Here is a 113,100-nt window from a genome sequence, read left to right on the forward strand (position 1 = left end):
ACTCATACCGTTGTAAAGGCTGGTAGGAGTGGTCAGAGATTGCTTGCGTCCACTTTGTGGTTCCCAGAAGACGGGCACCCCGCATCCTCCTTCGGGAGGGGCGGAACAATTGAATACACGCACGGCGTGTAACCCAGATTTGACCATGTGCCTTCGGGTGCGTGTGTCGCCAGGGTTACGGCGGCCATAGCGAGAGGGAAACGCCCGGTCACATTCCGAACCCGGAAGCTAAGACTCTCAGCGCCGATGGTACTGCAGGGGGGACCCTGTGGGAGAGTAGGACACCGCCGGACACCATTCACGATGGCCACCCAGAAATGGGTGGCCATCGCTGTTTAACTGGTCGGTCTCTCCTCGAAGAGGACCAGGGTTCGAGAAGGACCAAGGCCGGCCGAAGCGACGATGACCGTCGTCGCCCGACTCCGGAACGAGGAGCAGCGATGCGTCAGGACGACCCGAGGCCGGAGACCCGACCGAGCCGCTCGAGCGGCGATTCCAGCGTTACGGAGGAGACAGGTCTGTCCGACGAGCTTCTCCGGATCGAGCAGACACCGCTGAGCGAGAGGGGAGCCGGGTACCTCCAGCTGCAGGAGCGGTTGCGCATCCGCCTCGAGAACGCGGATCACGACCGATGACCGACGACTCCCGTCTCGACTCGGCTCTGGCCGCGCGGGGAATCGCCCGCTCCCGCACCCATGCGGCTCGGATGATCGCCGACGGGCTGGTGACAGTGGACGGCGCCCCTGCGCTGAAGCCCTCGATCCGAGTGCACGACGGTCAGGACATCGCCGTCGCCGGACTCGACCACTACGTCAGCCGGGCGGCCCACAAGCTGCTCGCTGCCCTCGACACCTTCGTGACGGTGCGAGTCGCGGGCCGGAACGCTCTCGACGTCGGTGCGTCGACGGGCGGGTTCTCGCAGGTCCTGCTCGAGCGCGGCGCCGCGTCGGTGATCGCGCTCGACGTCGGGCACGCTCAGCTCGCCCCGAGGATCAGGTCCGACGATCGCGTTCACGTGGTGGAGGGGTTCAACGCGCGGGACCTCACCGCCGCCCGGCTCGCCGAGGCGGCCAGGACGGAGATCGTCCCGGACCTGGTCGTGTCCGACGTCTCCTTCATCTCCCTGCGGATGGTGCTGCCGCCGGTCGCCGCCTCCGTGGATCCGCTCGCCGACTTCGTGGTGCTGGTGAAGCCGCAGTTCGAGGTCGGCCGCCTGGGAGTGCGGGAGGGGATCGTCCGGGATCCGGAGCTGCGTCGCGAGGCGCTCTCGGACGTCCTCTGGTCGGCGTGGGACCTGGGGCTCGGCGTCGTCGGGCTGGCCGAGTCGCCACTCCCGGGTGGCGCTGGGAATCGCGAGTATCTGGCGCACCTCCACCGCGACCACGGAACGATTCCGACAGAATGGAGGGACGCGGTCACCGCGCTCACCACCGGATGACGCGATCGTGTCCGCCGCTGTCGACCGACCAGAAGGACACACCCTCGATGCAGTCCCCTCGAGACGAGCGCAACATCCTCGTCGTCGCCCACACCGGACGGACGGACTCCCTCGATGCGGCGGTCCTCGTCGTCGAGCGCCTCCGGAACTCCGGCGCCCACCCCGTCCTCTGCGCCGACGACAAGGGCGACATCGTCGCGGTCGCTCCTGGTCTGAGCGATGTCGCCGTGCTCGGGTCCGACGTGCCGCTCGAGTCCATCGAGCTGGTGTTCGTGCTCGGCGGGGACGGGACCATCCTCCGGGCGGCGGAGATCGTCCGATCCGGGACGGCCCCGCTGCTCGGCGTGAACCTCGGTCACGTCGGGTTCCTCGCCGAGAGCGAGCGGGACGATCTCGACGACGCCGTCGCGCGCGCGCTCGACGGCGACTACGCGGTCGAGGAGCGGATGACCCTGCAGGTGCGCGTGAAGATCGACGAGGCCGTCGTCTACGAGACCTGGGCCCTCAACGAGGCCACCGTCGAGAAGGGCAGCCGCGAGCGCATGCTCGAGGTCATGGTCGGTGTCGACGGACGTCCGCTGTCGAGCTTCGGCTGCGACGGCATCGTCGTGTCCACTCCGACGGGCTCCACCGCGTACGCCTTCTCCGGGGGCGGCCCCGTCGTGTGGCCGACCGTCGAGGCGATGCTCCTCGTCCCGCTCAGCGCCCACGCGCTCTTCGCGCGGCCCCTCGTCGTGGGCCCTTCGTCGAGCCTCGCCGTCGAGGTCAAGGAGAGGACCGACGGCGTCGGCGTCCTCTGGGCCGACGGCCGGCGCGCCTACGAGCTGCCGCCGGGAGCGCGCGTCGTCTACCGGCGCTCGCCCGTGCCCGTGCGCTTCGCGCGCCTGCACGACGCACCCTTCACCGATCGACTCGTGCACAAGTTCGGTCTCCCCATCCGCGGATGGCGGGGGTCGGCGGAGACGGAGTAAGGCCCGATGCTCGAAGAGCTGCAGATCCGCGACCTCGGAGTGATCGCCGAGGCGACGCTCCCGCTCGGACCGGGCTTCACCGCTGTGACCGGCGAGACCGGCGCCGGCAAGACGATGGTGGTCACGGCGCTCGGCCTCGTGCTGGGTGCGCGCTCGGACGCGTCCGCGGTGCGCTCGGGAGCGAAGCAGGCCTGGGTGTCGGGGCGCTGGCTGGTCCCCGAGGAGGGCCCGGTCGCCGAGCGCGTCCACGACGCAGGCGGAGATCTCGACGGCCCGGAGCTGCTGCTCGCCCGCTCGGTCTCGGCGGAGGGACGCGGCCGCGCCGTCGTCGGCGGCCGGAGCGCACCGGTCAGCGTGCTGAGCGAGCTCGCGGATCAGCTCGTCGTCGTGCACGGGCAGTCCGACCAGATCCGCCTCCGTTCCGCCGCCGCGCAGCGCGAGGCGCTCGACCGTTTCGGTGGCTCCGATCTCGCCGACGCCCTCCGCGACTACGCGAGCGCTTTCGAGCGGTGGCGGGCCAACCGGGAGGAGCTCGACTCCCTCACCGAGGCCCGGGAGACGCGCGCCCGCGAGGCCGAACGGCTCCGCTCCGCTCTCGCCGAGATCGAGGTGGTCGCTCCCCAGCGCGGTGAGGACGTCGAGCTCGCGGCGCAGTCCGCCCGGCTCGGGAGCATCGAGCAGCTGCGGCTCGCCGCCGGCGAGGCCCGTGAGGCGATCTCGTCCGAGGAGCTGGACGGGCGGGACGCGCTCGGGCTCCTCGAGACGGCGCGTCGCGTGCTGGAGCGGGCGGCCGAGCACGACGCCGCGCTGCAGCCGACGGTCCAGACGCTCGGCGAGGCGGCGGTGCTCCTCGTCGACGCCGCCGGCGGGCTCTCCTCGTACCTGGCGGAGCTCGACCTCGACGGCGCGCACGACCTGGAGCTGATCGAGAACCGGCGGGCGGAGCTGTCGCTGCTGGCCCGCACCTACGGACCGACGCTGGACGACGTGCTCGACCTGGTCGACTCCTCCGGACTGCGCCTTCTCGAGCTCGACGGCGACGACGAGCGGATCGCGGCGCTCGAGGCCGACACCGCGGCCGATGCGGACCTCGTCGACCGCCTCGCGACCCGCCTGACCGAGCTGCGGACCGCGGCGGCCGCCGAGCTGGGGGAGCGGGTCAGCGACGAGCTCACCGCGCTGGCCATGGCCGACGCGCGCCTGCACGTGAAGGTGACGGCTGCGGGGGAGCCGAGCGCCCACGGGCGCGACTCCGTCGAGATGCTGCTCCAGCCGCACACCGGGGCCGCACCCCGGCCCCTCGCCCGCGGCGCCTCGGGCGGCGAGCTCTCGCGGGTGATGCTCGCGATCGAGGTCGTGGTCGCCGCCAACGATCCCGTGCCGACGTTCGTCTTCGACGAGGTCGACGCGGGGGTCGGCGGAGCAGCGGCGATAGAGATCGGCCGGCGCCTCGCGCGGCTCGCCGAGACGTCTCAGGTGATCGTCGTGACCCACCTCGCGCAGGTCGCCGCGTTCGCGACGAACCACCTCCGCGTCGAGAAGGGCTCGGACGGCGCGGTGACCTCGAGCGCCGTGACGCAGCTCGACTCCGAGGAGCGGGTGTCCGAGATGGCGCGCCTGCTCTCGGGGCTCACCGACTCCGCCAACGCTCTCGCTCACGCACGGGAGCTCCTCGAATCGAGCCGGCGGGGCTGATCACGAGCGGCCCGGGACGACATCGATCCGTCCCGGGCGGTCCGCCGCCGCCGTTCTGCTGTTACGGTGGAACCCCGTGGTGGACTTTACGAACGCGGGCCTTTCCTCTTCTTCTCCCTCGGATCCCGAGGGCTCCTCCGGGTCCTCGACCCGGAACGCTTCGACGGCCGGGCAGGACGCCCCCTCGAAGATCACGAAGCACATCTTCGTCACCGGCGGTGTCGTCTCCTCGCTCGGCAAGGGCCTCACGGCCGCGAGCCTGGGCAACCTGCTGACCGCGCGCGGGCTGCGCGTCGTCATGCAGAAGCTCGACCCGTACCTCAACGTGGATCCGGGGACGATGAACCCGTTCCAGCACGGCGAGGTCTTCGTGACCGACGACGGGGCCGAGACCGACCTCGACATCGGCCACTACGAGCGCTTCCTCGACATCAACCTCAACCAGGCCGCGAACGTCACGACCGGTCAGATCTACTCGCGGGTCATCGCTCGCGAGCGCGCCGGCGAGTACCTCGGCGACACGGTCCAGGTCATCCCGCACATCACGGACGAGATCAAGCGCCGTATGCGCCTCCAGTCGGAGGACGACCCGCAGCCGGACGTCATCATCACCGAGATCGGCGGCACCGTCGGCGACATCGAGAGCCAGCCGTTCATCGAGTCGGCCCGGCAGGTCCGCCACGAGCTCGGCCGCCGCAACGTCTTCTTCGTGCACGTCTCGCTCGTGCCCTTCATGGGCGCCTCCGGCGAGCAGAAGACCAAGCCCACCCAGCACTCCGTCGCGGCGCTGCGCTCGATCGGCATCCAGCCGGACGCTCTGGTGCTGCGCAGCGACCGGCCCGTGTCGGAGTCGAACAAGCGCAAGATCGCGCTGATGTGCGACGTCGACGAGCAGGCCGTGGTCAACGCCAAGGACGTCGCGTCGATCTACGAGATCCCGCAGATGCTCAACGAGCAGGGCCTCGACGCCTACATCATCGACCAGCTGGGGCTTCCGGCCGGCGAGGTGGTCTGGGACGGCTGGTCGCGACTGCTCGAGGCCGTGCACGAGCCCAAGCACGAGGTCACCATCGGCCTGGTCGGGAAGTACATCGACCTGCCCGACGCCTACCTCTCGGTGACGGAGGCTCTGCGGGCCGGCGGATTCGCGCAGCAGACGAAGGTCGCGATCCGCTGGATCGCCTCCGACGGCCTCGAGGACCCGGAGGCGGCGGCCAAGGCGCTCTCGGAGCTCGACGGCATCTGCGTCCCCGGCGGCTTCGGGATCCGCGGCATCGAGGGCAAGCTCGGCGCGCTGCGCTTCGCGCGGGAGAACGGGATCCCGACGCTCGGGCTCTGCCTCGGCCTGCAGTGCATGGTCATCGAGTACGCCCGCAACGAGGCCGGCCTCGAGGGGGCCTCGTCGTCGGAGTTCGACCCGGAGACGGAGTTCCCCGTCATCGCGACGATGGCCGAGCAGGTCGAGATCCTCGCGTCCGGGGACATGGGCGGCACGATGCGCCTCGGCCTCTACACGGCCGAGCTCGCCGAGGGCTCGATCGTCGCCGAGGTGTACGGCGCTCCGGAGGCGGCCGAGCGCCACCGCCACCGCTACGAGGTCAACAACCGCTACCGCGACCGGATCGCCGAGGCGGGGCTCTGGTTCTCGGGCCTCTCGCCCGACGGCCACCTCGTGGAGTACGTCGAGCTGCCCCGCGAGAAGCACCCCTACTACGTGGGCACGCAGGCGCACCCGGAGCTCCGCTCGCGCCCGAACGCCGCGCACCCGCTCTTCCGCGGCCTCGTGACCGCCGCCCTCGAGCGCCAGGAGGCGTCGCGCCTCTTCCCGGCGTCGGAGGCGGGCGCCGATGAGTGAGCCGCTGTCCGACGAGCTCGTCGAGCCGGAGGTCCTGACCAGTGAGCGCGTCTTCGACGGGATGGTCTGGGGCGTCCGCGCCGAGACGTTCCGCTACGGAGGCGGCGAGCTGCGCCGGGAGTTCCTCGATCACACGGGAGCCGTCGCGGTGCTGGCGCTCGACGACGAGGACCGCGTCGCCCTGATCAAGCAGTACCGGCACCCGGTCCGCACCCGCGAGTGGGAGATCCCCGCCGGCCTGCTCGACGTGGAGGGCGAGGATCCTCTGGTCGCTGCTCAGCGGGAGCTGGGCGAGGAGACGGACCTGCAGGCCGAGCGCTGGGACCTGCTCTCGGAGTTCGCGACCTCGCCGGGCGGCAGCGACGAGGTCATCCGGATCTACCTGGCCCGCGGGCTCTCGTCCACCGGCTCCGCCTTCGACCGCGAGGCCGAGGAGGCCGACATGGAGCTGCGGTGGGTTCCGCTGGACGAGGCGGTCGAGGCGGTCCTCGTCCGCCGGGTGCAGAACCCCTCGCTGACGATCGCGGTGCTCGCGGCGCACGCGTTCCGCTCGCGCGACTGGGACGGGCTGGGCGACGCGTCCTCGCCGTGGACGCGTCACCCGCGGGTCCGCCACCCCCGGGGGTGAGCCCTCGCGCCTGCGCCGAGGCGTACCTCCGGCAGGCGAGCGTGGAGCGCGGGCTCTCGGCTCACACGCTCGCGGCGTACCGGCGCGACCTGGAGCTCTACCTCGGCTGGCTCGAGGAGCGCGGAAGCGCCGACCTGGCACAGCTCGGGCGAGTCGATGTGGGGGAGTTCTCCTCCTGGCTGGCCGCACGCCCGGAGCGGCCGCTCGCGGCGAGCTCGCGTGCACGGATCCTCTCGAGCGTCCGAGGGCTGCACCGCTTCGCCCTCGAGGAGGGGGTCGTCGCGGACGATGCGGCCCGGGACGTGGTGCCGCCGAAGATCCCGATGACGCTGCCGAAGGCGGTCACGGTGGAGCAGATGGCGGCGCTGCTCGACGCGGCGCGCGGCGAGGAGCTCGCGGACCTGCGGGACCGGGCGCTGCTGGAGCTGCTCTACGCGACGGGCGCGCGCATCTCGGAAGCGGTCGACCTGAACGTCGACGACGTGGTCGACGCCGAGGTGGTGCGGCTGACGGGCAAGGGGTCGAAGCAGCGGATGGTGCCGCTCGGCCGCTTCGCCCGCGAGGCGGTGGACGAGTACCTCGTGCGCGCGCGACCGGAGCTCTCGCGGAGGGGGCGCGCGACTCCGGCGCTCTTCCTGGGGGTCCGCGGGAGCCGCCTGTCGCGGCAGAGCGCCTGGCTGGTCATCCGCGCCGTCGCCGAGAAGGCCGGCCTGGACCGGGAGATCTCGCCGCACACCTTCCGGCACTCCTTCGCGACCCACCTGCTCGCGGGCGGCGCCGACGTCCGAGTGGTGCAGGAGCTCCTCGGTCACGCCTCGGTGGCGACGACGCAGATCTACACGCTGGTGACGGCGGACACGCTCCGGGACGTGTACACGTCCGCGCACCCGCGAGCTCGGCGCTAGAGCCGCGGCCCCGTGCGGCGGGGCGCGGCGGCCGGGGAGCGGGGCGCCGGTACACTCGTCGGAGGCCGCGCGGGAGCGCACGCCGCCACGGAAGCGAGGACGACGCAGGTGACACGCAAGACGGACGACAAGGCCGAGCTCACCGGTCTCGAAGCCCCGACGCTCGGCCCGACCGGCCGCCCCCTGCGCGACTTCCCGCTGCCGGTGGAGCTCACCGGCCACGGCCCCGCCCGGATCATCTCCCTCTGCAATCAGAAGGGCGGCGTCGGCAAGACGACGACGACCATCAACCTGGGCGCGACCCTCGCCGAGTACGGCCGCCGCGTGCTGGCCATCGACTTCGACCCGCAGGGCGCCCTCTCGGCCGGCCTCGGCGTCACCACCTACGACGCCATCACGATCTACGACCTGCTCCTCGGCACCGTGAAGGACCCGGCCGAGGCGATCCGGAAGACCCGCGTGCCGGGCCTGGACGTCATCCCGGCCAACATCGACCTCTCCGCCGCCGAGGTCCACCTCGTCAACGAGGTCGCGCGCGAGCAGATCCTCGCCCGTGTGCTCCGCAAGGTGAGCGCGGACTACGACGTCGTCCTGATCGACTGCCAGCCCTCGCTGGGCCTGCTCACGGTCAACGCGCTCACCGCGAGCCACGGCGTGCTCATCCCGCTCGAGTGCGAGTTCTTCGCGCTGCGCGGCGTCGCCCTGCTGATCGAGACGATCGACAAGGTCCGTGACCGGCTCAACCCGGTGATCGAGCTCGACGGCATCCTGCCCACGATGTACGACTCGCGCACCCTGCACTCGCGAGAGGTGCTCGACCGCGTGGTCGACGCCTTCGGCGACAGCGTGCTCGAGACGGTGATCGGCCGGACGGTGAAGTTCCCGGACGCCAGCGTGTCCGGCGTCCCGATCACCCAGTTCGCGCCCGAGCACAACGCCGCGAAGGCGTATCGCAAGCTCGCCAGGGAGCTGATCTCGCGTGGCGCGGTCGCCTGAGGTCCTCCTCGAGGAGCGCTCCGCTCCCACCGGGTTCCACCTCGCGCTGACCAACTTCGAGGGTCCGTTCGACCTCCTGCTGAGCCTCATCGCGAAGCAGCAGGTCGACATCACCGAGATCGCGCTGAGCGCCGTGACGGACGAGTTCCTCTCGTACCTCCACGGGATCGACTCGCTCGAGGGGCTGGACCGCGCGTCGGAGTTCCTCGTCGTCGCCGCGACGCTCCTCGACCTGAAGATCGCCGGACTCCTGCCCCAGGGCGAGCTGGTGGACGCGGAGGACGCGGCGCTGCTGGAGGCGCGCGACCTGCTGTTCGCCCGGCTCCTGCAGTACCGGGCCTTCAAGCAGGTGTCGTCGTGGTTCGCCGAGCGGATCGCGATCGAGACCGTCCGTCACGTGCGCGACGTGCCTCTGGAGGAGGAGTACCGGTCCGCGAAGCCGGAGCTCGTCTGGACCCTGTCGCCCGCCGACTTCGCCGCCCTCGCGACCGTCGCCCTCGCTCCGCGCGAGCTGCCGACGGTGGGCCTGGACCATCTGCACGCCCCGCAGATCAGCATCCGGGAGCAGGCCGCCCACGTCGTGGCGATGCTGCGCGCCCGCGGGAGGGCCGGCTTCGGCGAGCTGATCGCGGACGCCGACGAGAAGGGCGTGATCGTCGCGCGCTTCCTGGCCGTGCTCGAGCTCTACCGGCACGCCGCGATCTCGTTCGACCAGCCGGAGCCGCTCGGCGAGCTCACGCTGCGCTGGGTCGCCGAGCAGTGGAGCGATGCGAGCCTCGCCGCGCTCGGAGCCGACTATGACTCCTGACGCCGGTCCCGGGACCGTCGCGTTCGAGATCGACCGGGCGATCGAGGCGATCCTGATGGTCGCGGACGAGCCGCAGCCGCTCGCCTCCCTCGCGACCGCGCTCTCGAGGCCGATCACCGTGGTCCGCCAGTCGATCGAGCGCCTGGTCGCCGACTACGACGGCGCCGACGGGGCGATCCGCCGGGGCTTCGAGCTGCGCGAGGTCGGTGCCGGCTGGCGGATCTACGTGCGCCGCGAATACGACCCGGTGGTCAAGGACTTCGTCCTGACGCAGAACCCGACGCGGCTCTCGCAGGCGGCGCTCGAGACGCTCGCCGTGATCGCCTACAAGCAGCCGGTCTCGCGCGGTCAAGTCGCGCAGATCCGCGCGGTCAACGTCGACTCCGTCGCGCGCACTCTCCTCGGCCGCGGCCTCATCGCGGAGGTCGGCCACGACCCCGAGACGGGCGCGGTCCTCTACGGCACCACCGAGCAGCTGCTCGTGCACCTCGGCCTCACCTCGCTCGACGAGCTGCCGAAGATCTCCCCCCTACTGAGCGACGGAAGAGACGGATTCGATGAGCGCGCCTGACACCGGCCCCGACGGCGAACGACTGCAGAAGGTCCTCGCGGCAGCGGGAGTCGCCTCCCGACGAGTGGTCGAGGAGATGATCGTGGCGCGGCGGATCCGCGTCAACGGCGAGGTGGCGGACGAGCTCGGCCGCCGCATCGATCCGGCGACCGACCGGATCGAGGTCGACGGGGTCGCGGTGCAGCTGGACACCTCGCGCCGCTACGTGATGCTCAACAAGCCGATCGGCGTCGTCAGCTCGCTGGCGGACGAGAACGGCCGCACCGACCTCAGCCTCTACACGAAGAACTTCGAGGAGCGGCTGTTCAACGTCGGGCGCCTCGACGCCGAGACCTCGGGGCTGCTGGTGCTGACCAACGACGGCGAGCTCGCGCACGTCCTCGCGCACCCGTCGTTCGGAGTGACGAAGACCTACATCGCGAAGGTGCACGGGCAGGTCCTCCCGCAGACGATCGCGACGCTGACCTCCGGGATCGAGCTCGACGACGGACCGGTGGCCGCCGACAAGGCGCGGCTCCTCGGCCGGCCGGAGGGCCGCTCGAACGCCTCGCTCGTCGAGATCACCCTGCACTCCGGGCGCAACCGGGTCGTCCGCCGGATGATGGCGGCGGTCGGGCACCCGGTGATCGAGCTCGTCCGGCGCCAGTTCGGGCCGCTGCACCTGGGCACCCTGCGCTCGGGCGATCTGCGCGACCTGACCCGCGACGAGCTGGGCGCGCTGCTCACGATCGCACGCCAGGGCGGCGAGGCGGTCGCGGCCGCTCCCGCGGTCCCGTCGAAGAAGGCGAGCGCGGGCGCCCGACGGCCCCGGCCGGACAGCGGCGAGCGCGGCGCCCCTGCGGAGCGCGGCTCGGCCGGGCGCTCCTCGGACCGTGCCGGATCTTCCGGACGGTCCTCCGATCGCGGCGGCTCGGCGGGACGGTCCTCCGATCGCGGCGGCTCCTCCACAGGCGGCGGACGGAGCGAGGCTCCTCCGCGCCGGTCCGGTGCCGACAAGCAGCGCCGGACCGATCGCTAGGCTGTCGGAGTGAACGATCTCCTGCACCCCGCGCCGCCCGCGATGCGGACGACCGGGACGGTGCGGGTGGTCGGCTCCGGACTGCTCGGCGCCTCCATCGGCCTCGGCCTCGCCTCTCGCGGGATCGACGTCGTCCTCGACGACGCATCGCCCGCGAGCCTCTCCCTCGCCATCGACTACGGGGCCGGCCGCGCCGCCTCCGCCGACGACCGGCCCTCCGTCGTCGTCGTCTGCGTCCCGCCGGACGTCACCGCGAGCGTCGTCGAGCGCGAGCTCGCGGCACACCCCGGAGCAGTCGTCACCGATGTGGCGAGCGTCAAGACCCAGCCGCTGCGCGAGCTGCGCTCCCGCGGCGTCGACCTCGCCCGCTACATCGGCTCGCACCCGATGGCCGGCCGCGAGCGCGGCGGACCGGTCGCCGCGCGGGGAGACCTCTTCGTCGGCCGGCCCTGGGTGATCTGCCGCGACGGCGAGACCGCGCCCGACGCGCTCGCGCGGGTGGAGGGCCTCGCCCTCGACCTCGGCGGCACCATCGTCGAGATGGACCCGGAGGAGCACGACCTCTCGGTCGGCCTCGTGTCTCACGCCCCTCAGGTGATCTCGTCACTGCTCGGCCAGCGCCTCCTCGACGCCCCGAACGCGGCGCTCCGCCTCGCGGGCCAGGGCGTCCGCGACGTCTCGCGCCTGGCCGCCTCGGCTCCCGAGCTGTGGATGCAGATCCTCGCCGCGAACCGCGAGCACGTCGTCGCGGTGCTCGACGCCTTCCGCGACGACGTCGCCGCGGTCGCCGACGCGCTCCGCGACCTCGAGGCGCCCGGCTCGCGCCGCGTGCTCGCCGAGCACCTGGCCGCGGGCAACGCCGGAGTGGCGCGCCTGCCCGGCAAGCACGGCCAGGACCAGCGCTTCTCGACCCTGATCGTCCTCGTCGACGACTCGCCCGGAACCCTCGCGCGGCTCCTGGTGGAGATCGGCGAGGCGGGCGTCAACCTCGAGGACGTGCGCCTCGAGCACGCACAGGGACGCCGAGTGGGTCTCGCCGAGATCTCGGTGGTGCCCGAAGCGGTCGCGCCGCTGACCGAAGAACTGACCGCACGCGGCTGGAGGATCGCCGGATGAGCACCGAGCAGAACAGGCAGGAGGGCGGCCTGAACAGGATGACGCCCGCCCGCCGGGCCCAGCAGAGCATCCCGGAGGACGGGGGCGCGGCTCCCGAGCGCGAGGCGCGCTCCGAGGCCGCCGAGCAGGGCGACTTCGGCGAGGCCGTCGTAGTCGCCATCGACGGCCCGGCCGGCAGCGGCAAGTCCAGCGTGTCGAGGGCGGCCGCCCTCCGCCTCGACTTCGAGTTCCTCGACACGGGAGCCGCCTACCGCGCTCTCGCCTGGCACGGGCTCGACCGCGGCCTCGACTTCGAGGACCAGGACGCGATCGTCGACGCGCTCGACGGGTTCGACTACTCCATCGGCACCGACCCCGAGTCGTACTCGGTGTGGGTCGGTCCGACCGAGGTGACCGCCGCCATCCGCGAGCCCCGGGTGACGGCGCGCGTCTCGGCCGTGGCGAAGGTCCCCGAGGTCCGCCGGAGGATCACTCTCCTGTTCCGCAGGATCATCGGCGAGACGCGCCGGGAGGGCATCATCGTCGAGGGTCGGGACATCACGACGGTCGTCGCACCGACCGCTCCCGTCCGGATCCTGCTGACGGCGAGCGAAGAGGCTAGAATGGCGAGGCGTTCGCGCGAGGTCACCACGGAATCCGCCGAGGCGACGGGTCAGGCGCTGCGGTCGAGGGACCGCGCCGACTCGCAGGTGGTCGACTTCATGAACGCCGCAGAAGGAGTCACTCTTCTCGACTCCACTCATCTCGACTTCGAGCAGACCGTCGACGCGGTCGTCGCCGAGGTCCGAACTTCGAGAGCAAGGGCCGATCATGGCACAGGACACGCACGTCGGTGACGACGAGCTGAACTTCGGAGACGACGACCTCGTCGAGCGCCTCGGCGACCTCGACGAGCAGCTCGCCTCCTCACGCGCGCAGGCGCTCCGCAGCGGACTCGAGGACTACGACCTCGACGAGGAGGACCTCGACCTCCTCGAGTTCGCCGGGGAGGACTCGGACGAGGTCCGCTACCTCCCCGCCCTCCCGGTCGTGGCGATCGTGGGCCGCCCCAACGTCGGCAAGTCCGCGTTGGTCAACCGCATCCTCGGCCGCCGCGAGGCGGTCGTCGAGGACACCCCGGGTGTCACCCGCGACCGCGTGTCGTACAAGGCGGAGTGGATCGACCGGGCGTTCACCGTCGTCGACACCGGCGGCTGGGAGCCCGACGCTCGCGGCATCGACGCCTCCGTCGCCATGCAGGCCGAGATCGCCATCGACCTCGCCGACGCCGTCATCTTCGTCGTCGACGCGAACGTCGGCGCGACCGCGACCGACGAGCACGTCGTGAAGCTGCTGCGCAAGACGAAGAAACCGGTCTTCCTCGCCGCCAACAAGGTGGACGACGCCCGCCAGGAGCCGAACGCGGCCTCGCTCTGGTCGCTCGGCCTCGGCGAGCCCCGCCCCGTCTCGGCCGTCCACGGCCGCGGCGTCGCCGACCTGCTCGACGCGGTGCTCGAGAAGCTCCCGCTGGAGTCGGCCGTCGCCAAGCGCGAGGTCGGCGGACCGCGCCGCGTCGCGATCCTCGGCCGCCCGAACGTCGGCAAGTCCAGCCTGCTCAACAAGGCCGCGGGGGAGGAGCGGGTCGTCGTCAACGAGCTCGCCGGCACCACGCGCGACCCGGTCGACGAGCAGGTCGAGATCGCCGGCAAGGTCTGGCGCTTCGTCGACACCGCGGGCATCCGCCGCCGCGTGCACCTCCAGCAGGGCGCCGACTTCTACGCGTCACTGCGCACCTCGACCGCGCTCGAGAAGGCCGAGGTCGCCGTCGTCGTCCTCGACGTCTCGCAGCCGATCTCGGAGCAGGACGTGCGCATCATCGACCTGGTGCTGGAGTCGGGCCGTGCGCTCGTGCTCGCGTTCAACAAGTGGGACCTCCTCGACGACGAGCGTCGCCGCTACCTCGAGCGCGAGATCGAGACCGACCTCGCCCACGTGGCCTGGGCGCCCCGCGTCAACATCTCGGCCCGCACCGGCCGCCACCTCGAGAAGCTCGTGCCGGCGCTCGAGCTCGCCCTCGAGTCGTGGGACACGCGCATTCCGACGGGCAAGTTCAACGCCTTCCTCGCCGAGCTCACCGCGGCGCACCCGCACCCCCTCCGCGGAGGGAAGCAGCCCCGCGTGCTCTTCGGCACGCAGGCCTCGTCGCGCCCGCCGACATTCGTGCTCTTCACGACCGGATTCCTCGACCCGGGCTACCGTCGCTACATCGCGCGCCGCCTGCGCGAGATCTACGGCTTCCAGGGGTCGCCGGTGAACGTCAACATGCGCGTCCGCGAGAAGCGCGCGCGCTGAGCGCAGCCGCACCCTGTCCGGCCCGTGGGAGATCCTCCTGCGGGCCGTTCGCGTTCCCGCGGTCCGGAAGCGGTCGGCCGGTCAGGAGTGGCCGCTCACTCCGGCGGGTCCCGGTCGTCAGCGACCACGGGATACTGAGCCGTCGACGGCACGGGGACGTCGACCGCGGGACTTGACCCGTGGCGGGCCGCCGCGCCGGTGCACGCGCAGCCCTGAGGCGGAGCTCCGGTCAGTCGCCGGTGGCGAACGGCCACCACGGCGGCAGGAGCCGACGGTAGGCCGCGAGGTAGCTGTCGGGGTCGCGCGGCTCCGGGAGGCGGAGCCACTGCTCCATCAGACCGACGGAGCCCGCCGCGAGGTACGAGGCCGTCGCGTCCTCGAGGAAGCCGAGCGGTGCGTCCGCGGCCGGGACGTCGAGGATCCCCGTGTCGAGCGTCGCGGAGACGGCGGTGCGGAAGTGCCCTGCCAGCATCGCGCGGAGGCCCGAGTCCCCGCCGGGGGCGTCGAAGGCGCGGAGGTAGAGGTCGCGGTGGCCGTCCAGGTGGCCGAGGACGCGGGAGGTGCCCTCGCGGATGCTCGCGTCGGTCGCGGCACCGCTCTGGAGCTGCTGGAGGTAGCCCTCCCGGATCGCGTCGAGCTCGTCCTGCAGGGCGGCGCAGAGCAGCTCCGCGGCGGACGAGGCGTGGGCGTAGAAGGTGGAGCGGTTCACGCCCGCCAGATCGGTGATCTCGGAGACGGTGAGAGTGGCGACGTCGCGGCCGGTCGCGAGTTCGATGATCGCCCGGTGCAGGGCCACCTGTGATCGCTTCTGCCGCGCATCCACTGCTGACGCCTCCCGAGCTGCCGGCGGCGCGTCGACCCGTGCCGACGCGTTCCGCCCAGCGAGTCTACGGGGCCCGCTCGTTTTCACTTCCGGCGTCGGCATCCGCTAAGGTAGTCGAGTTGCCCGGGCCTCGGCCCGGTCCGCCACGGGCTGTGGCGCAGCTTGGTAGCGCACTTGACTGGGGGTCAAGGGGTCGCAGGTTCAAATCCTGTCAGCCCGACGGAACGCCCAGGTGAGAGTACGTTTCTCACCTGGGTTTCGTCGTCTCCGTTGACCTTTTCGGGGAGCTTGATGGAATCGTCCGACCGCAGGTCTTGATGTCGGCCGACATGCTCCCCCTCGCCGCCGGTGCGACGAGCCGATGCCTGGCCGGGACCTGGAGCCCGCCGCGGCCGCGATCGCCGGCCTTCACCGAGGCCGCGGTGGCGTCGTTCGGGTGGACGGTTCGGGGCTCTGACGTTCGCGGTTCTCGTGTCCGACGAGGAACGCGTCGGCGCAAGCGGCAGCGTCGGTGAGGTGCCTGGTGTCGGCGTGGAGACAGCCGTGGGTGGTCTCGATCGATGTGCGGCCGAGGATGTCCTGGAGGACGTGGAGGGGGATGCCGGCGTCGGCGCGCCAGGTTGCTCCGGTGTTCCGGAGGCAATGCCTGGTGAGGCTCGTCAGGCCAAGATCGGCGACGAGCTGATCCCCTGTCGTCGCGTCCCGCACGGAGGCGGTGGTATGCACGCCACCGCGGGGTCCGGTCAGTGATCGGTCCTCTGGCTCAGGGCCCGCGGTGAGGTGCTCGAGCGCAGGGGTGAGCGCTTGCAGGATCGGGACGTGCCGGATGTCTCGCCCCCGGGTCTGCTTGGTCACGAGGCCGCCTGCGCCAGGAGAGGTCGGGCGGCGGATCGTGACGAACCGGTGATCGCAGTGATGTCGCCGACGTGAAGCCCTGCGATCTCGGAGCCGCGTGCGGTGAGGAGCGCGCAGAGCATCGCGAGATCGGAACAGCTCTGATGCACCTCCCCACACCTCTCCGCCAGCGCCGTGAGCGTCGCGAGATCCTTGAGCGCGTGCACGCGCGGTGACCGGTGAACCCTGCCTTGAGCAGGAGGGCGACGTCGACGACCGGGAGCGTTTCCCCTGTCGAGGTGCTGGCGAGGAGCGCGGTCTCGGCAGCTGGGGGGGGAAACGGGTCGCACGGGAGCCGATCGGGCGGTCGCCTTCATCCACGGACTCGGAGACGACCGTGATGCCGGGGCGCACCGGATCAGCAGGCTTCCGAGGCGCGGCGGTCGGCGTACCCGACCTCACCGCACTCGGCCCGGCCGCGGGGGAGTTCACTCTCGCGGACGCCCCCGCCGACGTCGTCGCGGCGACCGCCTCGGCATCGAACGAGCGGACCTCTGCGGGGGGACTGCTCGGAGGTCTTCAGCTAGCGGTGGACCAGTTCCGAATCATGCGTGTGCAGACCGTGATGAGTGCCCTGAGGCCTTGCAGTGACGAGAACCGCAATGGCCATGCCAGCGTAAAGCAGGGTACTGACCAGCACCGTTCCGGTCGTGGTGAGCCAGAGCCGGAGCGCCAGATGGTCGTCACCATACGCCGCCACCGCGGAAACCGCCGTCAGCAGAGGGATTGCCCCAAGAAGGAGAGACACGAATGCGCGCCCCAGCGTCGCGTCTGAGAGCGCACGCGCTCCCACGCCGCCGAAGGAAGAACTGAGCAGGTAGACGGCCAGGGGAACGAGGAAAGCCAAACCCCAAAGAGGACTGCCCAAGACCATGGATATGCCGATGACCATTGCGGGTGCGCACACCAAGAGGTCGAGCAGAGCGTTGAGGCAGACTCCGACGATTCCAGCTTTGATGAGAGACAGGTCCGCCAGAAGAAGGTGTTGGTGATCGAGTTCTGTTGCGGCAGGTTGAGAAGGACCCGATACGGTGAGGACGAGGAGCGCGAGGAGAAGGCCGGTGCCTGCGGGAACGACGTCGCGCAGCAGAATCGGCACAAGGACGATGACGTTCATCACGAGGACCGTTCCGATGTACTGTGTCCGGCGGCGGCGTGCCTGGGCGAGGTGGCTGCAGAGGAGAGCTTGCAGGGGGGCATCAGGCCAGCGGGTCCAGGAGCTGAGGCCGGTTTTGTAACCGCGTCCCTGGAGGGAGGATGCCTGTCCGCCAGAGAGAACCTTCTGCAACTGGTTCGCCAGGATGCTCTCGTGAACTGCAGGCTCTACGAAGGCGTTCGCTCGTCCGATGACGATCGTCAGCACCGCGGCGGCAAGCACGAGAATGACGCCGCTGACGCCGAGGCCGCTGTGTTCCGGCTCAAGGACTGCCCGGAACGGTGACGCCCCTGTTTCGGTCACGACGTCGACGAGCCACAGGTTTTCGCCGACTCCGACGAAGCGTGCCACGAAGGAACCGACCCAGACCAACGCCGCTGCAGCGAGTGTCGAGATGCCCGCCAGCCGCGCCCCCTTGAACCGGGACTGACCCAGGAGGTGAGAACCCAATGAGGCGGCACGGATCGCAAGGAGAACACTGAGTACGGCGAACCCGGAGATGGGGCTGAGTGCTGGCGGTTCGCCTCGGAGCGCCAAGGCGACTGCTGCTGATAGCGTCGCGCCGATGAAGGCGCTCAGTGAGGCGCCGACGCCATGTACGAGAAGCACGACCCGAGGCCCGTGCCGGCTCTGCAATGCCCAGGAGACGTCGCCAGGCTGAAGCCGGAGGGGCGACCCTCGTCGAGCTGTCAAGGAGACAATGATCAAGCACAACCCGAAGACGAATCCTGCGACGTAGGGCTGGGCAGTGGATGGGTCGCTGGCGAGGTGATCGCCCTGCGTCACAAGGACCCAGATGTATCCGCCGGTTGCGACGACCACAAAGACGAGTGCCAGGGGGTTGAAGAGAAGAATTCGGAGCTCTCGTAGGCGCATGAGCACTTGCGCGAGCGCGAGCGCCGCGGCTGACGACTGGACTTCGACTCTCGGGCTATGCGGATTCATTGCGGATAGCTCCGACGATGGTGAGGTATGAGTCTTCGAGGGAGTCCCGTGAGGCGGAGTCATCGCTGAGGTCGGCGACATGGGCGATTTCTCCGCCATAGAGAATCAGAACTCGATCTGCGATCCGCGCGAGGTCCCCCAGCCCGTGCATGGAGATCAGGATGCCATGGCCGTCTTCGGACAAGTGCCGGATCTCCTCCCTCAGCTCCCTCGCCGAGACCGGGTCCAGTCCGTTGAACGGCTCATCGAGGAGAAGTACACGAGATCCCTTGCGGAGGGCGAGCACAAGGGCAAGCTTGCGACGCATGCCCTGGGAAAGCTCGTGCGGCAGCGCATCGTGCTTATCTCGCAGTCCGTAGCGTTCGAGCAGATCCAACGCGACCTCGGCACTACTGCGCGTACCGTTGAGGCGTTCGATGAGTCGGACGTGTTCGACGACGCTGAGGCCGGGGTAGAGATCCGGATCTTCGGGCATGAGGCTGAGGGCTCGGCGCGCCCCAGGGGAACCGATGGGGTGCCCAAGGACGGACGCGGTGCCTCTCGTCGGCGAGTAGAGGCCGGCGAGAGTGCGCATGAGCGTCGTCTTTCCAGCCCCGTTCGGCCCGATGAGGCCGACGACTTCTCCTTCGCCGATCTCGAAGGTCATGCTGTTCAAGATCTGCAGACGATCGACGTCCTTGCCCAGCCCGCGAACCTCCATCACGGGGGCACTGTTGTTCGTCTCAACCATCACCATGACCCAGCCATTCATGGAGTGTTTGGCCGGCTGATTCGACCATCTCGCCAACGGAGGCGAGTTCGCCACTGTCTACGAAGCTCCGGAGCACAGTCCGCACGTCGGGCGAACCGCCGGCTGCTGCGCGCTCGATCTCGCGCTGGAGCCGTGGTTCGACGTCCGGGCGGCGGGCGGGCAGAAGACGCTGCCGCACGGAGGGCGGCTCAGGCTGCACCTGCCATCCTCGCCGCGCTCCGTACTCGATGACTGCCCTACTGGCCGGAGTTCTTGCTGGTTCTGTTGCTGCGAGCGCGAAGGCTACGTGCTCCGGTGAGACAGCAACCCCGTGGCGCCGAGCAACGTGACCGGCGAACGCCATGACCCGGCGGAATTCCTTGATTCCGTTCATGATCAACCTCCTTTGCTTTCCGTGTGGGGCCTCGTGCGGCCGCCGAGAAGTCCGGCGATGGTGCAGGACTGCACAGAGGCCACTCAATATCGCGAAAAGGACGCCAGTTCGGTGAGTCGGCTACTCTCCGGGTCGCAGAGGACCTGGAGTTCGGCGTCGAGGTCGATGGTGTCCACAACTGCAGACATGAGTTCTCCTTCGCCTAGGTTCCGTGACACTGCGTCACGGAACCCCAGGTTAGGTCCTGACCCGTCGGGTCGCAAGAGGTTCGCTCAGAAGCGTCGGAAGGGCGCGCGGTCAGAGGAGTGGCCGATCAAAGGGCTGATCGGTGCACCGCTGCATGGCGGGGGCTGGTTCGCGGGAGCGTGTCATGTCGCGCGGGAAGATCCGCGTTCACGTCGAGGCGATGCAGGACGTGGCGAGGCCAGAGCTCGGGTACTCGCCTTCGATGTGCTCGCCTGAGTCTCGCTCACGGCGGCAAAAGCCGTTGCGCAGCGGCTGCACTCCCGCGTGCGGTCGTTCGCGTTCCTTGATCCTCCTGTGTCAGAGGCGGAATCGATGCGGAGGACGCGGCGCGGGCATCTCCGACACGATGCGGCAGCGCGGTTGCGGCGCACTGGTGCGAGGTTCAGGCCGCAAGGGGACATTCGCGTGGTCTACGGGTTCCGCGATGAGTCTCGTCAACGAATTCGCGACCTTCTCATCTCCGATCCGTGACTACCGGGGGTTCCGCGGCTGGGTCTACCGAGTGTTTCGGCGGCTCGTTCGAGGATCGCCGTACTTGATGCCGAGGTAGCGGCACGTTGCTTGCACGGTTTCTTCCACCAGTTCTTCAGTGAGGTCGGAAGAACTTGGAACGAGTGACCGGCTCATGAGCGGACCGACGAGAAGGTCTGCAACTGTTTCGGGCTTCCACCCCGCGGCTGCGATCTCCCCGCGGTCGACTGCGGCGTTCAGTACTCGCGTGACATTCTCGCGACGAGGCTTCACAAATTGTTCACTCAGATGTTTTCGAACATCGGGATAAGCCCGCGCGGCTTCCAGAATCCCCAGAAGGGCGTGCTTCATGAATGGCGAAGAGAACATCTCGTAATCGGCCCGTTGCAGGAGGTGCAGGTCGCTTTCAAGTGCCCCAGTATCTACACGGGCCCCGGTGCCGTACTTTTCGGCCATTATCTCTACGACCAGGTGCGGCAGGGAGGAGTATCTTCGGTAGAACGCCGGCCGTGTGGTTCCCGCTCGGCTCGCGATAGCCTCCACGGTGAGGGCCGTGTAACCCTTATCGGTAACTATGCGCTCGGCAGATTCTCGTAGGGCTGCCGTGATGTCAGTCGCGCGGGGACGACCACCTTGGTTCTTCACGGGTACGAAGCTACCCTTTTCACCCACGCGATACGGCGTATTCGGCGAAGTGGGGGTTAAGTCTTTTCGAGAGGGCCTCGGCTTCGATCTCGTAGGAGATGCACTGACAGACGAGGGATCGTCGCGAAGATGATCGACGGCGGCGTTCGTGAGGTGAGCGTCATCACCCACCTCGACCACGACCGCCTCACCCCAGAAGGCTACGAGGACATCCTCGAGCAGGCATATCAGGCGTGGCGCGCCGACTCAGCCGAAGGGAGAGCATCGGTCCTGATCGGAGTTCCCAGAAGAAGTCGAGGGGGATCGTCTTTTCGCGGATGGAGTCCTGTTTTTCGTCCTGTTCCCTAGCAGGTGAGGGGCGGCGGTAAGCGTCCTCGGGGCTGACGGTCTCCATCGTCCACCGGCCGGTGCGCAAGGGAAATCGGCGCGGAAACCACACCTGATCGACCAGAACTCCGCCTGAAACGCCGCGAGCGGTGGCGACGTCGACCAAGCGCCGGGACCTGGCCGAGACCTGACGCAGGCGAACCACGCAACGCATGACGTGAAAACGAGTCCTCTGCGGGCAGAGCGACCCGGAGAATCGAGGAATCAGGTTGAACCGTCTGCCTGAGGGTCAAGGGGTCGCAGGTTCACATCCTGTCAGCCCGACGGAAAGCCCTGATGAGACCGCTGGTCGTCGTCGGGGCTTCCGTCGTTTCCGGGCCTCCGGGAGTGGACCTCCGAAGCACCCTTCCTGGTCGTCGGCCGTGGCCGCGGCGTCCGGACTGAGAAGCCCGAGCGGCATGCACGGCGTCTCCCCGACCGCCCGCAAGGGCGATGGAAGGCCGGCTCCCTAGCGTCGGTGGACGTGACCGACTCCGCTCCGCTCGCCCGCTGGTGGCGGGAACCCTGGTGGGCGCGGCTCACCCTCCTGGCGATCCTGATTGGATCGACGGTCCTCACCGGGTGGAACCTCGCCCGGGGCGGAGACGCCGTCTTCTACGAGGCGGCGGCGCGGTCGATGTCGGAGTCGTGGCACGCGCTGGCGTTCGGAGCCTTCGATCCCGCCGCGTCGGTGACGCTGGACAAGCTCGCGGGATTCGCGGTGCCGCAGGCGCTGAGCATCCGCCTGTTCGGGATGTCGACGTCGTCGATCGCGCTGCCGCAGCTGCTCGAGGGGCTCGTCACGGTCACGGCCTGCTCGGTCCTCGGGCTGCGCTGGGGAGGGCGCGGGCTCGGGCTGGTCGCGGCGGCCGCGGCGGCGAGCACGCCGATCTTCGTGTCGATGTTCGGGCACCCGATGGAGGACGGCCTGCTGACGGCGGCACTCGCCGTCGCGCTGGTGTGGTGGCAGCGCGCGGTGCTGACGGAGCGGTGGTGGCCGCTCGTGCTGGCGGGGGTGTTCATCGGGATCGGCTTCCAGGCGAAGATGATGCAGGCCTGGTTCGTCCTGCCCGCCCTCGTGGTGGCGACTCTCGTCGGGGTGCGCGGGTGGCGCCGAGCGCTCGCCTGGGCGGGCGGGCTCCTGGCGGTCGCGGTGGGCGCCTCGGTGGCGTGGATGGTCGCGATCCAGGTGGTGCCGGCAGGGGACCGGCCCTACATCGACGGGTCGACGGGGAACGACGTCTTCGCGATGGTGTTCGGGTTCAACGGGCTCGACCGGCTGATCTCGGGAGCGGTGCCCGGCGCCGTCGTCGCTTCCGCCCACGTGGCGACGATGGGCGGAGCAGCGGGGTCTTCGCCGGCCAAGCTGCTGCTGGCGCAGTACGCGACGCAGGTCGGCTGGCTGTATCCCGCGGCGCTCGCCGGACTGGTGCTCGGCGCCGTGCGCTGGTGGCCGCGGCGGGGGAGGCGGGGAGGTGCCCGCGGTGCCTTCGCCCTCCTGGTCTGCCTCGCGGTGTGGCTGGTGACGGCGGCGGGCGTGCTCTCGGTGGCGACGGTGCCGCACACGGCGTACGTCGCGGCGATCGGTGTGCAGCTGGCGCTCCTCGCGGCGCTGGGCTGGGCGGAGGGGGTGCGGTTGCTCGGGTCGCCGCGGGTCGGCGCACGGCTGGTGCTGCCGCTCCTCCTGGTCGGGCAGACGGCGTGGAGCGCGGCGCTCGCCGTCGGCGGGCAGCTGCCGGCGGTGCTGGGCCTGCCGTCCGCGGCGCTCGCCGGAGCAGGGCTGGTGGTGGTCGTGGTGGCGGCCGGGCGGAGGCGGCGGGGTGCGTCCGAGCGCGGCGTCGGGCGTCGCGGGATGTCGTCCGGTCGACGTCCCGTCGCCCTCGTCGCGGCCGTCGTGATCCTGGCCGGGCCGATCGCATTCAGTCTCCAGGTGCTCGACGCCTCCCTCGACGGTTCCGGCGGGGACGCACTCGTCGGCCTGCGCTTCCCGCAGCGGGCCGAGACCTCGGCGCCGTTCGCCGTCTCACCTCCGGACGCCGTCGGCGGCCACGACTCGATGACCGCCGACGAGGCCGCCCTGGTCGCCGCGGCCCGAGCAGCCGGGGGCGGGGTGGACGGTGCGGCGCTGTTCCTCACGGACTCCTGGGCCATCGCGGCGCCGATCATCACGACGACCGGCGCGAGCGTGCTCACCGACGGCGGCTACTCCGGCCAGGCGCGCGTCTTCACCGAGCAGGACATCACCCGGATGATCGCGGCGGGGCGCACGCACCTGGTGGTGCTGAAGAACTCGGCACCGCCGACGGAGTCGGTGCGGAAGGCCGTGGCGGCGGACGGGTGCACGCAGCTGCAGGAGTGGGGGCCGGCGGCGACGGAGTCGGGAGAGCACGCGTCCGCGGTGACGGGCTTCTCCCTGTGGCGGTGCGGGTGACGAAGGCGTCGATCCCGCAGCATCCGGGGACGGAGGACGAGCGGGAATCGCTGTCGGCGCATCGTTCCAGGGGTCATGCCAGGCCGAGAAGGTCGAGCGTCCAGGCGTGAGCGAGGATGTTCTCCTCTTCTGCTTCGTCGGGCGCAGTCCCGTCGAGGTGGCCTCCCGAGGTCGTGCGCAGCACCACGTGAGAGGGGTCCGGACACCGTGACACCGCTCGGTAGCGGCGCGCGAACTCCGTGATCGCCGACGCGTCGACCCGGGCGTCCCGTCGGCCGGCTCGGATCCACGCCGGCGGGAGCGGTCGGCTCCGGGCAGCCATCGATGCGATCGTCGCGAGAGGCGACAGTCCCGCGGAGAGGATCTCGGCGGGTTCGCCGAATTCCGCCCGGTCGGTCGACGCGAGGGCCGCAGATCGATCATCGAGCGCAGTGACGGGATCGAGGAACGGGTGGACGAGGTGCAGCCCTCGGAGTGCTGCGGGCCGACGGAGGCAGACCGTCGCAGCGGCCAGTGCTCCGGCGCTCGCCGCCGTGAGAAGGAGCCGGAGAGGGTCGATGCCGGGCAGATCCTGAAGCAGCGCCAGACAGGCGAGGAGGTCCTCGATCGGAAGGTCGCGTCCGAGACCGGTCGCCTGCCGATGCCACTCCCGGCCGTTCTCGCCGCCCCCACGTACATGGCAGTAGGCGATCGCGGCTCCACGCGCGAGAAGGTCGTCCGTGAAGGGATCGAACGGTCCCTCGAGACTGATGCCGTAAGCGCCGTACACATGGACGACGACAGGACAGGCGTCCGCGCTCTCCGGCAGAACCAGGGTCAGCGGGATCCGTGTGCCGTCCCGGCTCGTCGCGGTGAGCGACCGGACTTCCGTCCGCCTCGCCGGTTCGGCGGACAACGCCTCGCCCGGCACCGGGTCGACGCGCTGGGGCCGATGGACGGGGGAGGAGACGAGCAGGACCGGGAGGCGGGTGATCGGATCGACGGCGGGGAGCAGAACACCTGCCGGTGGCGCCGTCCAGAGGGCGTCAGCTCCACCGGCGGGCGACCAGACCGCCATCCGGCCGGCCGACCGGCCGAGGACGAAGAGATCCTCCCCTGCCTCCTGCAGATGGCCGGCATGGAGAGCAGGAGGAACGGGAACGTTCAGCGGAGGAGTCGAACCGGTCAGTTGGAGGAGGCCGTGACGTCGATCCAGAAGGGCGAGCCCGCCCGTGAAGGTGGAGACGTCCGCGTCCTCCGTGTCGAGGTCGAGGCGGTCGCACGACGGCGGGCCGTCCGATTCAGCGGTCAGCACCCAGTACCTGGAGCCCAGCGGGCCTCGGGAGCCGAGGACGGCGGTCGTGTGGGCGACGCTGCGCAGATCGAGCCGCCTCGTCCGGTCGGGCTCCTCGAGGAGGACGTGCGTCGTCCGGCTGCTGTGCCACCAGACCGCCTGCCACGGCCGACCTGCCGCGTCTCGGCGGATCCAGAGGAATCCGTCCGAGAACGATCGGATGCGCGGCGAGACGGGACGCTCGTCATGGGCGACCTCGATCACTCCGCCACCGGCAGCGACGGCGATGCGGATCCGATGCTGCTCATCGCCTCCCCGATCACCCACGATCGCGAAGGCGGTGCCATCCGGTGCGAGGACCATCGACTCCCGTGGCGCGACATCGAGGGTGTGCCGGAAGGGGCGTCCGTCCGGGTCGCGGAGGAGCACGGACCGGGAGCGCGCCTGCTCTTCCGGCGCACTCGACGGCTGCATCGCAGCGAGACCCCTCAGAGATCCGGAGAGCGCAGGAACCCGAGGCGGCAGCGCGCCGTCCCCGGTGATCCCCTCAGGCGCCTTGCTCACGCAACCGCGCTCCAGGCGTCTGTCGCAGCCGTGCCCGCACGGGAACAACGAGGATCAGCGAGAGCGCCGCCCAGGAGCCGACGAGCCCGAGAACGGCGCTCTGGACGGGCCAGACCACCAGACCCTCGCCGAGGGCCGCGCGACTGACCAGCCAGCAGACCGCACCGGTCGCCGCGACCGGTGCGGCCGCTGCCGTCGACGCAGCGAGGGCCAGTGCGAAGCTCTCGGAGAGGAGGAGCCCGACGATCTGGTGGCGCCGCATCCCCGCCGCCTGGAGAAGGGCGATCTCGCGGTCGCGGTCCTGCGCGGAGAGCGCGATGACCGCGGCGCTGGTGGCGAGCATCGATACCGCCACGATCGCGACGATCGTCAGAACATCGGTGAGGTCGGCGCGGGTCCCGGGCTGGACCGCCGTCGTCATGGCTACGACCGACTCCACCGCGCACAGGAGGACTCCTATTCCTCCGAGACCCGCCGCGAGCGGCGCGATCGTGGCGGCGCTGACCCGCACCCGGGCCGTGGCTGCCCGGACGCCGAGCGCGGGGACGACGAGACCCGATCGAGCCAGGAGAGCGTGCAGTGCACGGAGGACGAGCCCGACCGCCTCCGGACAGAGGAGGTACACGGCCAGGAGGAGGCTTCCTCCTGCATCGACGGCCAGGTTGAACATCGGAGCGGGTCCGGTCGCTCCGAGCTCTCGGGCGGAGCCGGACGCGGCGACGAGGCCGCAGGAGAGGAAGAGGAATACGAGGCCGCTGACGAGGCGCGCTGCGGTCGCACCGGTGTGGAGACGGCCGTCCTCGGACGCTCGGAGCGCAGCACTCGGCGGCGTCCGGGCGGCGCGGCGCGCGGGCAGTACTCCGCCGGCGAGCGTGGTGAGCGCTCCGAGCCCCACGGTGGCCACTGGGGCCCAGGGTGACAGCGTGAAGGCCGGAAGATCGACGACGGACGAGACCGCGCCGTTGAAGGCGGGAACAGCCCAGAACGCCAGCAGCGTCGAGAGCAGCGCCCCGAGGAGGGCACCGGTGAGACTCACGATGCCGATCACGAGCAGGGTCGCACCGAACACCTGCATCGGCGAGGCACCCAGAAGGAGCCAGAGCGCGTGCGTGCGACTCGTGGCCGTGACGCTCGCGCGGCCGACGACCGTCAGGGCGACGCACGCGACGAGTGCCACCACGGCGTAGATCGTGATCGAGAGGATCCGGAACTCCTGGAGACCGACGCCGGCGTCCGAGGCTGCGGCGGCGAACGAAGGGTCCCCGGTCCACGCGAACTGGTGGACGCACAACCCGACCAGGGTGGCGACCAGGGCGACCACGGCTGTCGCAGGTGACCACAGGCGCCAGTCGGCGGCGAACATGCGAACGACGTAGCGGGACACGACTCAGGACCTGGCCTCTTCGAGGATGCTCAGCAGCTCGTGGCTCGTCCGGCGGCCGGTCGTCCTCACTGTTCCCCCGTCGTGCATCACCACGACGGTGTCCGCCAGTGCCGCGGCTTCGAGATCATGCGTGACCATCACGACCATCCGGCCCTCGTCCGCCATGCTTCTCAGCGTCGACAGGACGATCTGCGAGCTGTGCGAGTCCAGGGCCCCGGTCGGCTCGTCTGCGAAGACGATGCTGGGCCGCCGTGCGAGGGCACGGCAGAGAGCGGTCCGCTGCTGCTCTCCGCCGGAGAGCGTCCGTGCAGGTGCATGACGCCGATCCCCCAGACCGAACGCCTCGACGAGCCCACGGATCCGGTCGTGCGGCACGGGTGACCGGTCGAGCCGGAAGGGGAGCGCGATGTTCTCCTCGACGTCGAGGAAGGGCACGAGGTTGTACTGCTGGAAGACGAAGCCGATCTCGGTGCGGAGCATGCGGGAGCGCTCGGCCGCCGACAGGCGGTACACGTCCCGGCCGTTCACTTCGACGGTGCCCGTCGTCGGTCGATCCAGTCCGCTGAGGCACATCAGGAGCGAGGTCTTGCCGGAGCCGGAGCTGCCGACGACAGCAGCGAGTCCGCCTCCTTCCAGATGGATGTCGCAGCCGCGCAGGACGGTCGTCGTCCGCCGACCCGCGGCGACGGTCTGCCCGACGGCACGCGCCTGGAGCATGGGGATCATGAGAGCGCCTCCTCAGGCGTGGTGAATGGCCTTCCCCCTCTCGGGACGCCCGCGATCCCCGATGGTGCGGGATCGCGGGCGTTCGCGGGCGACGGTCAGCAGTTGCCCCACGTGATCGAGCTGGGCCAGCCCGGGCACGGCGAGACGATGCTGAAGGTGCTGACGCGCGCAGCATCGTGTGCGTCGGTCTCGCCTTCGAGCGTCTGGAACTCAAGAATCCGGTTCATGGTGTTCACCTCCTCTCTTCCTGTCGGGCGGACTCGGTCAGAGTCCGAAGGGCAGGGCGGATCTCCCCGTCTCGAGCTCGTCGAGCGCCGCGATCACTCCGAGCGATCCGGTCAGATAGTCGGACGAGAGCCGGAGGTTCTGATTGCCTCGGAAGAAGACGCCGCTGTCATCGAGCACGGCATGGAGGCGCAGCGAACGGATGTGCGAACGGAGGACCTCGTCGAGTTCTGCGCTGGGCCGATGGCGTGTGCGGCGGTTCAAGTAGATGAGGAACCCGGACAGACCGTGGGCGAGCGAGGCTTGCGCGCACTGCTGATAGGTCGCGGCGGCATCGATGGCGGCGAGGGACTCCGCGAAGAGCTCGGAGCCCGTCACCCGCTGCAGCTCGAGGATCGCCAGACCCGGACCGGTCGACCCGATCCCGAGATAGGGGAGCGTTCTCCACCCCTCGTCGAACTCGAGGGTCCCGTTGCGGGTGATCGTGCATCGTGAGAGATCGGCGTCGATGGCTCGTACAGCGAGCGAGACGTAGAAGTCGTCTCCGGTGGCTTCATGGAGCCGAGCGAACAGGATCGCGGCGGCGCACCATCCGTGGAGGAGGCCGACGGAAGCTCCCCGCGCATCCTCGTCGAGGAGTGCGGCGAGATGGTGGGCCGCCTCGGACGGATCTTCTCCTTCTGCGAGATCGGCGAGCCCTGCGCCGGCCCACCCCGACCAGAGGGTCGGACCAGAGGGGGTAGCCGCACGCGTGGACTGCAGGGCATCGAGTGTGCGCGTGAGTCCTGCCTCGCGTGCAGCGAACCGGATTCCCTCCCGCCCGCAGAGCCCGCGCGAGCGCACTCCGGCGACGCGACCGGCGAGCCAGCGATCAGCAGCCTCGAGATCCGCGTCTCCCGACCGCCCCAGAAAAGTGATGGCTCCCGCCGCGCCGTAGGGAAACCCCGCACGATGATCGGCGCTGTCGCGGGCGAGAAGAGGGATGTCTCCGGGAACGACAGGAGCGTCCTCCGCCCATTCGAGAACCGACGTGACACCTCGGACGATCAGATTCCGCAGCTGGTGGTCGGAGCAGGCGGCAAGACGATCGACGCGCTCGTCGACCGATCTCCGGCTCGAGGTGGGAAGAGCATCGAGGGTGTGCGCCCTCACAGACCGCAGCACGGCGGACGGGACGGCGAGGTCGTCTGCGGCTGCTCGCAAGAGCTGCTCGATCTTCGCGACGTTGCCCTGGTCGGCGATCGTCGCCTGAGGGAAGAGGAGATCGAGTTCGAGGATCCCCAGCGACCACTCGTCGGCTCGCGTCCCCCTCAAGCCTTCCCGGGGCTCGTATCCGGGAGCTCCCTGGCCGGACCGCCACTCGGGATCCATCCTGTGCGCGAACTCGAAGTCGAGCAGGCACGGATGCGTTCCGTTCCGCATGATGACGTTCTTCGGGTGGATGTCCCCGAGAAGCCATCCGGCGCGGTGCACGGAGGAGAGCGCAGCGTCGAGCCGTGCGACGGTCGCGCTCAGCCACGAGGTGTACCCGTCGTCGACGAGAAGCCAGGGGGCCGGACGGAGCAGCGGAGTCCGAGTCATCCACTCGCGCTTCAGATCGTTCCCCTCCACGTGCTCCATGACCAGGTATCGGTGCTCCCAGGCGGTGAAGGAACCGTAGAAGACCGGTACGCAGCCCAGGTACTGCAGATCCACCAGCACCTCCTCCTCGTGGGCCAGACGTGTCACCGCGTCGACGCCGTCGCCGTCGAGCCCGGCATGTGGACGCGCCTCCTTGAGGACCACCACCGTCCCGATCGGGACGAACTCATCCGTCGTCGCTTCGGCGAGATAGACTCCGCCGCCGTTCGAGAAGTGCAGGGCTGAGAGCATGTCGAAACCGAAGGCGACCTCTCCTTCTTCCTCTCCCTCGACCTCGACGGAGTCTGGAAGCGACGCCCAGGGAGGGGGCGTGTAGGCCGGTCGCCGGACGTCCTCGATCTCGTTCCCGTCCGGATCGATGAGTGTCGAGACGAAGCCCGTGTCGGTCTCGGACGGGAGGAAGGCCCCGTATCGGAAGTGGACCGGGCCGGACCGCCAGCGCCGATCGGAGAGTATGTAGGGACCTCTGCACCCGGCCAGAAGGGCGTCGAGATCCTCCAGCGCGCGGGCGAACTCGTCGTCCGAACCGGGGTACACCGTGATGAACTTCCCGGCCCCAGCCCGATCGGCGTACTTGCCGTTCTGCATCAGGAGGAGATCGGCGCTCGCGAGGTGCTTGAACGGCAAGCGGGAGCCGAAGCAGTGGCGAGAGGTGGCGTCGAGGATCGTCCGAGCATCGCCGAGAGTTGTCGAGAGGTGGATCTTCCACCCCTGCCTCGGCAAGGACAATCCGTCGGGTATCCAGTTCCGCCACGGGCGGGACTCCCTCGTCTGCCAGCCCTCGGGTGCGCGATGCGCGACATCGAAAACATCGCCCTCGACGGGGTCCTCGTCGCCGGCGAGGGCGTAGAACGGCATCCCCGGGCGGCAGTACTGGAGGTACTCGAGGTCGAGCGGCATCGCTTCCCCTTCCTCGGCGGCGTGACCCACCGAGCAGACGGCGCGGTGCTGACTCCGAGGCTACGAAGGGCTCCGGCCGGGCGCTTCCCGCCGGGGTCATGGATGACAATGACCGGGGTCACAGCAGGGACATGACCGTGGTCACGGGTCTCGCTCTCGGTGCCCGGGCTACCATTGTCGACATGGGCTCATCTCCGGGGACGGACGCGGCTTCTTCCGTTCCGTGGGCGGGGGAGCCCGCGCGTGCCGGGCTCGGGTCCTCCTCCTCGTCGAGCGCAGTGGACAGGACGGTCGTCGCGCTCCAGGTGATCGCACTCTGCTGCCTCGTCATGGCGGGGAGCCTGGGAGTCGTCGACTCCGCTCAGAGGGGCGCCGGTCCACCGGTCGCGGCAGTCGCGTGGCTCGCGCTGGCACCCGTGATCGCCGGGATCTGGGTCGTTCGGCCGCGCATGATGAGAGCGGGGCACGGGGCCGCCGTGACGGCGGTGTCCGTCGTCGCCGCGACGCCGGTCGTCGTCTTCGGCCGGCTCGATTTCACGATCCCGGTCCTCCTCCTCGTCGTGGCGTTCGCGGTGGTCGACGTCTCGCTCCGCGCAGGGGCGCACGCGATGATCTGGATCGCCTCCGTCGGACTGGCCCTCCACGTCGGGGGTGCCGTCGGCTCGGGGAGGACGCTCCTCTCCGGGGCTCTCGACGGTGTGCTCAACGTGGTGCCGGTGGCCGTGCTGATGTGCTTCGGGATCGCCCTGGGTCTCTCTCTTCGGGGATTCGAGAGCGAGCGATCCGCTGATCAGCGGGTGATCCGGCGCTTGCATCGCGCGTCCGCGACGGAGAGGGAGCTGCTGCTGTCGGACGAGCGTGCCCGGAGCGCTCGTGAGCTGCACGACGGCCTCGGGTACAAGCTGACCCTCGTCTCGATGAGTCTCGAGCTCGCCGATCGCCTGCGCCCCGCCGATGCCGAGCAGGCGTGGGCAGAGGTCCGCACGGCTCGATCCGCGTCGAGCGAGGCGCTCGCGGACATGCGGATGTGGGTGAGAGCGCTCAGCCCCGTCCGGAACCAGGGCGCCCGCGGGCTGGCCGCGCTGGAGCTGATCGCGGAATCCTTCCGCGGCACAGGAGTCACCGTCGATGTGGTCGGCGACACGGCGTCGGACCGTGTCCTCACGAGCGACGACGAGATCGCGCTCGTGATCTATCGGGGCGTTCAGGAAGGGCTGACGAACGCCTTGCGGCACGGCGCTGCCCGCAGTGTCCGCATCGATCTCGAGACCGAGGACAGCCGGCTCGAGCTCTCGATGCTCAGTGACATCGACGCGGGCAGACGGTCCGGTATCCGCGACGGCGAGCCCGAGCTGGGCTTCGGGCTGCGCGGCCTCGACGATCGCGCGACGGCTCGCGGGGGGCGGCTGACGGCGCGGCGCATCGACGACCGGTTCCTCCTGCGTCTCGCGATCCCTCTCGGACGCGGCGGCGGGGAACACGAGGGGCGCGCTTCGTGACGGAGACGACGCCGAGGCGAGTGCTGCTGGTGGAGGACCAGCAGATGATCCGCCGCGGGCTGGTCATGCTCCTCTCGACGGTCGAGGGGGTCGAGATCTCGGCCCAGGCCGAGAACGGACAGGTCGCTCTGCAGATTCTGCACACGACGGAGGTGGACGTCGTCGTCACCGACGCGCGGATGCCGGTCATGGACGGCGTGGAGCTCGCTGCCGAGTGCGCGCGGCGGCACCCGCATCTGCCCGTCCTCCTCCTGACCACCTTCGACGACCACGCGCTCGTCCAGGAGGCCCTGGCCGCAGGAGCGGCCGGATTCCTCCTCAAGGACACCTCGGTGGAGGGCCTCGTCCTGGCGCTCGACGCCGTGATCGGCGGCGGGATGGTGATCGATCCGCGCGTAGCCCGACCGGCCGTCCAGCCGGGCCGCACCGGCGAGAGCCCGTTGGCGCTGCTCACGCGGAGTGAGCGGGTGGTCGCCGAGCTGGTAGCGGAAGGGAGCACGAACCGGGAGATCGCCGCCGCGCTCGTGCTCGCGGAGGGCACCGTCAAGAACCACGTGTCCTCGCTCCTGCGCAAGCTCGGCGCCCGCGATCGCACCGCCCTCGCGCTCGCGCTCCACAGAGCACTCCATCCGGACGGCGTCTGACCACCGGCCCGGTGCAGGCCTGGCGCCCCGTCCGCGCGATGCCGGCCCGCCGCCTATCCTTGAGGGCGATGTCGAACTCCCGCGCCGAGGCCGCCTACCTGCGCTCCCTCGGCGCCTTCCGGACACCGACCCTCGATCTCCTGCACGGCCGCTACGCCCCGTTCGTCGTCGCCGCCCTGTCGCTCGTGTTCACGGTCGACCGGCAGGCGGTGGCCGTGGCCGACGCGCACGCCGAGGTGGGGGAGCTGCTCGAGGAGCTGCGCTCGGCCGGGTACGACGAGGGCGAGCGCGCGCTGCCGAGCGGCACGGCGCGCGAGGTGTGCCGCTACTGGGTCCGCGTCGGCTGGCTCGTGCCGCAGATCGAGGGCGAGGCCGAGGTCTACCGGATGAGCGCCCACGCCGTGAGCGCCCTCGAGATCACCGGGCGCACCGGAGGCGGACGCACGCGCGTCTCGAACTCGCGGGTGCGCACCCTGCTGGAGGCGGTCGAGCGGCTGGCAGCGGACGTCGAGCCCGACCCGGAGGCGCGGCTCTCACGGCTCCGCGAGGAGCGGGCCCGCCTGGACGCGGAGATCGCCGCGCTCGAGGAGGGCGCCGGTCTCGAGCCGGCCGACGACGAGCAGCTCCTCGAGGAGGCGGAGAACGTGGTGCATCTGGCCCGCGAGCTGCCGGCCGACTTCGCGCGGGTGGCGGAGTCGATCAAGGCGATGCAGCGCGACGTGGTCGCGGACCTGCGCCGCGACGTCCGCCCGACCGGCGAGGTGCTGCGGGAGTACTTGGAGCGCGGGCAGCACGTGATGCAGGCCACCAGCGAGGGCCGTGCGTTCGCCGGGGCGCTGCGCCTCCTGGGCGACCCCGAGCGGATCGACGCGCTCGCCGACCAGCTCCACACCGTGCTCGTGCAGCCCTTCTCGCGCCTGATGGACCCGGCGCAGCGCGCCGAGCTCAGCGCGATCGGACGCCGGGTGGAGCTGGGGGTGCAGGAGGTGCTGACCGCGCAGCGCCGCGCCTCCCACGTCATCACGGGTCAGGTCCGCACCCACGATCCGGCTCGCGACCGCCAGGTGGACGAGCTGCTGCGCGAGGTGATGGCGGGGCTCCAGGAGTGGACGGGCGGGATCTCGCCGGATGCGCCGGTCGCGCCGCTGCGGCACCTGCCCGTCGCCGGGATCGGCCACCTGCGGCAGACGCTCGGCGATGTGCGCCCTGCCGGAGGGCCGGCGCCCCTCGCCGGAGACGACGGCGACGCGGAGTTCGTCGGCGACGACAGCCGGGCCTGGGGCGGTCCCCGCTATGCGGAGCTGGAGGCGTACGTCGCGCGGCTCGGCGACGAGTTCGATCTGGCGGACGCCTTCAGCGCGGCTCCGGAGGACACACGACGGCCCGTCGACCTGCTCGGGCTGCTGGAGATCGCGCACCGGACGGGCCTCGTCGACCGCGAGGGCTACTCCGTCGTCAGCGCCCGCCGACCCGACGGGACCGTGCGCCGCTTCGCCTTCGGATCCGTGACCGCCCGCACCCAGGAGGAGACCGACGATGAGTGACACCCCGGCGACCGACGAGCCCGCCGTCGATCCGTTCATCGCGCCCGTGTCGATGGAGGAGGACCCCGACGAGCTCTTCCCCGGCGACCGCGGCGTCCTCGACACCGAGGTGCGCCGCGTGCTCGTGCACGTGCTGCAGCGCCGCTTCCTCCTCGCCGACCGCCATCGCGAGCAGTGGGCCGTGCTCCAGGAGCACCGGCAGCTGATCGAGTCGCGGCTCAACGACCTGTTCGTGCGGCTCGTCGTCGACCACGAGCGCGGAGTCGCGTACAAGCAGCAGGTGCGCTCCGACGAGGTCGAGATGCCGGTGCTGCTGCGCGACCTCCCCTACACCCGCGCCGAGACGCTGGTGCTGGTGCACCTGCGCACGGTTCATCAGCGGGAGTCGGCGGCCGGCGAGCCGTCGGCGCGGGTGGACGTCGAGGAGGTCGAGCAGACGGTGCTCAGCTACTTCGCCGACGCCGAGCGCGACACCGCGCGCCGGCAGCGCATGGTCCGCAAGGCGCTGGAGCGGCTCGGCCGCGACGGCATCGTCGACGAGGAGTCCGCAGGGCGGTACCGGATCAGCCCGATCGTGGAGATCGTGCTGAGCGCGCCGAAGCTGCGGGAGCTGAGCGACTGGCTGCACGGGCGCAGAAGCGAGGAGGCGTCTCCGGCCGGGGGAGCGGCGCTCGCCGAGGAGCCCGGCTCCGTGGATCCGGAGGCGGCGGACGAGGACCTCCCCGACGACGACACCCCCGACCCGGAGGACGACCCCCGATGACGATGCTCGACACCCTCTTCGGCCTGATCCCCGCCGCCTCGCGCGGTCAGCAGTGGCTCGCCGAGGACCTGCAGCTGGTCAACTGGGGCGGCTACGACGGCGCGCACCGGGTCCGCTTCTCGCCCGGCGCCACGCTGCTCTGCGGCGGCTCCGGGTCCGGCAAGTCGACCCTGATGGACGCCTACATCGCCCTGATGATGCCGCACACCACGCCGTTCAACGGCGCTTCCAACGGCGGAGTGACCGGTCGGCCCCGCGGCGAGGATCAGCGCAACATCCTCTCCTACGCCCGCGGGAAGCTCGACGAGTCGCGGACGGAGGAGGGCACGACCATGCGCGTCCTGCGCGGCGACGGAGTCGACACCTGGACCGCCGTCGCGATGACCTGGGTCGACCACGACGGCTCGCGGTTCAGCGCGGTCCGCGCCTGGTACGTCCCGGCCGGTTCCCGCGTGCTCGAGGAGACGGTGCGCGTCCGCGCGAGCGCCGAGGGCCCGATCGACCTGACCGCGCTCGACCGCGCAGCGGCGCACCGCTTCTCCGATGCCTCGCTCCGGGCGGCGGGCCTGGACCCGCTCGCGACGGATCGCGAGTTCTCGGCGCGCCTGCACGCGGTGCTCGGCATCGGAGCGGCGGGAGCCGGATCGAAGGCGATGAGCCTGCTCGCCCGCATCCAGGCGGGTCAGCAGATCACCACCGTCGACGACCTCTACAAGCGGCTCGTGCTCGAGGAGCCCGAGACCCTCGCCTCCGCCGACGCGGTCGTCGCCCACTTCGACGAACTCGAGAGCACCCGGCAGCGGATGCTCACCGCCCGTCAGCAGGTCGCGGCACTCGAGCCGCTGCGGGGCCTGCGCCTGCGCATCGCCGCGTCCGCGGAGCGCGTGCGCCTCATCGACGCGCTCGGGGAGTTCGACGCCCCGGTGTCGCCGGCGGCCCTGTGGCGGGCGGAGCAGCGCCTCGGCCTGCTGCGCGACGTCGAGGCGGAGCTGCGCGAGCGCACCCGCGCCGTCGACGCCGTGCTCCGAGAGAAGCGGGCGCTCGCCGAGGCGGCGGAGTCGGAGCGGGACGGCCTCGCCGAGGTGCTGCGGGCCTCCGGCGGCGACCGCCTCGAGACGGCCCAGCGAGAGCTCCGCGAGGTGGAGCGGCGGCTCGAGACGGTGCGCGACAGCAGGATGCGGCTCGACGAGGATCTGCGGGCCCTGGGTGAGGAGGAGACCACCCGCGAGGGCTTCGAGAGGGCTCTCGCACGCGCTTCCGACGTCACGAGCGCCGCCGCGACGAAGCGCGACGCCCGAGCGGCCTACGCGGAGGCGACGACGGAGCGCACGGCGGCGGTCCGCGCTCTCGTCGACCTCGACGCGGAGCACCGCGCGGCCTCCCAGCATCAGGACAGCATCCCGAGGCCGCTGCACGAGGCGCGGGAGATCATCGCCCGTGCGGCGGACCTCCCGGTCGACGACCTGCCCTTCGTGGGAGAGCTCGTCGAGGTGCGGAGCGAGTTCGAGCCGTGGCGGGACGCGTTCGGCCTCGCTCTCGGCGGCTTCGCGACGACGCTCCTGCTCGATGTCGCCCATCTCGACCGCTTCCGCTCCGCCGTCGATGCGGTGCGCCTTCCGATCCGCCTCCGCTACGAGGGCGTGCAGACAGGTCTCGAGGAGGTGCGCGGCCTCGATCCGTCGACACTGCCCGGCCGTCTGGACTACCGCTCCACGCCCTTCACCGGGTGGCTGCAGGACCGCCTCGAAGACCGTTTCGGCTTCGTCTGCGTCGACAGCGCCGGCGACCTCGGCCGGCACCGGCTGGCACTCGCTCTCTCCGGGCAGCTCTCTCAGGGCCAGCGCGGAGCGCACGGCGGCCACGGCGCGGCGAACGTCCTGGGCTTCTCGAACTCGCGCAGGCTGCGCGAGTTGAGTGCGCTCGTCGAGACGGCTCGCGCACGCAGCGCGGCGGCGACAGAGGCGTCCCGAGTCGCGGAGGAGGCACTCGACGCTGTCGAAGACCGCCTCGTCCGCTTCGCCCGCATCGCCGGACTGTCCTGGGACCAGGTCGACGTCGATTCCCTTGTCGCCGAGCAGGAGCGCTGGACCTCGGTGCTCGAGGAGGTGGCGGAGGTGAATCCCGAGTTGGCGCGGCTGCAGGAGCAGATGGACGGGCTGCGCGGCCGCCTCGAGCGCCTCCGCCAGGAGATCGCCCGCGCCGGGGTGGAGCGCGAGCGGATCGAGGCGGAGTGGGCCGTCGTGGTCGACGACGTCGACGCGAGCCAGGGGGTTCTCGATGCGGCGGAGCGCGCCGGACGGGAGCTCGACGACGACCAGCGCGCCTTCCTCGACGCCCGGTTCACGCTGACCGAGGCCGCGGCGTCCGGCAGCGCCTCGGACGTCCTGGTCCGCTTCGACGCCGCGCTGGCCACGGCGGCGCAACGTCTCGCGGAGGACCGCCGCTCCGCAGCCGAGGCGCACGAGCAGCAGCGGGAGAGCGCCGGCCGGATCATGGCAGGCTTCCTCGACCGCTGGCCGAACCCCAACCTGCTGGTGGACCCCGAGGCGTCCGCGGGTGATTTCGAGCGGCTGCTCGACGCTCTCGAGACCAGCGGCCTGCACCGGCTCGAGACCGAGTGGCGCGACAGCCTGCTCACTCTCTCCGGCAACGACCTCACGAGCTTCGACTCCACGCTCGGCCGCTCGCTGCGGGAGATCCGCGAGCGGATCGAGCCGATCAACGTGATCATGCAGGATCTGCCGTTCTACGACGACGGTCACCGCCTGCAGATCACCACGCGCGAGAACCAGTCGGAGGTGCGCCGCCGGTTCCGCCGCGAGCTCCGGGACGTGCGCGCCCAGATCCAGGCGGTGTCCACGGAGGAGGAGCGCGAGCAGGTCTACCGGCGGATGTCCCGACTCATCCAGCGGCTGCGGCGCACCGCGCCCGATTTCGGCGACCTCGTCGACGTCCGCAACCACGTCCGTGTCAGCGCCGAGCGCGTGGACGCCGTCACCCGAGCGCACGTGGCGCTGTACGACCACATCGGCGAGAAGTCCGGCGGGGAGTCGCAGGAGCTGATCGCCTTCATCGTCGGAGCTGCGCTGCGCTACCAGCTCGGCGACGCGGGAGCCGATCGCCCGCGGTACGCCCCGGTCTTCATGGACGAAGCGCTGATCAAGGCCGACGCCCACTTCACCAAGCGGGCGATCGGCGCGTGGCGCGGTCTCGGCTTCCAGCTCGTGATCGGTGCCCCGAACGACAAGTACAGCGCGATCGAGCCGCACGTCGAGGTGGAGTACGACATCCTCAAAGACACGCGCGGACGCTCCTGGGCCAGGCCGAAGGTGGGCCTGGGAGAGAGGTGACCGATGCCGAGTCTGACCACTCCTGACGGTGCGATGAAGAGCGTGGCCGCCGCGCTTCGGAAGACCTGGGCTGACAGAGTACTCGCCGATCTCGACGGCGCGGAACCGGATCCGATCTCCGTGGGCCTTCGTCCGGGAGTGACGTCGCCGTCGCACGTCGCCGAGGTGGGCTTCGGACCCTGGAGTTCATGGTTGCGGCTGTGGGACGGCTTCAACCTGGGCGACGTCAGCGGCATCAGCTGTATCCGGTCCTCCATCAACGTCCAAGGCGTCGCGGTCGATGCTCCTCTCCAGTTGATCGTCGACTCGCTCGAGACCGCCTTCGCGGTTCTGCAGCAGGAGAGGGCGGGCGGACCGCTCGCGTTCGTGGAGAGGGCTCGTCTGGCCGCGATCTCGTTGCGCACGTCAGGAGCGATCCTCACGCCGAGGGTCCTGGAGCGCATTGCAACGTTCGCTGATCCTGACATCGATGTCCTCGTGGAAGCCGTCGCCTGGCTTCGCGGTCACTCGGACCTGAGCGGGTGGACGAGTCGTCAGCTTCCTCTGCCCGGGGCGCACTCGAAGTGGCTCGTCAAGCATCTTCGCCTTCTGGACGTGCTGACAGGACGCGACCTCGGAACCGAACTGCGACCGCGTCTCGCCGTCCTCCATCTGACCTACGTGGACCCGCAGTATCTCGAGAGCGGCCGACGTCGACACGATTCGTGGACGACGGGCGATCTGCACTCCCTTCCGTACGAACCGCGCGTCGTCGTCGTCGTGGAGAATCGAGACTGCAGGCTGTGGTTCCCGGATCTGCCCGGCGCGCTCGTCATCGAGGGGGGTGGGAGCGCCGCCGCCTCCCTTCTGGCCGACCTCGACTGGCTCAGGGACGTCGAGCACGTTGTCTACTGGGGCGACATCGACAGTCGCGGGTTCTCCATCCTCGCCGACCTCCGCTCGGCTCTCGCCGAGCACGGTGTCCCGGTCCGGTCGATCCTCATGGACGGCGACGCCGTCCGACGGTTCGCGTCTCGTGGAGTGAAGCACGACCCTCACGGAACACCGCTCCGTGCGTCGCGCACTCGGCCGAGAGGCTTGACCGAGCACGAGAGAGAGGCCTACTCGGTGGTCGCGACCTCAGGACCGGCGCCCTTCAGACGGATCGAGCAGGAGAGGATCCCGCTCGAGGACGCCTGCCGAGAAGTCCTTCGCGCTATCGGGGAGTCGAACTGACAGGGCCTGCACGCTCGGCGCCTGTCCCTACTTCCCGATCTTCGCGTGGCTGCGCGAGTAGGCGAAGTAGATCACGAAGCCCACCGCCAGCCAGATCAGGAAGCGCAGCCAGGTCTCGATCGAGAGGTTGAGCATCAGGTAGGTGCAGATCAGGGCGGAGAGCAGCGGGAGCCACGGGTTCAGCGGGACCCGGAAGCCGCGCTTCAGGTCGGGCCGCTTGCGGCGCAGCACCACGACGCCGACCGAGACCAGGACGAACGCCGAGAGCGTGCCGATGTTGACCATCTCCTCGAGCACGCCGATCGGGGTGAGCCCGGCGAGCAGGGCGACGACGATCGTCACCACCACGGAGGTGAACCACGGCGTCCGCAGGCGCGGGTGGACGGTGGCCAGGCGCCGCGGGAGGAGTCCGTCGCGCGCCATCGCGAAGATGATGCGCGTCGCTCCGATCAGCAGCGTCAGCACGACGGTGGTCAGACCGGCGACGGCGCCGGCCGAGATGACCGTCGCCATCCAGGTCTGCCCGTGGTACGCGAACGCGTTGGCGAGCGCGGCGGACGGGTCGAGCTCGCGGTAGGGGACCATGCCGGTCACGACGAGGGCGACGGCGCAGTAGAGGACCGTGCAGATGATCAGCGAGGCGATGATGCCGATGGGCAGGTCGCGCTGGGGCCGGCGGGTCTCCTCCGCGGTCGTCGCCACGACGTCGAACCCGATGTAGGCGAAGAACACCAGGGAGGCGCCGGCGATGATGCCGCCGACCCCGAACGTGGCCGGCTCGATGCCCGAGAGGAACTGGAGCAGCGGCTGGGTCAGCCCGGATGCGGACTGCGAGGGCTCGGCGGCGGGGACGAACGGCGTGTAGTTGGCGGTGTTCACGAACTGCAGGCCCGCGATGATGACGAACAGGACGATGAACAGCTTGATCGCGACGAGCACCAGGTTCACGCGCAGCGACTCCTTGATGCCGAAGGTCATCAGCGCGCCGAGCACGAGGACGAGCAGGATCGCCGGCACGTCGACCACGCCGCCGTAGGTGAGCGCCGGTGGGAGCGTCACTCCCAGCTGCTGCAGCAGCGACCCGAGGTAGGCGCTCCACCCCTGCGCGACCACGCTCGCTCCGAGGAACAGCTCGAGGATCAGGTCCCAGCCGATGATCCAGGCGAAGAGCTCGCCGAGGGAGGCGTAGGAGAAGGTGTAGGCGGAGCCCGACACCGGGACCGTGGAGGCGAACTCGGCGTAGCACATGGCCGCGAGGGCGCAGGCGAAGGCGGCCACGACGAAGCTCAGGACGATCGCCGGCCCGGCGATGTCGTGGGCGGCGCGGCCGGTGAGGGTGAAGATGCCGGCGCCGATGACGACTCCGACGCCGAAGACCGTGAGATCGAGCGCGGTCAGCGACTTCTTGAGCTTGTACTCGGGCTCATCGGTGTCGGCGATCGACTGCTCGACGGACTTGGTGCGGAGGAGGCTCACGGTGGTTCTCTCTGTGGGCTGCGGGGTGGAGGCGCGAGGGCCACTGGGGAGGATAGCGGGGCCGGCGCCTCTGCCGCGCCGGGCGTCGCCCGAGTACGCTTCCCGGCCATGAGCAGGATCTTCTCCGTGGCGTTCGCCGACGTGCACCCCCTCTACGTGGCGAAGGCGGAGCGCAAGGGCCGGACGAGGGAGGAGGTCGACGAGGCGGTGCGCTGGCTCACCGGCTTCTCGGACGAGGAGCTGACCCGGCACCTCGACAGCAGGACGACCTTCGAGGAGTTCTTCGCGGCGGCGCGCCTGCCTCCGGAGGCCTCAGCCATCACGGGGGTGATCTGCGGTGTGCGGGTCGAGACGATCGAGGATCCGCTGATGCAGCGCGTCCGGTACCTCGACAAGCTGATCGACGAGATCGCGAAGGGGCGGCCGATGGCGAAGGTGCTGCGAGCGCCCGCGGTCGGCTGAGCCGACAGCCCCGGGCGCTCCTCCACAGGTGCCGATCCGCTCCGGTCCTCCCCGGTCCGGGCCTGCGGGATCCTGCTGTGCCCGCCACGCGAGCAGGGTGACGGACATGACATCCACACAGCGAACCCCTGCTCCTCCCTCCCGCCGCCGCGATCCCGAAGTCCTGCGGGCGAGCGCGATCCAGGACCTCCTGGCGGCTGTCCCCTCCATCATCGGCATCCGGCCGGAGGAGTCCATCGTGGTGGTGCCGTTCCTCGGCACGCGCGCCGGGGGAGGCTTCCGGATCCCGCTCCCGGAGGCACTGCGCGGGAGGGAGGCCGAGGCGCTGGCGGGCGGCTGCGCGGCCGTGATGGAGACGATGCCGCGGGCCACCGGTGTGCTGGTGGTGGTCTGCACCCGTGCGGGCTACGCGGAGGAGCGGGGGATCCCGCATCTCGACCTCGGTCGCGCGGTGCTCCGGTGCCTGGAGCGCACGCGCCTGGACATCGTCGCCGTGGCCTGCATCGCCGCCGACGGATGGGGGCGCTACACGGACGCCGAGGAGTGCCGCAGGCCACGTCCGCTCCTCGAGATCGAGCGGAGCGAGACCGGCGTCCTCGCCCGAGCGGTGGCCGACGAGCCTCTGGACATCGACGCGCTCTCGGTGCTGCCGCCGGTCGCCGAGGCCGATCGCACGCTCGTCGCGGAGGTGCTCCGCCGGCCGCCCCTGGTCGACGACACGGAGCGGCTCGTCGAGCGCTGGCTCAGCGGGCCGCGGGACGTCCGCCGCGAAGGACTGATCGTGCGTACCCTGCAGTCGCCGCCCCTCCGCGACCGGGTGACCGTGCAGATCGCGCGGAACGCGCAGGCGGGGGTCGGTGTGCCACCCGTCGCGGTCGGCGAGGCCCGCGCCGGAACGGACGACGACCACGACCTCGAGCTGTCGGCCCTGCTGCTCGGCAGCGGGCGCGCTCCCGAGCGCGCCCGTCTGGCGCGGGCGACCGGACTCCTCGCCCGTGCTGCCGCGCTGGCGCCGGAGGAGGCGCGCTCCTCCGTGCTCACCGTGCTCGCCTGGTGCTGGTGGGCGAGGGGAGTCTCGAGCCTCGCCGGGCTCCATCTCGACGAGGCGCTGCGGCTCGACCCCGACGACTCGATGGCTCGGCTCTACGCCTCGCTGTTCGCGGCCCGTCCCCTGCCGGACTGGGTGCTCGCCGCCGCTGCGGAGGCCCTCGACGCCGCCGGCGCCTGAGGTCGGGCGCCGGAGCGACGCGCTCACCCGCAGACCTGTCGCCCTTGCGCCGGGGGAGGGTCGGCCCTAATGTGCAACCACATGGTTGTACGAACGGACGCCGACATCGACCTGCTCTTCCGGGCGCTGGCCGACAGCACCCGACGCGACATCGTCGCCCGGGTGCTGGTCGGCGAGCAGTCCGTCTCCGCACTCGCGGCGCGCTACGAGATGTCGTTCGCGGCGGTGCAGAAGCACGTGGCCGTCCTCGAGCGGGCGGCACTCGTCCGCAAGCGGAGGAGGGGGCGGGAGCAGCTGGTGCAGGGCGAGGTCGCCGCAGTGCGGCGGGCGTCGCGCCTGCTCGACACGTACGAGCAGCTGTGGGCGGGGAGGATCGACCGCATGTCGGACCTCCTCGACGAGGAGTGACACCCGCGAGCCGGCCGGCGCGCGGGACCTGCTGGAGGGAGAGGCGCGATGAGCGTGCTGCAGTCCGTGAAGGACATCGAGGAACTGACCCTGACCGTGACCGCCGAGTTCGACGCCGGGATCGAGCGCGTCTGGCTCCTCTGGACGGACCCCCGCCGCCTCGAGCGCTGGTGGGGGCCGCCGACCTGGCCGGCGACCTTCGAGCGGCACGAGCCGGTCGAGGGCGGGCGGAGCGCCTACGTCATGACCGGACCGGACGGCGAGCAGGCACGCGGCTGGTGGCGCGTGACCCGGGTGGAGGAGCCGACGCGGTTCGAGTTCGAGGACGGCTTCGCCGACGAGCGGGGCGACCCGGTCGACGCGCTGGGCGTCACCCGAGCCGCGGTCACCCTCGACGAGATCGAGCAGGGGCGCACGCGGATGGTCCTCAGCAGCCGTTTCGAGTCGGTCGAGCAGCTCGAGCAGATGGTCCAGATGGGCATGGAGGAGGGGCTCCGCCAGGCGATGGGCCAGATCGACGCGATCCTGCTCGAGGGCTGAGACGGCGCCGTCGCGCCGGAGGCATCGGCGCTCGCCGCGCCGAGCCTCCGGGCGGAGGTGCCGCCCGCGCTACTGCTCGGGATCGGTGAGGGCGGCGGCGTAGGCGCGGACGGAGCGCTGGTAGCGGGGGAGTCCCGGGGCCAGCGCCTCCAGCGTGATCCGCAGGGCCTCGTCGACGCGCCCGGCGCTGTGCAGAGCGAGCGCGAGGAACACCTCCCGCGCGGAGCCGACCGCGGGGTGCGCAGCGGCGCCGGCGAGGAGGTCGATCGCCTCGTCGGTGCGGCCGAGGTTCCGGAGCGTCGAGGCGTACTGGATCGTCACCCGTGCCCGCCGCTCGTCGTCGAGGCCGGCGGCGAGGGCGCGCTCGTACTCGACCGCCGCCTCCGCCTCGTGTCCCGCGCTGTCGAGGGCACCGCCCAGCTCGAAAGCGGCGACTCCGTCGTGTCCCGGGTAGCGGGCTGCGAGGACGCGCATCCGCTCGACGACACCGTCCGGGTCGTCCTGGGCGTCGAGGCGTTCGACCGCCGCGAGCCAGAGGGCGAGCGCGTCGGTCTCGGGACGGTCGGGGTCGGAGGCGCGTGTCTCGGTCACGCCTCCGACGCTACCGCGCCCGCGCAGTGCGGCGGAGCGGGGCTACGAGGCGGTCGAGTCGGAGCCGTCGTCGTCCGCCCCGTCCTGGTCGGAGCCGGAGGGGCCCGCTCCGACCGGAGCGGCGCGGCGCCCGGCCTCGATCAGGGCGGTCGACGCAGCCGCTCCGCCGATCAGGGCGAACAGCGCCCATCCGGCTCCCCACTTGCGCTTGCCGATCAGGGCGTCGAACGAGAGCGCGCCGGGACCGTCGGCGACGATCGCGGCCGTCGCCGCGACGAGGACGCCGTTGTACTCCCACCCGCCACTCGCGTTCCACAGGCCGTTGCTCCAGTGCACCTTCCGCACGGCGGTGACCATCGTGGCGATGAGTCCGGCGGCGGCGAGCGGAGTCGCGGCGCCCAGCGCGAGAGCGGCGCCTCCGGCCGTCTCGGTCACGGCGGCGGCGACGGCGTTGCGCCGAGCCGGGTGCATCTCCAGGCTCGACATCATCTGCTCGGTGCCGTCGAGGCCGGGGCCGTCGAACGAGCCCCGCAGCTTCTGCAGACCGTGTCCGACGAAGAGCCCGCCGACGGCGAGACGGAGAACGAGTGAGCCGACCTTCATGGTGACCTCCGGGGTGGGGTGGGGACGTGTAGTGCGAGGGTCCCGGCTGCGCCGCGCCCGGTCAAGGGGTCGCGCCCGGTGAGCGGGCCGCTCGGGAGGGGTGCGCGCTCGGGGAGAGCTCAGAGCAGCGTGTAGGCGGAGGCGTCCATCATCACGGTGCCGTCGGTGCAGACCTGCAGCTCGGCGGGAGCGCGGACCGCGCCGTCCTCCGCGTCGAGGACCTCGGCGACGAGGTACGCGGAGGTCCCGACCGTGCAGCCGTAGGCGCCGGGGGAGTGCCAGGCGACCCGGACGTCCGCCTGGGCGCCCGGTACGAGGATCACGGGAGCGTCGGGGTTCGGGCCGGAGGCGTCGGCGACCGCGCTGATGCGGTTCCCACCGGCGTCGGTCGCGTAGACGCCGGGGATGCCCGCGAGAGCGCAGTCCGAGGAGGAGGTGCTGGTGAGCACGAGGTCGAAGGCGCTGTTCCCGGCACCCGACGCGTCGGGGTCGGGCCGGTACTCCATCGTCAGGTCGGAGCCGGTGCAGCGCGCTGCCGTCGGATCCACGGAGGGAGAGCCGGTCGAGGAGGGCTCGGGAGTCGCCGTGACCGTCACCGTCACGGTCGGGATCGGAGTAGGCGTAGGAGCAGCGGTCGCGGTCGCGGTGCTGGTCGGTGCGGGGAGCGGCGTCCGCGCCGACGGGGCTCCGCCGCTGCCCGCGCAGCCGGAGAGGACGAGGACGAGTGCTGCTGCTGCCAGCGCGGAGGCGCCGGTCCGGTGCGAGAACGTGCTCATGTCCGCAGTCTGCCACCGCCCGGACCGATCGGCCCCCTGGATCCGCGCGCCTGCTCCGAGATCCCGGACAGGGAGACGGTCGCGAACGGGGAGGTGTCCCCGGACGCGGAGGCGGCCTCGTGCGTCGGACGTCCGGAGGTGCCCCTCCTCGCGCCCGCCGCACCGGTGTCGGCGCTAGACGCGGACGACCATCTTGCCGGTGTTGCCGCCCCGCATCATCGACAGGAACGCGTCCACGGCGTGGTCGATGCCGTCGACGACGGTCTCGTCGTAGGCGATCTCGCCGTCGGCGAACCAGCCGGCCATCAGCCGGTTGAACTCCGGCGCGTGGTCGAGGTAGCCGGACAGCGTGAAGCCGCGCAGAGTGAGACCGCGGGTGATGATGTTCGCCATGTTGTCGGGGCCCGGCGTCTTCTCGGTGCTGTTGTAGCCGGCGATCGCGCCGCAGAGAGCCGCGCGGCCGCCGTCGCGGAAGGCGTCGAGCGCCGCCTCGAGGTGGTCGCCGCCGACGTTGTCGAAGTACACGTCGATCCCGTCGGGCGCGGCCTCGGCCAGCTGCTCGCGGACCGGGCCGGAGTGGTAGTCGAAGGCGGCGTCGTAGCCGTACTTCTCCGTCAGCAGGGCGACCTTCTCGGCCGAGCCCGCGGATCCGACGACCCGCTCGGCTCCGAGGAGGCGCGCGATCTGGCCGGCGGCCGAGCCGACGGCTCCCGCGGCGCCCGAGACGAAGACGGTGTCGCCCTCCTTCATGCCCGCGATGGCGGTGAGCCCGACGTACGCGGTGAGACCGGTCATCCCGAGGATGCCGAGGCGGAGCGAGAGCGGCACTCCGGGGATCTCGGGGACGACGCGGAACTGCGACGACTCGGCCTGCACGACGTCTCGCCAGCCGAGCTGGTGCAGGACCGCGCTGCCGACGGGGAACGCGGGATCGTCGGAGACGGTCACCCGGCCGACGGCGCCGCCGGTCATCGTCTCGCCGAGGGCGAAGGGCGGGGTGTAGCTCTTCACGTCGTTCATGCGGCCGCGCATGTAGGGGTCGACCGAGAGGAAGGCGTTCTCGACGCGGATCTCGCCCGCGGCCGGGTCGCCGTACTCGGCGGTCGCGGTCCGGAAGTCCTCGGCGACGGGCCAGCCGTCGGGGCGGCGGACGAGCTGGATCTGGGTGCTGGTGACGGTGCTCATGGGGCCTTTCGTGGTGGTGGAGCGGAAGGGATCAGAGTGCGAGGCCGACGGCGAGCGCGATCACCGCGAGCAGACCCGGAGTCATCTGGGTCAGCGCGGCGCGGCGCTTGGTCGGAGCGGAGAGGAGCAGGACGAGCGCTGCGGCGACCATCGATCCGGCGCCGGCGAACACGAGGGCCGCGCCGACGGCGGTGGCCCCGGTCACGACGGCGACGATGCCGGCCACGGTGACGACGGCGAGGAAGAGGTTGTAGAAGCCCTGGTTGTAGGCCATCTCCTTCGTCGCCTCCGCCTCGCCGGCGGTCGTGCCGAACGTCGAGCGGGCACGCGGGGTCGTCCAGAGGACCGACTCGAGCACGAAGATGTAGACGTGCAGCGCCGCGGCGAGAGCGGCGAGCACCAGTCCGAGAACGATCACGGCGGGCCTCCAGGCGGTTGTCGCGGTGCGGAGGGCTCCGCACCGATTGTGTAACGACCAGTCCACAATATACTGGGACGAGCGGTCCGCGCCAGTGCGGCGCCGCAGCTGTCACCCGTCAGGAGGGGCGCCGTGGGTCGCACGCAGGGCTTCGACACCGAGCAGGTCGTCCGCGCCGCCCGCGCCGTCTTCTGGGAGAGCGGCTTCGAGGAGGCGTCGCTCCCGGACCTGGAGTCCGCGACGGGACTGCGCCGCTCCAGCCTTTACCACGCCTTCGGCAGCAAGCGCGGGCTCTTCGACGCGGCCGTGCAGAGCTACCTCGACGAAGTGGTGCGGCCCCGGCTCGCCCCTCTCGTCGATCCGGGCGGGGCGTCGCCGACGGCGCTCGAGGAGTACTTCACCGGGCTGCGGGCGGCGCTCGCCGACTCCCGCACGCTCTCCGCCCGGAGCGGCTGCCTGCTGCTCAACGCGGCGGGAGCGCCGATCGCGCGCGACGACGCGGTGCGCGAGGTGATCGCCGACTACCGGGCCGAGCTGCTGGGCGCACTGCGCGCCGGAGCTCTGGCCCGCTGGCCCGACGCGCAGGCGTGGGCGTCGGCTCAGGCGGACGTCCTCGTGTCGCTGCTGGTGGCCGCGCTCGTGCTGGCTCGGGTCGATCCGGAGCAGTCGCTCGCCACCGTGGACGCGGCGCTCGCACTGGTTCGGTCCTCCGCGCCCTGACGGCGGCGCCGCGAACGCCGGAGCACCGCCCGCGGGCCGTGCCCGCTGCTCGCACTCGGAGCGCCGGGACGACGGGCACAGCACGACGCCCCCGTGCGCCTCGCGTCCCGGTGGGACGGAGGCGCACGGGGGCGTCGGGCAGGCGGGGTCAGTCGGTGCCGGCGTCGAACGCCGCACCCTCCGAGGCCAGGTCGGTGGCGCGTCCGAGCGCGTCGGCCGCTGCGGATCCGCCGCCCTCGGTGATCGCGTCGGCCTCGCCGATCTCGAGCTCGCCGACGAGCTCGGCGGTCGGACCGCCGACGAGGCCGGCGGCCGCGTACTGCTCGAGCCGCGAGCGGGAGTCGGCGATGTCGAGGTTGCGCATGGTGAGCTGCCCGATGCGGTCCTCGGGGCCGAAGGCGGCGTCGCCGACGCGCTCCATCGAGAGCTTGTCGGGGTGGTAGCTCAGCGCGGGGCCGGTGGTGTCGAGGATCGTGTAGTCGTCGCCGCGGCGCAGGCGCAGGGTGACCTCGCCGGACACGGCCGAGCCGACCCAGCGCTGGATGGACTCCCGCAGCATCAGCGACTGGGGGTCGAGCCAGCGGCCCTCGTACATCAGGCGGCCGAGACGGCGGCCCTCCGAGTGGTACTGGGCGACGGTGTCCTCGTTGTGGATGGCGTTCAGTAGGCGCTCGTAGGCGATGTGCAGCAGCGCCATTCCGGGGGCCTCGTAGATGCCGCGGCTCTTGGCCTCGATGATCCGGTTCTCGATCTGGTCCGAGACGCCGAGCCCGTGGCGTCCGCCGATGGCGTTCGCCTCGAGCACGAGCGCGACGGCGTCCGAGAACTCGACGCCGTTCAGCGCGACGGGGCGGCCGGCCTCGAACCGCACCGAGACGACCTCGGAGGCGATCTCGACCTCGTCGCGCCACGACGCGACTCCCATGATGGGCTCGACGAGCTCGAGTCCGCTGGAGAGCTCCTCGAGGCGCTTGGCCTCGTGGGTGGCGCCCCAGATGTTGGCGTCGGTCGAGTAGGCCTTCTCGGTGGCGTCGCGGTAGGGGAAGCCGCGGGCGACCAGCCACTCCGACATCTCGGTGCGGCCGCCGAGCTCGTTGACGAACTGCACGTCGAGCCAGGGCTTGTAGATGCGCAGGCGGGGGTTGGCGAGCAGGCCGTAGCGGTAGAACCGCTCGATGTCGTTGCCCTTGTAGGTCGAGCCGTCGCCCCAGATGTCGACGCCGTCCTCGCGCATGGCGCGGACGAGGAGGGTGCCGGTCACGGCCCGGCCGAGGGGAGTGGTGTTGAAGTAGGTCTTGCCGCCGGAGCGGATGTGGAAGGCGCCGCACTGCAGGGCGACGAGCCCCTCCTCGACCAGCGCGCTCTTCGCGTCGACGAGGCGCGAGATCTCGGCGCCGTACTGGGCCGCGCGGGAGGGGACGCTCTCGATGTCGGGCTCGTCGTACTGGCCGATGTCGGCGGTGTAAGTGCAGGGCACCGCGCCCTTCTCGCGCATCCAGGCGACGGCGACGGATGTGTCGAGGCCTCCCGAGAATGCGATTCCGACACGCTCGCCCACGGGCAGACTGCTCAACACTTTCGACATGACTCCGATTTTAGGAGGAACGCGGGGTGTGCTCGCGCCGCGGGCGTCCGCTCACCCTGCTTCCGGGGCCGCGAGGGGGTCCGTTCAGACCCGCGGGACGTCGTCGGAGCCCGCGCGCACGCCAGCCGCGGGCAGGAGCACCGTGTCGATCAGGGAGACCAGGTAGTCGCGGTCCACCGGCTCGCGCAGCAGCAGCACCCGGTAGGCGACCATCGAGGGCGTGATCAGCGCCAGCTGCTCCACGTCGATGCCGGCCGCGACCTCGCCCCGCGCCACGGCGCGGTTCAGCAGGAGGCGGTTGGCGCGCGCCCGCGGCTCCACGATCGCGCTGCGCACGGCGTCCGCGAGCTCGGGGGCCTTGGAGATCATCGCGACGACGCCGGACATGATGTGCAGCTTCCGCTCGGCCTCCTCGATCGAGTGCGGCTTGATGAGCGCGATCAGGTCGCCGCGGAGCGAGCCGGTGTCGGGCAGCGACTCCTCCGCGAGGTCGGCTCCCTTGAGGCAGGAGAGGGCGTCGAGGACGAGCTCGGACTTGGAGTCCCACCGGCGGTAGACGGTCGCCTTCCCCGCTCGGGCGCGGGTGGCGACCATGTCGATGGTCATGCCCTCGTAGCCGGTCTCCGCGAGCACGTCGAGGGCGGCGGTCAGGATCTCGCCGTCGCGGCTCGGGTCGCGACGGCGTCCGGGACGCGCGGTCTCGCACGCAGCGGTGGGGGGAGTGGGCGGCGTCATCGCGGCTGCTCCTGTCGGTCTCGGCGGGACCGGCGTGGACCCGCGTGAGGTCCATGCTAAATGAAGAACTCCGCAGTTCCGGAACTGTTCGGTCTCGTATATGGTCGAGCCCATGACCCAGACCTCCTCGCAGCCGCAGAGCGCCGCCCCCGCGGCCCCGGCTCGCCCGAACCGCCGCTGGTGGACCCTCGTGGCCGTCGGCCTCGCCCAGCTGATGGTCGTCCTCGACTCGACGGTGGTGAACATCGCCCTCCCGGCTGCGCAGGCCGACCTCGGCTTCTCGGACGGCGACCGCCAGTGGGTCGTCACCGCCTACTCCCTCGCCTTCGCCAGCCTGCTCCTGCTCGGCGGGCGCCTCTCCGACCTGCTCGGCCGCAAGCGCACCTTCATCATCGGCCTCGTCGGCTTCGCCCTCGCCTCCGCCCTGGGAGGAGCCGCCCCGAACTTCGAGCTGCTCATCGCCGCCCGGGCGCTGCAGGGGGTGTTCGGAGCGCTCCTCGCTCCGACGGCGCTCGCCGTGCTGACCACGACGTTCACGATCCCGAAGGAGCGGGCGCGCGCGTTCGGCGTCTTCGGCGCGATCGCGGGTGCCGGCGGTGCCGTGGGCCTCCTCCTCGGCGGAGTGCTCACCGAGAGCTTCGACTGGCGGTGGAACCTCTACATCAACGTGGTGATCGCGGTCGTCGCGGTGATCGGCGCGATCGTCTTCGTTCCGGCCATCGACCGCACCGGGCCGCGCCCGAAGCTCGACGTGCCCGGCACGATCCTCGTCTCCGCCGCACTGTTCGGGCTGGTGTTCGGCTTCGCCAACGCCGAGACCGACGGCTGGGACTCGCCGATGACCTGGGTGCCGCTCGCCGCCGCCGTCGTGCTGCTGGTCGGCTTCGTGCTGCGCCAGCGCACCACGGAGCACCCGCTGCTGCCGCTGCAGATCGTGCTCGACCGCGACCGCGGAGCCGCCTACTTGTCGGTGCTGATCGCGGGAGCCGGCATGTTCGGCATCTTCCTGTTCGTCACCTACTTCCTCCAGGTGTCGCTGGGCTACTCGCCGATCCAGACCGGCCTCTCGTTCCTGCCGATGATCGGGATGCTGGTGCTCGCCGCGCAGGTCTCGACCAACCTCCTGCTGCCCCGCCTCGGCCCGAAGATCATGGTCCCGTCCGGAATGGTCCTCGGCGTGATCGGCATGCTGCTGCTCACCCGCCTCGACCTCGACAGCGCGTACGCCGCCGACGTGCTCCCCGCCCTGATGGTGCTCGGCTTCGCGATGGGCTCGATCATGCCCGGCTCGATGCAGACGGCGACCCGCGGAGTGGACATGCGCTTCGCCGGGGTCGCCTCGGCGATGGTCAACACGAGCCAGCAGGTCGGCGGCTCGATCGGCACAGCGCTGCTGAACACGCTCGCGGCGACCGCGGTGACCGACTACCTCGCCTCGCACGCTCCGGCGACGGCGACCACGGTGGCGGAGGCCGCGGTGCAGAGCTACGCGGTGGCGTACGGCTGGGGCGCGGGATTCTTCGCCCTCGGCGCGGTGCTGTCGGTGCTGCTGTTCCGCCGCAGGTCGGACGCGATCGCGACGACTCCCGGGGCGGAGCCGGTGATCGCGCACTGAGTCCGATCCTCCGGAGCGGACGGGTCCTTCCGAGGTCTCGTCCGCTCCGTCGTCTCCTGGACATGTCGGCGTGTTGCGGTCGCGATCCCGGCAGGCGCGGGCCGTCAGTAGCGTCGGGGGATGCCCGAGACCCTCGACATCGGCCACCTGCGCACGCTCGTGGCGATCGCCGACTGCGGCGGCTTCGGGCGCGCGGCCGTCGCGCTGCACATCAGCCAGCCGACGGTGTCGCAGCACGTCCGCACCCTCGAGCGCCGGCTCGAGCGCACCTTCATCGAGAAGGTGGGGCGCAAGGCCCGCTTCACCCCCGCCGGTGAGCGCCTCCTCGTGCAGGCCCGCCGCATCCTCGCCGTCCACGACGACGCGCTCGAGACCCTCGATGCGGCGAGCGAGAACCCGCTCGCCCTCGGTCTCACCGAGCCCGCCGCCGAGCAGCTGCTGCCCCGGCTGCTCGAGACGCTGCGCCGCGCCTTCGACGACCGTCCGCTCACCTTCTCGCTCGAGCGCTCCACCCGTCTCGCGGAGGCGGTGGCCCGCGGGGTCGTCGACCTCGCGGTCATCCTCGGGGTCGGCGGTGACCTGCCGGGCCGCCAGATCGCGACGCTGCCGCTCGACTGGTACGCGGCGCCGGGCTGGCAGCCCGCCGAGGGCGCCCCGATCCCGCTCGTCGCCTACTCCGAGCCGTGCGGGATGCGCCAGCGCGCTCTGCAGCAGCTCGGAGCGTTCGGGCACGAGGTGCGGGTGGTCGCCGAGTCCGCGGGGCTCGAGGGCGTGATCGCTGCGGCGAGAGCGGGCATCGGAGTCGCGGTGCTGCCGACCTCGCACCAGGGCGCCGTCGCCGACGGACTCGAGGCGCGGCGCGACCTGCCCACTCTGGGCTCGGTGAACCTCCGGCTGGTCTCGCGCCGCGGACTCGCGCCCGATGTCGAGGACACGGCGCTCGCCGCGCTCGTCGAGCTGTTCGGCCCGTCCCCCATCAGGACGCCGCTGCGCGAGGTCCGCTCGTGAGCACGCTCGAACATGACGAATTCTTACCAACGATCGGGTTCGCCGATCGGAACGCATCCGGAATCATCGTTGGACGCCGCGGGCTCGCCGCCCGTAGCGTCGACGACATGACCTCCCCGCGTGCCCTCGTCTCGACTGCGCCCTCCGGCGCGGTCCGAGCGGCGCGCGTCGACGCAGCGGACGGCCGGATGCGCCCGGGCCGAATGCCGGTGGGCGGGAACCCCTTCGCGTCGGTGCGCGGATGTTCCTGTCCAGCCTCTCGCTGACCGCCCGGTGCTGACGTCTCCGCGTCGCCCGCACTGACGCTCCCGCGTCGCGCTCTCCGACCGACGCGGCGGACTCCGCCGCACGCGACCCGCGCTCCTCGAGCAGCGCCGTCGACCTCCCTCCTCCGGGCTGCTCCGCCGTGCCCGCGAGCTCTTCTCCGCGCCCTCGCGCACCTCCTGTCGAAAGGACACCACCATGGCCGTCGAGTTCATCTCCGCGATCAACGTCAACAGCTCCAACGAGGTCAACGGGCTCACCCAGCCCGGCATCGACGTTGCCTACCTCCGCCGCTACTCGCGGATCCTCGAGGACGGCGGCTTCGACTACACGCTCGTGCCCTACGGTTCGGCCGGGCACGACCCGTTCACCATCGCCGCCGCGGTCACGCAGTACACCGAGCACCTGAAGCCGATCGTCGCGCTCCGCCCGAACACGATCTACCCGACGGTCGCCGCCAAGGCGCTCGCGACGCTCGACCAGCTCTCGAACGGCCGCGCAGTCGTGCACTTCATCGCCGGAGGCAACGACCACGAGCAGGCCCGCGAGGGCGACCGCCTGACCAAGGTCGAGCGCTACGCCCGCCAGGAGGAGTACATCCGGATCCTCCGGCAGGTCTGGTCGGCCACGGAGCCGTTCGACCACGAGGGCACCTACTACCGCTTCGAGGACTTCGTCTCGCGGGTGCGGCCGGTGCGGGGGAGCATCCCCGTCTCGGTCGGGGGCTCGAGTGACGAGGCCTACCGTCAGGGCGGCGCGCTCGCCGACATCTTCGGGCTCTGGGGCGAGCCGCTCGCCGACACCCAGCAGCAGATCGACCGGATCGCCGACGCCGCACTCGCGGCCGGCCGCCCCGACACCCCGCGCACCTGGGTCACCTTCCGGCCGATCATCGCGCCGACCGAGGAGCTCGCGTGGGAGAAGGCGCACCGGATCCTCGGGATCCTGCAGGGGCGCTCGGCCGCGACCGCCGACCCGAGGAAGGGCCTGTGGGTGCAGACGCCCGATGCGAACGGTCCGGCTAACGTCGGCTCGCAGCGCCTGCTCGACATCGCGCGCCGCAAGGATCTGCACGACCGCGCCCTCTGGACGCCGACCGCGACCGCGACCGGAGCGCAGGGCGCCTCCACCGCTCTCGTCGGCACGCCCGAGACCGTCGCCGCCGCGATCCTCGACTACGTCGACCTCGGCGCCGATCTGATCTCGATCCGCGGCTACGACAACCTGAACGACGCGGTCGACTACGGGCGCCACATCATCCCGCTCGTCCGCGAGGAGCTCGCGCACCGCGAGGTCACCGGCCGCCGCGGCGAGATCGTCGCGCAGCCTCCGCTCGAGAGCACCGAGCTGATCGGAGCGAGCGCGTGACGCTGCTCGACACGCCCGCCCGCGTCACCCCCGACCTCTCGGACCGGGCGCTCGCCCGGCTCACCGCCCGCCTCGCCGAGACCGCCGAGCGCTACGACCGCACCGCCCAGTTCCCGTGGGAGGGGATCCGTGCCGTCCACGACGCGGGACTGCTCACCGTCGCGGTCGGCACTCGCTACGGCGGCACCCCGCCCTCTACTCTCGACCTCGTCCGGATCTTCGGCGCGCTCGGTCAGGGCGACCCGGCGGTCGCGCTGATCTCGGCGATGACCGTGCTGCAGCACGCTGCGCAGGACCGCGGCGCGACCTGGCCCGACGGGCTGTACCGCCGCGTCCTCGCCGACTCCGCCGAGCGCCCGGTGCTGCTGAACGCGGTGCGGGCCGAGCCCGAGTGGGGTGCCCCCGCCCGCGGCGGTCTGCCCGCGACGACGATCCGTCGCGACGGCGACGAGTGGGTGCTGGAGGGACGCAAGGGCTTCGCCACCGGCTCCGAGGGGCTCGCCTACCACCTGGTCTGGGCGGTCGACCTGCAGGGCGCCTCGGGTGAGCCCGAGCTCGCGCACGCGATCGTCCCGGGAGATGCTCCGGGCGTCCGGATCGAGAAGACGTGGGACCACCTCGGCCAGCGCGCCTCGAGCACGCACGACGTGGTCTACGAGCAGGTCCGCCTGCCGTTCGAGCACTTCCGCGGCACCCCGCGCTCGCAGCTCGCTCCGGAGGCGGGAGCGGGCGGAGGCTTCGGCCTCGCGGTCGCGGCGCTCTACGTGGGCGTCGGGCGGGCGGCGCAGAGCTTCTTCGTGCGGTTCGCGAACGAGCGGATCCCGACCTCGCTCGGGCGTCCGATCGCGACGACGGAGCGCATCCGCTCGGTCGCCGGCGAGATCGAGGCGCAGCTCGTGCAGGCCGAGGAGGTGCTGCTCTCGCTCGCCGCCCGCGTCGACGCGGGCGATCCGACGGCCGCCGAGCGCCTCGTCGTCGGCAAGCTGCTCGCCACCCGCTCGGCGATCACGGCGGTCGAGACCGCCGTCGCCGCCCTCGGCAACCCCGGACTCACGCGGCACAACCCGCTCGAACGCCACCTGCGCGACGTCCTCGCCTCGCGCGTGCACCCGCCGCAGGACGACGCCGCCCTCCTGATCGCCGGCACGCGCACCCTCGCCGCCGCCGCCCACTGACTCCTCCCACTGACATCCCCTGCTCTGGAGACACAGCCATGACTCACCGACGATCCCGCTGGGCGGGCGCGACCGCGCTCACCCTCGCCGCCGCCCTCGCCCTGACCGCCTGCTCCGGATCCTCCGAAGCGGGCACCGCCACCGACGACGCGACCCCGGTCTCGGGCGGCCGGCTCTCGCTCGCCTTCTTCCCCGACAACGCCGCGTTCTCGTGCGTCGATCCGTTCCAGACCTACTGGATCGAGCACCGCACGGTGATCCGCAACGTCGCCGACTCCCTGACCGACCAGGACCCTGAGACGGGCGAGATCGAGCCGTGGCTCGCGACCGCCTGGAGCGTCGACGACGCGGGAACCGAGTACACCTTCGATCTGCGCACCGACGTGACGTTCTCGGACGGCACGGCGTTCACCGCCGACAGCGTCAAGACCGCCTTCGACAACGACCAGGCGACCCTCGCGCAGCTGCCCGCTGCCTACGGCGGCGTCTACCTGGCCGGCTACTCGGGCACGGAGGTGGTCGACGCCGACACCGTGAAGGTCACGTTCTCGACCCCCAACGCCGCGTTCGTCCAGGGCACCTCGACCACCAACCTCGCGATCCTCGCCGCCTCCTCGTACGAGAAGACGCCCGAGGAGCGCTGCCTCGGTGCCGTGGTCGGCTCCGGGCCCTTCACCCTCACCGACTACACCCCGGGCACCGGGATCACGCTCGACAAGCGCGCCGGCTACGCCTGGGGCTCCCCGCTCCGCGACAACACGGGGGAGGCGTACCTCGACGGCATCGACGTCAGCTACGTCGCCGAGGACAGCGTTCGCGTCGGCCAGCTCACGAGCGACGAGATCGACATCGCCTGGGGCCGGAACCCGATCTCCGAGAACGACCAGGCGGTGATCACCGGCAACGGCGACACCGTCGAGAGCCGGTCGCTGCCGGGCCCCGCGAGCAACTACTACCCGAACGTGTCGGAGGGGAAGATCCTCTCGGATCAGACGGTGCGCGAGGCGGTGCAGAAGGCGATCGATCGCGAGACCTACGCATCGACGATCTTCGGCGTCGGCTATCCGGCGGTGACGAGCGTCTACAACACGACCACGCCCTTCTCCAAGGACGAGTCCTCGCCACTGGCCTTCGACGCCGACGGCGCCGGCGAGCTGCTCGACGAGGCGGGCTGGACACTCGGTGACGACGGCTACCGCCACAAGGACGGGCAGAAGCTCACCCTCTCGGTGCCGATCGTGGCGCAGTTCGGCGCGGGTGACCAGCTGATCCAGGACCAGCTCAAGCAGGTCGGCATCGACCTCGAGCTGAACGTGATCACCAACGCGCAGCGCGCGGACGTGCTCAACAGCGGCGACTACGACCTGATCTCGACCTACTACACCCGGGCCGACCCGGGAGTGATCCAGTGGATCATCGACTCCCGGTACGCAGGATCGAAGGCGCAGGCCGTGAACAACTTCACCCCCGAGCAGGCGAGCGAGGTGCAGGCCCTGCTCGACGAGGGCGTCCAGACCGTCGACACGACGGCCAGGGCGGCGGTCTACGGCCGGCTGCAGGACTACCTGCTCGACAACGCGCTCGTCTTCCCCTTCGCCGAGCGGGTGCAGCTGGCCGGCGTCTCGTCGGCGGTGCACGGCTTCCGCTTCACCTCGGAGGCGTTCGGCGACTTCGCCGGGACCTGGATCCAGCCGTGACGACCCTCGCGACACCCGCGGCACCGGGGAGGCCGGGCCTCCGCTCGGCCCCCTCGGGCCTCGGCCGCTACCTCGTCGGGCGGCTGGGCCAGGCGGTCCTCGTGCTGTGGGCCGCCTACACGGTGACCTTCGCCGTGCTGTGGCTGCTGCCGAGCGACCCGCTCGCGCTGCTGCTCTCGGCCAACAACGTCGAGGTCGACTCTCTGACTCCGCAGCAGCTCGCTGATGCGCAGGCGCGCTACGGCCTCGACCAGCCCGTCTGGCAGCAGTACCTGCACATGCTCGGCAACGCGCTCCGGGGCGACTTCGGCACCTCCATCACGAAGGGGATCCCGGTGACCCAGCTGATCGTCGAGAAGCTGCCGGGAACCCTCCAGCTCAGCGCCCTCGCGATCGGGCTCGCACTCGTCGGCGGCACGGCGCTCGCCTACCTGGCGGCGTACGTGCAGTGGCGACCGCTCAAGGTGCTGCTGAGCCGGCTGCCCTCCGCGGGAGTCGCGTTCCCCGGTTTCTGGATCGGCCTGCTGCTCATCCAGTTCTTCGCCTTCACGCTGCACCTGCTGCCCTCCACGGGCAGTGCGACGCCGGCGAGCCTGATCCTGCCGGCGGTGACGATGGCGATCCCCACCTCGGCGATGCTCGCGCAGGTGCTGACCCGCAGCTTCGCCGACGTCGAGCGGGAGGCGTACATCACCACCGCCCGCGCGGCGGGGCTCTCCCGCGCTGCGGTGCAGTGGCGGCACGCGTTCCGCAACGCCTCGCTGCCGACTCTGACGATCCTCGGCATCCTCGCCGGCAACACCGTCACCGGTGCGATCGTCGCCGAGACGATCTTCGGCCGGCAGGGCATCGGCACGCTCGCTCAGGAGTCGGTGCTCACCCAGGACGTGCCGGTGGTGCAGGCCGTCGTCGTGCTGGCCGCAGCCGTCTTCGTCGGGATCAACCTCCTCGTCGACCTGCTCTACCCCCTCCTCGATCCGCGCATAACCACGACAGCGAAGGCGAGCCGGCCATGACGCTCGAACTCACCAGAACCGAGACCGCCGCGACGGTCGCGCCCGAGCCCCGCGAGCGCGCCCCGCACGGAAGGAGCGCGCGGCGCCTCCGCACCGCACGGCTCCTCCTGCGCCGCCCCGGGTTCGTGATCGCGCTCGCCTTCGCCGTCTTCGTGCTGGTCTCGGCGATCGCCCCGGCCCTGTTCACCGGCTACGACCCGACTGCGACGGCGCCCGTCGACAAGCTGCAGGCGCCGAGCGCCGCGCACCTCTTCGGCACCGACGAGCTCGGCCGCGACCTGTTCGCGCGCGTTCTGCACGGCGGGGCGCTGACCATCCAGGCCACCGTGATCGCGATCGCGATCGCCCTCATCGGCGGCCTCGCGCTCGGCGTCGTCTCGGGCTACGCGGGCGGAGTCGTCGACGCCGTCATCATGCGGATCGTCGACGTGCTCCTCGCGATCCCGGGGCTGCTGCTGGCGCTCGCCATCGTCACCGCGATCGGCTTCGGCACACTGCCGGTGGCGCTGGCCGTCGGGATCGGGATCCTGCCGGGCTTCGCACGCACCACGCGCGCCGAGGTCCTGCGGGTGAAGACGCTGCCCTACGTCGAGGCCGCCCGCACCGGAGGCGCCACTCGGCTGCGCATCCTCGTGCGGCACGTGCTCCCCAACTCGTGGGGCCCGGTCGCCGTGCTGGCGGTGCTCGATCTCGGGACCGCGATCATCGCGGTCGCCGCGTTGAGCTTCCTCGGCTTCGGTGCCGCTCCTCCCGCGGCGGAGTGGGGCACGCTCATCTCGAGCGGTCGCAACTACCTGGTGACCAGCCCCTGGCTCTCGCTGCTGCCCGGCCTGTTCGTCGGACTCCTGGTCTTCTCGCTGAACCACGTGGCGAAGACCGTCGAGGAGGTGCAGCGATGAGCGCGCTCGTAAGGCTGGATCGCCTGTCGGTCGCCTACGGCGAGCAGACCGTCGTGCACGAGGTCTCGCTCGAGATCGCCCCGGGCGAGATCGTCGCCGTGGTCGGCGAGTCGGGGTCGGGCAAGTCGACGACCGCGAACGCCGTGCTCGGGCTGCTGCCCGCGTCCGGGCGGATCCTCGGCGGCTCGATCGAGATCGCCGGCGGCGATGTCACCCGCGCCTCCGAGAAGGAGCTGCGACGCCTCCGGGGACGCGTCGTCGGGCTCGTGCCGCAGGACCCGATGGTCGGCCTCGACCCCACCCTGCGGATCGGTGCCCAGGTCGCCGAGGCGGTGCGCCTGCGGGGGGTCGACCGCCGCGCGGTCGACGCCGAGGTGCTCGAGGCGCTCGGGCAGGCGGGGATCGATGATCCGCAGTTGCGCGCCCGGCAGTACCCGCACGAGCTCTCGGGGGGCCTGCGCCAGCGCGCGCTGATCGCGATCGCGCTGGCGGGGAAGCCGCGGCTGATCATCGCCGACGAGCCCACCTCGGCGCTCGACGTGACGGTGCAGAAGCGGATCCTCGACCACCTGCAGTCGCTCGTCCGCGAGCAGGGGATCGCGCTGCTGATCATCACGCACGACCTCGCGGTCGCCGCCGACCGGGCCGACCGCGTCCTCGTGATGCGGGGCGGCCGGGTGATCGAGCAGGGTCCGCCGGCCGAGATCCTCGTGGCGCCGCGGGAGGAGTACACCCGCGCTCTGATCGACGCGGCACCCGGGCTCGGGCACGGCGGGGCGATCGTGCCGCGCTTCGATCAGGTGGAGCCGGCTCCCGAGATCCTGCGGATCGAGAAGGTCGTCAAGGACTTCGCGCTCCCCGGGCGGCGCGCCGACTTCCGTGCGCTCGACGACGTCTCGTTCTCGGTGCGCGCCGGGCAGACGCTCGCGCTGGTGGGGGAGTCGGGCTCGGGCAAGACGACCGCGCTGCGGATCGCCCTCGGCCTCGAGCGCGCGTCGGGCGGCCGCGTGCTCGTCGAGGGGGCCGACCTGACCCACGCCGGCGAGAAGCAGTGGCGGCCGCTGCGTCGGCGCATCCAGCTCGTGCACCAGAACCCGTTCGCGGCGCTCGACCCGCGCTTCACCGTGCTCGAGTCGGTCGTCGAGCCGCTGGTGTCGTTCGGAGTCGGCGATCGCCTCACCCGCCTCGCCCGCGCCCACGAGCTGCTCGACCGGGTCGGGCTGCCCGACTCCTTCCTCTCCCGTCTGCCCGCCGAGCTCTCGGGCGGCCAGCGCCAGCGGGTCGCGATCGCCCGGGCGCTCGCACTCGGGCCGGATCTCGTGCTGCTCGACGAGCCGGTCTCGGCGCTCGACGTGTCGGTGCAGGCGCAGATCCTCGAGCTGCTGGTCGAGCTGCAGCGAGACCTCGGAGTCGCCTACCTCTTCATCTCGCACGACCTCGCGGTCGTCGCCGACGTCTCGCACGACATCGTGGTGCTGAACCGCGGCCGGGTCGAGGAGGCGGGGACCACCTCCCGCGTCTTCCGCTCGCCGGAGTCGGAGTACACCCGGACGCTCCTCGCGGCGATCCCCGGAGTGTCGGCGGTGACCTCGTGAGCCGGCGCTTCCTCGTCATCGGCGGCGGGGCCGTGGGCTCGGTGGTCGCGGCGCAGCTGCATCTCGCGGGGGAGGACGTCGTGCTGATCGCGCGCGGCGAGCACCTCCGCCTGGTCCGCGAGCGCGGGCTGCGCCTCCGACGGCCGGCCGGCGACGAGACGGTGCGGGTGCCGGTGGCGAGCGGACCGCTCGAGGCGGCACCGCACCGAGGCGACGTGCTCGTGCTGACCGTGAAGGCGCAGGACGCCGAGGCGGCGCTCGCCGAGTGGGCGTGGACGCCGCTGGTCGGCGGGCGAGCGGGCAGCGAGCTGCCGGTGCTCACCTTCCAGAACGGACTTGCCGCCGAGGACGCGGCGCTGCGCCGCTTCGCCGACGTGTTCAGCGTCTCGATCGGCATCGCGGCCAGCTTCCTCACCCCCGGCGAGATCGTGTCGCCGTCGTTCCCGACGGTCGGAGCGCTCTGGATCGGCCGACACCCCGACGCCGACGACCCCCGGGCCGAGGCGCTCGCCGCGACGTTCCGCGATGCGGGCTTCGCGGCGCGGGCCGTGCCCGACATCGGCGCGTGGAAGGCGCGGAAGCTGCTCGCGAACGCCGTCAACGGCCTCGACCTCTTCACCGGCTCCGACGACGAGCGCAGCGCGCTTCGCGACACGCTCGTGGCGGAGGCGCGCCTCGCGCTCACCGCGAACGGCCGCACGATCGCCGCCGACGACGGCACTCGCCTCCGGGTCGACCCCGTCACCGGCCACACCGCCGGTCGTCTCTCGACCTGGCAGAGCTTCGCCCGCGGCGCCGGAAGCGAGGTCGACCACCTCACCGGCGAAGTCGTGCTGCTCGCCCGCCGAGCGGGCGTCGCCGTTCCCGTGAGCGAGCGCCTGCAGCTCCTCCTCGGGCTCCGCGGTCGGGAGGCGGCCGTCGCGCCGCTCCCGCTCGCCGAGCTCTCCGTCCCCTCTCCCGAAGGAGTCCCCGCATGACCCTGACCATCCCCGCCCCCCTCGTCCAGCGCTTCGACGAGCCCGAGGGCATCGGACCCCGAGGCACACTGATCGTCCTCGGCGGCCGAGGCGAGACGCCGGCCGTCTACGAGCGCCTCGGCACCCGGCTCGCTCGCGACGCCTACCGCGTTCGCGCGCTGGGCGACGCGACCGTCGAGGGGATCCGGGAGGCGGCGCTCGAGCTCCTCCACGACCCCGCCGCCGTCTCACCCCTGGTGCTGGTCGGCTCCGACGCGGGCGCGGCGGTCGCCCTCGAGCTCGCCGCGACCCACCCCGAGGCGGTCGACGCGGTGATCGTCGCCGGTCTGCCCGTCCGCGCCGAGGGAGGCGAGGGCGTCGCCGAGCGGACCGCCTGCCCGACCCACGCCGGGGTGCTCGCGCGCGAGGCCGATGCGGTCGCGCGCGACGCGGTGCTTCCTCCGGAGCTGCTTTCGGTCGTGGCGAGCGCCGTGCGCGCCCCGCTGCTCGCGCTGCACGGCGAGGCCGACGCGATCAGCCCCGTGGCGGAGGCGGTGGCCGTCTACCGCACGGCCCCGCGCGCCGAGATCCACCTCCTCGCCGACGGGCGACACGACGCGCTGAACGACGCGACTCACCGCTCGGCCGCGGCGACCGTGGTCCTGTTCCTCGAGCGGGTGAAGGCGTCGGCGGCGACCGCTGCGATCATCACGCGGGTGGAGGCGTGAGCGCCATCGCCTCCGCCCCCGACATCGCGCCCGCCCCCGACATCGTGCCGATCCCCGAGATCGCGCCCGCCGTCGTCCACGCCGACCGCTCGGGCTGGTCGCCCGCGGGCGATCCGGTCGGAGTGGTGCGCGCCCGCGATGTCGCTGAGGTCCGCGCGACGCTCGCGTACGCCTCCGCCCACGGGATCCCCGTGGTGACCCGAGGGGCCGCCTCCGGCCTCGCGGGCGCCGCGAGCGCGGGGGAGGGCGTGATCGTGCTCGACGTCTCCGGGCTCGACCGCATCCTCTCGATCGACCCGGTCGACGGCGTCGCACGGGTCGAGCCCGGGGTGATCACCGCCGACCTCGACCGCGCCGCCGCCCGCCACGGCCTGCTCTACGCGCCCGACCCCGGCAGCGTCGAGATCTCGACCATCGGCGGCAACATCGCCACGAACGCGGGCGGGCTGCGCGGCGCGAAGTACGGAGTGACGCGCGACGCGGTGCTCGCCCTCGACGTGGTCCTGGCCGACGGCTCGCTCGTCCACCTCGGCCGCGACACCGTGAAGGGCGTCGTCGGCCTCGACCTGACCTCCCTCGTGGTCGGGTCGGAGGGGAGCCTCGGCGTGGTCGTCGGCGCGACCCTCCGCCTCCTGCCGCGGCCCCGCGTCACCGCGACCGCCGCGGCGTTCTTCGCCGATGTCGCCGCGGGAGCCGAGGCCGCCGTCGCGCTCGCGCTCGCGGGCCTGCGCCCGAGCGTGCTCGAGCTCGTCGACGACCGCACCCTCGAGGCGATCGACGCGCTGCGCGGCTCCGATCTGGCGGCCCGCGGAGGCGCGTTCCTCCTCGTGCAGACCGACGGCTTCGGCGCGGCCGACGAGATCGAGGCGGTCCGCACCGTCCTCGCGGCGACCGCGGCGAGCGTCGAGACGACCCTCGACGCCGCCGAGGGGCTCGCCCTGGCGGCCGCGCGCCGCGACGCACTGCCCGCTGTCGAGGCGCGCGGCCGGGTCCTCATCGAGGACATCGCCGTGCCCCGGTCGCGTCTCGCCGAGGCGATCCGGCGGATCCACGCGATCGCCGCCGACACCGGCGCCGACGTGTACGTGTTCGCGCACGCCGGCGACGGCAACCTGCACCCGATCATCCGCCTCCGCGACGAGACCGACGCGGCTCGCGCGCAGGCCGACGCCGCGGCCGAGGCGGTGTTCGCCCTCGCCCTCGAGCTCGGCGGCACCGTCAGCGGCGAGCACGGCGTCGGTGGCCTGAAGCGCGAGTGGGCCAGGCGCGAGCTCGGCCCCGATGTCGTCTCCCTGCAGCGCGCGGTGCGGCGGCTGTTCGATCCTCAGGGCATCCTGAATCCCGCAACCGCGCTGTGAGCGCACTCGAAAGGACCGTCATGACCGACACTGCTCTGCCCGATACTGCGCTTTCCGACCCTGCACTGCCCGATACTGCACTTTCCGACCCTGCACTTTCCGACACTGCGCTCTCAGGCTCCGACCGCTCCGGCTCCGCTCTCCCCGATCGGCGCGACGTGCTCGCGACGCCCGAGGAGCTCGAGGAGGCGCTCGCGTCGCCCGAGCCGCCGCTCGTGCTCGACGTGCGCTGGCGCCTCGATCGCCCCGACGGCCGGCCCGCGTACCTCGACGGGCACGTGCCCGGAGCCGTCTACGTCGACCTCGATCACGAGCTGGCCGAGCACGGCGACCCGGCTGACGGGCGGCACCCGCTGCCTCCGATCGACGCCCTGCAGGAGGCGGCCCGCGGCTGGGGCCTGCGCCAGGGCCAGGCGGTCGTGGTCTACGACGACCTGAAGAACCTGTCGTCGGCCCGCGCGTGGTGGCTGCTGCGGGCGGCCGGAGTCGCCGAGGTGCGCCTGCTCGACGGGTCGCTCCGCGCCTGGACCGGGTCGGGGCGCGCGCTCGAGACCGGTCCCGTGACTCCGGTGCGCGGCGACGTGGAGCTCGCCTACGGTGCCCTGCCGGTGCTCGACATCGACGCGGCGGCCGCGTTCCCCTCTCACGGCGTGCTGCTCGACGCCCGCGCGCCCGAGCGGTACCGCGGCGACGTCGAGCCGATCGACCCGCGCGCCGGGCACATCCCGGGGGCGCTGAACGCGCCGGCGACCGACAACGTCGACTCCGAGGGCCGCTTCCTCCCGTCCTCCGAGCTGCGCGCGCGCTTCGAGGCGGTCGGCGTGCGGGCCGATGCTCCGGTCGGCGTCTACTGCGGCTCCGGAGTGACGGCCGCCGCCGACGCCGTCGCGCTGACGCTCGCGGGCTTCGCGCCGCGCCTCTACCCCGGCTCGTGGTCGCAGTGGTCGAACACCCCCGGTCGCCCGGTCGCGACGGGCCCGTCCGCGTAGCACGCACTCTCCTCGTTCTCGATTCGCCGGCGCACCCACTCCTCAGAAGTCGCGGTAGTCGCGTCCCACTCCCGCGACTTCTGGAGTGTGGGCGGCCCGTCGGCGCGCGGACGTCCTCCGGCCGTCGAGAACGCAGGAGTTGTCGTCCTCGACGTCCGACTGCGACAACTCCTGCGTTCTCGGGCGCAGGTCAGCGCCTTCCCGCCGACGAGCCGGCGAGTACGCGAAAGTCGCGTGCCACTACCGCACCGTGTGGAGAGTCGGCGGTCTGCCCGTGGGCAGACGGGTTCGCGCCCGTCGAGAACGCGAGAGTTGTCGTACTCGACGACGACTTCTGCGTTCTCGCGCAGCCGGGACGGTGCCTCTGGGAGGCGTGCCCGCGAGTACGCGAATGTTGCGGTTGTCGAGCGCGCCTACCGCGACTTCTGAGGAGTGGCGCGCCTCAGCCCAGGCGGGAGTGCTCGCCGAGGTGGTGCCAGGTGCGGTTGTGGTAGACGAGGGGAGCAGTTGACTCGGAGCCCTCGGGCACATGGGCGTCGAGGGCGTGCACGGCGACGATCGTCGACGATCCCGCTTCCATCCGGTTGATCACCGTGCCGCGGATCCAGGCGGCCGCGCCCGGGAAGAACGGCTCGCCCGTGGGCAGCCGCGACCAGAGCGAGGTGTCGGCGAATCGGTCGATGCCGCTGGTCGACCCCAGGCGCGCCAGGTCGAGCTGCTCCGCCCCGAGCAGGTGCACCACCAGTGTCTCGGACGCCTGGATGGCGGGGGAGCTCGACGAGGAGCGCGACAGCGAGAAGACGAACAGCGGAGGCTCGGCGCTGACCGAGAAGACGGAGGTCGCGGTCAGGGCGACCGGGCCGGTGCCCGGGTCGGCGGTGATCAGCGCGACTCCGGCGGCGTGGTTGCGGAACGCGAGCTTGAAGTCCTCCGGAGACAGTCCGGCGAAGGCGCGGTGCTCCGGCTCGCGGTCCGGCGTGGTGGCGAGGTTCTCGCGGCTCATCGGAGGCTCCTGATCGATCGAGGGTGCGGCACGGGGTGGTGGCCCGCCGTCGCGCCGCAGCACGGCCCTTCCAGACTGGCGCACCGGCCGGGGGAGGGCCGCCCCATTGCGGAGTATGACGCCGCTACCTCGGGGAACGCCGATCCCGGGCCGCGGGTGCCGGTCCGCCACCGGCTGCTCGCCCGTGCGATCTGCAGGACCCTGTGCCATCTGCCGGTCCCCGTGCCATTTGCAGGTCCCCGTGCCATCTGCAGGCGGCGGTGCGATCTGCAGGACCCTGCGCGATCTGCAGGTGATGGTGCGATCTGCAGGGGTTCCCTCGCCGAGATCGATCTCTGCGGACTGTTCTGTCGAGCACGGTCAGAATCCCCTGCAGATCGTTCCTGCAGATCGCACCGAGTCCTGCAGATCGCACACCCGCTGCTCGCCCTGAGCGCAACCCGTCGCGGTCGCCCCTCCGGGCCCGCAGACTCGACGGCATGGCCCACCGTCAGCGCACGTCCACCGCGCACCCCGAGAGCAAGACCTGCGCCTCGTGCGGTCGCGAGATCGAGTGGCGGGCGAAGTGGGCGCGCGACTGGGAGGACGTCCGCTACTGCTCGGACGCCTGCCGCCGTCGCGGAGTCGGTCCGGAGGAGGCGCGCCTCGAGGAGGAGATCCGCACCGTCTTGCTCGCGCGAGCGGCGTCGTCGACGGCGTGCCCGTCCGAGGTCGCGCGCCGGGTCGGCGGCGAGGAGTGGCGGCCGCTGATGGAGCCGGTGCGCCAGGCCGCTCGTCGCCTGGTCGACCGGGGCGAGATCGACATCGTGCAGGGCGGACAGGTCGTCGACCCCTCGCGGGCGAAGGGCCCGATCCGGCTGCGGAGGCGCCCCGGAGGACCCCTGTCGCCGGGCGGCGCCGCGGGCTAGCCTCAGCAGATGCCCAGCAGCGACGCCGTCGTCCTCACCGTCCCCGGACCGCACGGCGAGCGGGAGGTGCGGATCTCGAGCCCTGAGCGCGTGCTCTTCCCCGAGCCGGGCATCACCAAGCGCGAGGTCGCGGAGTACCTGATCGCCGTCGGCGAGGCCTTCGTCGCGGCGAACGGCGGCCGCCCCGTCTCGCTGCAGCGCTTCTCCTCCGGGATCGAGGGCGAGCAGTTCTTCTCGAAGAACCCGCCCAAGGGCGCACCCGAGTACGTCCGGTCCGTCCCGGTGACGTACCCGAGCGGGCGGGTGCATCCGCAGCTCGTGATCGACGAGCCCGCGGCCGCCGTCTGGGCGGCGCAGATGAACACCGTCGTCTTCCACCCGTGGGCGTCCCGCGCCGACGCGCCGGACCTGCCCGACCAGCTGCGGATCGACCTCGACCCCCAGCCCGGCACCGACGTCGCCGACGCGGTCGTCGCCGCGCACGCGCTGCGCGAGGTCCTGCGGGAGGCCGGCCTCGAACCGTTCGTGAAGACGTCCGGCAACCGCGGCCTGCACGTCTTCGCGCCGATCCTCGCCGAGCACGAGTTCCTCGACGTGCGCCACGCGGTGATCGCCGCGGCGCGCGAGCTGGAGCGGCGGATGCCCGAGCAGGTCACGACGGCGTGGTGGAAGGAGGAGCGCGGCGAGCGGATCTTCGTCGACTTCAACCAGGCGAACCGCGACCGGACGATCGCCGGCGCCTACAGCCCGCGGCCGCTCGCGCACGCTCCCGTCTCCACGCCGCTGGACTGGGACGAGCTCGACGGCGTCGACCCGCGGGCCTTCACGATCCGCACGGTCCCGGCGCGCCTCGCCGAGCGCGGCGACCCGTGGGCCCGGATGCACGACGCTTCCGGCCGCCTCGACGCCCTGCTCGGCTGGTGGGAGCGCGATGTCGCCGCGGGCCTGGGCGAGCTGCCGTTCCCGCCCGACTTCCCGAAGATGCCGGGCGAGCCGCCGCGCGTGCAGCCCAGCCGCGCGAAGAAGGTCTAGCCGAGGACGTCGCCGAGGTCGTACGCGGTCGGCTGCTCCAGCTGCTCCAGGGTGCAGGAGGCGGCGTCGCGGTCCGGTCGCCAGCGCTCGAACTGCACGGTGTGCCGGAAGCGGTCGCCCTCGCGCTGGTCGTAGCGGACCTCGAGCACGAGCTCGGGACGCAGGCGCACGAAGGAGGTGTCGCGGCCGCTCGAGAACCGGCTCCGCTCGCCCTCGCCGCGCACCGGCACTCCCTCCGCGTCGCGCTCCACCGCGGGTGCGAGCTCCTCCAGCAGCTGCACGCGACGCTCGTCGCTGAAGGCTGACGTCCCGCCGACCTGGCGGACCTCTCCGTCGTCGCCGTGGAGGCCGAGCAGGATCGAGCCCACGCCCGGCTTGGAGGCGTGCTCGCGGTACCCGATCGCGATCACGTCTGCCGTGCGGTGGTGCTTCACCTTGAGCACGGCGCGCTTCCCAGGAGAATAGGGCGCGGCCAGGGGCTTCGCCACGACGCCGTCCAGTCCTGCGCCCTCGAAGCGCTCCAGCCAGTCGCGTGCCAGGGCCTCGTCGTCCGTGGTGCGGCCGAGGTGCAGCGGATGCGTGACGCCGGCCATCACCGCGGCGAGCGCCTCCCGCCGCGCCGAGTACGGCTCCTCGAGCAGGCTGCGCCCGTCCACGGCGAGCAGGTCGAAGGCGACGAGCATCGCCGGGGTGGTCTCCGCCAGCACGGTCACGCGGCTCGCGGCCGGATGGATGCGCTGCGAGAGCAGGTCCCAGTCGAGCCGCTGCGCTCCCGGCTCACCGGTCGCCAGGACGATCTCGCCGTCGAGCACGCAGCCGTCGGGGAGCAGCCGGAGGAAGGCCTCGACGAGCTCGGGGAAGTACCGCGTCAGCGGCTTGGAGCCGCGGCTCCCGATCTCGCACTCCCCGCCGGCGACCGAGACGATCGCGCGGAACCCGTCCCACTTCGGCTCGTAGGAGTATCCGCCCGCGACGGCGGTCTGCTCCGGCACCGCCGGGACGGCCTTGGCGAGCATCGGGGCGAGGGGGAGCGCGAACGGGAGGTCCATGCCCTGATCATCCCGGCCGCGGTGTCCGGCCGCACCCCCTTCCGGAAGGCTGTGGACCGGGATGTTCCGGGCCCGCCGCGGAGATTCGAGGCGTAGCGTTCCCGGCATGAGCATTGACTGGAAGCGCTGGACGCCCGTCGCCGTCGTCCCCGCGGTCGTCGTCGCCGCGGCCGTCGCCCTCCCCCTCTCGGCGAGCGCCGCAGGGGACCTCCCCGAGAAGTCCGCAGCCGACCTCCTCGCCTTCGTCGCCGAGAGCGGCACCACGGCGTTCTCCGGCGAGATCCAGCAGACCTCCGACCTCGGCCTGCCCGACCTCTCGGCGCTCGGCGGCTCTGCGGGCTCGGCGTCCGCGGACCCCGCCGACTCCCTCGTCGAGCTCGCCACCGGCTCGCACCAGGCGCGCGTGTACGTCGACGCCGAGAAGGGTGCGCGCCTCCAGGTGCTCGACCGGCTGGCCGAGCGCGACGTCGTCGCCTCGACGACCGACGGAGTCTGGATCTACGACTCGAGCGCGAACACCGCCACTCACCTCGCGCCTCCCGCGGGCGGCGCCCCCGACGCCTCCCCGCGCGACCAGGTCGTCACGCCCTCGTCCGCCGCCGAGCAGCTGCTCGCCGCGATCGACCCGACGACCACGGTCGCGGTCGGCTCGGACGTCAGCGTCGCCGGGCGCGACGCGTACGAGCTCGTGCTCACGCCCCGCGACAGCGGCACCCTGGTGGGCTCCGTGACCGTCTCGGTCGACGGCGAGACGGGCCTCCCGCTCGGAGTGGCCGTGACCGCTCGCGGGGGCACCGCTCCCGCGTTCAGCGTCGCGTACACGAGCATCGACTTCTCGACGCCCGACGCGTCCCTCTTCTCCTTCACGCCCCCGGTCGGAGCCGAGGTGACGGAGCAGGCCGCTCCGGTCGACGACGCGACGGACGCCCCGGACGTCTCCGCCCCGGACACCGCCGGGCACTCCGACGTCATCACCTCGGGCTCCGGCTGGACGAGCGTCGTCGAGCTGCCCGCGGGCGACACCGACGCGCTCTCCTCGCTCGACGCGGTCACCACGCCGGTCGACGGCGGCCGCGTCCTCTCCTCCGTTCTGCTGACCGTCCTCGTCACCGACGACGGACGCGTCCTCGCCGGCGCGGTCCCGGCCGAGACGCTCCGCGACGCGGCCTCCGCTCGGTGACGGCGGGCGAGCTCGCGGTCGAGACGCGGGGCCTCACCAAGCGCTTCGGGCGCCAGGAGGCGGTCTCCGGTCTCGACCTCGCCGTCCCTCGCGGTGCCGTCTTCGGCTTCCTCGGCCCGAACGGCTCGGGCAAGACCACGACGATCCGGATGCTGCTCGCCCTGGCCGCGCCGACCGCGGGCAGCATCACCGTCCTCGGGCAGGCCATGCCCCGCCGCGCGGCCGAGGTCCTGCCCCGGGTGGGCGCGCTGGTCGAGGGGCCGGGCTTCTACCCGTTCCTCTCCGGAGCGGCGAATCTCCGGCGCTTCGACGCCGCGGAGGCGGGCACCTCGTCCCGCACCCGCGACACCCGCGCGAAGGAGGCCCTCGCCCGCGTCGGTCTCTCGGCCGCGGCCCGCAAGAAGGTCGGCTCCTACTCGCTGGGCATGAAGCAGCGGCTCGGCATCGCGGTCGCCCTGCTCTCGCCGCGCGACCTGATCGTGCTGGACGAGCCCACTAACGGCCTCGACCCGCAGGGCACCCGCGAGGTCCGAGCTCTCGTGCGCGGGCTGAACCAGGACGGCACGACCGTCCTCGTCTCCAGCCACCTCCTCGCCGAGATCGAGCAGCTCTGCACCCACGCCGCCGTCATGCGCACCGGGCGCCTCGTCGCCCAGGGCGGGCTCGACGAGCTGCGCGGCGACGCCGCATCGGTCGAGCTGCTGACGCCCGACCGCGAGCGCGCGATCGTGGCCCTGCACACCCGGGGTCTGGAGCCGCGCACCGCGCCGGGCCCGCATCCCGCCGATCCGCCGCTGGTCGTCGCCGCTCTTCCGCCCGGGCTCGCGGCCGAGACGCTGGTCGCCGACCTCGTGCAGGCCGACGTCCGCGTCCGCGGCTTCGCCGTCCGCCGCCCCTCACTCGAGGAGCGCTTCGTCGAGCTGACCGGGGAGGGCTTCGATGTCGAGCGCTGACGCGACCGCCCGCCGCTCAGGGATCGGGTCGCTGCTCGCCTCCGAGCTCGCCCTGCTCTTCCTCCGGCGCCGCACCTGGGCGCTGCTCGCGGCCCTGGCCGCCATCCCGATCCTGCTCGCCGTCGCGGTGCGGCTCTCGGGCGGCGACGGAGGCGGACCGTCCTTCGTGGGAGCGATCGCCGGCAACGGCCTCTTCACCGGCTTCGCCGCGATCACGGTCGCCGTGCCGCTGTTCCTCCCGCTCACGGTCGGGGTCGTCGCCGGCGACGCGATCGCGGGCGAGGCCTCGCTCGGGACGCTGCGCTACCTGCTGGTCAGCCCCGTCGGCCGGGTGCGGCTGCTCGCGGTGAAGTTCGCCGCCTCCCTCGCCTTCTGCCTCGCCGCAGCGCTCACCGTCATGGTGGTCGGGATCCTGATCGGGCTGGCGCTCTTCCCGGCGGGACCGGTGACGCTGCTCTCCGGCAGCACCGTCCCGCTCGGCGACGCGATCGGCCGGGCCCTGGCGATCGCCGTGTACGCGGCGCTCTCGCTGGTCGGGCTCTCGGCGATCGGCCTCTTCATCTCGACGCTGACGGATGTGCCGGTCGGCGCCATGGCGGCCACCGTCGTCGTCTCCATCGCGGCGCAGATCGTCGGCTCGCTCTCGCAGCTGGACGCCCTCCACCCGTTCCTGCTGACGGACCGGTGGTTCGACTTCGCGGATCTCCTGCGCGACCCGATCGCGTGGAGCTCGTTCGGCGAGAGCGCCCTGCTCCAGCTCGCCTACGTCGCCGTGTTCGGGTCGCTCGCGATCGGCCGCTTCACCACCCGCGACGTCCTCTCCTGATCCCGGGGACGACGGAGGCCGCCCTCCCGCAGTGCGGTGGGGGCGGCCTCCCGGTCGTCTGGGTCAGTCCTGCGGAGCGATCCCGAAGCTGACCGAGCCGCCCTCGTCCACCTGCGCGTCGAGGACCTTGTCGCCGAGAGCGACGGAGGCGGCGACGTCGAGGAACACGCGCGCTCCGTCCTGCTCCACGACGGCGTCCGTCGACTCGGGGGCCGCGGCGACCGCGACAGCGAAGTTGCGGGCGTCGAGATCGGTGCCGCTGATGCGCAGGCCTCCCTCGACGGGGGTCTCGGTCTGCCCGGTGATGGTCTTGACGACGGTGCTGGCGTTGTCGGTGAGCGTGAGCATCGGGTCGTTCCTTCCGTCCGTGGTCGATGAGGGGGCCACGTTGCCGCGATCCGGCGGGACCCTCAAGGCAACGGAGCGGATGTGGAGGGGATGCACACCTGGCGGGCGCGGGGAGTCCGGGCGCTCGCCGGAGCCGGCCGAGCCGGGGGCGCCGCGCCGCCTGTCACACTGGCCGGATGCACCCCGCCGACTCCTGCCCCTGCGGAAGCCGCCGCCACTACGCCGACTGCTGCCGCCCCGCCCACCTCGGCGAGGAGCCCTCGCCGACGGCGGAGCGCCTGATGCGCAGCCGCTACAGCGCGAACGTCCTCGGCAGCGCCCCCTACCTGCTCGCGAGCTGGCATCCCTCGACCCGGCCGCGCCGGATCGACCTCGACCCCGACGTCCAGTGGCGCCGGCTCCAGATCGTCGACACCTCGTTCGGCGGGGAGGGCGACGAGGAGGGACTGGTCGAGTTCCGCGCCTCCTACCGCTCGGCCGCGGGCCCCGGCCTCGTGCACGAGCGGAGCCGCTTCCTGCGCGAGGACGGCCGTTGGCTCTACGTCGACGGCGAGATGCTCGGCGACGAGGCCTGATCCGCCCGGGCCGTCCTACTCTGGAGGCATGGCCAAGGACTTCCGCCGGGCGGACGACGCGTCGCGCTACGAGCTCCACCTCGACGGCGCCCTGGTGGGCGTCCTCGACTTCCGCGAGGCGCCCGGCAGCGTCTCCCTCGTCCGCTCCTTCACGACCCCGCCCTTCCGCGGCCGCGGCCTCGCGGGCGAGCTGGTCGCGTTCGCGGTCGACGACATCGAGGCGTCCGGCGGCCGGAGCGTGGTCCCGATGTGCTGGTACGTCGGCCAGTGGTTCGAGCAGCACCCGGAGAAGGCGCACCTGCTCGCTCCGTCCTGAGCCCACCGCTCACTCGCGGACAGCGGGCTCCACTCCGATCAGGTCCGGGCCGAGGCCGATGTCGACCAGGCGCAGGCGGCCCGCGTAGGAGTCGCCCGGGGGCAGCAGCAGACCGGCCTTGATCGCGCCGAAGGTCACCGTCACGTCGGCGTGCAGCACGGTCGGATCGGGGACCGACCCGTCGTCGGGATGGATGCCGCTCGGCAGGTCGACCGCGACGACCACCGGGCGCTCGGGCCGCCGCTCCAGCGCGTCGAGCACCGCCCCGACGACCACGCGCGGCCGGCCCCGCAGCGCCGGCTCCGTCGCTCCGATGCCGAGGATCCCGTCGACCAGGACGTCCGCACGCGCCACCGCCGCCGCGAGGCCGCGCGCGTCGTCGGCGGACACCTGCCCGCAGCCCTCGTCGAGCGCCACAGCGAGGCCCCGGCGGTGCACCCGCTCGGCCGTGAGGACGAGGACGACGTCGGTCCCGGAGGCGGACAGCTCGGCCGCCGCGTAGAGCGCGTCTCCGCCGTTGTCGCCCGGACCGACCAGGACGAGCACGGAGCCCGGACGGGAGCGGTCGGTGCGCCCGGCGAGCACGAGCCGCAGCTCGCGGGCGAGGCCGTCGGCGGCGCGCTGCATCAGCGGCTCCCGCCGGGCCAGGTGCGGAGCCTCGGCGGCCCGCACCTGCGCGGACGTGTATCCCTCGACCATGCGCTCCACTGTGCGCGCGGCGCAGCGGGGGTGCAACCCCGTCAGCTCTCCTGCACCGCCCGGTCCGACTCCTCGACGATCGCGCGCATCGCGGCCTCCGCAGCGTCCGCGTCCCCCGAGGCGACGGCGGCGGCCACCGCCCGGTGCAGCCGCACCGCCGTGGAGTCGGCCTCGCGCGGCATGAGCGAGTTGCGGGTGCGGCCGGCGAGGACCTCGGCGACCAGATCACCCAGCTGCGCGAGCATCCGGTTGCCGGACGCCGCCAGGAGGGAGCGGTGGAAGGCGGTGTCGGCGGCGAGGTAGGCGGACTGGTCGGCTGCGCGGGAGTGCGTCGAGAGGGCGTCGCCCGCCTCCGTGAGCGCCCGACGCTGCTCCTCGGTCGCGTTCGCCGCGGCGAGCCGGGCCGCCAGCGGCTCCACCCCGAGCCGGAGCTCGCTGAGCTGGTGCAGCTGGCGCCGCCGGTCCGGGCCGTCGAGGCCCCACGCGACGACCCGCGTGTCCAGGGCGTTCCAGCACTCCGGAGGCTGGACCCGCGTCCCCGCGCGGCGGCGGGAGGTCACGAGCCCGAGCGTCTCGAGCACGCGCACGGCCTCCCGCATCACCGAGCGGGAGACCCCGCGCCGCTCCGCCCGCTCGTCGGCGCTGAAGGTGGTGCCCGGCGCGAGCTCGCCGCGCACGATCTGCGAGCCGAGCTCGTCCAGCACCGAGTGGTGCAGCGAGGGCGTCGGCGCGGGCATGCGGTCATCCTGCCATCGCCGGAGTCGCGCCCCGCCCGATCTTCGGGCATGATCGGGACACACGCAGGTTATGTCGGACAAAAGCCGACCGCTGGCCGTCGGCTCGACCAAGGACGCTCATGACACCGACCCTCCTCCCCGCCCTCCACGCCGCCGCCGGGGACGCACCCGCCACCACCGCCGGGCAGGGGCAGCTGATCCTCGCCGCCGTCGTCGGCATCGCCGTGATCGTGGTGCTGATCACCTGGCTGAAGCTGCACCCCTTCGTCTCCCTGCTGATCGGAGCGCTGACCACGGGCCTGATCGCGGGCCTGGCGGCGGCGGACGCGGTCGCCAGCTTCGCGCTGGGGTTCGGCACCACCATGGGCGGCGTCGGCATCCTCATCGGCCTCGGCGCGATGTACGGCAAGCTGCTCGCCGACTCCGGCGGGGCGGACCGCATCGTGGACACCCTGATCGCCCGCTCGAGCACCCGGGCGCTGCCCTGGATGATGGGCTTCGTCGGCGCGCTGATCGGGCTGCCGATGTTCTTCGAGGTCGGACTCGTGCTCCTGATCCCGGTCGTGATCCTGGTCGCCCGCCGGAGCGGCCTGCCGCTGATGAAGGTGGCGATCCCGACCCTCGCCGGCCTCTCGGTCATGCACGGGCTCGTCCCGCCGCACCCCGGCCCCCTGGTCGCGATCGACGCGCTCGGTGCGAATCTCGGCGTGACCCTCGCGTTCGGCGTCCTGGTCGCGATCCCCACCGTCGTCGTCGCCGGCCCGCTCTTCGGCCGGATCGCCGCCCGCTGGGCGCCGGTGGAGACGCCGCCGCTCTTCGGCGAGGGAGCGGGCGAGACGCGCGAGCACCGCCCGGGCTTCGCCGCCGCCGTCGCGAGCATCCTGCTGCCGGTCGTGCTGATGCTGGGCAAGGCGATCGCCGACATCGCGGCTCCCGACTCCTCCGACGCCTGGAAGGGCGCCCTCGACTTCCTCGGCACGCCGACCATCGCGCTGGGGATCGCGCTCCTGGCCGGTCTGGTCCTGCTCGGCCGCGGCGGCCGGATGAACCGCACCGAGCTGCAGGCCTCGCTCTCGAGCTCGCTGCCGCCGATCGCGGGCATCCTGCTCATCGTCGGCGCGGGCGGCGGCTTCAAGCAGGTCCTCGTCGACACCGGGATCGGCGGAGTGGTCGCCCAGCTCGCGGAGGGGAGCGGCGCCTCGGCGCTCCTGCTCGCCTGGCTCGTGGCCGTCGTGATCCGCGTCGCCACCGGTTCCGCGACCGTCGCCACCGTGACCGCCGCAGGGATCCTCCAGCCGCTGACCGAGACCATGGACGGGCCGATGGTCGCCCTCATGGTGCTCGCGATCGGCGCCGGCTCGGTGTTCCTGTCGCACGTGAACGACGCCGGCTTCTGGCTGGTGAAGGAGTACCTCGGGCTCAGCATCGGCCAGACCCTCAAGACCTGGACCGTGATGGAGTGCCTGGTCTCGGTGACCGGGCTCGCCGGGGTCCTCCTGATCGGTCTCTTCGTAGGAGGTATCTGATGACCGCTCTTCCCACCGTCCCCGTCCGCGCCGTCGTCGTCATGGGCGTCTCCGGCAGCGGCAAGTCGACCGTCGCGTCGCTCCTGGCGCGCCGACTCGGCTGGGAGTTCCTCGAGGGGGACGACCTGCACCCGCAGGCCAACGTCGACAAGATGCACGCAGGCATCCCGCTGACCGACGAGGACCGCGCGCCCTGGCTGGCCGAGATCGCCCGCGTCGTCGACCAGCGGATCACCGCGGGCGCCTCGGTCGTGGTGACCTGCTCCGCCCTGCGCCGCCGCTACCGCGACGTCCTGCGCCGCGACGACCTCGTCTTCGCGCACCTCGCGGGATCGAGGGACCGGATCGCCGGGCGGCTCGCCTCGCGGGTCGGCCACTTCATGCCGACCACGCTGCTCGACTCGCAGTTCGAGGCGCTCGAGCCCCTCGGCGACGACGAGCTCCACGTCACGGTCGACGTGGGCGGCGCTCCGGACGAGGAGATCGCCGAGATCCTCGGGGGGCTCGGCCTCGCGCCCGCAGGCGCCTAGCCCAGCAGCGACTCCACCGGCACGGCCGGGAGGTCGAAGGCCGCGGCGACGGCGGCGTTCGCGACCCGGCCGTCGTGGGTGCTCAGGCCGCGGACGAGGGCCGGGTCGGCGGCCAGGGCGGCCCGCCACCCGCGGTCGGCCAGCGCGACCGCGTAGGGGAGCGTCGCATTGGTGAGCGCGCGGGTCGAGGTCTCAGGAACGGCGCCGGGCATGTTGGCGACGCAGTAGTAGACGCTCTGGTGCACGGGGAACACCGGGTCGTCGTGCGTGGTCGGACGCGAGCCCTCGAAGCAGCCGCCCTGGTCGATCGCGATGTCGACCAGTACCGAGCCCGGCTTCATCGTGGCGACCATCTCGTCGGTCACCAGCTTGGGCGCCTTGGCGCCCGGGATGAGGACGGAGCCGATCACGAGGTCGGCGTCCGCCAGCTGCGCGGCGATCTCGTAGGCCGAGGAGGCGCGCGTCTGGATCGCGCCCTGGAAGCGGTTCTCGAGCTGCGCGAGGCGGGGGAGCGAGAGGTCGACGATCGTGACGTCGGCCCCCATGCCGAGGGCGTTGGCCGCGGCGTGCTCGCCGGCCGTACCGCCGCCGATCACGACGACCTTCGCCTTCGGAGTGCCGGGGACCCCGCCGAGCAGCGTGCCCCGGCCGCCGACGGCGCTCATGAGGTGGTACGCGCCGACCGTGATCGACAGGCGCCCGGCGACCTCGCTCATCGGCGAGAGCAGCGGCAGCCGCCGGTCGTCGAGCTGGACCGTCTCGTAGGCGATGGAGGTCGTCCCCGCGGCGAGCAGCGCATCGGTGCACGGGCGCGAGGCGGCGAGGTGGAGGTAGGTGAAGAGCACCTGGTCGCGGCGCATCCGCGGGTACTCGGCCTCGATCGGCTCCTTGACCTTGAGGACCAGCTCGGACTCGCCCCAGACCTCGTCGGGTCCGTCGACGACGCGGGCGCCGGCGCTGCGGAAGTCCTCGTCCGACACGCGGGAGCCGAGGCCCGCGCCGGCCTCGACCAGGACCTCGTGGCCGCGGCGCACCAGCTCGTGGACGCCGGCCGGAGTGGCGGCGACCCGGTTCTCGTTGTTCTTGATCTCGGTGGGGATCCCGACGCGCACGGCGGCTCCTTCGCTGCGGCCCGCGGGGCGGGCGGTGGGCGCCGATCCTGCACCGGCTCTGCCCCCATCGTGCGAAGATCGTGCCAGGAGCGGAGGGATTCCGCAGGATCGGTCAGAAGTCGGCGCACGAGCCGAAGGTTCGTCGGCGGAGAGGGGGAACGGGCGCATGCCACCGAAGGATCTGCACGACCTCGACGACTTGGATCCGGTCGACCGGACCCTGGTGCGCCTCCTGCGCGCCGACGCGCGCACGCCCAACAGCCGGCTCGCCGAGCGCGCCGGCATCGCCCCGTCGACCTGCGTCGCACGCGTCCGGGGCCTCGTCGAGCGCGGCGTGATCACCGGCTTCACCGCCGAGCTCGATCCGGCGGCGCTCGGCCTGACCCTGCAGGCGCTGATCAGCGTCAACATCCGCGTCGGCCAGCGCCAGGCGATCACCCGCTTCGCGGAGGAGATCAGCGCGCTGCCCGAGGTGGTGCAGCTGTTCTTCCTCGGCGGCTCCGAGGACTTCATCATCCACGTCGCCGTCCGCGACTCCGACGACGTGCGGGACTTCGTGGTCTCGAACCTCTCGGCGCACCCGGCGGTGGCCTCGACGCGCACGAGCCTGGTGTTCGACCACCACCGCAAGGGCCCGGCGGTCCCCGAGTAGCGCGGGCCGACGCGGGGCCGAGCGGCCGCCCGGCGCGCACCCGTCCCTCCGGGCTAGTGGGCCCCGGGGTTCACGTCGCCGCCCCCGCGCTGCATGAGGCCGGGGATGCGCTTCGCGAGCCCGGGGATCGCCTCGTCCGAGATCGAGATCCGCGTGTCGCGCAGGCGCTGGCGCAGCAGGGTCTCGACGTCCTCCTCCGGTCGCAGCTCGGCGTCGCCGGCGACCTGCAGCAGCACGCCGCGCAGCTTCTCGTCGAGCTGGGCGTCGTCGCTGCCGTGCTGGATCGGGTGGTCCTGGGATGCGTTCGTCATGCCTCCATGCTGGCACCGGCGACCTCGTGCCGAGAGGACTTGCGCCGCGGGAGGATGGTCGCATGCCGTTCACCCGCGCCGAGCTCGCAGCGTTCCAGGACCGCACGGTCGAGGACCTGCTGGGCGACGACGTCCGCCTCCTGTTCGTCGGCATCATCCCGGGACTGTGGACCGCCGCCACCGGCGTGCACTTCGCCCATCCCGGCAACCGCTTCTATCCGGCGCTCGTCGCGGCCGGGATCCTCGAGCGCGCGCCGCGGGTCTCCGAGGGGATGAGCGCCGCCGACCGCGCAGAGCTCGTCTCCCGCGGCGTCGGGATCACCAACCTCGCCGCCCGGGCGACCGCCCGCGCCGACGAACTGAGCGCGGAGGAGCTGCGCGAGGGCGCTCAGCGGCTCGTCGCCACAGTGGGGCGGGTGCGGCCCCGTGCCGTCGCGGTGGTCGGCATCACCGCCTATCGGATCGCGATCGGACGCCGCAGGGCGGTGCAGGGCAGGCAGGAGGAGGACGTCGCGGGCTCCCCGCTCTGGGTGCTGCCGAACCCGAGCGGCCTGAATGCGCACGACACCGTCGCCTCGCTCGGGCGCGCCTACCGCGAGCCGGCGCTCGCGGCGGGGATCGTCTCGTCCGACGAGCTCCTGCACGGGGACGTCGGACCCCGCCCGCAGGAATAGCCGTCGACCTCCGGAGGTTGCAGAAGTCCATGAGTATGCATGAAGTGAAGTTCGGCGTCGACACGTTCGGCGACGTCACCGCCGGCCCCGACGGCGCCCCGCTGCCGCACGGCCAGGTCCTCCGCGACGTGGTCGAGGAGGGGGTGCTCGCCGACCGGGTCGGCATCGACTTCTTCGGGATCGGCGAGCACCACCGCGCCGATTTCGCCGTGAGCGCCCCGGACGTCGTGCTCGCCGCGATCGCGGCCCGCACCGAGCGCATCCACCTCGGCTCCGCCGTGACGGTCCTCTCCTCGGACGACCCCGTCCGGGTCTACCAGCGCTTCGCGACCCTCGACGGGCTCTCCGGCGGGCGGGCCGAGGTCATCCTCGGCCGCGGCTCCTTCACCGAGTCCTTCCCCCTCTTCGGCTACGACCTCGCGCAGTACGAGGTCCTCTTCGAGGAGAAGCTCGACCTCTTCCACGCCCTGATCCAGGGCGGCCCGGTCACCTGGCAGGGCACGACCCGCCCCGCGCTCACCGAGCAGAGCGTCTACCCGACCCTCGACAACGGCACCCTCCGCACCTGGATCGGCGTCGGCGGCAGCCCCGAGTCGGTCGTCCGCGCCGCCCGCTACGGCTTCCCGCTCGTCCTGGCGATCATCGGCGGCTCGCCGGCCCGCTTCCGCCCCTACGTCGATCTCTTCGGCCGCGCGCTCGACCAGCTCGAGCAGCCCCGCCTCCCGGTCGCCGTGCACTCGCCCGGCTTCGTCGCCGACACCGACGAGGAGGCGCGCGAGCTGTACTTCCCGCACCACAAGGCGATGATGGACGCCATCGGCCGCGAGCGCGGCTGGTCCCCGATGACCCGTGAGCGCTTCGAGGAGGAGGCGGGCCCCGACGGCGCCATCCACCTCGGCTCGCCCGAGACGGTCGCTCGGAAGATCGCGCGCACGGTCGAGGCTCTGGGCATCGACCGCTTCGACCTGAAGTACAGCGCCGGCACGCTGCCGCACCCGGCGATCATGCGCAACATCGAGCTCTACGGCACGCAGGTCATCCCGCGGGTGCGCGAGCTGCTCGCGCGCTGACCCCCGCCGGACGCCCGCTCCCCGGCGGGCGTTCGGCGCGTTCCGAGCCGACGCGGTGCGCGCTCCCACCGGGCGCCCGGCCGGCGTCGATACACTCGGAACCCCCCGCCCCGACCCTCCCGGAAGCACATGCCCGACAGCCACGCCGCCCGCACCCCCTACGAGGTGCTGGGCGTCGCCGCCACCGCGTCCGACGACGAGCTCCGCCGGGCGTACCGGCTCCGCCTCCGCGAGACCCATCCGGACACAGGAGGTGACGCAGCGTCGTTCCACGCGGTGCAGCTCGCCTGGGAGCGGATCGGCAGCGCCTCCGCCCGCAGCGACTACGACCGAGGAGCCCCCGCCCCCGGGACGTCGTCCCCGCGGTCGCCGTACACCGGCTCGCCGCGCCCGCAGACCGCCTCGGCCGTGCGCGCCCGCTCCTACGGTCACCCGGGCGGCGCGGCACGCGAGTACTACCTCCGCCTGGTGCGCGAGTGGCTCGGCCGAGGCGTCGAGACCGAGGACCCCTTCGACCCGGCGATCGTCCGTTCCGCTCCCCGTGAGGTGCGCTCCTGGCTCGCGAAGGCCCAGGCCGAGGAGGCGACGGCCGCGCTCGTCGGCGCCCTCGGCATCGCCTACACGATCTGGAACGACGTCGCGGTCGGCGACGGCGGGCTCAAGATCGACCACCTCGTGCTCGGGCCGGCCGGCCTGCTCGCGCTGACCTCCGCCGACTGGGGCGACCCGGTCCGCCTGAAGAAGGGCGAGCTCGAGGGCCCCGGGATCGCCGAGGACGAGAAGCCGATCGCCTCGCTCGCGAAGGCCGCGCGACGTCTCGGCCGAGAGCTGGGCGTCCGCTTCTCGGCGAGCGTCGTGGTCGTGCCGGACGACGCGCTGGAGCAGCCGTTCGAGCAGGTCGAGCGCGGCCGGCACCAGGGTGCCGTCGTCATCCGCCGCTCGCTGCTGCCGCAGCTGCTGCGCTCCGGCACGGACGATCCGCGCCTCGGCGGGTACGGAGAGTCGTTCGAGGTCCGCACCCGGGTGCAGAACCGCATCCGCTTCGTCTGACGCCGCGCTAGCCGCCGCTCGCCACCGGGGCAAGGGGTTAGCGCGCATCCGGTGCCCCGCCCACCATGGACGTGCCCCCCGGGCATCCCACGACGAGCGGAACGAGGACGGACCATGGTGCGATTCGGATACACCCTGATGACCGAGCAGAGCGGACCCAAGCAGCTGGTGGGCTACGCGGTCGACGCCGAGAGGCTCGGCTTCGAGTTCGCGGTCTCGAGCGACCACTACTCGCCGTGGCTGACCGAGCAGGGGCACGCCTCCTACGCCTGGACGCTGCTCGGAGCGGTCGCGCAGGCCACGTCGACCATCGACCTCACGACCTACGTCACCGCGCCGACCATCCGCTACCACCCGGCCGTGGTCGCGCAGAAGGCGGCGACGCTCGCGATCCTCTCGGACGACCGCTTCACGCTCGGCCTCGGCTCGGGCGAGAACCTCAACGAGCACGTCGTCGGCGAGGGCTGGCCCTCGGTCGCCGTGCGCCAGGACATGCTCGAGGAGGCCGTGCACCTCATCCGCGAGCTGCACACCGGCGAGCTGGTGACCTGGGAGGGCGAGTACTTCCGCGTCGACTCCGCCCGCATCTGGGACCTGCCGGACAAGCCGGTCGAGATCGGCCTCGCGGTCTCCGGAGAGAAGTCGATCGCCCGCTTCGCGCCGATCGGCGACCACCTCATCACGACCGAGCCCGACGCCGAGCTGATCTCGCAGTGGACCGCGGTCCGCGGTGCGGACGCCGCCCCCTCGCGCACGATCGGCCAGATCCCGATCTGCTGGGCGCCCGACAAGGAGCAGGGAGTGGCGCTGGCCCACGAGCAGTTCCGCTGGTTCGCCGGCGGCTGGGCGGTCAACTCCGATCTGCCGACCCCCGCCGGCTTCGCCGGAGCGAGCCAGTTCGTGCGCCCGGAGGACGTCGCCGAGCAGATCGCCTGCGGCCCCGACCTCGACGAGCTCGCCCAGAGCTTCGTGCCCTACATCGAGGCGGGCTTCACCGACATCGCCCTCGTCCAGGTCGGCGACGAGCTGCAGCAGCGGTTCCTCGACGAGGCGGCGGAGGGGCTCCTGGAGCGCCTGCGCGCCCTCGCCCCCTGAGGCGCCGCGCCGCAGGCCGTCCGCGGCGTCAGAACCCGCGGAGCCGCTCGATGTCGCGCCGGTCGCGCTTGGTCGGGCGGCCCGCTCCGCGGTCCCGGACGATCACGCCCGGCGCGGACTCCCGGGGAGGCGGCGGGGGCGTCCGGTCCTCCATGCACTCGGCAGCCACCGGCGCACCGACCCGCTTGACCACGAGTCCGCGGACGATCAGCTCCCGGTCGAAGCCGCCGATCCGGGCGCGGACCTCGTCGCCGACCCGCACGGTCTGCGCCGCCTTGGCCCGCTCGCCGTTGACGCGGATGTGGCCGGCCCGGGCCGCGGTCGTCGCGGCGGAGCGCGTCTTGTAGATGCGCACCGCCCAGAGCCACGCGTCCACCCGCACTGCACCGGTCACCGGGATCTGCATCCCCCCAGTCTACGAACGGCGCCCGCTCGCCACCCACCCCGCGGTCCTACACTGGCCGCCGACAAGGAGGTTCCCATGAACCGAGACGACAGCATCTACACCGGAGCGGACGACGCGCTGCGGAGCGGCGACGACCGCATGGTCGCGGCGAACGACAGCTTCGGGGCCGGCGGAACCCGCGGCGACGTCGGCATGAGCACGACGAGCGGCGAGGGCAGCGGGGTCCCCACCCGTGGCGCGCCTCCGCAGAGCGGATCCCCGTCCGAGCTGCGCCCCACCGGCTTCCCGCACGCGGGCCTGGAGTTCTCGCTCGTCCCGTCCGGGCACGAGGAGTGGCGGATCGAGCACCCGGGCGGTCGCACCGTCGGCGTCCTCGCCGTCATCTCGCACGCGGGCGAGGAGTCGGAGGCCGTGTTCGTCACGCGCCGCGTCGGCTCCGAGGACGCCGTGGCCGAGGGCACCGACTGGCGCGGCATCGTGTCGGCCGTCATCAACGACGAGGCGGCGGACGAGCGCGAGCCGGTCCAGCTCGACCCCACGGTCGAGCACGTCCGCGGCGGACTCATCGGCCGCGGCCCCGCGGACGTCGACGGCCTCTCCTGAGCCCTCTCTCCTCCGGGACGCCGTCCGCGCTCGGCGCGGGGCGTCCCGCGGGGGAGGTCCGGAGTCTCAGCGGGCGAGCAGTGCGGCGTTGATCCGGGCAGAGAGGTCGGCGTCGATGCGGCGGTCGGCCCCGTCGACGGCGCGGACGGGAGCGGCGTTGCGTGCGCTCGAGACCAGCCACGCCGCGTCCGCGGCCTCCAGGTCGTCCGCGCGCAGCGGACGCACGGCCGTCCCGAGGCCGAGGCCGGGGGCGAGCGCGAACAGGTCGGCCTGCGTGGTCCCGGGCAGCAGCCCGAAGCTCGGCGGGGGAGTCACGAGCTCGCCGTTCGTCAGCAGCACGAGGTTCGAGGTCGGCCCCTCGAGCAGGTAGCCGTCGCTCGACACGAACAGGGCGTCGTCGGCACCGCGCCGGGCGGCCTCCCGCGCGGCCGCGCGGTTCACGGCGTACGAGAGCGTCTTCGCCCCGGCGAGCAGCCAGGGGGACGTCGTCTGCACGTCCGAGCGCAGCCCGCGGTCCAGGAGCACCGCGCGCACGCCGTCGCGGCGGGCCGGGCCGAAGTCCGGGCTGGTCTGCACGAAGACGACGCCGGTGGGCCGCCCGCCGCCCTCGACGCCGCGGGTCAGGATCGTCTTCACCATCGCCTCGGCGACGCGCGGGTGCGCGGCCACCGCCGCTCCGATCGCCTCGAGCCAGGCGGCCCGGTCCGGCCGGGGCAGGTCGAGCATCCGGGCCGAGCGCTCGAAGCGGTCCAGGTGCGCGTCGAGCGCCTGCAGCCGTCCGTCGACCAGGTTGATCGTCTCGAACACGCCGTCGCCACGCGTGAAGCCGAGGTCGGTGACGTCCAGATCGCCGCGCCCGCTCGGATCGATGCGGTGCGCGGCTCCTCCCGGCGAGTGCGCCTCCGCGTCGAGAGAGGGTCGGTCGAGGACGACGAGGGTCTCAGCGGGCATGGGCGGTGCGGTCCTTCCGGGAGCGGCGGCGGGGGGAGAAGCGGAGCAGCGCGACCGTCAGCAGCGCGCCGATCCCGGAGCCGCTGCCGTTCGAGACCAGGTCCTGCAGGTCGGAGACGCGGGTCGGCAGCCACAGCAGCTGCGCGGTCTCGACGGCCGCCGAGACCCCGAGGCCGATGGCGGCGGCCCACAGGCGGCGCCCCGGCGGCAGCTGCGCGGCGACCAGCGCACCGAGCGGCACGAAGAGCAGCACGTTCGCGGTGAACTCCGCCACGTCGAAGTCGAACCAGCCGGTGAGCGGCGTGGAGGCGAGGAAGGCGATGATCCCGCGGATCAGCGCGTTCGGCTCCCCGGCCGGGTAGGGCGCGGGCGTCAGCGTGATCAGGGCGATCAGCGCGAGCCAGGCGAGCGTCGCGAGGCGGAGGGGTCTCGAGCGGCGCATCGTCCGATTCTGCCAGCCCGTCGGAGTCGGGTGCGGCGGGCGCGGTGTGGGAGGCTGGAGGGCATGACCAGCGAGGACCCCGGCGCGGACGCCGTGCTCCCGCGCCACCCCTTCGACGCGTCGCTCGGCGACGGCTGGGTCGAGATCGGCGACGGACGCCGCTTCTGGGGGCGCTTCGGCGCCGCCGGCCTCCTCCTGCGCGATCCGTCGGGACGCGTCCTGCTCCAGCACCGCGTGAGCTGGAGCCACTTCGGGGACACCTGGGGGCTGCCCGGCGGGGCCCGTCACCCCGAGGAGACGGCCTTCGAGGCGGCCCTCCGGGAGTCGGAGGAGGAGGCGGGCGTCCCCGCCGACCTGATACTGCCCGTGCTCTCCAGCGTCGTCGTGATCGGCCCGTGGAGCTACTCCACCGTCCTGGCCGACTCCCGCGAGCACTTCACTCCCCGCATCAGCGACGCCGAGAGCACCGAGCTGCGCTGGGTCGCCCCGGACGACGTCGACTCCCTGCCGCTGCACCCGGGCTTCGGGGCGGCCTGGCCGGGTCTGCGCGTGCTCGGCTCCTCGATCCCGGTGCTCGTCGTGGACGCCGCCAACGTGGTCGGCTCCCGCCCCGACGGCTGGTGGCGCGACCGCGCCGGCGCCGCGGAGCGCCTCCTCGCGTCCCTGGCCCGCCTCGCGGGGGCCGGCGTCCCCGGCCGTCTCCTGGGGATCGACGCCGACACGGTCTGGCCCCGCATCGCCGTGGTGCTCGAGGGAGCGGCGCGCGCCGCCCGTCCGGAGGCCGGTGCTCCCGCATCGCGGTTGACGGTCCAGGCGGCCGACGGCTCGGGCGACGACGCGGTCGTCGACCTGGTCGGAGCGCTCGAGACCGCGGTCGTCGTGACGGCCGACCGGGGACTGGCCGCCCGCGTCGAGGCGCTCGGGGCCGCCGTGGTCGGTCCGCGCTCGCTGCTCGACCTCCTCGATCCCGCCCGGGAATAGGCCGCGGGGGCACCCGGTTGCATCCCCCATGGCTACGACTGCGATGACCCTCGACTCCCACGACCAGACGATCGCCGACGGCATCGTCCTCATCGACTTCTGGGCCGACTGGTGCGGCCCGTGCAAGCAGTTCGCTCCGGTCTTCGAGGCCACGAGCGAGAAGAACGCCGACATCACCTTCGCGAAGGTCGACACGGAGGACCAGCAGCAGCTCGCCGCGAGCTACGGCATCTCCTCCATCCCCACCCTCGTGGTGTACCGCGACGGCGTCCCGCTGATGGCTCAGCCCGGCGCCCTGCCCGCCCCCGCGCTCGACAACCTGATCGAGCAGGTCCGCGGCCTCGACATGGTCGAGGTGCGCCGCCAGTACGAGGAGGCGAAGGCCGCTCAGGAGGCCGGCGCCGCCCCGCAGGCCTGATCCGCCCGGCGCCTCGACCCGCTCCGCAGGCGGGAGGCGCCCGCAGACGCACGAGAACCCCCGGCAGCCGTGAGGCCGCCGGGGGTTCCGTCGTTCCGGGGCGGGATCAGCCGGTGTTCTGCAGCCCCGCCGCGACTCCGTTGACCGCGAGCAGGAGCAGCCGCTGGTTCTGCTCCGTCCCGGATCCGCCCGGGTCGGTGCGGAGCGCCTTCAGCGCGCGCAGCTGCAGGAGCGAGAGCGCGTTGACGTACGGGGTGCGCAGGCGCACCGCCCGGCCGAGCACGCGATGGCCGGTGAGCAGGCTCTCCTCGCCGGTGATCGAGAGCACCCACCGGCGGGTGAGCGCCATCTCGTCGAGCACGAGTCCGGCGAGGTCGTCGCGGGAGTCGAGGGCGAGGTAGCGGCGGGCGATGCCCTCGTCGGTCTTCGCGAGCGACATCTCGACGTTGTCGACCATCGTCGTGAACAGCGGCCAGGAGGCGTACGCCTCGCGGAGCAGGTCCAGGTCGCCGACGGCCTCGAGCGCGCTGCCGAGGCCGAACCAGCCGGTCAGGTTGACGCGCGCCTGGGTCCAGGCGAAGACCCACGGGATCGCGCGCAGGTCCTCGAGCGACTCGACGGACAGGCCGCGGCGGGCCGGACGCGAGCCGAGGGCGAGCAGGCCCACCTCCTCCTGCGGGGTGACCCGGGCGAACCACGGTGCGAAGCCGTCGGCCTTCACGAGCTCGAAGAAGCGGCGGCGCGACTCGCGGTCCATCGTCGCCGCCACCTCGGCGAAGCGCTCCGCGGCGCCGGCGTTGCGCTCGCCGACCGCGGGCGAGGAGGCGAGCAGCGTCGCTCCCGCCACCTGCTCGATGTGCCGCGTGGCGATGTCCGGGTTGCCGTAGCGGGCGAAGATGACCTCGCCCTGCTCCGTCAGCTTGAAGCGGCCGTCCACCGACCCGGGCGGCTGCGCGAGGACGGCGCGGTTGGCCGGCCCGCCGCCGCGGCCGAGCGCTCCGCCGCGGCCGTGGAACAGCGTGAGCACGATGCCCTCATCGGCCGCCCACTGCGCGATGCGCGCCTGCGCGTCGTAGAGCGCGAGCGTCGCCGAGACCGGCCCGACGTCCTTCGACGAGTCGGAGTAGCCGAGCATCACCTCGAGGCGGTTGCCGGTGGCCGCGAGGCGCGCCTGCACCTGGGGGAGGCGGATCATCTCGGCGAGGATGTCGGTCGAGGCGTCGAGGTCGGCGAAGGTCTCGAAGAGCGGGACCGCGTCGATGATCGGCGGCACGCCGTCGGTCGCCGCCTCCGCCAGCTCGAAGACCGTCCTCAGGTCGTCGGCCGACTGCGTGAAGGAGACGATGTAGCGCCTCGCCGCGTCGGTGCCGAAGCGCTCCTGGACCTTCGCGATCGCGCGGAACACCGACAGGACCTCGAGGCCGCGCTCGTCGAGCTCCTCGCCGGCGCGGATCGCCGCGATCGTCTCGCGGTGCACCTTCGAGTGCTGGCGCACCTCGATCTCGGCGAGGTGGAAGCCGAACGTCTCGAGCTGCCAGACGAAGTCCTGGAGGTCGCCGTACGCGGCGCGGACGTCCTCGGCTTCGACCAGCGACTCCTGCAGGGTGCGCAGCTCGGCCAGCAGCTCACCCGCGGCGGAGTAGGCCAGCGGTCCCGCGGTCCGCGTGGCGGCCAGGCGCTCGGCCGCGAACAGCAGGACGCGGCGGTGAGCCTCGTTGGGCGAGCGCTCGGCGATGTCGGCGGCGAGCTCGGGAGCGCGCTCGACGCAGGAGGCCCAGAGCGCCTCGACGGCTGCCGACGGGGGAGTGGTCGACGCGTCGAGGGTCAGCGCGCGGCCCACGCGGCGGGCGACGCGCTCCAGGCCCATGAGGACGTGCTCGGAGGCGATGTCCACCGCCGCGAGGGTGGTCTCGGCGGTGACGAAGGGGTTGCCGTCGCGGTCGCCGCCGATCCAGGTGCCGAGGCGGACGAAGGCCGGTGCGACCGGTGCCCGGGTGCCCGAGCCCTCGCCGAGCAGGGCGTCGTCGAGGCGGCGGTAGACGCGGGGGAGCACCGAGAACAGCGACTCGTCGAAGACGCTCATCGCCGTGCGCACCTCGTCGAGAGGGGTGGGCTTGGACTCGCGCAGCGGAGCGGTGCGCCACAGAGTGTCGACCTCGGCCAGCAGCCGGCGGCGGATCTCCACGAGCACGACGCCGCCCATGCGCGGGTCGTCGCGCTGCTCGAGCAGGTCGCTGATGCGGCGGATGGTCGAGGCCACGGCGCGGCGGCGGGCCTCGGTCGGGTGCGCCGTCAGGACCGGGCGGAACTCCAGTCGGGACAGGCGCGCGAACGCCTCGTCCTCCCCGAGCTCCCCGGTCAGCCGGCGCATCGAGGCGAGGATCGAGTCCTCGGGCGACTGCGCACCGGCGTCGGCCTCACGGCGGCGCAGCACGCGGACGCGGTGGAACTCCTCCGCCACGTTCACGAGGTGGAAGTAGCAGGTGAAGGCCCGGGCGACCTCCTCGGCGCGCTCGAGCGTGAGCGAGGCGACGAACTCCTCCGCCTCCGCGGTCCCGGCCGCGTCGCCGCTGTCGTAGGCGCTGATCGTGAGCGCGCGCAGGCGCTCCACGTCCTCGTAGAGGGAGGGCTCGCCCGACTCGCGGAGGACCTGACCGAGCAGCTCGCCCAGCAGATGGACGTCGGCGCGGATCCTCTCGTCGAGCGGAGGCGCGGTCGTCCCGTCGGCGGAGGAGGGAGCGGTGGCGGAGGCGGGTGCTGCAGGCGCGGCGGACGCGTCGGAGAACGGAGGCACGGGAGAGACCTTAGCGGCGGTGCGTATCGAGCACATGACGCCTGCGTCACGATCCGAACTGGAATGATCGAGGGGTGACCGTGACAACCGCACCCCCCGCTCCCGCCGTCCAGACCGAGCAGGCGGCACCTCATGTCGTCGTGCTGTTCGGCGCGGTCGGCGATCTGGCCCGGCGGAAGCTCATCCCGGGGATGGCCCACCTCGCGCTCTCGTCCCTCGCGCCGGACCTGCAGATCGTCGGCACCTCGCTCGAGGAGCACGACGACGCCTCGTTCCGCGCGTTCGCGAAGCTGGCCTACGACGAGTTCGGGAGCCGCTCCCTGACGCCGGCGCAGTGGGACGAGTTCGCGTCCAAGCTCCGCTACGTCCCTCAGTCCGCCGGACCGGCCGCGCTGGCCGCCGCCGTGACCGACGCCGAGGCGGTCCTCGGTCCGGACGTGAGCCGGCTGCACTACCTCAGCGTCCCGCCCAGGGCCGCGCTCTCGGTCGTGCGGATGCTCGCCGAGGCCGGGCTGGTCGAGCGATCGCGCATCATCATGGAGAAGCCGTTCGGCGTCGACCTCGAAAGCGCTGTCGTCCTCAACGCGGAGCTCCACGAGACCTTCAGCGAGGAGCAGATCTTCCGGATCGACCACTTCCTCGGCAAGGAGCCGGCGCAGAACATCCTCGCCTTCCGCTTCGCGAACGGCCTCTTCGAGCCGATCTGGAACCGCAACTTCATCGATCACGTCCAGATCGACATCCCCGAGCGCCTCACGCTCGACCGCCGAGCGGAGTTCTACGAGTCCACCGGTGCGTACAAGGACATGGTCGTCACCCACCTCTTCCAGGTGCTGGCGTTCATGGCGATGGAGCCGCCCACCGCGCTGGAGCCCCAGGCCATCAGCGAGGAGAAGAACAAGGTCTTCCGCTCGATGCGCCCGCTGAACCCCGAGAACGTGGTGCGAGGCCAGTACATCGGCTACCGCGACGAGCCGGGCGTCGCCGCCGACTCCGAGACCGACACCTTCGTCGCACTGAAGTGCGAGATCGACAATTGGCGCTGGGCCGGAGTGCCGTTCTACCTCCGCACAGGCAAGCGGATGGCCGAGGGCCAGCGCATCATCTCGATCGCCTTCCGCGAGCCGCCGAAGAGCATGTTCCCGCAGGGCTCCGGAGTCGGCGCACACGGCCCGGACCACCTCACCTTCGACCTGGCGGACGCCTCGAAGGTCTCGCTCTCGTTCTACGGCAAGCGCCCCGGTCCCGGTATGCGGCTCGACAAGCTGAGCATGCAGTTCGCGCTCCAGGAGACCGATCGCGCAGGCGACGCGCTCGAGGCCTACGAGCGCCTGATCCTCGACGCGATGCGCGGGGACCACACGCTGTTCACCACGGCGGAGGGCATCGAGCGGCTCTGGGAGGTCTCCGCGCCCCTCCTGCAGGATCCGCCGCCCGTCCGTCTCTATGCGCCCGGCTCCTGGGGGCCGAACGCGATCCACCAGCTGATCGCGCCGCACGCCTGGCGCCTTCCGTTCGAGCGGGTCTGGCGCGACAAGCGCTGACCGGGCCGCCGTGCGCCCCGCCTAGGCTGGGCGCATGGCGCGCACCGGTGAGGACCGGATCTGGACGGTCCCGAACGTCCTCAGCATGGTGCGCCTGGCCCTGGTGCCGGTGTTCCTCGTGCTCGTGGTCCTCGGCGAGGACGCGCTCGCACTCCTGACCCTCGTCGTCTCGAGCCTCACCGACTACCTCGACGGCTGGATCGCGCGCCGCTTCGACCAGATGACGCGCCTCGGCCGCGTCCTCGATCCGGCCGCCGACCGCCTCTACATCTTCGCCACCGTCCTGGGCCTCGCGGCCCGCGGCCTGGTGCCCTGGTGGCTGGTCGCCGTGCTGCTGGCCCGCGACCTCGTGCTCGTGGTCCTGGCGGTCGTCCTGGCGAACAACGGCTACGGACCGCTTCCCGTGCACCACCTGGGCAAATTCGCGACCTTCTGCCTCTTCTACGCCCTCCCGCTGATCATGCTGGGGCAGGCGTTCCCGGCCCTCGCGCCCGCCTCCCTCCCCATCGCCTGGGCCTTCGCGCTGTGGGGCGCGTTCCTCTACTGGTGGGCCGGGATCGTCTACGCCGTCCAGACGCGGGACCTCGTCCTGGGGGTCCGCACAGGTGCTCAGGGGTCCGACGAGGGTCACGATTCGGATACGCTGACCTGACAGGAGGTACGTCTTGGTCGAGCCCGTCGGTGGAGCATCATCCGCCCAGCACAATTCCGTTCCCGGTGAGCCGTCGACGGAGACGACTCTGACGTTCACCGACGACATCGGCGCCCAGCTCGCCGCGCTCGACAACCGCGCGTCCCGCGAGGAGGCCGAGGCCGTCGGCGCACTGCCCTCCGGCTCCGCGCTGCTGGTCGTGCGCCGCGGACCGAACACCGGCGCCCGCTTCCTCCTCGACACCGACTCCACGACGGTCGGCCGCCACCCCGACGCGGGCATCTTCCTCGACGACGTCACGGTCTCGCGTCGGCACGCCGAGTTCGTCCGCCGCGGCACGGCGTTCGAGGTCCACGACCTCGGCTCGCTGAACGGCACCTACTTCGACGGGGTCCGGATCGAGTCCGCGATCCTCACCGACGGCTCCGAGGTGCAGGTCGGCAAGTTCCGTCTCACCTTCTACGCGTCCCGCGCCGACCTCGTCGCCGCTCCGGACGCGTGAGCCGTGGGCCGCTCCTCCGCGCGCGCCCTCCCCACCGGCTCCGCCGCTCTGCTGAGCATCGGGCAGGTGCTGGCCAGGCTGACCACTGAATTCCCGGACGTGACCCCGTCCAAGCTGCGCTTCCTCGAGGAGCAGGGGCTCGTCTCGCCGGCCCGCACCGACTCCGGCTACCGCAAGTTCTCGGGCTCCGACGTCGAGCGGCTCCGGATGATCCTCGCGCTGCAGCGCGACCACTACCTCCCCCTCAAGGTCATCCGCGGGTACCTCGACGACATCGACGCCGGACGCGAGCCCGCCCTGCCGGCCGGCGTCGGGGGTCCGAGCGCCTCGCTCCTCGGCCCCGCCACGCGGTTGACCCGCGAGGGCCTCGCGGCCGAGTCCGGTGCGACGCCCGCTCTCGTCCAGGAGGCCATCGCCGCCGGGCTCGTGCGGGGCGGTGACGTGTTCGGAGACGAGGCCGTGACGACGCTCAGGGCGCTCGTCGAGCTGGGGCGGTCGGGCATCGAGCCCCGCCACCTCCGACCGCTCCGCGTCGCGGTCGAGCGCGAGATGTCGCTCATCGAGAGCGTCGTCGCCTCCAGCGCCCGCCGCGGAGAGGCCTCGGGATCCGCCGGAGCCGCCGAGAACGCAGTGGGCCTCGCGACCCAGCTGGGCACCATCCGCGGGGCGATGGTCCGCAGCGCCCTGTCGCGGATCGCCCGCTCGTGAGGGCCGCACCGCCGGCGGACGGCCGGCCGGGGCGACACGCCGCGGCGCCGAGGCCGATGTCGTTTACTCGGCCTGCGCCGGTCGGTACGGTAGGGAGCGCGTTCGGAGGATCCGGCGTCCGGATCCGAGAGGCACAGGGATGAGAGAAGTCAGCCGCGACGTCAGCGGCCAGCGCGACCTCGTCCTGTTCACCGACGGACTGCCCGAGCTCGACGCCGACGCGGGCTACCGCGGGGCCGTCGCGGCCCGCGCCGCGGGGATCACCTACCGGCAGCTCGACTACTGGGCGCGGACCGAGCTCGTCGAGCCGACCGTGCGCGGCGCGTCCGGCTCCGGCACGCAGCGCCTCTACGGCTTCCGCGACATCCTCGTGCTGAAGCTGGTCAAGCGCCTCCTCGACACCGGGATCTCGCTCCAGCAGATCCGCACGGCGGTCAACCAGCTCCGCGAGTCAGGGGTCGACGACCTCGCGCAGACGACGCTGATGAGCGACGGCGCGAGCGTCTACCTCTGCACCTCGAACGACGAGGTCATCGACCTGCTCAGCCGCGGCCAGGGCGTCTTCGGCATCGCCGTCGGCAAGGTCCTCCGCGAGGTCGAGTCGAGCCTCGTCGAGCTCGACCACCAGTCGGTCGACCCGGGCGACGAGCTCGCCCAGCGGCGCGCCTCCCGCCGCGTCGGCTGACCGCCGGCGTCTCACGACTCAGCAGCGTCCCCGGGGACTCCCGTGTCTCCTCCGCTCGCTCAGCCGATCAGGAGCGGGCGCCGCACGACTGTCGAGTTTCCACGCCGGGCAGACACGCCGAGCGTCCGCCGACACCGCTCCCGTCACGGCTCGACCAGCGGGCACCGCCCGCGTCTCGAGACCCTGAGCCGGATGCGTCCGGCGGACCCGCGCCCCTAGGTCGCGGCGGGGACCTGCTCGCCGATACGACCGGTGCGGATGACGCGGTCGAGCAGCAGGTCGAAGTTGTGCGCCATCTCCTGAGCGCTCTCTCCGGGCCAGACGTGGACGGGCTTCGCCGCGCCCTGCGCCTGCTGGAGAGACGTGCGCTCCGGGAGCTGCGGGCTGAGGACGAGCGGCCCGAACATGTCACGCAGCTCCTTGATCCGGAACTGGTGCTCCAGCGACTGGACGCGGGCCCGGTTGACGATGATGCCCAGCGGCTGGAGGCGCGGGCTGAGTCCGCGGCGGATCTCCTCGATCGCCCGGAGCGCCCTGTCGGCGGCGGCCACCGAGAACAGGCCCGGCTCCGTGACGACGGCGACGCGGTCGCTCGCGGCCCACGCCGTGCGCGTGAGGGCGTTGAGCGAGGGGGCGCAGTCGATCAGCACGAGGTCGTAGTCGGCCTCGACGCTCGCGAGGGCCTCCTCGAGCTTCCAGATGTCGCGGATGCTGGGGTGCGGCCCGTCGAAGTTGATCGCGGAGGGGCTGCCGATCAGCACGTCGATCGTGCCGTGGTGCTCCTTGGTCCAGCCGGAGGGGGCGATCGCCGAGCGGACGATCTTCTCCTTCGGCGACGTCAGGACGTCGGCGATGTTGAGGTGGCCGGCGACGTTGATGTCCATTCCGGTCGACACGTCGGACTGAGGGTCGAGGTCGACGACCAGCGTTCGCAGGCCCTTCGAGAACGCCGCGGATGCAAGGCCGAGCGTCACCGTGGTCTTGCCGACGCCGCCCTTGAGGGAGCTCACGCTGAGTACATGCATGGCTGACTACTTTACGTTCCTCCGGGCGGCAGAACCTAACCGTTCGCTGCACGCGCCGTCCGCGCCGCTTCCGGGGGCGGGCTGCACTAGCAGTCGGGGCGCGCTCCGACCAAGCCGCCCGGCGCGATCCGGGCCCGCCGGTACACTCGTCCTGAGCGGAAGGAGGCTCGTTCGCATGGATGAGCGCAACGACGAACAGCCCGACACCGGCACCGGTCCCACGCCGCGGACCGCCATGGACGCGGCTCGGGAATCGGGACAGTACTCCCCGCGAGCGAGCGACACCGCTCCGACCCTCCTGCCCGACGGCGTGCGGATCACGCCGCCCGGCCCGCGGCGCCGCTCCACCGCCCCCGCTCCGGTCGAGGACGAGGACGCGATCGACGTCGGCCGCCTCGGCCTGCCGCCCTCGCATTCGCACGCTCTCGTGCCGCCGGAGCCGAGTCCTGCTCCGACCCCCGCACCGGCTCCCGCGCACCCGTCTGTCGCGAACGGACCGGTCTCGGCGGGGATCCCCGCTCGAGCGGAGTCCGCCGAGAAGCCCGCGGCGTCCGAGTCCGTGGGGGAGCCCGCCGCCGTCCCCACCCGCCGCGACCGCCTCCGCGCCGAGTCCTCGAGCGCCGCTCCCGCCCCGTCCACGCCGAGTGCCGCCGTCCCCGAGTCGGCGTCGATGCTCACCCCGGACAGGCTCCTGGAGGTCAACCGCAAGACCCGCCCCGCTCCCACGGGAGGCTGGCACCGCTTCCTGTACGGCCTCACCTTCCACACGGTCAACCTCGGCGACTCCGCGAAGGTGAAGGCCTGGAAGGCGATGGACGAGCGGATCGGCCGGCAGTTCGAGGGCGGCACCCGCTTCGTCCCGGTGATGACCCGCAAGGGCGGCGTCGGCAAGACGACGGTCACGACGCTCCTGGGCATGGCCCTCGCCGACGCTCGCGAGGACCGCATCATCGCGGTCGACGCGAACCCCGACCGCGGCACCCTGGCCGAGCGCGTCCCCAAGCAGACGCGGGCGACCGTCCGCGACGTCGTGAACCGCGCGGCCGGCGTGACCGGGTTCACCGAGTTCTCGACGATGGTCTCCCGTGACGAGACCCGCCTCGACGTCCTCGCCTCCGACACCGATCCGCAGCTCTCCGAGGCCTTCGACGAGGACGACTACAACGTGGTCGCCGACCTGGTCGAGCGCTTCTACTCGATCATGCTCACCGACTGCGGCACGGGCATCGTGCACTCGGTGATGCGGCCCACGCTGCAGCGCGCCGACACGGTGGTGATCGTCTCGGGCGGCAGCGTCGACGAGGCCCGCCTCGCCTCCGAGACCCTCACCTGGCTGGACGCGAACGGCTACGGCGCCCTCGTGCGCAACGCGGTCGTCGCGCTCAACACGGCGACGCAGGGCACGAGCCTGGTGAAGCTGGAGGAGATCGAGTCTCACTTCCGCTCCCGCGTCCGGGACATCGTCCGCATCCCCTACGACCCGGTGCTCGCCGCCGGCTCCGTGGTGAAGTGGGAGCAGCTGCGCGAGGGGACGAAGGACGCCGCTCGCCTGCTCGCCGCGCTCGTGGTCGAGGGCATGCCGGTCCGACGTGTCTGAGCCCCGGGGCTCCGAAGCGGTGTCCGCCGCGTTCCAGGACCGCACCGACGGACCCGACGCGTCCACCGACGCCTTCGATCTGATCGTCATCGGGGCCGGCTCCGGCAACTCGATCGTCGGTCCGGAGTTCGACGGCCTGCGGGTCGCGATCCTCGACGACGGCGAGTGGTTCGGCGGCACCTGCCTCAACGCCGGCTGCATCCCGACGAAGATGTTCGTCCATGTCGCCGACGTGGTCACCGACGTCGACCAGGGCGGCCCGATCGGCGTCCACTCCCGCCTCCGCCGCCCCGAGTGGGCCGAGGTGCGCGACCGGGTCTTCGGCCGGATCGACGCGATCAGCGAGGGCGGGTTCGAGTACCGCGATCAGCGCTCCCCGAACGTGACCGTCCTCCGCGAGAGCTTCGGCTTCGAGTCGCTCGGAGACGGCGACCGCCCGCACGTCCTCGTCAGCGCCAGCGGTGCCCGCATCAGCGCACCGCAGGTGGTCGTGGCCGCAGGCTCGCGACCCAGGCCGCTTCTCGCGGCGTACGAGCCCGACCCCCGGATCCAGGACTCCTCCTCGGTGATGCGGCTCGACGAGCTCCCCGAGCGGATGCTGATCCTCGGCGGCGGCGCGGTGGCCGTCGAGTTCGCCCACGTCTTCTCCTCCTTCGGCACTGCAGTGACCGTCGCCGTCCGCGGCGATCGCCTCCTCCGCGCCCTCGACGAGGACGTCTCGCGCCGGTTCACCGGGATCGCCGCCGAGCGGTACACCGTGCTCACCGGAGTGAGCGCCGAGAGCGTCGACGCCCGCCCGGACAGCCTCCGCGTCACCCTCAGCGACGGCGCGACGGTCGAGACCGACCTGCTCCTCGTCGCCCTCGGCCGCGACCCCAACAGCGACACGGTCGCCGCCGCCTCCGTCGGGATCGACCTGCACGAGGACGGCCGGATCAGCGTCGACACCGAGCAGCGCGTGCTCTCCGGCGGCCGCCCCGTGCCCGGCCTCTTCGCCCTCGGCGACGTGTCGTCCCGCTGGCAGCTCAAGCACGTCGCCAACCACGAGGCGCGCCTCGTGGCGCACAACCTCCTGCATCCGGGGGAGCTGCTCTCGAACACCCTCTCCCCGGTGCCCGGCGCGATCTTCGCCCACCCGCAGATCGCCCACTTCGGACTCACCGCGGCCGAAGCGCGGGACCAGGGCCTGGACGTCGTCACCGTCACCCAGGAGTACGGCTCCACCGCCTTCGGTTGGGCGCTCGAGGACGACTCCAGCGCCTGCCTCCTGGTCGTCGGACTCGACGGCGCCCTCCTCGGCGCGCACATCATCGGGCCGCAGGCCAGTATCCTCATTCAGCCGCTCGTCCAGGCCGCCAGCGCCGGCACCGGCATCCGCGGACTCGCCCGCAGCCAGTACTGGCCGCACCCCGCAGCGAGCGAAGTCGTCGAGAACGCCCTCCTGAGCGCGGAGGAGGCCCTGAGGGAGCGCACCACATGACCGAACGCCAGATCCGCATCTTCGGGGACCCGGTGCTGAAGACCCCGTCCACGACCATCGAGACGGTCGACGTCGGCGTCCGCGGCCTCGTCGAGGACCTCGTCGACAGCGTCCGCCCGCCCGGACGCGCCGGCGTCGCAGCCCCCCAGATCGGCGTCAACCTCCGCGCCTTCAGCTACAACGTCGACGGCGTCATCGGCTACATCCTCAACCCCGAGATCGTCGAGCTCAGCGGAGACCCGCAACCGGTCGATGAGGGCTGCCTCTCCGTCCCGAACCTCTGGTACCCCGCGATCCGCTACCCCCACGCGAAGGTCCGCGGCACCGACCTCGACGGCAACGAGATCGTCCTCGAAGGCGACGGCCTCATGGCCCAAGCCCTCCAGCACGAATGCGACCACCTCGACGGACGTCTCTACCTCGACCGCCTCTCCAAGGACGACCGCCGCGCCGCCATGAAGGCCGTCCGCGAATCCGACTGGTTCTGAGTGGGATTCCGAGCCGGTCCCTGCCCGGCTCGGCGCGGTCGGCTCTTCGAGGTGGGAGCGCTCTGTAGAGCGTGTCGCGTTCCGCCGACGGGAAAGCGCTGGGACGCGCTTTCCCGGATACGGCGGTGTTGATGGGGGAGCCGGTCCTTGCCCGGCTCCGCGCGGTCGGCTCTGCGAGGTGGTGCGTTCCGGGGAGCGTGTCACGTTCCGCCGACGGGAAAGCGCTGGGACGCGCTTTCCCGGATACGGCTGTGTTGAGGGGGAGCCGGTCCTTGCCCGGCTCCGCGCGGTCGGCTCTTCGAGGTGGTGCGTTTCGTGGAGCGTCCTGCGTTACGCCGACGGGAAAGCGCTGGGACGCGCTTTCACGGATACGGCTGTGTTGAGGGGGAGCCGGTCCTTGCCCGGCTCCGCGCGGTCGGCTTTGCGAGGTGGTGCGTTTCGTGGAGCGTGTCGCGTTCCGCCGACGGGAAAGCGCTGGGACGCGCTTTCCCGGATACGGCGGCGTTGATAGGGGGAGCCGGTCCTTGCCCGGCTCCGCGCGGTCGGCTCTGCGAGGTGGGGGCGTTCCGTGGAGCAGGGAGCGTAACGCCGACGGTGAAGCGCTGGCACGCGCTTCACCGGATACGGCTGCGTCGGGATCGGAGCGGGTTCTGCGCGACTCGCGCGGGGGGCGCGCGTCAGCGGAGGGAGATGCCCTCGGTGGCGGGGGCGGCGGAGTAGACGGCGGCGATGGTGTCGGCGAAGTCGGCGAGAATGACGTTCCGCTTGATGCTCATCTTCGGAGTCAGGTGACCGCTCGCCTCCGTGAACTCGGTCGGGAGGATCACGAACTTGCGGATCGACTCCGCACGGGACACGCGCTCGTTCGCCGCGTCGACGGCCCGCTGCACCTCGGCCAGAACGACCGGGTTCACGGCCGCGTCCTCGAGCGAGAGACCCCTGTCCTGCCCGTTGTTCGCGAGCCACGTCGGCAGCATCTCCGAGTCGAGCGTGACCAGTGCGGCGATGAACGGCCGCTGATCGCCGACGACGACGACCTGACCGACCAGGGGATTCGCGCGGATCGGATCCTCCAGCGCCGCCGGAGCGACGTTCTTGCCGCCGGCGGTGACGATGATCTCCTTCTTCCGCCCGGTGACGCGCAGATACCCGTCCTCGTCCAGCGTTCCGAGATCGCCCGTGCGGAACCACTCGCCGTCGAACGACTCGGCCGTCGCCGCCTCGTTGTTCCAGTAGCCGCCGAAGACGTCGATGCCGCGCACCTGGATCTCGCCGTCGCCCGCGATCCGGATCGAGACCCCGGGCATCGCCGGGCCCACCGAGCCGATCTTGAACCGCTCGGTGCGGTTGACCGTGGCGGGCGCCGTCGTCTCGGTGAGGCCGTAGCCCTCGAGGATCTTGATGCCGAGGCTGTGGAAGAAGTGGCCGAGCCGGTCGCCCAGCGGCGCGGAGCCGGACACGGCGAAGCGGACGTTCCCGCCCATGGCGGTGCGCAGCTTCGAGTAGACGAGCCGGTCGAAGAGGAGGAACTGCAGCTTCAGCGCGAGCGGCACCGAGCCCGCCTCGAGCGCCATCGAGTGGGCGACGGCGACATCGGCCGCGCGGCGGAAGATCTTCCCCTTGCCTCCGGCCTCGGCCTTCTGCTCGGCCGAGTTGTAGACCTTCTCGAACACGCGCGGCACGGCCAGGAGGAACGTCGGCTTGAAGGACCCGAGCGAGGGGAGCAGCTGCCTCGTGTCGGCCTGGTGCCCCACCTTCACCCCGCCGTGCACGCAGAGGATCGCGATGAAGCGGGCGAACACGTGTGCCGTGGTGATGAACAGCAGCGTCGACGCGCCGGGCTGATGGATCAGCTCCGTCAGGGCGACCGCCGAGTTGCGGCTGAGCTCGACGAAGTTCGAGTGCCGGATGATGCAGCCCTTGGGGCGGCCGGTGGAGCCGGAGGTGTAGATGATCGTCGCGATGTCGGTACCGGTCGCCAGTGAGCGGCGGCGCTCGATCTCGGCGTCCGGCACGTCGACGCCGCGCGCGACGAGCTTGTCCAGATCACCCAGCCCGATCTGCCAGGCGAGGCGGACCTCGGGCAGGTCGGCGCGGATCTCGTCGAAGCGGGCGAAGTGCTCGGGGGTCTCGACGATCACGGCGTGCGCGCCGGAATCGGCGAGGTTCCACTGCACCTGCGCGGGGGAGGAGGTCTCGTACACCGGGACGAGGACCCCGCCGGCGAACCAGACGGCGAAGTCGATCAGCGTCCACTCGTAGCGCGTCCTGCAGATCAGCCCGACCTTCTCGCCCGGCTCGAGGCCGGCGGCGACGAAGCCCTTCGCGAGGGCCGTGACCTGGTCGAGGAACTCCTGCGCCGTCACGTCGCGCCAGCCCTCGCCGTCGGGAAGCGCGAAGAGCGGCCGGTCGGGCGTCTCGCGGACGCGGTCCAGCAGGAGGGCGGTCGTGTTGGCCTGGGGATCGGCCGGAACCACCAGGGGGGAATCGAACTGGTCCACGGCAACTCCTTCGGTACCTGAATGAACGTCGTCTCCACCCTACCGGCGCGGCGCAAGCTGTGGATCCGTTCAGGGTAACGATCCAGCGGTGGCTCCGCGAGGAGGTCCGACACGCGTCGCCGGGTCTCGCCGCTGAGCCGCACCGGAGCGCTCGCGGTCACTACACTCGTCCTGGCCGCCGCTCAGGGCGGTCCGCCGACGCTGCCGCGCCGGTGGCGACGGGAAGGCGGTTCGCGTGCACGCGATCGGGATCGACATCGGCGGCACGAAGATCGCCGGAGCCCTGGTCGACGAGTTCGGGGGGATCCTCCGCGAGGACCGCCGGCCCACTCCTGCCGGGCACCCCGAGCTGATCGTCGACGTCGTGGTCGAGATGGTCGAGCATCTGCGCTCCGGCCTGCTCCCGGGGGACGTCGCCGCGGTCGGAGTCGCCGCCGCCGGCTTCATCGACGCCTCGCAGTCGATCGTCTACTACGCCCCGAACATCAACTGGCGCAACGAGCCCTTCCGCGAGAAGCTCTCGGCCCGCATCGACCTGCCGATCATCATCGAGAACGACGCGAACGCCGCAGGCTGGGCCGAGTTCCGCTACGGCTCCGGCCGCCTCGTCAGCGACATGCTGATGCTCACCATCGGCACCGGAGTGGGCGGCGCGATCGTCATCAACGACCGGCTCCTGCGCGGCGGCTTCGGAGCCGCGGCCGAGATCGGGCACATGCGCGTCGTTCCCGGAGGCCTGCCCTGCGGGTGCGGCGCCCGCGGCTGCATCGAGCAGTACGGCTCGGGCCGCGCGCTCCAGCGCTTCGCCGGCGAGCTCGCCGACGCGGGCGGGATCGGCCAGGGCATCGCCGACGCCCGCGCCCGCAACGGCGGCGAGCTGAACGGCCACCTCATCTCCGAGCTGATCACTGCAGGCGACCTGGGCGCCCTCGCGGCGCTGCGCCAGCTCGGCCACTGGCTGGGCGAGGCGGCGGCCAGCCTGAGCGCGGTCCTCGACCCGCAGATGTTCGTCATCGGCGGCGGAGTGGCGCAGGCCGGCGATCTCCTGCTGGACCCCATCCGCCAGGCCTACCTCGACAACCTCCCCGCCCGGGGCTACCACCCCGAGCCCGAGTTCCGCATCGCGGAGCTCGTCAACGACGCCGGAGTCGTGGGGGCCGCCGACCTGGCGCGCCTGCACGCGAGCTCCCTCTAGCGGCACCCGCCGCACCCGATCCGCCGCACCGCCGAGGAGCCCGATGTTCTACTGGTTCATGAAGCACATCGTCGCGGGCCCGCTCCTGAAGACGATCTTCCGCCCGTGGGTGGTCGGCGCCGAGAAGGTGCCGCAGAACGGCGGCGTGATCCTCGCGAGCAACCACCTCTCGTTCATCGACTCCGTGATCCTCCCGCTGGTGATCGAGCGGAACATGGTGTTCCTCGCCAAGAGCGACTACTTCACCGGCAAGGGCCTCAAGGGCTGGGCGACGCGGACGTTCTTCACCGCGACGGGGATGCTGCCGATCGACCGCTCCGGAGGCAAGGCGTCCGAGGCCTCGCTCAACACGGGGCTGCGCGTCCTCGCGGGCGGCCACGCCCTGGGCATCTATCCCGAGGGCACGCGCAGCCCCGACGGCCGCATGTACCGCGGCCGCACCGGAGTCGCCCGCATGGTCCTCGAGGCAGGCGTGCCCGTCATCCCGGTCGCCATGATCGACACCGCGCGCATCATGCCCATCGGCAAGCGCCTGCCGAAGCTCGGCCGCATCGGCATCGTGTTCGGGGAGCCGCTCGACTTCAGCCGCTTCGAGGGCATGGAGGGCGACCGCTTCATCCTCCGCTCGATCACCGACGAGATCATGTACGAGCTCCTCGCCCTGAGCGGCCAGGAGTACCTCGACGTCTACGCGACGTCGGTCAAGGAGAAGCGCGCGGCACTCACCCGCTGAGCGCCCGCTCGACGCCGGGGCCCCCTCCCGGCCGAGCACCCTGCCAGGCGATAAGCTCGTCAACCGCTGCCGTCCGTCCGGACGGAGGCCCTCCGCGCGCCGCTGGCGCCCGTCAGAACCGGGAACACCCTCGTGGTCATCGATCCGAACGAACCGTACGTCCTCGCCGCCCCCTCCGTGGTCGCCGGCCTGGACTATTGGCGCGAGCTCGAGATCAAGCAGCAGCCGCAGTGGCCCGACGCGGAGGCCGTGCGAGCGGCGTCCGCCGAGGTGGCCGCGCTGCCTCCGCTGGTCTTCGCCGGCGAGGTGGACCAGCTGCGCGAGCGTCTCGGAGCCGCGGCCCGCGGCGAGGCGTTCCTCCTGCAGGGCGGCGACTGCGCCGAGACCTTCGCCGGAGCGACCGCCGAGCAGATCCGCAACCGCGTGAAGACCGTGCTGCAGATGGCCGTCGTCCTGACCTACGGCGCGAGCATGCCCGTCATCAAGATGGGCCGGATGGCCGGGCAGTTCGCGAAGCCCCGCTCGAGCGACCTCGAGACCCGCGGCGACGTGACCCTGCCCGCCTACCGCGGCGACATCGTCAACGGCTACGACTTCACTCCGGAGTCGCGCGCCGCGGACCCGCGCCGCATCGTGCAGGGCTACCACACCGCCGCCTCGACGCTGAACCTGATCCGCGCCTTCACGCAGGGCGGATTCGCCGACCTGCGCCTCGTCCACTACTGGAACAAGGGCTTCACCGAGAACCCGCAGAACCAGCGCTACGAGCAGCTGGCCCGCGAGATCGACCGCGCGGTCAAGTTCATGGTGGCGTGCGGGGCCGACTTCGAGGGCATGAAGCGCACCGAGTTCTACACCGGCCACGAGGGCCTGCTGATGGACTACGAGCGCCCCATGACGCGCATCGACTCACGGACCGGCACGCCGTACAACACCTCCAGCCACTTCATCTGGATCGGCGAGCGCACCCGCGAGCTCGACGGTGCGCACGTCGACTTCCTGTCGCGCGTGCGCAACCCGATCGGCGTGAAGCTCGGCCCGTCGACCACGCCCGAGACGATGCTCGAGCTGATCGACAAGCTCGACCCCGAGCGGGAGCCGGGTCGCCTCACCTTCATCACCCGCATGGGTGCCGGGAGGATCCGCGACGCGCTCCCGCCGCTGCTCGAGGCCGTCAAGCGCAGCGACGCCCTGCCGCTGTGGGTGACCGACCCGATGCACGGCAACGGGCTGACGACGCCGACCGGCTACAAGACCCGTCGCTTCGACGACGTGGTCGACGAGGTCAAGGGCTTCTTCGAGGCGCACCGCGCCGCGGGGACGCACCCCGGCGGCATCCACGTCGAGCTCACGGGCGACGACGTCACCGAGTGCCTCGGCGGCTCGGAGCACATCGACGAGGCGACGCTCGCCACCCGGTACGAGTCGGTCTGCGACCCGCGCCTCAACCACATGCAGTCGCTCGAGCTCGCGTTCCTGGTGGCGGAGGAGCTCCGGGGCCGCGCGATCTGAGCACGACCGCCGGTCGAGTCCCCGCCGGGGAGCTCGACCGGCGGCGTCAGGTGGTGATGGTGATCGACAGCTGGATCGTCGTGCCGCGCTGCACGAGATCGCCGGCCTTATTGGACTGGTTCGTGACCTTGGTCAGCTCGTTCGGCGCCGCGTCGATCAGCGGGCCGAGCGTCGTCAGGGAGTAGCTCCACGACAGGTCCGCCGCCTCGAGGGCCGCCTTCGCCTCGTCGCGGTTCATCCCCACGACGTCCGGCACCGCGACCGGCTCGGGCCCCTTCGACACGACGACCGAGACGGTGTCGCCGGTCACGGCGGGTGCCTCCGGGTTCGCCTGCGTGAGGACGACGCCCGCGGCCACGGTGTCGCTCCAGTCCTCGCCGCTGCGGTCGAGGGCGAGTCCGGCAGCCTCCGCCTTCGCCGTCGCGTCGTCGATCGAGAGGCCGACGACGTTCGGGATCGGTCCGAGGCTCACGACCATCGCGATGGTGCTGGTCTCCGACATCGTCTCGGGCAGCGCCGATCCGTCCGGCAGCGAGGCGGAGACGACCACACCCGCGTCGACGTCGGCGTCGAAGATCTTCGAGACGTCGCCGACGGTGAAGGACCCGCCCGTCACCGCGGCTGCCGCGTCCGCCTCCGAGAGGCCGGCGAGCGAGGGGACCGGCAGCTGGCGCGGCCCGCTCGAGACGGTCAGGGTGATGACGGAGCCCTTGTGGACCCCCTGCCCGCCGGGCGGATCGGAGCTCACCACCGTCCCCGCGGGCACGGTGAGGTCGGGCGTCTCCTGCGGCTGCACCTCGAAGCCCTGCGCCTGCAGCTGGGCCGTCGCGTCCTGCTGCGACTGGCTGACGACGTCCGGGATCGACACGATCGCCCCGGGCCCCTCGCCGAACCACCAGGCCGTCCCGCCGCCGATGAGCGCCAGGAGGAGCACGACCACCGTGAGCAGGACGCCGCGGCGCCGTCGGACGCGGCGCCTGCCCGCGAGCCGGGCGACCGTGTCGTCGTCCTCGTCGACCACGAGCACCGCTCCGGGCGCCGGCGCCGGGTCGAAGACCGACGTCTGCCCGGCCTCCGCCGGATCGAAGACGGCCGTCGCCGGCGCCGGATCGGCGACGGGCGCCGGGAGCGGGGTGACCGCCTGCGTGTCGCCGCGGCGGTCGCTCGGCGTGATGCCCATGAGCCGCTCGGCCTCGAGGAGCTGGGCGAGCATGACGCCGGCGTCGCGGGGCCGCATGTCCGGGTCGCGCTCGGTCGCCCAGAGGACGAGCTCGTCGAGCGAGGTGGGCACGGAGGCGACCGTCGCGCTGGGGTACGGGACGGAGTCGTTCGCGTGCTGGTAGGCGATCTGCATCGGCTGCTCGCCCGTGAAGGGCTGCTGGCCGGTGAGCATCTCGTAGATCATGATCCCGATGGCGTAGATGTCGCTGCGGGTGTCGGCGGTGCCGCGCGTGACCAGCTCGGGGGAGAGGTAGGCGATCGTGCCGAGGAGGGCCTGGCCGGAGGCGGTGTTGGCGGAGGCGGCGCGCGCGAGGCCGAAGTCGCCGATTTTGATCCGGCCGTCGTCGGCGAGGAGCACGTTCTCGGGCTTGAGGTCGCGGTGGAGGATCCCGGCGCGGTGCGCGGCGGCGAGCCCCGAGAGCACGGAGTGCATGATGTCCACGACCTGCTGGGCGGTCAGCCGACCGCGCTCCTTGAGCAGGTCGCGCAGGGTGATCCCGGGGAGGTACTCCATCACCAGGTAGGCCATGTCCGAGTCCTGGCCCTGATCGAAGACGCTGACCACGTTCGGGTGGGCGAGACGGGCGGCGGAGCGCGCCTCCTGGACGAAGCGGTTCTTGAACGTCGCGTCGTCGGAGAGGTGGCCGTGCATGACCTTCATCGCCACGCGGCGCTCGAGGCGCTGGTCGTGCGCGAGGTACACCGTCGCCATGCCGCCGCGGGCGATCCTCGAGCGCACCTCGTACCGGCCGTCGACGAGACGGCCGAGGAGAGGGTCGAGCTGGCTGGTGGTCACGCGACGAGTCTAGGCAAGACCCCCGGGGGAACCGGTGAGCGACGCCCGGGCGGCGCAGGACGGGATCGGCACCTTCTCCGGGGCACCCGCAGTTGGCGGCCCCCCGGGCTCGTGGCAGTCTTGTCGCGTGACCGACTCGTCCGCTGCCCCCGCCACCTCGACCGATTCCGAGCTCGAGTGGCTGACCGTCCCCGACCTCGTCGAGCTGACCGGGCTCGGCGCCGGTCGGGTCCGCCGCCTCCTCGAGGAGCGCCACCTGCTCGGCACCCGCCGCGACGGCGTGCTGAAGGTGCCCGCTCTCTTCCTCCGCGACGGGGAGCCGATGAGCGAGATCCGCGGCACCGCGATCCTGCTCTCCGACTCCGGCTTCACCGACGACGAGGCGGTCGACTGGATGCTGACGGTCGAGGAGAGCCTGGGCACGAGCCCGATCGTCGCCCTCCGCGCCGGCCGGAAGGCCGAGGTCCGGCGGGTCGCCCAGGCGCTGGCCTGATCCGCGGGTCCGCTCCTAGGAGGTGCGGACCGTGACCTGGGCGGCCAGCTCGCGCAGCTCCGCCACGCCCTCCGTCCGGAGCGGCGCGTCGGGGAGGACCGCCATCGCCGCGGACACCTCCTGGCCGATGCGCTCCTCGAGCCGCTCGAGAGCGCCGCTGCCCGCGATGATCTCCTGCGCCCGCGCGATGGACGCCTCGTCGACGTCGCTCCGGCCCACGACCGCGTCGAGCTCGGTCCGCTCGCCCGGCGAGCACGCGCCGCGGGCGAGGCCGAGCAGCACGGTGCGCTTGCCCTCCCGCAGATCGTCGCCGGCCGGCTTGCCCGTCACTGCCGGGTCGCCGAAGACTCCGAGGACGTCGTCGCGCAGCTGGAAGGCGATCCCGACCGGGAGCCCGAAGCGGCGCAGAGCGTCCAGCTGCGCGTCGTCGCCGCCGGCGAGGGAGCCGCCGATCACCAGGGGCGCCTCGATGCTGTACTTCGCGCTCTTGTAGACCACCACCCGCTCCGCCCGCTGCAGGTGCTCGTGCTCGGGGTGCTGCACCCACGCGCTCTCCTCGAGGATGTCGAGGTACTGGCCCAGCGTGACCTCGGTGCGCATCAGGTTGAACTCGGCGCGCGCGCGCTCGGCTGCGACGCGGTCACCGAGGGACCACTCCGCCGCGGCGAAGATCTCGTCCGACCAGACCAGGAGCAGGTCGCCGAGGAGGATCGCGGAGGAGCGGCCGAACTCGTCTCGGTCGCCGGTCCAGCCGCCGTCGGCGTGGAAGGAGGAGAAGCGCCGGTGCGCCGCGGGGGCGCCGCGGCGGGTGTCGGAGTTGTCGATCACGTCGTCGTGCACGAGGGCGGCGGCATGGAACAGCTCCAGGCCGGCCCCCACCCTCGCGATCGGATCGGAGCCGCTCGGATGGGCCTCGCTCGAGGTGCTCGAGACCGCGTTCCAGCCCGCCTCGCAGAAGCGCGCGCGGAACCGCTTGCCCCCGCTGAGAAAGTCCCGCGAAAGGTCGCCGAGGGCGGAGACGTCCTCTCCTATGGAGCGCAGAATTGGCGTGCGCCCGGTGAGGAATTCATCGATTCGGAGCTGGACGCGATCGACCAGTCGAGAGCTGTGGTTCACCCGACCAGCCTATGCACCGAAGGTGCCTGGTGCCTGCGTCGGGCTCGGTCTACACTGAAGCGCCGCCCGACCGGTCGAGCCCAGACGCCGCCTATTCCGGTGCCGATCCCCGAAAGGATCGACGCCACACCCTGAAGGGGTCACGATGCCGCTTTCGGAACACGAGCAACGGCTCCTCGATGAGATGGAGCGGAACCTCTACCAGAACGACGCCGATTTCGTGGCGGCGGTCGGCAAGGGGCGCGGCGGCACCAACTACCGGGCGCTCGTGCTCGGCATCCTCCTCGGCATCCTCGGTCTCGCCGTGCTCGTCTCCGGCGTGGTCGTGCGCCAGCCCCTCGTCGGCATCCTCGGCTTCGCCTTCATGCTCGGCGGCGTGATCGTGGCCATGCGGCCGGCCGCCGGCGGCTCCTCCGAGCCCGGCCTGCCCGACGTCGGCCGCCCGTCGAAGCCCCGCTCGGGCAACCGTCAGGGGTCCGGCTTCATGGACCGTCTGAACGACAGGTGGGACAACCGCGGAGACGGGCGCGGCTAGCCCCCCTTCCGCTCCACCACAGGGTCGATCCTCACGGATCGGCCCTTTTTTCGTGCCCGCGGCCTCCCTTCCGCCGCATTCCTCCTCCACTTCGCCCCCCTGTCGCGATTCCGCGGGAACACGCGGATGACCGGGGCCTCTGCGGCGCGCCCCGCTTCGTGCCGGGGTTGTGAGTGGGGGGAAGTGGAGTACTGTGGAGGACACACCATCCTTGGCCGGAAGAAGTGGGGGGCAGTCCGTGTTCCTCGGCACCTATTCCCCCAAGCTCGACGAGAAGGGCCGCGTGATCCTCCCCGCCAAGTTCCGCGACGAGCTCTCCTCCGGAGTCGTCGTCACGCGCGGCCAGGAGCGGTGCCTGTACGTGTTCAGCCAGGCCGAGTTCGAGGTCATGCACGAGAAGATCCGGCAGGCGCCGGTGACCAGCAAGCAGGCGCGGGACTTCCTCCGGGTGTTCCTCTCGGGCGCGAGCGCCGAGACGCCGGACAAGCAGAACCGCGTGACCCTCCCGGCCCCGCTGCGCGCCTACGCCGGCCTCGACCGCGACCTCACCGTCATCGGAGCGGGCAACCGCGCCGAGATCTGGGCGCAGGGCGCCTGGGAGACCTACCTGCAGGAGCAGGAGTCCGTGTTCTCCGACACCCAGGAGGAGGTGATCCCCGGCCTGTTCTAGGTCCTGTCGCGCGACTCCCAGCCACTCGGCGCCCGGACGCACCTTCCCCGGTGTCCGGACGCGAGGTGGATGGGGATCGGACGACAGGAACGGGAACGGCGGGACCGCCATGGCAGAGAACACTCCGAAGGACGCTCCGCGCCCGACCGAGGAGCGGCACCTCCCGGTGCTGCTCGAGCGCTGCGTCGAGCTCCTCGCTCCGGCGCTGGAGCGCGACGGGGCGGTCGTCGTCGACGCGACGCTCGGGATGGGCGGGCACTCGCTCGCGCTGCTCGAGCGCTTTCCTGGTCTGCACCTCGTAGGCCTGGACCGCGACCCCGAGGCGCTACAGCTCGCGGGGGAGCGGCTCTCCGCCCACGCCTCCCGGATCGATCTCGTGCACGCCGTCTACGACGAGCTGCCCGACGTGCTCGACGAGCTGGGCATCGACACGATCGACGGCGCGCTCTTCGACCTCGGCGTCTCCTCGCTCCAGCTCGACGAGACCGAGCGCGGCTTCTCCTACTCCAAGGACGCGCCGCTGGACATGCGGATGGACTCGACCGCCCCGCTCACGGCGGCGAGCATCCTCGCCGACTACGACGAGACCGCGCTGCGCCGCATCTTCCACGAGTACGGCGAGGAGCGTCTCGCCGCTCGCTACGCCAAGAAGATCGTGGAGGCCCGCCGCGAGGCGCCGCTGGAGCGGTCCGGTCGTCTCGTCGAGATCATCCAGGCGGCGACCCCGGTCGCGATCCAGCGGAACGGCCACCCCGCCAAGCGCGTCTTCCAGGCGCTGCGGATCGAGGTCAACCAGGAGCTCTCCGTCCTCGAGCGGGCCATCCCCGCCGCCCTGGGCCGGATCAACGAGGGCGGGCGCATCGTCGTCGAGGCGTACCAGTCGCTCGAGGACCGGATCGTCAAGCGCGCGCTCCAGGCCGCGTCCTCCTCCACCGCCCCGGCCGGCCTCCCGATGGAGCTGCCGGAGCACCGACCCGAGTTCCGACTCGTCATCCGCGGAGCCGAGCTCGCCTCCGACGACGAGAAGGCTCGCAACCCCCGAGCGACACCCGTGCGACTGCGCGCGGCCGAGAGGATCAGGAGCACCGCATGAGCGCCACCGCCGTCATCGACCCCGCCGTCATCGACACCGCCCGCCGGGCACGCCCCGAGGAGGAGGCGCCCCGCCCCCGCATCGAGGCCGTCCCGGCCGGCCAGGCGCAGTCGCGCCCGAAGCTCGTCTACGGGATCGTCGCGGTCGCCGGCCTCTTCGCGATCATCGTCGTCCAGCTCCTCGTGAGCGTCGGCCTCTCGCAGGGGGCCTACCAGATCTCGGCGCTGCAGACCGAGCAGAAGTCGCTCACCCGCAGCAACGCGGAGAAGCAGGACGCCGTCGACACGCTGAGCTCGCCGCAGAACCTCGCCACCGCCGCGCAGGGCCTGGGCATGGTCGCCAACACCGCGCCGGTCTACCTCCGGCTGTCGGACGGCGCCGTGCTGGGCGACCCCTCCTCCGCCGCGTCGAGCGAGGTCGCGGGCACCGCCTCCGCGCCGCTCGTGCCCAACGCGCTCGTCCCGGCTCTCCAGCCCGGCGCGAGCGCGTCGTCCCCGGCTGTCGACGGCGCGGCCGTACCGTTGCAGGGCGAGCTGCCGGCGCCCATCACGCACTGACGCACGGCGTCGCGGTCCGCCTCCCCGCGGGCACCCGCCCCGCGGGGCGCACGACGACCATTCGGACCCGACGAACGGCGGCCCGCCCGCCCGGAGCAAGAAGGACACCGCCGCAGTGAGACACCACCGCTCGAGCAGACGCCGCACAGCCGTCACGTTCGTGATCATCGTCGCCGTCGTCGGACTCTTCATCGGCAAGCTGGTGGACATCCAGATCGTGCGGGCGAACGAGCTCACCGATGCGGCCGCCCAGAACCAGTCGAACAGCGTCGTCACCTACGGCCAGCGCGGCCCCATCGTGGACCGGTCCGGGACGGTGCTCGCCGACACCACCACGCGCTACCGGCTGACGACCTCGCCGAAGAACGTGGCCGAGTTCCCGCGCGAGCTGGGCGAGGACCAGAAGGTCATGGTCAGCGTGCAGCAGGCCGCGTCAGAGATCGGCGCGATCACCGGGCAGTCGGTCGAGCAGATCACCGGGGCGGTGGACGCCGCGCTCGCGAAGGACGCGAAGGCCAACTACCTGATCCTCGCGGAGGGACTGGACCTCGAGGCCTACCAGAAGCTCGTCGCGCTCGACATCCCGTGGACCTACTTCGAGACCCAGCAGGGCCGCAGCTACCCCAACGGCGCGGTGGCCGGCAACCTCGTCGGCTACGTCGGCGCGGACGGAGCGGCCCAGGAGGGCATGGAGTACGCGGAGAACACCTGCCTCGCGGGGCAGAACGGGTCCGAGAGCTACGAGCGCAGCGCCGACTACGTCCGGATCCCGGGCAGCACCGTCTCGGAGACCCCGGCCGTCGACGGCGGGACACTGAAGCTCACCATCGACTCCGACCTCCAGTACTACTCCCAGCAGGTCCTCTCGCAGCGCGTCGCCGAGGTCGGCGGCAGCTACGGGATCGTCGTGGTGCAGGAGGTCAAGACCGGCAAGCTGCTCGCCGTGGCCGAGACGCCGACCGTCGACCCCAACAACGTCGAGGCGAGCGCCTCCGCCGACCGCAGCTCGCGCGCCTTCCGCGCGCCGTTCGAGCCGGGCTCGACCTTCAAGCCGATGACGGCCGCGATGCTGATCGACCAGGGCCAAGCGGGGCCGACGACCCAGGTCGTCGTCCCGGACTCGTTCGAGAAGGACGGCGCCTCGTTCAGCGACGACTTCGCGCACACCCCGACGAACTACACGCTGACCGGCATCCTCAAGGACTCGTCGAACGTCGGCATCTCGATGCTCGGCTCCCGCCTGTCTGCCCAGACCCGCTACGACTACCTGCAGAAGTTCGGGCTCGGCACGCCCACCACGAGCGGCTTCCCCGGCGAGGAGGGCGGCCTGCTCGCCGACTACCAGGACTGGGACAACCAGACGAACTACACGACCATGTTCGGCCAGGGCGTCTCGGCGACCGCGGTGCAGGTCGCGAGCATCTACCAGACGCTCGGCAACGGCGGAGTGCGGCTCCCGTCGCAGCTGATCGACGGCTGCACCACGGCCGACGGCTCCGTCGTGGACGTGCCCGACGCGACGGGGACCCAGGTGGTGTCGAGCTCGGCCGCGAAGCAGGTCGTCGACATGCTCCAGACCCACTACAACGAGGGCTGGCTGGCGAACGACATCCACGTCGACGGCTACAACATCGCCACCAAGACCGGAACCGCGCAGCAGCCCGACGGCAAGGGCGGCTACTCGAAGAGCTACACCGTCTCGCTCGCCGGGCTCGCGCCGGCGGAGGACCCGGAGTACGTCGTGACGGTCACCATCGCCGATCCGGTTAAGATGAACACGTCCCAGGCGACGGCTCCCGTCTTCCAGCAGGTCATGACCCAGGTGCTCAAGACCAACCGGGTGGAGCCGTCCACGGTCCCGCCCGTCGAGTACCCCACGACGTGGTGAGCCCCGCCGGGACCGCGATCCACGCACCAGAACGAGAGAAAGAGCGGGCAGTGCACGACCCTCGCCCGCAGTCCTCCCTCCGCCCCGAGCACCCCGTGCCGCGGAGCCTCTCGCAGCTCGTGGCCGAGTTCTCCCTCGGCCCGGTCCGCGGCCTCGAGGGCGTCGAGGTGAGCGGAGTCACGCTGGACTCGAACCAGGTCGAGTCCGGAGACCTCTACGTCGGTGTCGCAGGACGTCGTGCCCATGGCGCGGCCTTCGCGTCCGCGGCCGCGGCGTCCGGTGCCGTCGCCGTGCTGACCGACCCCGCCGGAGCCGAGCTCGCCGCCGACAGCGGCCTGCCCGTGCTGGTGACCCCCGACCCGCGGGCCGCCCTCGGCGACGTCGCCGCGTGGATCCACCGCACCCGGGAGGACGTCCCGACGCTCTTCGGCGTGACGGGGACCAACGGCAAGACGAGCGTCGTCTACATCCTCGACGCGCTGCTGCGCCGGCTCGGAGTCGTCTCGGGTCTCAGCTCCACCGCCGAGCGCCGGATCGGCGACGTCGCGGTGGTGAGCTCGCTGACCACTCCCGAGGCGAGCGAGCTGCACGGCCTTCTCGCGCGGATGCGCGAGTCCGCCGTCCGCGCGGTCTCGATCGAGGTCTCGGCGCAGGCGCTCACGCGGCACCGGATCGACGGCCTCGTCTTCGACGTCGTCGGCTTCACGAACCTCAGCCACGACCACCTCGACGACTACTCCGATCTGCGCGAGTACTTCGAGGCCAAGGCGGACCTCTTCGAGCCGGAGCGCGCACGCCGCGGCGTCGTCACGGTCGACAGCGCCTGGGGGCGCGAGCTCGCCGAGCGCAGCCGCATCCCCGTCGCGACGCTCGCGGGCTCGCCGGTCGTCGGAGTCGCCCCGACGACGCCGGCCGACTGGTCGATGACGGTGCTGGAGGCGACGCCCGACAGCACCACCTTCCGCCTGGAGGGGCCCGAGAACCGCTCCGTCGTCGTCACCGTCTCGCTGATCGGCTGGTACATGGCGTCCAACGCCGCGCTGGCGATCGTGATGCTGGTCGAGTCCGGCTTCGACCTGGACGCCGTCGCGCACGCGCTCGAGGACAGCCGTCTCGACGTCTACATCCCGGGCCGCGCCGAGCTCGTCTCGGGGGAGCGCGGACCGCGCGTCTACGTCGACTACGGCCACACCCCGGACGCGTTCCAGAACGCGCTCGAGGCGCTGCGGACCATCACCCCCGGCCGCCTGTTCATGGTGTTCGGGGCGGACGGCGACCGCGACACGACCAAGCGGAGCGAGATGGGCGCCAT

At 72.0% G+C, this 113,100-nt stretch carries 106 protein-coding genes, 1 tRNA gene, 1 rRNA gene and 1 pseudogene (1 of these 109 only partly in view); 74 read left to right on the top strand and 35 right to left on the bottom strand.

The genetic code is table 11. The annotated features are described in order from the left end of the window. Positions 1–176: 176 nt before the first annotated feature. The 14 genes and pseudogenes from rrf (at position 177) to der (ending at position 14,332) form a co-directional block, all read left to right on the top strand. A 5S ribosomal RNA gene (rrf, locus tag C5D44_RS06475) occupies positions 177–293 on the top strand. A gap of 338 nt (positions 294–631) precedes the next feature. Further along, on the top strand, positions 632–1,438 hold the full coding sequence (locus C5D44_RS06485) for a TlyA family RNA methyltransferase (protein ID WP_104281181.1): 807 nt from the start codon (positions 632–634) through the stop codon (positions 1,436–1,438). Positions 1,439–1,485: 47 nt separating this feature from the next. Beyond that, entirely contained in the window at positions 1,486–2,409 is a 924-nt protein-coding gene (locus tag C5D44_RS06490) for an NAD kinase (protein ID WP_104225425.1), read from the top strand. A gap of 6 nt (positions 2,410–2,415) precedes the next feature. After that, complete coding sequence (gene recN / locus C5D44_RS06495) at positions 2,416–4,104, top strand: DNA repair protein RecN (RefSeq protein WP_104277616.1); 1,689 nt, start codon at positions 2,416–2,418, stop codon at positions 4,102–4,104. 190 nt (positions 4,105–4,294) lie between these two features. After that, positions 4,295–5,959, top strand: a complete 1,665-nt coding sequence (locus tag C5D44_RS06500) for a CTP synthase (protein ID WP_104222604.1) — start codon at positions 4,295–4,297, stop codon at positions 5,957–5,959. Continuing rightward, the gene (locus C5D44_RS06505; protein WP_104281182.1) at positions 5,952–6,587 is read left to right on the top strand and encodes an NUDIX hydrolase; all 636 of its coding nucleotides are present in this window, start codon (positions 5,952–5,954) and stop codon (positions 6,585–6,587) included. The genes C5D44_RS06500 and C5D44_RS06505 overlap by 8 nt, the downstream gene beginning before the upstream one ends. Beyond that, a complete protein-coding gene (gene xerD, locus C5D44_RS06510) occupies positions 6,584–7,492 on the top strand; it encodes a site-specific tyrosine recombinase XerD (protein WP_104277615.1) in 909 nt (302 codons plus the stop codon). Before C5D44_RS06505 ends, xerD begins: the two co-directional genes overlap by 4 nt. A 108-nt stretch (positions 7,493–7,600) precedes the next feature. Further along, a complete protein-coding gene (locus C5D44_RS06515) occupies positions 7,601–8,488 on the top strand; it encodes a ParA family protein (RefSeq protein WP_104277614.1) in 888 nt (295 codons plus the stop codon). Further along, a complete protein-coding gene (locus C5D44_RS06520) occupies positions 8,472–9,296 on the top strand; it encodes a ScpA family protein (protein WP_104277613.1) in 825 nt (274 codons plus the stop codon). Before C5D44_RS06515 ends, C5D44_RS06520 begins: the two co-directional genes overlap by 17 nt. After that, positions 9,286–9,867 (top strand): SMC-Scp complex subunit ScpB, encoded by a 582-nt coding sequence (scpB, locus tag C5D44_RS06525; RefSeq protein WP_104277612.1) that lies wholly within the window; start codon positions 9,286–9,288, stop codon positions 9,865–9,867. Before C5D44_RS06520 ends, scpB begins: the two co-directional genes overlap by 11 nt. Beyond that, positions 9,854–10,624: pseudogene (locus tag C5D44_RS06530) on the top strand (pseudouridine synthase); the annotation flags it as partial. The gene scpB and the pseudogene C5D44_RS06530, both read left to right, overlap by 14 nt. Before the next feature lie 303 nt (positions 10,625–10,927). Further along, positions 10,928–12,001: a prephenate dehydrogenase gene (locus C5D44_RS06535; protein WP_104277625.1), complete on the top strand. Its 1,074-nt coding sequence runs from the start codon at positions 10,928–10,930 to the stop codon at positions 11,999–12,001. Then, entirely contained in the window at positions 11,998–12,837 is an 840-nt protein-coding gene (gene cmk, locus C5D44_RS06540; RefSeq protein WP_258065050.1) for a (d)CMP kinase, read from the top strand. The genes C5D44_RS06535 and cmk overlap by 4 nt, the downstream gene beginning before the upstream one ends. Next, entirely contained in the window at positions 12,812–14,332 is a 1,521-nt protein-coding gene (der, locus tag C5D44_RS06545; protein ID WP_104277610.1) for a ribosome biogenesis GTPase Der, read from the top strand. Before cmk ends, der begins: the two co-directional genes overlap by 26 nt. A gap of 229 nt (positions 14,333–14,561) precedes the next feature. On the opposite strand, the gene C5D44_RS06550 is transcribed toward der, so the two are convergent. After that, the gene (locus C5D44_RS06550; protein ID WP_181109991.1) at positions 14,562–15,155 is read right to left on the bottom strand and encodes a TetR/AcrR family transcriptional regulator; all 594 of its coding nucleotides are present in this window, start codon (positions 15,153–15,155) and stop codon (positions 14,562–14,564) included. A 146-nt stretch (positions 15,156–15,301) separates the two neighbouring features. On the opposite strand from C5D44_RS06550, the gene C5D44_RS06555 reads away from it, so the two are divergent. Next, positions 15,302–15,375: transfer RNA gene (locus C5D44_RS06555), tRNA-Pro, on the top strand. A gap of 188 nt (positions 15,376–15,563) precedes the next feature. On the opposite strand, the gene C5D44_RS18430 is transcribed toward C5D44_RS06555, so the two are convergent. From C5D44_RS18430 to C5D44_RS06575, 6 genes are all read right to left on the bottom strand, one after another. Then, positions 15,564–16,010: a tyrosine-type recombinase/integrase gene (locus C5D44_RS18430; RefSeq protein WP_258067895.1), complete on the bottom strand. Its 447-nt coding sequence runs from the start codon at positions 16,008–16,010 to the stop codon at positions 15,564–15,566. Beyond that, the gene (locus tag C5D44_RS18435) at positions 16,007–16,216 is read right to left on the bottom strand and encodes a hypothetical protein (protein WP_258067416.1); all 210 of its coding nucleotides are present in this window, start codon (positions 16,214–16,216) and stop codon (positions 16,007–16,009) included. Before C5D44_RS18435 ends, C5D44_RS18430 begins: the two co-directional genes overlap by 4 nt. Before the next feature lie 356 nt (positions 16,217–16,572). After that, a complete protein-coding gene (locus C5D44_RS06565; protein ID WP_104281184.1) occupies positions 16,573–18,150 on the bottom strand; it encodes a hypothetical protein in 1,578 nt (525 codons plus the stop codon). Next, positions 18,137–18,901, bottom strand: a complete 765-nt coding sequence (locus tag C5D44_RS06570) for an ABC transporter ATP-binding protein (protein ID WP_104281185.1) — start codon at positions 18,899–18,901, stop codon at positions 18,137–18,139. Before C5D44_RS06570 ends, C5D44_RS06565 begins: the two co-directional genes overlap by 14 nt. After that, complete coding sequence (locus C5D44_RS17975; RefSeq protein WP_146086055.1) at positions 18,873–19,274, bottom strand: hypothetical protein; 402 nt, start codon at positions 19,272–19,274, stop codon at positions 18,873–18,875. The genes C5D44_RS06570 and C5D44_RS17975 overlap by 29 nt, the downstream gene beginning before the upstream one ends. 741 nt (positions 19,275–20,015) lie before the next feature. Continuing rightward, positions 20,016–20,636, bottom strand: coding sequence for a TetR/AcrR family transcriptional regulator (locus tag C5D44_RS06575; RefSeq protein ID WP_146088000.1), 621 nt, complete (start codon positions 20,634–20,636; stop codon positions 20,016–20,018). Between the two features lie 850 nt (positions 20,637–21,486). Between C5D44_RS06575 and C5D44_RS06580 the strand changes: the two genes are divergently transcribed. Continuing rightward, positions 21,487–23,433: a glycosyltransferase family 39 protein gene (locus tag C5D44_RS06580; RefSeq protein ID WP_104281244.1), complete on the top strand. Its 1,947-nt coding sequence runs from the start codon at positions 21,487–21,489 to the stop codon at positions 23,431–23,433. Positions 23,434–23,506: 73 nt separating this feature from the next. Here the strand turns inward: C5D44_RS06580 and C5D44_RS17980 are convergent, their stop codons facing one another. From C5D44_RS17980 to lanKC, 5 genes are all read right to left on the bottom strand, one after another. Further along, positions 23,507–24,490, bottom strand: coding sequence for a prolyl oligopeptidase family serine peptidase (locus C5D44_RS17980; protein WP_181118462.1), 984 nt, complete (start codon positions 24,488–24,490; stop codon positions 23,507–23,509). Between the two features lie 763 nt (positions 24,491–25,253). After that, the gene (locus C5D44_RS06590) at positions 25,254–26,633 is read right to left on the bottom strand and encodes an FtsX-like permease family protein (RefSeq protein ID WP_219812829.1); all 1,380 of its coding nucleotides are present in this window, start codon (positions 26,631–26,633) and stop codon (positions 25,254–25,256) included. 24 nt (positions 26,634–26,657) lie between these two features. Beyond that, a complete protein-coding gene (locus C5D44_RS06595; protein ID WP_104281189.1) occupies positions 26,658–27,380 on the bottom strand; it encodes an ABC transporter ATP-binding protein in 723 nt (240 codons plus the stop codon). A 95-nt stretch (positions 27,381–27,475) separates the two neighbouring features. Next, a complete protein-coding gene (locus tag C5D44_RS17985; protein WP_181109985.1) occupies positions 27,476–27,616 on the bottom strand; it encodes a hypothetical protein in 141 nt (46 codons plus the stop codon). 28 nt (positions 27,617–27,644) lie between these two features. Then, a complete protein-coding gene (gene lanKC, locus C5D44_RS06600) occupies positions 27,645–30,146 on the bottom strand; it encodes a class III lanthionine synthetase LanKC (RefSeq protein WP_104281190.1) in 2,502 nt (833 codons plus the stop codon). Positions 30,147–30,328: 182 nt separating this feature from the next. Between lanKC and C5D44_RS06605 the strand changes: the two genes are divergently transcribed. From C5D44_RS06605 to C5D44_RS06630, 6 genes are all read left to right on the top strand, one after another. Continuing rightward, positions 30,329–31,645, top strand: a complete 1,317-nt coding sequence (locus tag C5D44_RS06605; protein WP_146088002.1) for a sensor histidine kinase — start codon at positions 30,329–30,331, stop codon at positions 31,643–31,645. Next, positions 31,642–32,289 carry a response regulator transcription factor gene (locus tag C5D44_RS06610; protein WP_258067896.1) on the top strand — a complete coding sequence of 216 codons (648 nt, stop codon included), beginning with the start codon at positions 31,642–31,644 and terminating at the stop codon, positions 32,287–32,289. The genes C5D44_RS06605 and C5D44_RS06610 overlap by 4 nt, the downstream gene beginning before the upstream one ends. 68 nt (positions 32,290–32,357) lie before the next feature. Further along, positions 32,358–33,833, top strand: coding sequence for a DUF3375 domain-containing protein (locus C5D44_RS06615; RefSeq protein WP_104277600.1), 1,476 nt, complete (start codon positions 32,358–32,360; stop codon positions 33,831–33,833). Next, positions 33,826–34,596 (top strand): DUF4194 domain-containing protein, encoded by a 771-nt coding sequence (locus tag C5D44_RS06620; RefSeq protein ID WP_104281192.1) that lies wholly within the window; start codon positions 33,826–33,828, stop codon positions 34,594–34,596. The genes C5D44_RS06615 and C5D44_RS06620 overlap by 8 nt, the downstream gene beginning before the upstream one ends. Further along, entirely contained in the window at positions 34,593–37,946 is a 3,354-nt protein-coding gene (locus C5D44_RS06625) for an ATP-binding protein (protein WP_104281193.1), read from the top strand. Before C5D44_RS06620 ends, C5D44_RS06625 begins: the two co-directional genes overlap by 4 nt. A 3-nt stretch (positions 37,947–37,949) precedes the next feature. Beyond that, positions 37,950–39,161, top strand: coding sequence for a DUF3322 and DUF2220 domain-containing protein (locus tag C5D44_RS06630; protein WP_104281194.1), 1,212 nt, complete (start codon positions 37,950–37,952; stop codon positions 39,159–39,161). 27 nt (positions 39,162–39,188) lie between these two features. Here the strand turns inward: C5D44_RS06630 and C5D44_RS06635 are convergent, their stop codons facing one another. Further along, positions 39,189–40,637, bottom strand: a complete 1,449-nt coding sequence (locus tag C5D44_RS06635; protein WP_104277596.1) for an amino acid permease — start codon at positions 40,635–40,637, stop codon at positions 39,189–39,191. A gap of 108 nt (positions 40,638–40,745) precedes the next feature. Here C5D44_RS06635 and C5D44_RS06640 point away from each other — a divergent pair, with 108 nt between their 5' ends. The 4 genes from C5D44_RS06640 to C5D44_RS06655 all read left to right on the top strand — a co-directional run bounded on the left by C5D44_RS06640 (position 40,746) and on the right by C5D44_RS06655 (position 43,275). After that, positions 40,746–41,099 (top strand): DUF2200 domain-containing protein, encoded by a 354-nt coding sequence (locus C5D44_RS06640; protein WP_104281195.1) that lies wholly within the window; start codon positions 40,746–40,748, stop codon positions 41,097–41,099. Between the two features lie 106 nt (positions 41,100–41,205). Next, positions 41,206–42,327: a DUF4192 family protein gene (locus tag C5D44_RS06645; RefSeq protein WP_104281196.1), complete on the top strand. Its 1,122-nt coding sequence runs from the start codon at positions 41,206–41,208 to the stop codon at positions 42,325–42,327. 81 nt (positions 42,328–42,408) lie between these two features. Continuing rightward, a complete protein-coding gene (locus C5D44_RS06650) occupies positions 42,409–42,735 on the top strand; it encodes a metalloregulator ArsR/SmtB family transcription factor (RefSeq protein ID WP_104281246.1) in 327 nt (108 codons plus the stop codon). A gap of 48 nt (positions 42,736–42,783) precedes the next feature. Further along, positions 42,784–43,275, top strand: coding sequence for an SRPBCC domain-containing protein (locus C5D44_RS06655; RefSeq protein WP_104277593.1), 492 nt, complete (start codon positions 42,784–42,786; stop codon positions 43,273–43,275). Positions 43,276–43,344: 69 nt separating this feature from the next. Here C5D44_RS06655 and C5D44_RS06660 read toward each other — a convergent pair whose 3' ends face one another. From C5D44_RS06660 to C5D44_RS06680, 5 genes are all read right to left on the bottom strand, one after another. Further along, a complete protein-coding gene (locus C5D44_RS06660; protein ID WP_258065046.1) occupies positions 43,345–43,866 on the bottom strand; it encodes a tetratricopeptide repeat protein in 522 nt (173 codons plus the stop codon). A gap of 42 nt (positions 43,867–43,908) precedes the next feature. Beyond that, complete coding sequence (locus tag C5D44_RS06665) at positions 43,909–44,469, bottom strand: DoxX family protein (RefSeq protein WP_104281197.1); 561 nt, start codon at positions 44,467–44,469, stop codon at positions 43,909–43,911. A 119-nt stretch (positions 44,470–44,588) separates the two neighbouring features. Continuing rightward, on the bottom strand, positions 44,589–45,245 hold the full coding sequence (locus C5D44_RS06670; protein ID WP_104281198.1) for a DUF4232 domain-containing protein: 657 nt from the start codon (positions 45,243–45,245) through the stop codon (positions 44,589–44,591). 174 nt (positions 45,246–45,419) lie between these two features. Continuing rightward, positions 45,420–46,430, bottom strand: a complete 1,011-nt coding sequence (locus C5D44_RS06675; RefSeq protein WP_104281199.1) for an NADP-dependent oxidoreductase — start codon at positions 46,428–46,430, stop codon at positions 45,420–45,422. Positions 46,431–46,461: 31 nt separating this feature from the next. After that, entirely contained in the window at positions 46,462–46,848 is a 387-nt protein-coding gene (locus tag C5D44_RS06680; RefSeq protein WP_104277589.1) for a DUF1304 domain-containing protein, read from the bottom strand. A 132-nt stretch (positions 46,849–46,980) separates the two neighbouring features. On the opposite strand from C5D44_RS06680, the gene C5D44_RS06685 reads away from it, so the two are divergent. Then, positions 46,981–47,568: a TetR/AcrR family transcriptional regulator gene (locus tag C5D44_RS06685; RefSeq protein ID WP_104281200.1), complete on the top strand. Its 588-nt coding sequence runs from the start codon at positions 46,981–46,983 to the stop codon at positions 47,566–47,568. 148 nt (positions 47,569–47,716) lie between these two features. On the opposite strand, the gene argG is transcribed toward C5D44_RS06685, so the two are convergent. After that, a complete protein-coding gene (argG, locus tag C5D44_RS06690) occupies positions 47,717–49,153 on the bottom strand; it encodes an argininosuccinate synthase (RefSeq protein ID WP_104222545.1) in 1,437 nt (478 codons plus the stop codon). Positions 49,154–49,237: 84 nt separating this feature from the next. Further along, positions 49,238–49,888 (bottom strand): TetR/AcrR family transcriptional regulator, encoded by a 651-nt coding sequence (locus C5D44_RS06695; protein WP_104281201.1) that lies wholly within the window; start codon positions 49,886–49,888, stop codon positions 49,238–49,240. A 112-nt stretch (positions 49,889–50,000) separates the two neighbouring features. On the opposite strand from C5D44_RS06695, the gene C5D44_RS06700 reads away from it, so the two are divergent. The 12 genes from C5D44_RS06700 (at position 50,001) to C5D44_RS06755 (ending at position 64,556) form a co-directional block, all read left to right on the top strand. Next, positions 50,001–51,503, top strand: coding sequence for an MFS transporter (locus C5D44_RS06700; protein WP_104281247.1), 1,503 nt, complete (start codon positions 50,001–50,003; stop codon positions 51,501–51,503). 120 nt (positions 51,504–51,623) lie between these two features. Further along, a complete protein-coding gene (locus tag C5D44_RS06705; RefSeq protein ID WP_104276490.1) occupies positions 51,624–52,511 on the top strand; it encodes a LysR family transcriptional regulator in 888 nt (295 codons plus the stop codon). A gap of 462 nt (positions 52,512–52,973) precedes the next feature. Continuing rightward, positions 52,974–54,143, top strand: coding sequence for an LLM class flavin-dependent oxidoreductase (locus tag C5D44_RS06710; protein WP_104281202.1), 1,170 nt, complete (start codon positions 52,974–52,976; stop codon positions 54,141–54,143). After that, positions 54,140–55,318 carry an acyl-CoA dehydrogenase family protein gene (locus C5D44_RS06715; protein WP_258067898.1) on the top strand — a complete coding sequence of 393 codons (1,179 nt, stop codon included), beginning with the start codon at positions 54,140–54,142 and terminating at the stop codon, positions 55,316–55,318. The genes C5D44_RS06710 and C5D44_RS06715 overlap by 4 nt, the downstream gene beginning before the upstream one ends. Positions 55,319–55,356: 38 nt before the next feature. Then, positions 55,357–57,015 carry an ABC transporter substrate-binding protein gene (locus C5D44_RS06720; RefSeq protein WP_104281203.1) on the top strand — a complete coding sequence of 553 codons (1,659 nt, stop codon included), beginning with the start codon at positions 55,357–55,359 and terminating at the stop codon, positions 57,013–57,015. Continuing rightward, a complete protein-coding gene (locus C5D44_RS06725; RefSeq protein WP_104281204.1) occupies positions 57,012–58,031 on the top strand; it encodes an ABC transporter permease in 1,020 nt (339 codons plus the stop codon). The genes C5D44_RS06720 and C5D44_RS06725 overlap by 4 nt, the downstream gene beginning before the upstream one ends. Beyond that, positions 58,028–58,930, top strand: coding sequence for an ABC transporter permease (locus C5D44_RS06730; protein WP_104276486.1), 903 nt, complete (start codon positions 58,028–58,030; stop codon positions 58,928–58,930). The genes C5D44_RS06725 and C5D44_RS06730 overlap by 4 nt, the downstream gene beginning before the upstream one ends. After that, positions 58,927–60,525 (top strand): ABC transporter ATP-binding protein, encoded by a 1,599-nt coding sequence (locus tag C5D44_RS06735; RefSeq protein WP_104281205.1) that lies wholly within the window; start codon positions 58,927–58,929, stop codon positions 60,523–60,525. Before C5D44_RS06730 ends, C5D44_RS06735 begins: the two co-directional genes overlap by 4 nt. Beyond that, positions 60,522–61,502, top strand: a complete 981-nt coding sequence (locus C5D44_RS06740) for a ketopantoate reductase family protein (protein ID WP_104281206.1) — start codon at positions 60,522–60,524, stop codon at positions 61,500–61,502. The genes C5D44_RS06735 and C5D44_RS06740 overlap by 4 nt, the downstream gene beginning before the upstream one ends. Next, positions 61,499–62,209, top strand: coding sequence for an alpha/beta hydrolase (locus tag C5D44_RS06745; RefSeq protein WP_104276501.1), 711 nt, complete (start codon positions 61,499–61,501; stop codon positions 62,207–62,209). The genes C5D44_RS06740 and C5D44_RS06745 overlap by 4 nt, the downstream gene beginning before the upstream one ends. Continuing rightward, the gene (locus C5D44_RS06750) at positions 62,206–63,567 is read left to right on the top strand and encodes an FAD-binding oxidoreductase (RefSeq protein WP_258065044.1); all 1,362 of its coding nucleotides are present in this window, start codon (positions 62,206–62,208) and stop codon (positions 63,565–63,567) included. The genes C5D44_RS06745 and C5D44_RS06750 overlap by 4 nt, the downstream gene beginning before the upstream one ends. Positions 63,568–63,587: 20 nt before the next feature. Further along, positions 63,588–64,556: a sulfurtransferase gene (locus C5D44_RS06755; protein ID WP_104281207.1), complete on the top strand. Its 969-nt coding sequence runs from the start codon at positions 63,588–63,590 to the stop codon at positions 64,554–64,556. Between the two features lie 442 nt (positions 64,557–64,998). Here C5D44_RS06755 and C5D44_RS06760 read toward each other — a convergent pair whose 3' ends face one another. Next, the gene (locus tag C5D44_RS06760) at positions 64,999–65,559 is read right to left on the bottom strand and encodes a flavin reductase family protein (protein ID WP_104281208.1); all 561 of its coding nucleotides are present in this window, start codon (positions 65,557–65,559) and stop codon (positions 64,999–65,001) included. Positions 65,560–66,038: 479 nt separating this feature from the next. Here C5D44_RS06760 and C5D44_RS06765 point away from each other — a divergent pair, with 479 nt between their 5' ends. Together C5D44_RS06765 and ligD are read left to right on the top strand one after the other, a co-directional pair. Continuing rightward, positions 66,039–66,467, top strand: a complete 429-nt coding sequence (locus C5D44_RS06765) for a DUF2256 and DUF3253 domain-containing protein (RefSeq protein WP_104281209.1) — start codon at positions 66,039–66,041, stop codon at positions 66,465–66,467. 9 nt (positions 66,468–66,476) lie between these two features. Next, positions 66,477–67,499: a non-homologous end-joining DNA ligase gene (ligD, locus tag C5D44_RS06770; protein WP_181118463.1), complete on the top strand. Its 1,023-nt coding sequence runs from the start codon at positions 66,477–66,479 to the stop codon at positions 67,497–67,499. On the opposite strand, the gene C5D44_RS06775 is transcribed toward ligD, so the two are convergent. Beyond that, the gene (locus tag C5D44_RS06775; RefSeq protein WP_104281210.1) at positions 67,496–68,548 is read right to left on the bottom strand and encodes an ATP-dependent DNA ligase; all 1,053 of its coding nucleotides are present in this window, start codon (positions 68,546–68,548) and stop codon (positions 67,496–67,498) included. The two genes, ligD and C5D44_RS06775, sit on opposite strands and share 4 nt — an antisense overlap. A 106-nt stretch (positions 68,549–68,654) precedes the next feature. On the opposite strand from C5D44_RS06775, the gene C5D44_RS06780 reads away from it, so the two are divergent. Genes C5D44_RS06780 through C5D44_RS06790 form a run of 3 tightly spaced genes read left to right on the top strand, consistent with a single transcriptional unit; the run spans position 68,655 to position 71,507 of the window. Next, a complete protein-coding gene (locus tag C5D44_RS06780; RefSeq protein WP_104281211.1) occupies positions 68,655–69,728 on the top strand; it encodes a DUF2092 domain-containing protein in 1,074 nt (357 codons plus the stop codon). Next, on the top strand, positions 69,725–70,681 hold the full coding sequence (locus C5D44_RS06785) for an ABC transporter ATP-binding protein (protein ID WP_104276479.1): 957 nt from the start codon (positions 69,725–69,727) through the stop codon (positions 70,679–70,681). Before C5D44_RS06780 ends, C5D44_RS06785 begins: the two co-directional genes overlap by 4 nt. Further along, positions 70,668–71,507: an ABC transporter permease gene (locus C5D44_RS06790; RefSeq protein WP_104281212.1), complete on the top strand. Its 840-nt coding sequence runs from the start codon at positions 70,668–70,670 to the stop codon at positions 71,505–71,507. Before C5D44_RS06785 ends, C5D44_RS06790 begins: the two co-directional genes overlap by 14 nt. A 63-nt stretch (positions 71,508–71,570) precedes the next feature. On the opposite strand, the gene C5D44_RS06795 is transcribed toward C5D44_RS06790, so the two are convergent. Continuing rightward, positions 71,571–71,855, bottom strand: a complete 285-nt coding sequence (locus tag C5D44_RS06795) for a hypothetical protein (RefSeq protein ID WP_104281213.1) — start codon at positions 71,853–71,855, stop codon at positions 71,571–71,573. A 176-nt stretch (positions 71,856–72,031) separates the two neighbouring features. On the opposite strand from C5D44_RS06795, the gene C5D44_RS06800 reads away from it, so the two are divergent. Both C5D44_RS06800 and C5D44_RS06805 read left to right on the top strand, forming a co-directional pair. Further along, the gene (locus C5D44_RS06800) at positions 72,032–72,430 is read left to right on the top strand and encodes a YchJ family protein (RefSeq protein WP_104281214.1); all 399 of its coding nucleotides are present in this window, start codon (positions 72,032–72,034) and stop codon (positions 72,428–72,430) included. Positions 72,431–72,458: 28 nt separating this feature from the next. Then, a complete protein-coding gene (locus C5D44_RS06805; protein WP_104276475.1) occupies positions 72,459–72,746 on the top strand; it encodes a GNAT family N-acetyltransferase in 288 nt (95 codons plus the stop codon). 9 nt (positions 72,747–72,755) lie between these two features. On the opposite strand, the gene C5D44_RS06810 is transcribed toward C5D44_RS06805, so the two are convergent. Together C5D44_RS06810 and C5D44_RS06815 are read right to left on the bottom strand one after the other, a co-directional pair. After that, a complete protein-coding gene (locus C5D44_RS06810) occupies positions 72,756–73,445 on the bottom strand; it encodes an NAD(P)H-hydrate epimerase (RefSeq protein WP_104276474.1) in 690 nt (229 codons plus the stop codon). Positions 73,446–73,486: 41 nt separating this feature from the next. Further along, complete coding sequence (locus C5D44_RS06815; protein WP_104281215.1) at positions 73,487–74,182, bottom strand: FadR/GntR family transcriptional regulator; 696 nt, start codon at positions 74,180–74,182, stop codon at positions 73,487–73,489. 119 nt (positions 74,183–74,301) lie between these two features. On the opposite strand from C5D44_RS06815, the gene C5D44_RS06820 reads away from it, so the two are divergent. Both C5D44_RS06820 and C5D44_RS06825 read left to right on the top strand, forming a co-directional pair. Then, positions 74,302–75,708: a GntP family permease gene (locus C5D44_RS06820; RefSeq protein ID WP_104281216.1), complete on the top strand. Its 1,407-nt coding sequence runs from the start codon at positions 74,302–74,304 to the stop codon at positions 75,706–75,708. Beyond that, the gene (locus C5D44_RS06825) at positions 75,708–76,238 is read left to right on the top strand and encodes a gluconokinase (RefSeq protein WP_104281217.1); all 531 of its coding nucleotides are present in this window, start codon (positions 75,708–75,710) and stop codon (positions 76,236–76,238) included. Before C5D44_RS06820 ends, C5D44_RS06825 begins: the two co-directional genes overlap by 1 nt. Here C5D44_RS06825 and ald read toward each other — a convergent pair. Further along, a complete protein-coding gene (gene ald / locus C5D44_RS06830) occupies positions 76,235–77,350 on the bottom strand; it encodes an alanine dehydrogenase (protein ID WP_104281218.1) in 1,116 nt (371 codons plus the stop codon). The two genes, C5D44_RS06825 and ald, sit on opposite strands and share 4 nt — an antisense overlap. Before the next feature lie 166 nt (positions 77,351–77,516). On the opposite strand from ald, the gene C5D44_RS06835 reads away from it, so the two are divergent. Then, positions 77,517–78,002, top strand: a complete 486-nt coding sequence (locus C5D44_RS06835; RefSeq protein WP_104276469.1) for an Lrp/AsnC family transcriptional regulator — start codon at positions 77,517–77,519, stop codon at positions 78,000–78,002. Positions 78,003–78,055: 53 nt separating this feature from the next. Here C5D44_RS06835 and C5D44_RS06840 read toward each other — a convergent pair whose 3' ends face one another. Next, positions 78,056–78,313, bottom strand: coding sequence for a hypothetical protein (locus C5D44_RS06840; RefSeq protein ID WP_104222561.1), 258 nt, complete (start codon positions 78,311–78,313; stop codon positions 78,056–78,058). A 62-nt stretch (positions 78,314–78,375) separates the two neighbouring features. Here C5D44_RS06840 and C5D44_RS06845 point away from each other — a divergent pair, with 62 nt between their 5' ends. The 4 genes from C5D44_RS06845 (at position 78,376) to C5D44_RS06860 (ending at position 82,202) form a co-directional block, all read left to right on the top strand. Next, the gene (locus tag C5D44_RS06845; protein ID WP_104281219.1) at positions 78,376–78,987 is read left to right on the top strand and encodes a mismatch-specific DNA-glycosylase; all 612 of its coding nucleotides are present in this window, start codon (positions 78,376–78,378) and stop codon (positions 78,985–78,987) included. 35 nt (positions 78,988–79,022) lie between these two features. Beyond that, positions 79,023–80,057 carry an LLM class flavin-dependent oxidoreductase gene (locus tag C5D44_RS06850; protein ID WP_104281220.1) on the top strand — a complete coding sequence of 345 codons (1,035 nt, stop codon included), beginning with the start codon at positions 79,023–79,025 and terminating at the stop codon, positions 80,055–80,057. A gap of 129 nt (positions 80,058–80,186) precedes the next feature. Then, a complete protein-coding gene (locus C5D44_RS06855) occupies positions 80,187–81,107 on the top strand; it encodes a J domain-containing protein (protein WP_104281221.1) in 921 nt (306 codons plus the stop codon). A 114-nt stretch (positions 81,108–81,221) separates the two neighbouring features. Next, positions 81,222–82,202, top strand: coding sequence for a TIGR03557 family F420-dependent LLM class oxidoreductase (locus tag C5D44_RS06860; RefSeq protein WP_104247153.1), 981 nt, complete (start codon positions 81,222–81,224; stop codon positions 82,200–82,202). 28 nt (positions 82,203–82,230) lie between these two features. Here C5D44_RS06860 and C5D44_RS06865 read toward each other — a convergent pair whose 3' ends face one another. Then, complete coding sequence (locus C5D44_RS06865) at positions 82,231–82,608, bottom strand: RNA-binding S4 domain-containing protein (RefSeq protein WP_181027140.1); 378 nt, start codon at positions 82,606–82,608, stop codon at positions 82,231–82,233. A 75-nt stretch (positions 82,609–82,683) separates the two neighbouring features. On the opposite strand from C5D44_RS06865, the gene C5D44_RS06870 reads away from it, so the two are divergent. Beyond that, positions 82,684–83,211, top strand: coding sequence for a hypothetical protein (locus C5D44_RS06870; RefSeq protein WP_104281222.1), 528 nt, complete (start codon positions 82,684–82,686; stop codon positions 83,209–83,211). A gap of 66 nt (positions 83,212–83,277) precedes the next feature. Here C5D44_RS06870 and C5D44_RS06875 read toward each other — a convergent pair whose 3' ends face one another. Both C5D44_RS06875 and C5D44_RS06880 read right to left on the bottom strand, forming a co-directional pair. Next, the gene (locus tag C5D44_RS06875; protein WP_104281223.1) at positions 83,278–84,162 is read right to left on the bottom strand and encodes an aminotransferase class IV; all 885 of its coding nucleotides are present in this window, start codon (positions 84,160–84,162) and stop codon (positions 83,278–83,280) included. Beyond that, positions 84,152–84,604: a VanZ family protein gene (locus tag C5D44_RS06880; RefSeq protein ID WP_104281224.1), complete on the bottom strand. Its 453-nt coding sequence runs from the start codon at positions 84,602–84,604 to the stop codon at positions 84,152–84,154. Before C5D44_RS06880 ends, C5D44_RS06875 begins: the two co-directional genes overlap by 11 nt. A 63-nt stretch (positions 84,605–84,667) precedes the next feature. Between C5D44_RS06880 and C5D44_RS06885 the strand changes: the two genes are divergently transcribed. Beyond that, positions 84,668–85,585 carry an NUDIX domain-containing protein gene (locus tag C5D44_RS06885; RefSeq protein WP_104281225.1) on the top strand — a complete coding sequence of 306 codons (918 nt, stop codon included), beginning with the start codon at positions 84,668–84,670 and terminating at the stop codon, positions 85,583–85,585. A gap of 28 nt (positions 85,586–85,613) precedes the next feature. Next, entirely contained in the window at positions 85,614–86,003 is a 390-nt protein-coding gene (gene trxA, locus C5D44_RS06890; RefSeq protein ID WP_104281226.1) for a thioredoxin, read from the top strand. Positions 86,004–86,109: 106 nt separating this feature from the next. Here the strand turns inward: trxA and C5D44_RS06895 are convergent, their stop codons facing one another. Further along, a complete protein-coding gene (locus tag C5D44_RS06895; protein WP_374953935.1) occupies positions 86,110–88,797 on the bottom strand; it encodes a phosphoenolpyruvate carboxylase in 2,688 nt (895 codons plus the stop codon). An 80-nt stretch (positions 88,798–88,877) separates the two neighbouring features. On the opposite strand from C5D44_RS06895, the gene zwf reads away from it, so the two are divergent. The 5 genes from zwf (at position 88,878) to C5D44_RS06920 (ending at position 92,888) form a co-directional block, all read left to right on the top strand. Then, on the top strand, positions 88,878–90,341 hold the full coding sequence (zwf, locus tag C5D44_RS06900) for a glucose-6-phosphate dehydrogenase (RefSeq protein ID WP_104225448.1): 1,464 nt from the start codon (positions 88,878–88,880) through the stop codon (positions 90,339–90,341). 34 nt (positions 90,342–90,375) lie between these two features. Continuing rightward, positions 90,376–90,993 carry a CDP-alcohol phosphatidyltransferase family protein gene (locus tag C5D44_RS06905; protein ID WP_104276459.1) on the top strand — a complete coding sequence of 206 codons (618 nt, stop codon included), beginning with the start codon at positions 90,376–90,378 and terminating at the stop codon, positions 90,991–90,993. 13 nt (positions 90,994–91,006) lie between these two features. Then, positions 91,007–91,495 (top strand): FHA domain-containing protein, encoded by a 489-nt coding sequence (locus C5D44_RS06910; protein WP_104222573.1) that lies wholly within the window; start codon positions 91,007–91,009, stop codon positions 91,493–91,495. 3 nt (positions 91,496–91,498) lie between these two features. Then, positions 91,499–92,203 (top strand): MerR family transcriptional regulator, encoded by a 705-nt coding sequence (locus C5D44_RS06915; RefSeq protein WP_104276458.1) that lies wholly within the window; start codon positions 91,499–91,501, stop codon positions 92,201–92,203. A gap of 139 nt (positions 92,204–92,342) precedes the next feature. Next, positions 92,343–92,888 (top strand): MerR family transcriptional regulator, encoded by a 546-nt coding sequence (locus C5D44_RS06920; RefSeq protein WP_104222575.1) that lies wholly within the window; start codon positions 92,343–92,345, stop codon positions 92,886–92,888. A gap of 215 nt (positions 92,889–93,103) precedes the next feature. Here the strand turns inward: C5D44_RS06920 and C5D44_RS06925 are convergent, their stop codons facing one another. Further along, a complete protein-coding gene (locus C5D44_RS06925; RefSeq protein WP_104222576.1) occupies positions 93,104–93,913 on the bottom strand; it encodes a ParA family protein in 810 nt (269 codons plus the stop codon). Between the two features lie 175 nt (positions 93,914–94,088). Here C5D44_RS06925 and C5D44_RS06930 point away from each other — a divergent pair, with 175 nt between their 5' ends. From C5D44_RS06930 to def, 3 genes are read left to right on the top strand one after another with little or no spacing between them, the layout of a single operon-like run. After that, complete coding sequence (locus C5D44_RS06930) at positions 94,089–95,510, top strand: MinD/ParA family protein (RefSeq protein ID WP_258067899.1); 1,422 nt, start codon at positions 94,089–94,091, stop codon at positions 95,508–95,510. After that, positions 95,503–96,990 (top strand): mycothione reductase, encoded by a 1,488-nt coding sequence (locus C5D44_RS06935; RefSeq protein WP_258067900.1) that lies wholly within the window; start codon positions 95,503–95,505, stop codon positions 96,988–96,990. Before C5D44_RS06930 ends, C5D44_RS06935 begins: the two co-directional genes overlap by 8 nt. Next, positions 96,987–97,478, top strand: a complete 492-nt coding sequence (gene def, locus C5D44_RS06940; protein ID WP_104281228.1) for a peptide deformylase — start codon at positions 96,987–96,989, stop codon at positions 97,476–97,478. Before C5D44_RS06935 ends, def begins: the two co-directional genes overlap by 4 nt. Before the next feature lie 677 nt (positions 97,479–98,155). Here def and C5D44_RS06945 read toward each other — a convergent pair. After that, positions 98,156–99,979 (bottom strand): long-chain fatty acid--CoA ligase, encoded by a 1,824-nt coding sequence (locus tag C5D44_RS06945; RefSeq protein ID WP_104276455.1) that lies wholly within the window; start codon positions 99,977–99,979, stop codon positions 98,156–98,158. Positions 99,980–100,214: 235 nt separating this feature from the next. Here C5D44_RS06945 and C5D44_RS06950 point away from each other — a divergent pair, with 235 nt between their 5' ends. From C5D44_RS06950 to C5D44_RS06960, 3 genes are all read left to right on the top strand, one after another. After that, positions 100,215–101,174, top strand: coding sequence for an ROK family glucokinase (locus C5D44_RS06950; protein ID WP_104281229.1), 960 nt, complete (start codon positions 100,215–100,217; stop codon positions 101,172–101,174). Between the two features lie 43 nt (positions 101,175–101,217). Continuing rightward, positions 101,218–101,907, top strand: coding sequence for a 1-acyl-sn-glycerol-3-phosphate acyltransferase (locus C5D44_RS06955; RefSeq protein ID WP_104276453.1), 690 nt, complete (start codon positions 101,218–101,220; stop codon positions 101,905–101,907). A gap of 177 nt (positions 101,908–102,084) precedes the next feature. Then, positions 102,085–103,419, top strand: a complete 1,335-nt coding sequence (locus C5D44_RS06960; RefSeq protein WP_104222617.1) for a class II 3-deoxy-7-phosphoheptulonate synthase — start codon at positions 102,085–102,087, stop codon at positions 103,417–103,419. A 46-nt stretch (positions 103,420–103,465) separates the two neighbouring features. On the opposite strand, the gene pknB is transcribed toward C5D44_RS06960, so the two are convergent. After that, positions 103,466–105,436 (bottom strand): Stk1 family PASTA domain-containing Ser/Thr kinase, encoded by a 1,971-nt coding sequence (pknB, locus tag C5D44_RS06965; RefSeq protein WP_104281230.1) that lies wholly within the window; start codon positions 105,434–105,436, stop codon positions 103,466–103,468. A gap of 127 nt (positions 105,437–105,563) precedes the next feature. On the opposite strand from pknB, the gene C5D44_RS06970 reads away from it, so the two are divergent. Continuing rightward, positions 105,564–105,929 (top strand): Rv2175c family DNA-binding protein, encoded by a 366-nt coding sequence (locus C5D44_RS06970; protein ID WP_104281231.1) that lies wholly within the window; start codon positions 105,564–105,566, stop codon positions 105,927–105,929. A 15-nt stretch (positions 105,930–105,944) separates the two neighbouring features. On the opposite strand, the gene C5D44_RS06975 is transcribed toward C5D44_RS06970, so the two are convergent. Then, positions 105,945–107,045, bottom strand: coding sequence for a polyprenyl synthetase family protein (locus C5D44_RS06975; RefSeq protein ID WP_104281232.1), 1,101 nt, complete (start codon positions 107,043–107,045; stop codon positions 105,945–105,947). A gap of 145 nt (positions 107,046–107,190) precedes the next feature. On the opposite strand from C5D44_RS06975, the gene C5D44_RS06980 reads away from it, so the two are divergent. From C5D44_RS06980 to C5D44_RS07005, 6 genes are all read left to right on the top strand, one after another. Continuing rightward, a complete protein-coding gene (locus C5D44_RS06980) occupies positions 107,191–107,580 on the top strand; it encodes a DUF3040 domain-containing protein (RefSeq protein ID WP_104281233.1) in 390 nt (129 codons plus the stop codon). Between the two features lie 238 nt (positions 107,581–107,818). Then, positions 107,819–108,250 carry a division/cell wall cluster transcriptional repressor MraZ gene (gene mraZ / locus C5D44_RS06985; RefSeq protein WP_104222586.1) on the top strand — a complete coding sequence of 144 codons (432 nt, stop codon included), beginning with the start codon at positions 107,819–107,821 and terminating at the stop codon, positions 108,248–108,250. Positions 108,251–108,359: 109 nt separating this feature from the next. After that, positions 108,360–109,343: a 16S rRNA (cytosine(1402)-N(4))-methyltransferase RsmH gene (gene rsmH, locus C5D44_RS06990; protein WP_104255491.1), complete on the top strand. Its 984-nt coding sequence runs from the start codon at positions 108,360–108,362 to the stop codon at positions 109,341–109,343. Further along, on the top strand, positions 109,340–109,900 hold the full coding sequence (locus C5D44_RS06995) for a hypothetical protein (protein ID WP_104222588.1): 561 nt from the start codon (positions 109,340–109,342) through the stop codon (positions 109,898–109,900). Before rsmH ends, C5D44_RS06995 begins: the two co-directional genes overlap by 4 nt. A gap of 115 nt (positions 109,901–110,015) precedes the next feature. Beyond that, positions 110,016–111,788 carry a penicillin-binding protein 2 gene (locus C5D44_RS07000; protein WP_258067901.1) on the top strand — a complete coding sequence of 591 codons (1,773 nt, stop codon included), beginning with the start codon at positions 110,016–110,018 and terminating at the stop codon, positions 111,786–111,788. Positions 111,789–111,838: 50 nt separating this feature from the next. After that, positions 111,839–113,100: the 5' portion of a Mur ligase family protein gene (locus C5D44_RS07005; protein ID WP_104276448.1), read on the top strand. It continues 301 nt past the right edge of the window; 1,262 of the gene's 1,563 nt are visible here — the first part of the coding sequence; its start codon is at positions 111,839–111,841; its stop codon lies beyond the right edge, outside the window.

Source organism: Rathayibacter sp. AY1B5, assembly GCF_002932795.1.
Lineage (GTDB): Bacteria > Actinomycetota > Actinomycetes > Actinomycetales > Microbacteriaceae > Rathayibacter.

Coding starts and splice junctions, on each gene's coding strand:
- C5D44_RS06855 (WP_104281221.1), top strand. CDS start 80,187: ATGCCCGACAGCCACGCCGCCCGCACCCCCTACGAGGTGCTGGGCGTC.
- C5D44_RS06615 (WP_104277600.1), top strand. CDS start 32,358: ATGTCGAACTCCCGCGCCGAGGCCGCCTACCTGCGCTCCCTCGGCGCC.
- C5D44_RS06630 (WP_104281194.1), top strand. CDS start 37,950: ATGCCGAGTCTGACCACTCCTGACGGTGCGATGAAGAGCGTGGCCGCC.
- C5D44_RS06730 (WP_104276486.1), top strand. CDS start 58,028: ATGACGCTCGAACTCACCAGAACCGAGACCGCCGCGACGGTCGCGCCC.
- C5D44_RS06645 (WP_104281196.1), top strand. CDS start 41,206: ATGACATCCACACAGCGAACCCCTGCTCCTCCCTCCCGCCGCCGCGAT.
- C5D44_RS06490 (WP_104225425.1), top strand. CDS start 1,486: ATGCAGTCCCCTCGAGACGAGCGCAACATCCTCGTCGTCGCCCACACC.
- C5D44_RS17980 (WP_181118462.1), bottom strand. CDS start 24,490: ATGGCGGTCTGGTCGCCCGCCGGTGGAGCTGACGCCCTCTGGACGGCG.
- scpB (WP_104277612.1), top strand. CDS start 9,286: ATGACTCCTGACGCCGGTCCCGGGACCGTCGCGTTCGAGATCGACCGG.
- C5D44_RS06695 (WP_104281201.1), bottom strand. CDS start 49,888: ATGACGCCGCCCACTCCCCCCACCGCTGCGTGCGAGACCGCGCGTCCC.
- C5D44_RS06980 (WP_104281233.1), top strand. CDS start 107,191: ATGCCGCTTTCGGAACACGAGCAACGGCTCCTCGATGAGATGGAGCGG.
- C5D44_RS06845 (WP_104281219.1), top strand. CDS start 78,376: ATGCCGTTCACCCGCGCCGAGCTCGCAGCGTTCCAGGACCGCACGGTC.
- C5D44_RS06840 (WP_104222561.1), bottom strand. CDS start 78,313: ATGACGAACGCATCCCAGGACCACCCGATCCAGCACGGCAGCGACGAC.
- argG (WP_104222545.1), bottom strand. CDS start 49,153: ATGTCGAAAGTGTTGAGCAGTCTGCCCGTGGGCGAGCGTGTCGGAATC.
- C5D44_RS06865 (WP_181027140.1), bottom strand. CDS start 82,608: ATGCAGATCCCGGTGACCGGTGCAGTGCGGGTGGACGCGTGGCTCTGG.
- rsmH (WP_104255491.1), top strand. CDS start 108,360: ATGGCAGAGAACACTCCGAAGGACGCTCCGCGCCCGACCGAGGAGCGG.
- C5D44_RS06825 (WP_104281217.1), top strand. CDS start 75,708: ATGACCGCTCTTCCCACCGTCCCCGTCCGCGCCGTCGTCGTCATGGGC.
- C5D44_RS06605 (WP_146088002.1), top strand. CDS start 30,329: ATGGGCTCATCTCCGGGGACGGACGCGGCTTCTTCCGTTCCGTGGGCG.
- C5D44_RS06905 (WP_104276459.1), top strand. CDS start 90,376: ATGGCGCGCACCGGTGAGGACCGGATCTGGACGGTCCCGAACGTCCTC.
- C5D44_RS06810 (WP_104276474.1), bottom strand. CDS start 73,445: ATGGTCGAGGGATACACGTCCGCGCAGGTGCGGGCCGCCGAGGCTCCG.
- C5D44_RS06820 (WP_104281216.1), top strand. CDS start 74,302: ATGACACCGACCCTCCTCCCCGCCCTCCACGCCGCCGCCGGGGACGCA.
- C5D44_RS06995 (WP_104222588.1), top strand. CDS start 109,340: ATGAGCGCCACCGCCGTCATCGACCCCGCCGTCATCGACACCGCCCGC.
- C5D44_RS06955 (WP_104276453.1), top strand. CDS start 101,218: ATGTTCTACTGGTTCATGAAGCACATCGTCGCGGGCCCGCTCCTGAAG.
- C5D44_RS06805 (WP_104276475.1), top strand. CDS start 72,459: ATGGCCAAGGACTTCCGCCGGGCGGACGACGCGTCGCGCTACGAGCTC.
- C5D44_RS06795 (WP_104281213.1), bottom strand. CDS start 71,855: ATGCTCACGCTCACCGACAACGCCAGCACCGTCGTCAAGACCATCACC.
- C5D44_RS06675 (WP_104281199.1), bottom strand. CDS start 46,430: ATGAGCACCGTCACCAGCACCCAGATCCAGCTCGTCCGCCGCCCCGAC.
- C5D44_RS06535 (WP_104277625.1), top strand. CDS start 10,928: ATGCGGACGACCGGGACGGTGCGGGTGGTCGGCTCCGGACTGCTCGGC.
- C5D44_RS06925 (WP_104222576.1), bottom strand. CDS start 93,913: ATGCATGTACTCAGCGTGAGCTCCCTCAAGGGCGGCGTCGGCAAGACC.
- C5D44_RS06570 (WP_104281185.1), bottom strand. CDS start 18,901: ATGAATGGCTGGGTCATGGTGATGGTTGAGACGAACAACAGTGCCCCC.
- C5D44_RS06565 (WP_104281184.1), bottom strand. CDS start 18,150: ATGAATCCGCATAGCCCGAGAGTCGAAGTCCAGTCGTCAGCCGCGGCG.
- ligD (WP_181118463.1), top strand. CDS start 66,477: ATGCCCAGCAGCGACGCCGTCGTCCTCACCGTCCCCGGACCGCACGGC.
- C5D44_RS06755 (WP_104281207.1), top strand. CDS start 63,588: ATGACCGACACTGCTCTGCCCGATACTGCGCTTTCCGACCCTGCACTG.
- C5D44_RS06885 (WP_104281225.1), top strand. CDS start 84,668: ATGACCAGCGAGGACCCCGGCGCGGACGCCGTGCTCCCGCGCCACCCC.
- C5D44_RS06880 (WP_104281224.1), bottom strand. CDS start 84,604: ATGCGCCGCTCGAGACCCCTCCGCCTCGCGACGCTCGCCTGGCTCGCG.
- C5D44_RS06835 (WP_104276469.1), top strand. CDS start 77,517: ATGCCACCGAAGGATCTGCACGACCTCGACGACTTGGATCCGGTCGAC.
- C5D44_RS06790 (WP_104281212.1), top strand. CDS start 70,668: ATGTCGAGCGCTGACGCGACCGCCCGCCGCTCAGGGATCGGGTCGCTG.
- C5D44_RS06735 (WP_104281205.1), top strand. CDS start 58,927: ATGAGCGCGCTCGTAAGGCTGGATCGCCTGTCGGTCGCCTACGGCGAG.
- C5D44_RS06625 (WP_104281193.1), top strand. CDS start 34,593: ATGACGATGCTCGACACCCTCTTCGGCCTGATCCCCGCCGCCTCGCGC.
- C5D44_RS06860 (WP_104247153.1), top strand. CDS start 81,222: ATGGTGCGATTCGGATACACCCTGATGACCGAGCAGAGCGGACCCAAG.
- C5D44_RS06670 (WP_104281198.1), bottom strand. CDS start 45,245: ATGAGCACGTTCTCGCACCGGACCGGCGCCTCCGCGCTGGCAGCAGCA.
- C5D44_RS06875 (WP_104281223.1), bottom strand. CDS start 84,162: ATGCCCGCTGAGACCCTCGTCGTCCTCGACCGACCCTCTCTCGACGCG.
- C5D44_RS06665 (WP_104281197.1), bottom strand. CDS start 44,469: ATGAAGGTCGGCTCACTCGTTCTCCGTCTCGCCGTCGGCGGGCTCTTC.
- C5D44_RS06775 (WP_104281210.1), bottom strand. CDS start 68,548: ATGGACCTCCCGTTCGCGCTCCCCCTCGCCCCGATGCTCGCCAAGGCC.
- C5D44_RS06780 (WP_104281211.1), top strand. CDS start 68,655: ATGAGCATTGACTGGAAGCGCTGGACGCCCGTCGCCGTCGTCCCCGCG.
- C5D44_RS06930 (WP_258067899.1), top strand. CDS start 94,089: ATGGATGAGCGCAACGACGAACAGCCCGACACCGGCACCGGTCCCACG.
- C5D44_RS06655 (WP_104277593.1), top strand. CDS start 42,784: ATGAGCGTGCTGCAGTCCGTGAAGGACATCGAGGAACTGACCCTGACC.
- C5D44_RS06870 (WP_104281222.1), top strand. CDS start 82,684: ATGAACCGAGACGACAGCATCTACACCGGAGCGGACGACGCGCTGCGG.
- C5D44_RS06800 (WP_104281214.1), top strand. CDS start 72,032: ATGCACCCCGCCGACTCCTGCCCCTGCGGAAGCCGCCGCCACTACGCC.
- C5D44_RS17975 (WP_146086055.1), bottom strand. CDS start 19,274: ATGAACGGAATCAAGGAATTCCGCCGGGTCATGGCGTTCGCCGGTCAC.
- C5D44_RS06620 (WP_104281192.1), top strand. CDS start 33,826: ATGAGTGACACCCCGGCGACCGACGAGCCCGCCGTCGATCCGTTCATC.
- C5D44_RS06650 (WP_104281246.1), top strand. CDS start 42,409: ATGGTTGTACGAACGGACGCCGACATCGACCTGCTCTTCCGGGCGCTG.
- recN (WP_104277616.1), top strand. CDS start 2,416: ATGCTCGAAGAGCTGCAGATCCGCGACCTCGGAGTGATCGCCGAGGCG.
- C5D44_RS06640 (WP_104281195.1), top strand. CDS start 40,746: ATGAGCAGGATCTTCTCCGTGGCGTTCGCCGACGTGCACCCCCTCTAC.
- cmk (WP_258065050.1), top strand. CDS start 11,998: ATGAGCACCGAGCAGAACAGGCAGGAGGGCGGCCTGAACAGGATGACG.
- C5D44_RS06710 (WP_104281202.1), top strand. CDS start 52,974: ATGGCCGTCGAGTTCATCTCCGCGATCAACGTCAACAGCTCCAACGAG.
- C5D44_RS06765 (WP_104281209.1), top strand. CDS start 66,039: ATGGCCCACCGTCAGCGCACGTCCACCGCGCACCCCGAGAGCAAGACC.
- C5D44_RS06720 (WP_104281203.1), top strand. CDS start 55,357: ATGACTCACCGACGATCCCGCTGGGCGGGCGCGACCGCGCTCACCCTC.
- C5D44_RS06705 (WP_104276490.1), top strand. CDS start 51,624: ATGCCCGAGACCCTCGACATCGGCCACCTGCGCACGCTCGTGGCGATC.
- C5D44_RS06700 (WP_104281247.1), top strand. CDS start 50,001: ATGACCCAGACCTCCTCGCAGCCGCAGAGCGCCGCCCCCGCGGCCCCG.
- C5D44_RS06815 (WP_104281215.1), bottom strand. CDS start 74,182: ATGCCCGCGCCGACGCCCTCGCTGCACCACTCGGTGCTGGACGAGCTC.
- C5D44_RS06760 (WP_104281208.1), bottom strand. CDS start 65,559: ATGAGCCGCGAGAACCTCGCCACCACGCCGGACCGCGAGCCGGAGCAC.
- der (WP_104277610.1), top strand. CDS start 12,812: ATGGCACAGGACACGCACGTCGGTGACGACGAGCTGAACTTCGGAGAC.
- C5D44_RS06850 (WP_104281220.1), top strand. CDS start 79,023: ATGCATGAAGTGAAGTTCGGCGTCGACACGTTCGGCGACGTCACCGCC.
- lanKC (WP_104281190.1), bottom strand. CDS start 30,146: ATGCCGCTCGACCTCGAGTACCTCCAGTACTGCCGCCCGGGGATGCCG.
- C5D44_RS06590 (WP_219812829.1), bottom strand. CDS start 26,633: ATGTTCGCCGCCGACTGGCGCCTGTGGTCACCTGCGACAGCCGTGGTC.
- C5D44_RS06595 (WP_104281189.1), bottom strand. CDS start 27,380: ATGATCCCCATGCTCCAGGCGCGTGCCGTCGGGCAGACCGTCGCCGCG.
- C5D44_RS06745 (WP_104276501.1), top strand. CDS start 61,499: ATGACCCTGACCATCCCCGCCCCCCTCGTCCAGCGCTTCGACGAGCCC.
- C5D44_RS06505 (WP_104281182.1), top strand. CDS start 5,952: ATGAGTGAGCCGCTGTCCGACGAGCTCGTCGAGCCGGAGGTCCTGACC.
- C5D44_RS06485 (WP_104281181.1), top strand. CDS start 632: ATGACCGACGACTCCCGTCTCGACTCGGCTCTGGCCGCGCGGGGAATC.
- trxA (WP_104281226.1), top strand. CDS start 85,614: ATGGCTACGACTGCGATGACCCTCGACTCCCACGACCAGACGATCGCC.
- C5D44_RS06920 (WP_104222575.1), top strand. CDS start 92,343: ATGAGAGAAGTCAGCCGCGACGTCAGCGGCCAGCGCGACCTCGTCCTG.
- def (WP_104281228.1), top strand. CDS start 96,987: ATGACCGAACGCCAGATCCGCATCTTCGGGGACCCGGTGCTGAAGACC.